This is a genomic window from Aliinostoc maniaoense (assembly GCF_058172895.1).
In genome coordinates, this window is sequence record NZ_CP187952.1 from 4035388 (window position 1) to 4150730 (window position 115343).

100 protein-coding genes (1 of these 100 running past the window's edge) are annotated in these 115343 nt (G+C 41.5%); 61 read left to right on the forward strand and 39 right to left on the reverse strand.

Annotation, left to right across the window (positions count from 1 at the left end; translation table 11 throughout):
- A protein-coding gene (locus tag ACPZ3T_RS17460) for a WcaF family extracellular polysaccharide biosynthesis acetyltransferase (RefSeq protein WP_490270735.1) crosses the window boundary here: on the forward strand, positions 1 to 543 show its 3' portion. It extends 6 nt beyond the left edge of the window; only the last 543 of its 549 coding nucleotides appear in the window; the start codon falls outside the window, past its left edge; its stop codon occupies positions 541 to 543.
- A gap of 737 nt (positions 544 to 1280) precedes the next feature.
- Here the strand turns inward: ACPZ3T_RS17460 and ACPZ3T_RS17465 are convergent.
- Entirely contained in the window at positions 1281 to 2339 is a 1059-nt protein-coding gene (locus tag ACPZ3T_RS17465; protein ID WP_490270736.1) for a helix-turn-helix domain-containing protein, read from the reverse strand.
- A 251-nt stretch (positions 2340 to 2590) separates the two neighbouring features.
- Here ACPZ3T_RS17465 and ACPZ3T_RS17470 point away from each other — a divergent pair, with 251 nt between their 5' ends.
- The gene (locus ACPZ3T_RS17470; protein WP_490270737.1) at positions 2591 to 3709 is read left to right on the forward strand and encodes a mechanosensitive ion channel family protein; all 1119 of its coding nucleotides are present in this window, start codon (positions 2591 to 2593) and stop codon (positions 3707 to 3709) included.
- A gap of 26 nt (positions 3710 to 3735) precedes the next feature.
- Entirely contained in the window at positions 3736 to 4407 is a 672-nt protein-coding gene (locus tag ACPZ3T_RS17475) for an SDR family oxidoreductase (protein ID WP_490270738.1), read from the forward strand.
- A 153-nt stretch (positions 4408 to 4560) separates the two neighbouring features.
- Here ACPZ3T_RS17475 and ppsA read toward each other — a convergent pair whose 3' ends face one another.
- Positions 4561 to 7029 carry a phosphoenolpyruvate synthase gene (gene ppsA, locus ACPZ3T_RS17480; RefSeq protein ID WP_490270739.1) on the reverse strand — a complete coding sequence of 823 codons (2469 nt, stop codon included), beginning with the start codon at positions 7027 to 7029 and terminating at the stop codon, positions 4561 to 4563.
- Positions 7030 to 7355: 326 nt separating this feature from the next.
- On the opposite strand from ppsA, the gene ACPZ3T_RS17485 reads away from it, so the two are divergent.
- Complete coding sequence (locus ACPZ3T_RS17485) at positions 7356 to 7805, forward strand: hypothetical protein (protein ID WP_490270740.1); 450 nt, start codon at positions 7356 to 7358, stop codon at positions 7803 to 7805.
- Here ACPZ3T_RS17485 and ACPZ3T_RS17490 read toward each other — a convergent pair.
- Complete coding sequence (locus tag ACPZ3T_RS17490) at positions 7781 to 9397, reverse strand: mechanosensitive ion channel family protein (protein WP_490270741.1); 1617 nt, start codon at positions 9395 to 9397, stop codon at positions 7781 to 7783. The genes ACPZ3T_RS17485 and ACPZ3T_RS17490 overlap by 25 nt on opposite strands.
- 393 nt (positions 9398 to 9790) lie before the next feature.
- On the opposite strand from ACPZ3T_RS17490, the gene ahcY reads away from it, so the two are divergent.
- From ahcY to glpK, 3 genes are all read left to right on the forward strand, one after another.
- Positions 9791 to 11068, forward strand: a complete 1278-nt coding sequence (gene ahcY, locus ACPZ3T_RS17495; RefSeq protein ID WP_490270742.1) for an adenosylhomocysteinase — start codon at positions 9791 to 9793, stop codon at positions 11066 to 11068.
- 254 nt (positions 11069 to 11322) lie between these two features.
- Positions 11323 to 11922, forward strand: coding sequence for a hypothetical protein (locus ACPZ3T_RS17500; RefSeq protein ID WP_490270743.1), 600 nt, complete (start codon positions 11323 to 11325; stop codon positions 11920 to 11922).
- Between the two features lie 63 nt (positions 11923 to 11985).
- Positions 11986 to 13494 (forward strand): glycerol kinase GlpK, encoded by a 1509-nt coding sequence (glpK, locus tag ACPZ3T_RS17505; RefSeq protein ID WP_490270744.1) that lies wholly within the window; start codon positions 11986 to 11988, stop codon positions 13492 to 13494.
- Between the two features lie 33 nt (positions 13495 to 13527).
- Here glpK and ACPZ3T_RS17510 read toward each other — a convergent pair whose 3' ends face one another.
- From ACPZ3T_RS17510 to ACPZ3T_RS17520, 3 genes are read right to left on the reverse strand one after another with little or no spacing between them, the layout of a single operon-like run.
- Positions 13528 to 13680 (reverse strand): hypothetical protein, encoded by a 153-nt coding sequence (locus tag ACPZ3T_RS17510; RefSeq protein ID WP_490270745.1) that lies wholly within the window; start codon positions 13678 to 13680, stop codon positions 13528 to 13530.
- A 2-nt stretch (positions 13681 to 13682) separates the two neighbouring features.
- Entirely contained in the window at positions 13683 to 14690 is a 1008-nt protein-coding gene (locus tag ACPZ3T_RS17515; protein WP_490270746.1) for a hypothetical protein, read from the reverse strand.
- 11 nt (positions 14691 to 14701) lie between these two features.
- Entirely contained in the window at positions 14702 to 14947 is a 246-nt protein-coding gene (locus ACPZ3T_RS17520; protein ID WP_490270747.1) for a hypothetical protein, read from the reverse strand.
- 805 nt (positions 14948 to 15752) lie between these two features.
- Between ACPZ3T_RS17520 and ACPZ3T_RS17525 the strand changes: the two genes are divergently transcribed.
- A complete protein-coding gene (locus tag ACPZ3T_RS17525; protein WP_490270384.1) occupies positions 15753 to 17174 on the forward strand; it encodes a hypothetical protein in 1422 nt (473 codons plus the stop codon).
- 348 nt (positions 17175 to 17522) lie between these two features.
- Here ACPZ3T_RS17525 and dnaK read toward each other — a convergent pair whose 3' ends face one another.
- The 3 genes from dnaK to ACPZ3T_RS17540 all read right to left on the reverse strand — a co-directional run bounded on the left by dnaK (position 17523) and on the right by ACPZ3T_RS17540 (position 21292).
- On the reverse strand, positions 17523 to 19415 hold the full coding sequence (dnaK, locus tag ACPZ3T_RS17530; protein WP_490270748.1) for a molecular chaperone DnaK: 1893 nt from the start codon (positions 19413 to 19415) through the stop codon (positions 17523 to 17525).
- Between the two features lie 212 nt (positions 19416 to 19627).
- A complete protein-coding gene (locus ACPZ3T_RS17535) occupies positions 19628 to 20095 on the reverse strand; it encodes an Hsp20/alpha crystallin family protein (RefSeq protein WP_490270749.1) in 468 nt (155 codons plus the stop codon).
- 231 nt (positions 20096 to 20326) lie between these two features.
- Positions 20327 to 21292, reverse strand: a complete 966-nt coding sequence (locus ACPZ3T_RS17540; protein WP_490270750.1) for a stage II sporulation protein M — start codon at positions 21290 to 21292, stop codon at positions 20327 to 20329.
- An 81-nt stretch (positions 21293 to 21373) separates the two neighbouring features.
- Here ACPZ3T_RS17540 and ACPZ3T_RS17545 point away from each other — a divergent pair, with 81 nt between their 5' ends.
- Positions 21374 to 22339, forward strand: coding sequence for a DUF975 domain-containing protein (locus ACPZ3T_RS17545; protein WP_490270751.1), 966 nt, complete (start codon positions 21374 to 21376; stop codon positions 22337 to 22339).
- 176 nt (positions 22340 to 22515) lie between these two features.
- Positions 22516 to 23304, forward strand: a complete 789-nt coding sequence (locus tag ACPZ3T_RS17550; RefSeq protein WP_490270752.1) for an RDD family protein — start codon at positions 22516 to 22518, stop codon at positions 23302 to 23304.
- 192 nt (positions 23305 to 23496) lie between these two features.
- Here the strand turns inward: ACPZ3T_RS17550 and ACPZ3T_RS17555 are convergent, their stop codons facing one another.
- Entirely contained in the window at positions 23497 to 24285 is a 789-nt protein-coding gene (locus ACPZ3T_RS17555; protein WP_490270753.1) for a DUF1868 domain-containing protein, read from the reverse strand.
- Positions 24286 to 24391: 106 nt separating this feature from the next.
- Between ACPZ3T_RS17555 and holA the strand changes: the two genes are divergently transcribed.
- Positions 24392 to 25381, forward strand: a complete 990-nt coding sequence (gene holA / locus ACPZ3T_RS17560) for a DNA polymerase III subunit delta (RefSeq protein ID WP_490270754.1) — start codon at positions 24392 to 24394, stop codon at positions 25379 to 25381.
- A gap of 135 nt (positions 25382 to 25516) precedes the next feature.
- Positions 25517 to 25933, forward strand: coding sequence for a DUF4168 domain-containing protein (locus tag ACPZ3T_RS17565; protein ID WP_490270755.1), 417 nt, complete (start codon positions 25517 to 25519; stop codon positions 25931 to 25933).
- A gap of 6 nt (positions 25934 to 25939) precedes the next feature.
- On the opposite strand, the gene ACPZ3T_RS17570 is transcribed toward ACPZ3T_RS17565, so the two are convergent.
- On the reverse strand, positions 25940 to 30127 hold the full coding sequence (locus ACPZ3T_RS17570) for a PAS domain S-box protein (protein ID WP_490270756.1): 4188 nt from the start codon (positions 30125 to 30127) through the stop codon (positions 25940 to 25942).
- Between the two features lie 235 nt (positions 30128 to 30362).
- Positions 30363 to 30659, reverse strand: coding sequence for a hypothetical protein (locus ACPZ3T_RS17575; protein ID WP_490270757.1), 297 nt, complete (start codon positions 30657 to 30659; stop codon positions 30363 to 30365).
- 169 nt (positions 30660 to 30828) lie between these two features.
- Between ACPZ3T_RS17575 and ACPZ3T_RS17580 the strand changes: the two genes are divergently transcribed.
- Positions 30829 to 31659: a squalene/phytoene synthase family protein gene (locus ACPZ3T_RS17580; RefSeq protein ID WP_490270758.1), complete on the forward strand. Its 831-nt coding sequence runs from the start codon at positions 30829 to 30831 to the stop codon at positions 31657 to 31659.
- A gap of 69 nt (positions 31660 to 31728) precedes the next feature.
- Here ACPZ3T_RS17580 and ACPZ3T_RS17585 read toward each other — a convergent pair whose 3' ends face one another.
- From ACPZ3T_RS17585 to ACPZ3T_RS17600, 4 genes are all read right to left on the reverse strand, one after another.
- Complete coding sequence (locus tag ACPZ3T_RS17585; RefSeq protein ID WP_490270759.1) at positions 31729 to 32094, reverse strand: DUF2237 family protein; 366 nt, start codon at positions 32092 to 32094, stop codon at positions 31729 to 31731.
- A 442-nt stretch (positions 32095 to 32536) separates the two neighbouring features.
- A complete protein-coding gene (gene hpnH, locus ACPZ3T_RS17590) occupies positions 32537 to 33553 on the reverse strand; it encodes an adenosyl-hopene transferase HpnH (RefSeq protein ID WP_490270760.1) in 1017 nt (338 codons plus the stop codon).
- 77 nt (positions 33554 to 33630) lie between these two features.
- Positions 33631 to 34614, reverse strand: a complete 984-nt coding sequence (hpnA, locus tag ACPZ3T_RS17595; protein WP_490270761.1) for a hopanoid-associated sugar epimerase — start codon at positions 34612 to 34614, stop codon at positions 33631 to 33633.
- Positions 34614 to 37250 carry an efflux RND transporter permease subunit gene (locus ACPZ3T_RS17600; RefSeq protein ID WP_490277258.1) on the reverse strand — a complete coding sequence of 879 codons (2637 nt, stop codon included), beginning with the start codon at positions 37248 to 37250 and terminating at the stop codon, positions 34614 to 34616. The genes hpnA and ACPZ3T_RS17600 overlap by 1 nt, the downstream gene beginning before the upstream one ends.
- Between ACPZ3T_RS17600 and ACPZ3T_RS17605 the strand changes: the two genes are divergently transcribed.
- From ACPZ3T_RS17605 to ACPZ3T_RS17615, 3 genes are all read left to right on the forward strand, one after another.
- On the forward strand, positions 37174 to 37470 hold the full coding sequence (locus ACPZ3T_RS17605; RefSeq protein WP_490277423.1) for a hypothetical protein: 297 nt from the start codon (positions 37174 to 37176) through the stop codon (positions 37468 to 37470). The genes ACPZ3T_RS17600 and ACPZ3T_RS17605 overlap by 77 nt on opposite strands.
- Positions 37471 to 37475: 5 nt before the next feature.
- A complete protein-coding gene (locus ACPZ3T_RS17610) occupies positions 37476 to 38177 on the forward strand; it encodes a 5'-methylthioadenosine/S-adenosylhomocysteine nucleosidase family protein (RefSeq protein WP_490270762.1) in 702 nt (233 codons plus the stop codon).
- 117 nt (positions 38178 to 38294) lie between these two features.
- Positions 38295 to 39233: a ribonuclease Z gene (locus ACPZ3T_RS17615; protein ID WP_490270763.1), complete on the forward strand. Its 939-nt coding sequence runs from the start codon at positions 38295 to 38297 to the stop codon at positions 39231 to 39233.
- Positions 39234 to 39382: 149 nt separating this feature from the next.
- On the opposite strand, the gene ACPZ3T_RS17620 is transcribed toward ACPZ3T_RS17615, so the two are convergent.
- Both ACPZ3T_RS17620 and dapB read right to left on the reverse strand, forming a co-directional pair.
- Complete coding sequence (locus ACPZ3T_RS17620; protein WP_490270764.1) at positions 39383 to 40075, reverse strand: DUF8619 family protein; 693 nt, start codon at positions 40073 to 40075, stop codon at positions 39383 to 39385.
- Positions 40076 to 40168: 93 nt separating this feature from the next.
- Positions 40169 to 41005 carry a 4-hydroxy-tetrahydrodipicolinate reductase gene (gene dapB, locus ACPZ3T_RS17625; RefSeq protein ID WP_490270765.1) on the reverse strand — a complete coding sequence of 279 codons (837 nt, stop codon included), beginning with the start codon at positions 41003 to 41005 and terminating at the stop codon, positions 40169 to 40171.
- On the opposite strand from dapB, the gene ACPZ3T_RS17630 reads away from it, so the two are divergent.
- Positions 40994 to 41209: a hypothetical protein gene (locus ACPZ3T_RS17630; RefSeq protein WP_490270766.1), complete on the forward strand. Its 216-nt coding sequence runs from the start codon at positions 40994 to 40996 to the stop codon at positions 41207 to 41209. The genes dapB and ACPZ3T_RS17630 overlap by 12 nt on opposite strands.
- 19 nt (positions 41210 to 41228) lie before the next feature.
- Here the strand turns inward: ACPZ3T_RS17630 and ACPZ3T_RS17635 are convergent, their stop codons facing one another.
- A complete protein-coding gene (locus tag ACPZ3T_RS17635; RefSeq protein ID WP_490270767.1) occupies positions 41229 to 41984 on the reverse strand; it encodes an ABC transporter ATP-binding protein in 756 nt (251 codons plus the stop codon).
- Positions 41985 to 42195: 211 nt separating this feature from the next.
- Between ACPZ3T_RS17635 and ACPZ3T_RS17640 the strand changes: the two genes are divergently transcribed.
- Positions 42196 to 43836: an iron uptake porin gene (locus ACPZ3T_RS17640; RefSeq protein WP_490277259.1), complete on the forward strand. Its 1641-nt coding sequence runs from the start codon at positions 42196 to 42198 to the stop codon at positions 43834 to 43836.
- Positions 43837 to 43879: 43 nt separating this feature from the next.
- Positions 43880 to 44137 (forward strand): hypothetical protein, encoded by a 258-nt coding sequence (locus tag ACPZ3T_RS17645; RefSeq protein ID WP_490270768.1) that lies wholly within the window; start codon positions 43880 to 43882, stop codon positions 44135 to 44137.
- 605 nt (positions 44138 to 44742) lie between these two features.
- Here ACPZ3T_RS17645 and ACPZ3T_RS17650 read toward each other — a convergent pair.
- Positions 44743 to 46341 (reverse strand): Hsp70 family protein, encoded by a 1599-nt coding sequence (locus tag ACPZ3T_RS17650; protein ID WP_490270769.1) that lies wholly within the window; start codon positions 46339 to 46341, stop codon positions 44743 to 44745.
- A gap of 57 nt (positions 46342 to 46398) precedes the next feature.
- Positions 46399 to 47346 carry a UV DNA damage repair endonuclease UvsE gene (gene uvsE, locus ACPZ3T_RS17655; RefSeq protein ID WP_490270770.1) on the reverse strand — a complete coding sequence of 316 codons (948 nt, stop codon included), beginning with the start codon at positions 47344 to 47346 and terminating at the stop codon, positions 46399 to 46401.
- Between the two features lie 275 nt (positions 47347 to 47621).
- Here uvsE and ACPZ3T_RS17660 point away from each other — a divergent pair, with 275 nt between their 5' ends.
- The 10 genes from ACPZ3T_RS17660 (at position 47622) to ACPZ3T_RS17705 (ending at position 57198) form a co-directional block, all read left to right on the forward strand.
- On the forward strand, positions 47622 to 47840 hold the full coding sequence (locus tag ACPZ3T_RS17660; RefSeq protein ID WP_490270771.1) for a hypothetical protein: 219 nt from the start codon (positions 47622 to 47624) through the stop codon (positions 47838 to 47840).
- Between the two features lie 157 nt (positions 47841 to 47997).
- On the forward strand, positions 47998 to 49167 hold the full coding sequence (locus ACPZ3T_RS17665; RefSeq protein ID WP_490270772.1) for an NHL repeat-containing protein: 1170 nt from the start codon (positions 47998 to 48000) through the stop codon (positions 49165 to 49167).
- 111 nt (positions 49168 to 49278) lie between these two features.
- Positions 49279 to 51726: a carbamoyltransferase HypF gene (gene hypF, locus ACPZ3T_RS17670; RefSeq protein ID WP_490270773.1), complete on the forward strand. Its 2448-nt coding sequence runs from the start codon at positions 49279 to 49281 to the stop codon at positions 51724 to 51726.
- 93 nt (positions 51727 to 51819) lie between these two features.
- Positions 51820 to 52101 (forward strand): HypC/HybG/HupF family hydrogenase formation chaperone, encoded by a 282-nt coding sequence (locus ACPZ3T_RS17675; protein ID WP_490270774.1) that lies wholly within the window; start codon positions 51820 to 51822, stop codon positions 52099 to 52101.
- Between the two features lie 67 nt (positions 52102 to 52168).
- Positions 52169 to 53302 carry a hydrogenase formation protein HypD gene (gene hypD / locus ACPZ3T_RS17680; RefSeq protein WP_490270775.1) on the forward strand — a complete coding sequence of 378 codons (1134 nt, stop codon included), beginning with the start codon at positions 52169 to 52171 and terminating at the stop codon, positions 53300 to 53302.
- Between the two features lie 54 nt (positions 53303 to 53356).
- Positions 53357 to 53572, forward strand: a complete 216-nt coding sequence (locus ACPZ3T_RS17685; RefSeq protein WP_066380276.1) for a tautomerase family protein — start codon at positions 53357 to 53359, stop codon at positions 53570 to 53572.
- Positions 53573 to 53687: 115 nt separating this feature from the next.
- Entirely contained in the window at positions 53688 to 54791 is a 1104-nt protein-coding gene (gene hypE / locus ACPZ3T_RS17690) for a hydrogenase expression/formation protein HypE (RefSeq protein ID WP_490270776.1), read from the forward strand.
- An 18-nt stretch (positions 54792 to 54809) separates the two neighbouring features.
- Positions 54810 to 55151, forward strand: coding sequence for a hydrogenase maturation nickel metallochaperone HypA (gene hypA / locus ACPZ3T_RS17695; RefSeq protein ID WP_490270777.1), 342 nt, complete (start codon positions 54810 to 54812; stop codon positions 55149 to 55151).
- Positions 55142 to 56011: a hydrogenase nickel incorporation protein HypB gene (gene hypB, locus ACPZ3T_RS17700; protein ID WP_490270778.1), complete on the forward strand. Its 870-nt coding sequence runs from the start codon at positions 55142 to 55144 to the stop codon at positions 56009 to 56011. The genes hypA and hypB overlap by 10 nt, the downstream gene beginning before the upstream one ends.
- Before the next feature lie 473 nt (positions 56012 to 56484).
- Entirely contained in the window at positions 56485 to 57198 is a 714-nt protein-coding gene (locus tag ACPZ3T_RS17705; RefSeq protein WP_490270779.1) for a Coq4 family protein, read from the forward strand.
- 26 nt (positions 57199 to 57224) lie between these two features.
- Here the strand turns inward: ACPZ3T_RS17705 and ACPZ3T_RS17710 are convergent, their stop codons facing one another.
- On the reverse strand, positions 57225 to 57947 hold the full coding sequence (locus ACPZ3T_RS17710; protein ID WP_490270780.1) for a hypothetical protein: 723 nt from the start codon (positions 57945 to 57947) through the stop codon (positions 57225 to 57227).
- Positions 57948 to 58206: 259 nt separating this feature from the next.
- On the opposite strand from ACPZ3T_RS17710, the gene ACPZ3T_RS17715 reads away from it, so the two are divergent.
- Entirely contained in the window at positions 58207 to 59685 is a 1479-nt protein-coding gene (locus tag ACPZ3T_RS17715) for an alpha-amylase (protein WP_490270781.1), read from the forward strand.
- A gap of 141 nt (positions 59686 to 59826) precedes the next feature.
- On the opposite strand, the gene ACPZ3T_RS17720 is transcribed toward ACPZ3T_RS17715, so the two are convergent.
- The 3 genes from ACPZ3T_RS17720 to ACPZ3T_RS17730 form a co-directional block, all read right to left on the reverse strand.
- Positions 59827 to 61209: an AAA-like domain-containing protein gene (locus tag ACPZ3T_RS17720; RefSeq protein ID WP_490270782.1), complete on the reverse strand. Its 1383-nt coding sequence runs from the start codon at positions 61207 to 61209 to the stop codon at positions 59827 to 59829.
- Positions 61210 to 61445: 236 nt separating this feature from the next.
- Positions 61446 to 62195, reverse strand: a complete 750-nt coding sequence (locus tag ACPZ3T_RS17725) for a MinD/ParA family ATP-binding protein (RefSeq protein WP_490270783.1) — start codon at positions 62193 to 62195, stop codon at positions 61446 to 61448.
- 125 nt (positions 62196 to 62320) lie between these two features.
- Positions 62321 to 62533 (reverse strand): hypothetical protein, encoded by a 213-nt coding sequence (locus ACPZ3T_RS17730; RefSeq protein ID WP_490270784.1) that lies wholly within the window; start codon positions 62531 to 62533, stop codon positions 62321 to 62323.
- A gap of 150 nt (positions 62534 to 62683) precedes the next feature.
- Here ACPZ3T_RS17730 and ACPZ3T_RS17735 point away from each other — a divergent pair, with 150 nt between their 5' ends.
- A complete protein-coding gene (locus ACPZ3T_RS17735; protein ID WP_490270785.1) occupies positions 62684 to 62866 on the forward strand; it encodes a hypothetical protein in 183 nt (60 codons plus the stop codon).
- A 183-nt stretch (positions 62867 to 63049) separates the two neighbouring features.
- Here the strand turns inward: ACPZ3T_RS17735 and ACPZ3T_RS17740 are convergent, their stop codons facing one another.
- Positions 63050 to 63946, reverse strand: a complete 897-nt coding sequence (locus tag ACPZ3T_RS17740; protein WP_490270786.1) for a pyridoxamine 5'-phosphate oxidase family protein — start codon at positions 63944 to 63946, stop codon at positions 63050 to 63052.
- Between the two features lie 238 nt (positions 63947 to 64184).
- Between ACPZ3T_RS17740 and ACPZ3T_RS17745 the strand changes: the two genes are divergently transcribed.
- Positions 64185 to 67922 (forward strand): WD40 domain-containing protein, encoded by a 3738-nt coding sequence (locus ACPZ3T_RS17745; protein WP_490270787.1) that lies wholly within the window; start codon positions 64185 to 64187, stop codon positions 67920 to 67922.
- A gap of 279 nt (positions 67923 to 68201) precedes the next feature.
- Here ACPZ3T_RS17745 and ACPZ3T_RS17750 read toward each other — a convergent pair whose 3' ends face one another.
- The gene (locus ACPZ3T_RS17750; protein WP_490270788.1) at positions 68202 to 69323 is read right to left on the reverse strand and encodes a sodium-dependent bicarbonate transport family permease; all 1122 of its coding nucleotides are present in this window, start codon (positions 69321 to 69323) and stop codon (positions 68202 to 68204) included.
- A gap of 614 nt (positions 69324 to 69937) precedes the next feature.
- Entirely contained in the window at positions 69938 to 70183 is a 246-nt protein-coding gene (locus tag ACPZ3T_RS17755; RefSeq protein ID WP_490270789.1) for a hypothetical protein, read from the reverse strand.
- A 539-nt stretch (positions 70184 to 70722) separates the two neighbouring features.
- Here ACPZ3T_RS17755 and ACPZ3T_RS17760 point away from each other — a divergent pair.
- The gene (locus ACPZ3T_RS17760) at positions 70723 to 71040 is read left to right on the forward strand and encodes a P-II family nitrogen regulator (protein ID WP_490270790.1); all 318 of its coding nucleotides are present in this window, start codon (positions 70723 to 70725) and stop codon (positions 71038 to 71040) included.
- A 961-nt stretch (positions 71041 to 72001) separates the two neighbouring features.
- Here ACPZ3T_RS17760 and ACPZ3T_RS17765 read toward each other — a convergent pair.
- Positions 72002 to 72184 (reverse strand): DUF4278 domain-containing protein, encoded by a 183-nt coding sequence (locus ACPZ3T_RS17765; RefSeq protein WP_490270791.1) that lies wholly within the window; start codon positions 72182 to 72184, stop codon positions 72002 to 72004.
- 393 nt (positions 72185 to 72577) lie between these two features.
- Here ACPZ3T_RS17765 and ACPZ3T_RS17770 point away from each other — a divergent pair, with 393 nt between their 5' ends.
- Positions 72578 to 74632, forward strand: coding sequence for a hypothetical protein (locus ACPZ3T_RS17770; RefSeq protein WP_490270792.1), 2055 nt, complete (start codon positions 72578 to 72580; stop codon positions 74630 to 74632).
- Between the two features lie 202 nt (positions 74633 to 74834).
- Here ACPZ3T_RS17770 and ACPZ3T_RS17775 read toward each other — a convergent pair whose 3' ends face one another.
- The 6 genes from ACPZ3T_RS17775 to ACPZ3T_RS17800 all read right to left on the reverse strand — a co-directional run bounded on the left by ACPZ3T_RS17775 (position 74835) and on the right by ACPZ3T_RS17800 (position 81140).
- Positions 74835 to 76532, reverse strand: a complete 1698-nt coding sequence (locus tag ACPZ3T_RS17775) for an alpha/beta hydrolase (RefSeq protein WP_490270793.1) — start codon at positions 76530 to 76532, stop codon at positions 74835 to 74837.
- A 607-nt stretch (positions 76533 to 77139) separates the two neighbouring features.
- Positions 77140 to 78060: a DMT family transporter gene (locus ACPZ3T_RS17780; RefSeq protein WP_490270794.1), complete on the reverse strand. Its 921-nt coding sequence runs from the start codon at positions 78058 to 78060 to the stop codon at positions 77140 to 77142.
- Between the two features lie 202 nt (positions 78061 to 78262).
- Entirely contained in the window at positions 78263 to 79438 is a 1176-nt protein-coding gene (locus ACPZ3T_RS17785; RefSeq protein WP_490270795.1) for a GNAT family N-acetyltransferase, read from the reverse strand.
- 219 nt (positions 79439 to 79657) lie between these two features.
- Positions 79658 to 80290 carry a TetR/AcrR family transcriptional regulator gene (locus ACPZ3T_RS17790; protein ID WP_490270796.1) on the reverse strand — a complete coding sequence of 211 codons (633 nt, stop codon included), beginning with the start codon at positions 80288 to 80290 and terminating at the stop codon, positions 79658 to 79660.
- A 220-nt stretch (positions 80291 to 80510) separates the two neighbouring features.
- On the reverse strand, positions 80511 to 81002 hold the full coding sequence (locus ACPZ3T_RS17795; RefSeq protein WP_490270797.1) for a GNAT family N-acetyltransferase: 492 nt from the start codon (positions 81000 to 81002) through the stop codon (positions 80511 to 80513).
- 15 nt (positions 81003 to 81017) lie between these two features.
- Positions 81018 to 81140 (reverse strand): hypothetical protein, encoded by a 123-nt coding sequence (locus ACPZ3T_RS17800; protein WP_490270798.1) that lies wholly within the window; start codon positions 81138 to 81140, stop codon positions 81018 to 81020.
- 317 nt (positions 81141 to 81457) lie between these two features.
- Between ACPZ3T_RS17800 and urtA the strand changes: the two genes are divergently transcribed.
- The 7 genes from urtA to ACPZ3T_RS17835 all read left to right on the forward strand — a co-directional run bounded on the left by urtA (position 81458) and on the right by ACPZ3T_RS17835 (position 88302).
- Positions 81458 to 82774, forward strand: coding sequence for an urea ABC transporter substrate-binding protein (gene urtA, locus ACPZ3T_RS17805; protein ID WP_490270799.1), 1317 nt, complete (start codon positions 81458 to 81460; stop codon positions 82772 to 82774).
- Positions 82775 to 83033: 259 nt separating this feature from the next.
- A complete protein-coding gene (gene urtB / locus ACPZ3T_RS17810; protein ID WP_490270800.1) occupies positions 83034 to 84194 on the forward strand; it encodes an urea ABC transporter permease subunit UrtB in 1161 nt (386 codons plus the stop codon).
- Between the two features lie 39 nt (positions 84195 to 84233).
- Complete coding sequence (gene urtC / locus ACPZ3T_RS17815) at positions 84234 to 85352, forward strand: urea ABC transporter permease subunit UrtC (protein ID WP_490270801.1); 1119 nt, start codon at positions 84234 to 84236, stop codon at positions 85350 to 85352.
- The gene (gene urtD / locus ACPZ3T_RS17820) at positions 85327 to 86073 is read left to right on the forward strand and encodes an urea ABC transporter ATP-binding protein UrtD (protein WP_490270802.1); all 747 of its coding nucleotides are present in this window, start codon (positions 85327 to 85329) and stop codon (positions 86071 to 86073) included. The genes urtC and urtD overlap by 26 nt, the downstream gene beginning before the upstream one ends.
- Before the next feature lie 69 nt (positions 86074 to 86142).
- Positions 86143 to 86841 carry an urea ABC transporter ATP-binding subunit UrtE gene (urtE, locus tag ACPZ3T_RS17825; RefSeq protein ID WP_490270803.1) on the forward strand — a complete coding sequence of 233 codons (699 nt, stop codon included), beginning with the start codon at positions 86143 to 86145 and terminating at the stop codon, positions 86839 to 86841.
- A gap of 132 nt (positions 86842 to 86973) precedes the next feature.
- Positions 86974 to 87666, forward strand: a complete 693-nt coding sequence (rppA, locus tag ACPZ3T_RS17830) for a two-component system response regulator RppA (protein WP_490270804.1) — start codon at positions 86974 to 86976, stop codon at positions 87664 to 87666.
- 216 nt (positions 87667 to 87882) lie between these two features.
- Positions 87883 to 88302, forward strand: a complete 420-nt coding sequence (locus ACPZ3T_RS17835; RefSeq protein WP_490270805.1) for a fasciclin domain-containing protein — start codon at positions 87883 to 87885, stop codon at positions 88300 to 88302.
- A gap of 67 nt (positions 88303 to 88369) precedes the next feature.
- On the opposite strand, the gene ACPZ3T_RS17840 is transcribed toward ACPZ3T_RS17835, so the two are convergent.
- Positions 88370 to 89827, reverse strand: a complete 1458-nt coding sequence (locus ACPZ3T_RS17840; RefSeq protein ID WP_490270806.1) for a glycoside hydrolase family 13 protein — start codon at positions 89825 to 89827, stop codon at positions 88370 to 88372.
- Positions 89828 to 90072: 245 nt separating this feature from the next.
- On the opposite strand from ACPZ3T_RS17840, the gene ACPZ3T_RS17845 reads away from it, so the two are divergent.
- The 7 genes from ACPZ3T_RS17845 to ACPZ3T_RS17875 all read left to right on the forward strand — a co-directional run bounded on the left by ACPZ3T_RS17845 (position 90073) and on the right by ACPZ3T_RS17875 (position 99578).
- A complete protein-coding gene (locus ACPZ3T_RS17845) occupies positions 90073 to 91800 on the forward strand; it encodes a S8 family serine peptidase (RefSeq protein WP_490270807.1) in 1728 nt (575 codons plus the stop codon).
- A 258-nt stretch (positions 91801 to 92058) separates the two neighbouring features.
- On the forward strand, positions 92059 to 93348 hold the full coding sequence (locus tag ACPZ3T_RS17850; protein WP_490270808.1) for a glucose-1-phosphate adenylyltransferase: 1290 nt from the start codon (positions 92059 to 92061) through the stop codon (positions 93346 to 93348).
- A 63-nt stretch (positions 93349 to 93411) separates the two neighbouring features.
- Positions 93412 to 93972 carry an AAA family ATPase gene (locus tag ACPZ3T_RS17855; RefSeq protein WP_490270809.1) on the forward strand — a complete coding sequence of 187 codons (561 nt, stop codon included), beginning with the start codon at positions 93412 to 93414 and terminating at the stop codon, positions 93970 to 93972.
- Positions 93973 to 94128: 156 nt separating this feature from the next.
- A complete protein-coding gene (locus ACPZ3T_RS17860) occupies positions 94129 to 95283 on the forward strand; it encodes an NAD-dependent epimerase/dehydratase family protein (protein ID WP_490270810.1) in 1155 nt (384 codons plus the stop codon).
- A 109-nt stretch (positions 95284 to 95392) separates the two neighbouring features.
- Positions 95393 to 95569, forward strand: coding sequence for a hypothetical protein (locus ACPZ3T_RS17865; RefSeq protein ID WP_490270811.1), 177 nt, complete (start codon positions 95393 to 95395; stop codon positions 95567 to 95569).
- 6 nt (positions 95570 to 95575) lie between these two features.
- Positions 95576 to 96733, forward strand: coding sequence for a glycosyltransferase family 4 protein (locus tag ACPZ3T_RS17870; RefSeq protein ID WP_490270812.1), 1158 nt, complete (start codon positions 95576 to 95578; stop codon positions 96731 to 96733).
- Positions 96734 to 97001: 268 nt separating this feature from the next.
- Complete coding sequence (locus ACPZ3T_RS17875) at positions 97002 to 99578, forward strand: GAF domain-containing protein (RefSeq protein ID WP_490277260.1); 2577 nt, start codon at positions 97002 to 97004, stop codon at positions 99576 to 99578.
- Positions 99579 to 99693: 115 nt separating this feature from the next.
- On the opposite strand, the gene ACPZ3T_RS17880 is transcribed toward ACPZ3T_RS17875, so the two are convergent.
- On the reverse strand, positions 99694 to 99969 hold the full coding sequence (locus ACPZ3T_RS17880; protein WP_490270813.1) for a DUF7219 family protein: 276 nt from the start codon (positions 99967 to 99969) through the stop codon (positions 99694 to 99696).
- 902 nt (positions 99970 to 100871) lie between these two features.
- On the opposite strand from ACPZ3T_RS17880, the gene purC reads away from it, so the two are divergent.
- From purC to ACPZ3T_RS17925, 9 genes are all read left to right on the forward strand, one after another.
- On the forward strand, positions 100872 to 101609 hold the full coding sequence (gene purC, locus ACPZ3T_RS17885; RefSeq protein WP_490270814.1) for a phosphoribosylaminoimidazolesuccinocarboxamide synthase: 738 nt from the start codon (positions 100872 to 100874) through the stop codon (positions 101607 to 101609).
- 104 nt (positions 101610 to 101713) lie between these two features.
- A complete protein-coding gene (locus tag ACPZ3T_RS17890) occupies positions 101714 to 104134 on the forward strand; it encodes a BamA/TamA family outer membrane protein (RefSeq protein ID WP_490270815.1) in 2421 nt (806 codons plus the stop codon).
- Between the two features lie 212 nt (positions 104135 to 104346).
- Complete coding sequence (gene lpxC / locus ACPZ3T_RS17895) at positions 104347 to 105201, forward strand: UDP-3-O-acyl-N-acetylglucosamine deacetylase (protein ID WP_490270816.1); 855 nt, start codon at positions 104347 to 104349, stop codon at positions 105199 to 105201.
- Between the two features lie 48 nt (positions 105202 to 105249).
- Entirely contained in the window at positions 105250 to 105744 is a 495-nt protein-coding gene (gene fabZ, locus ACPZ3T_RS17900) for a 3-hydroxyacyl-ACP dehydratase FabZ (protein ID WP_490270817.1), read from the forward strand.
- Between the two features lie 237 nt (positions 105745 to 105981).
- Entirely contained in the window at positions 105982 to 106800 is an 819-nt protein-coding gene (gene lpxA, locus ACPZ3T_RS17905) for an acyl-ACP--UDP-N-acetylglucosamine O-acyltransferase (protein ID WP_490270818.1), read from the forward strand.
- A complete protein-coding gene (locus ACPZ3T_RS17910; RefSeq protein WP_490270819.1) occupies positions 106787 to 107005 on the forward strand; it encodes a hypothetical protein in 219 nt (72 codons plus the stop codon). Before lpxA ends, ACPZ3T_RS17910 begins: the two co-directional genes overlap by 14 nt.
- Before the next feature lie 35 nt (positions 107006 to 107040).
- A complete protein-coding gene (gene lpxB / locus ACPZ3T_RS17915) occupies positions 107041 to 108204 on the forward strand; it encodes a lipid-A-disaccharide synthase (protein WP_490270820.1) in 1164 nt (387 codons plus the stop codon).
- 43 nt (positions 108205 to 108247) lie between these two features.
- The gene (locus ACPZ3T_RS17920; RefSeq protein WP_490270821.1) at positions 108248 to 109519 is read left to right on the forward strand and encodes a DNA cytosine methyltransferase; all 1272 of its coding nucleotides are present in this window, start codon (positions 108248 to 108250) and stop codon (positions 109517 to 109519) included.
- A gap of 267 nt (positions 109520 to 109786) precedes the next feature.
- Positions 109787 to 110056: a hypothetical protein gene (locus ACPZ3T_RS17925; RefSeq protein ID WP_490270822.1), complete on the forward strand. Its 270-nt coding sequence runs from the start codon at positions 109787 to 109789 to the stop codon at positions 110054 to 110056.
- Positions 110057 to 110227: 171 nt separating this feature from the next.
- Here the strand turns inward: ACPZ3T_RS17925 and ACPZ3T_RS17930 are convergent, their stop codons facing one another.
- Both ACPZ3T_RS17930 and ACPZ3T_RS17935 read right to left on the reverse strand, forming a co-directional pair.
- Complete coding sequence (locus ACPZ3T_RS17930; RefSeq protein ID WP_490270823.1) at positions 110228 to 110803, reverse strand: DUF924 family protein; 576 nt, start codon at positions 110801 to 110803, stop codon at positions 110228 to 110230.
- A gap of 2 nt (positions 110804 to 110805) precedes the next feature.
- The gene (locus ACPZ3T_RS17935; RefSeq protein WP_490270824.1) at positions 110806 to 111363 is read right to left on the reverse strand and encodes an SRPBCC family protein; all 558 of its coding nucleotides are present in this window, start codon (positions 111361 to 111363) and stop codon (positions 110806 to 110808) included.
- A 368-nt stretch (positions 111364 to 111731) separates the two neighbouring features.
- Between ACPZ3T_RS17935 and ACPZ3T_RS17940 the strand changes: the two genes are divergently transcribed.
- The 4 genes from ACPZ3T_RS17940 to ACPZ3T_RS17955 all read left to right on the forward strand — a co-directional run bounded on the left by ACPZ3T_RS17940 (position 111732) and on the right by ACPZ3T_RS17955 (position 115061).
- A complete protein-coding gene (locus ACPZ3T_RS17940) occupies positions 111732 to 111926 on the forward strand; it encodes a hypothetical protein (RefSeq protein ID WP_490270825.1) in 195 nt (64 codons plus the stop codon).
- Positions 111927 to 112138: 212 nt separating this feature from the next.
- Entirely contained in the window at positions 112139 to 113368 is a 1230-nt protein-coding gene (locus tag ACPZ3T_RS17945; protein ID WP_490270826.1) for a BaiN/RdsA family NAD(P)/FAD-dependent oxidoreductase, read from the forward strand.
- On the forward strand, positions 113323 to 113529 hold the full coding sequence (locus ACPZ3T_RS17950; RefSeq protein WP_490270827.1) for a hypothetical protein: 207 nt from the start codon (positions 113323 to 113325) through the stop codon (positions 113527 to 113529). The genes ACPZ3T_RS17945 and ACPZ3T_RS17950 overlap by 46 nt, the downstream gene beginning before the upstream one ends.
- A 308-nt stretch (positions 113530 to 113837) precedes the next feature.
- The gene (locus ACPZ3T_RS17955; RefSeq protein ID WP_490270828.1) at positions 113838 to 115061 is read left to right on the forward strand and encodes a glycosyltransferase; all 1224 of its coding nucleotides are present in this window, start codon (positions 113838 to 113840) and stop codon (positions 115059 to 115061) included.
- Positions 115062 to 115343: the final 282 nt, after the last annotated feature.

Genomic DNA, 115343 nt, shown 5'->3' on the forward strand with positions numbered 1-115343 from the left:
TTAGATACCTACAGTGTTGGTGACTACAGCCCTGGTGTACCATTTTGGCAACAACTTTCCTGGTATTTTTTCGGATCTCCTCTAGTAGAAAGCCATGTGTTACCTATATCAAGCCTCAAGGTTTTAGTGTTGCGGTGGTTTGGTGCAAGAATTGGCCAGGGTGTGCGAATTAAACCGGGAGTGCGTGTCAAGTTTCCTTGGCGGTTAACTGTAGGTGATTATGTATGGATTGGAGAAGATGCTTGGATAGATAACTTAGCTCATGTCACCATAGAAAGTCATGTTTGTATCTCTCAAGGTGTTTATCTGTGTACAGGCAATCATGATTGGAGTCATCCTCATTTCAAATTGATGATAGCCCCTATCCTGATTCAAGAGAGTAGTTGGATTGCAGCCAAGTCAATCATTGGCCCTGGGGTAACTGTTGGACGTGGAGCTATCTTAGCATTAGGCTCAGTGACTGGCAGATCCTTAGAGCCTATGACAATTTATGTCGGTAATCCAGCCGAATCAATTAAGGAAAGGAAGATTAGACAAGATTAACGTGAGTCTCCAACGGAGGCGCACCTACGGGAAGGGCGAAAGAAACAAGTAAAATCCTCTTTCCTCCTGCCCCCTGCCCCCTGCCTTATTTCTTAGGAGCAGGCGCACTGGCGACACACCACCCGCTATGAATGAAAGAAACACTTTTTTCTTCCCCTATACCCTTATACCCCTACACCCTTACACCCCTGTTTCTTGAAAGTTCGATGACCTCTCCCCAACCCCTCTCTCTTGAAAAGTTCTGATCGGAGGAAACCTCCGCTCAGACTTTTCGCTCCGACGCGGAGAGGGGCTTTAAACTCAACCAAAAATTAAGGTCTTGAAGCCTCTCTCCTTGCAGGGGAGAGGTACTCTACGAGAAGAGCTTCACTCTATGGAGAGGGGTTTTTCTCAACCATCGAACTCACGTTTTTAAGGTCAGTTCGGGTTAAGACAATTTTGTTGCTAGTTATACGAAATCATAGGAGTTTCAGGCAACGATAGAATCATGGTTTGAGCTTATCCCGAACTCAGGTTTTTTAGCCTTGACACGCCACTACCCTATTTTCGCAATGGTCTACGTGCTATGTCTGTTATCCAGTCTGCTTTGTAGCTTCTTTGTCACCCCTTCAGCTAATTAACACCTGCCAACTTCCGCAAGAAGTATTTTGTTTTTTAAATGTAAATATTTATACTCTTGTTTACTGAGATATGATGAAAGTTATTGGAAAGCTACATTTCGTTTACCGCGCCATAGTCTAAGAATTATGCAATGTCCGCAGAGTTTGCAATGGTGACTCACCGAACATTTCCTTGTAATCTCTGGAAAAATGTCCCGCACTCCAAAATCCCCATTGGTGAGCTACCTGCATCACCGTTGTTGTATTGGGATCACTATTTCTTAAAGTGCGACGTACTCCATTAAGCCGTTGAATCTTTAGATAAGCCATTGGACTTAAGCCAAAAATCTCTCGAAAGCCATAAGATAAGGCACTGCTACTAGTTCCTAATTCGTTACATAATTGTTGCAGGGTTAAAGGGCGATCGGGAAAAGATAAAGCAATCTCTTCAGCTTGTTTGATCAGGGAATAACGACGGAAGGTTTTTAATCTGTATGAATTTTTCTGTGTACTTTTTCCCACCGTGTTGATCAGCAATGGCAAAAAATCTTCCATGATCACTGTTCGCATCTGTGGTTGCGTTAATAATGATGGTTGGCTGATAAATATTTGACTGATTGCTTGATAATAAGCTCTTAGAGAGCGCAATGTAGCTTGGTGGAGACGAATCAAATTCTGTTTGAGAAATTTTTGCCCTAAATCGTATCCCATTTGGTTACATAAGGACTGGAAAACTGACAAATTAACACTCGCTATGGCTATGAGACTGTCTTTTGCTGTAACGACATCCGTTTCTCGGACCGGATCGAACCCAAATATATCGCGTTTTTTGATCGGGCAACCATAAGACATGACTTGTGTCTGACCGCTTTGAAGTGCGATCGCAAATACAAGGTCGTCAGAAGCCTTAGGCCCAGTTACTTTCAAGGCTTGATTTTGATTAACGTCGGTAAACTTCAGACCCCTAAAGTCTGCAAAATTAACGCTCCCCCTAAAATTACCTCGGGTTAACTGGTTAGCAGTCACATTCAATGGTTTGATGGCTTCAGCAAAAGCATCAAGATCGTGAAACTGGCGAGTGATGATCACAGGATCGTTATGAGAGCCATACTCTGAAGATGAGGGACATAGATTGAGATTATGGTTGAGCAAAATAAAGTAATCGTTAGATTTAGCGAGTATTAAAGAGAATAACACAACTATACACTTTTTTGTGGTGTTTATTTAAACATATAAAAGTTGGAATTTTAGAATGTTTGTTGGCATCAAATAATCACATAATTGCTGTGTACATATTTTGAACGCTATTATGGCTTTTTGGGGGGAGAAACGGATCAATTTTATCCTGCTCTCGTTTATAACAACCATGTTATGTCCCTATCAAAACTTACCCATTAGCAATAACGAGAATAAAGAATTTCTTGAATATTTCGAGAGTATAAGAAATTATGGAAACACTTTGGACTACTCTGACAAACATTAATGCCTCTGGCTTCCCCATTGGTAAAATTGCAATTGTTGTAATTATTCTAGCGGTGACTCAGTTTTTGAGGGTGTTTTTGACCAAAATTATTCTCAAACGTATTGAACGCTTCACTAGCAAAACTCAAAGTAAATTCGATGATGAGTTAATTGGTATTTTGAAACCCTGCTTAAGCGGTATAATTCTGATTGGTGGATTGTGGCTAAGTAAAGAGATTCTATCAGAAAACTTAGGTGCTAATTTAAGTCAAACACTCGATCAATTTATTAATCTAATTGTTCTTTTAATCATTGCTTATTTTGTTTATCGAGCTTCTTCTATCTTTGGTCAAATCATTGCAGAGATATTGCTCCATACTGATAGTGACCTCGATGAATTATTGAAGCCTTTGATGCCCAAAATTTTCCAAGCAATTGCGATTATTCTCATAACTCTCAAGATAAGCGAGCTATTTTTAGGACAGTCTGCGGCTGCTCTTGTTGGACTATTAGGAGGGGCAGGAATCACATTAGGTTTATTATTCAAAGATATCCTTTATGATTGGTTTTGTACCTTAATTATTTATTCTGACTCGATTTATAAAGAAGGAGATTGGTTGGTCATTTCAGGATTTTCAAACATGGTGCAAGTATTAAATGTTGGTTTTAGAACTACAACCATTCATGATACTGTATGGGGTTCTATTACGAAAATGCCAAATTCAAAAATGATTTCTGGAATCGTTGCCAATTGGTCACAAAATGCCGAAGAAGAAGGAAAATTTGGGATTAATTTGCATCTAAATATTGATGGTATTTCAGCCCAACAAACTCACCGTATTTGTGAGGGAATCGAAAAATTGCCAGCATCTATTGAAGGGTGTTATGAGAAATGTTTAGTCAGGTTTAAAAAAATTGAACAGAATGCTCGTGTTATTGAAATTAGAGCTTATGTCAGTTCTCTTAGTTTTTATTTTGCTGCTGAAAGAAAATTAAACCTAGCCATATTAGAACTTTTAGAAAGAGAGGGAATTGATTCATTGTATATTGAACTAGAAACCGATCCAGAAAGAAACAAAAGAGAGCAAAAAGCAGCGAATAATTAAAAATTTTTCTTTTACTTATAATCAACATGAAAAATCAGACAGTTCTTATTGTTGGCGGAAGTTCAGGAATTGGACTAGCTTTAGCTCAACAAGTTAAACAACAAGGAAGTAATGTGATTATTGCTTCCAAATCTGCTGAAGAACAAGCCCCTGAATTACGAAAAATTAACAAGCTCAAAGAGTGTAAATACTTTTCGTTCGATATCACTAAAGAAAGTGAAATCAAAAAATTATTAGAAAAAGTAGGTTGTATCGATCATATTGCCATAACGGTGAAGTCTCCTTTAATTGTTGCTCCATTCTTAGAGTTAAATACCTCAGATGTCCGTCACGCATTTGAAACCAAGTTTTGGGGTCAATACAATATCGCTAAATTAGCTTATAAACAAATTAATTCGGGGGGGAGTATTGTCTTTTCTTCAGGAAGTTTGGGCATTCGTCCCTATTTTGGTTTTTCTACGCTAAGTATGATTAATGGTGGAGTGGAATCTTTATGTAAAGCTCTTGCCTTAGAAATCGCTCCGATTAGAGTCAATGCTGTTGCTCCAGGGTTTACAACGTTAAAAGAAATGGAAGACAAAATTCCTCTAGGACTAGGAAAATTCTCACAAATAGCAGAAGCCTATTTATTTCTAATGAACAATAGTTATCTAACAGGGACTACCATTCTTAGTGATGGTGGTGCAATGTTAATTTAAAGCTTAAATTCATATTCATAACGCCTTATGACTTTCAAAGCTCCTCCGGGTCTACGTTCCTCAACCCAACTTTAATATATTGAGGGAAGTAGTAGACCCTCCCAAGCCATCATTTTTGAATTTTGAATTTAGAATTGATTTGTCCCCAGTCCCTCACATCTGTTCAACCTTTGCCACCTCTAACATAGTCTTTAACACTGAGTCAGGATTAAGGCTAATAGAATCAATCCCCTGTTCCACTAAAAACTGAGCAAATTCGGGATAATCGCTGGGTGCTTGTCCGCAAATACCGATTTTGCGGTTGTGCTTTTTGGCTGCTTCTATGGCCATTTTGACCATTTGTTTCACAGCCGGGCTGCGTTCGTCAAATAGTCGTGCCACTAAAGCTGAATCTCTATCTAATCCTAGTGTCAATTGAGTTAAATCATTAGAACCAATGGAGAAACCATCAAAGACATCAGCAAACTGTTCCGCCATAATCACATTACTAGGCAACTCACACATGACATAAACTTGTAAGTTGTTCACGCCTTGTTTTAAACCATTTTTCGCCATCTCTGCTAAAACTAGCCGTCCTTCTTCAGGGGTACGACAGAAGGGAATCATCGGGATAACGTTGGTTAAACCCATATCTTCCCGGACTCGCTTAATAGCTTGACACTCTAAAGCAAAACCTTCTTTGTAACCTGGATCATAATATCTGGCCGCACCCCGCCAGCCCAGCATGGGATTTTCTTCTTTCGGTTCAAATTGTCTACCGCCTTCTAAGTTGGCGTACTCGTTAGACTTAAAATCTGACATTCGCACAATTACAGGTTTGGGATAAAAAGCGGCGGCAATTCTACCTATTCCTTGGGCTAATTTATCAACAAAATACTGGGGTTTATGCTCATACATGGCGGTGATGGCAGCAATTTTAGCTTTTGCGTCTGCATCTTCTAATTCGTCATAGTGAATTAACGCCAGAGGATGAATTTGAATTTGGTTGGCAATAATAAACTCAGTTCTAGCTAAACCGACTCCATCATTGGGAATTGCCGATAAACTCAACGCTTCTTGAGGATTACCAACATTCATTAAAATTTGGGTACGGGTGCGAGGTAAGTTTTCTAAAGGTACTTCTTTAACTTCAAAAGGTAATAAACCTGAATATACTTTACCTTCTTCCCCTTCCGCACAAGAAACTGTCACCTCTTGACCGGTGGTTAATACTTGGGTTGCATAACCACAACCAACGATCGCAGGTACACCTAATTCTCGTGCGATAATCGCTGCATGACAAGTACGTCCCCCAGCATTGGTAATAATAGCACTGGCGCGTTTCATAATCGGTTCCCAGTCGGGGTCAGTTCTCTCTGTTACTAAAACATCCCCCGCCTGGAATTGTTCGATTTGTTTGACATCTAAAATTACCCGCACTTTTCCTTGACTAATTGCTTCCCCAATTGCTCTACCTGTAACTAATGGCATGAGCGGCTTTGTAGGAACGCAATTCATCCCGTCTGCACCATTCCCCAATACCAACCGATAACTCCTAAGTACATTACCCCGCTTCTGAGACTGGACAGTTTCGGGACGCGCTTGCACAATAAATAATTGATTTGTCATCCCATCTTTAGCCCATTCAATATCCATCGGCGTATAAATACCGTTGACTTGGGAATAATGGTCTTCAATTAAACAAGCCCAATTTCCTAGTTGTAAAATCTCTTGATCACTCAGGGCAAATTGATTTTTTTCTAAATCAGATACAGTTATATTTTTAGTAGATTGAGAGCCTTTTTCATAGACCATTTTTAATTGTTTACTGCCCAATTTTTTATCGATAATTGGACTAAAACCTGCTTTTAAAGTTGGTTTAAATACATAATATTCATCCGGGTTAACTGTTCCCTGGACAACGTTTTCGCCTAAGCCATAGGCAGCAGTAATTAAAGCCGCATCTTTAAACCCGGTTTCAGTATCAATAGAAAACATCACCCCAGAGGTAGCTAAGTCAGAACGCACCATTTTCTGCACCCCTACAGCCAGGGCGACGCTAAAATGATCAAATCCTTTAGTGTGACGGTAAGAAATAGCACGGTCTGTAAATAGGGAAGCAAAACATTGATGACAAGCTGTTAATACTGCCTCTACACCAACAATATTTAAATAGGTTTCTTGTTGTCCAGCAAAACTTGCATCAGGTAAATCTTCGGCGGTAGCACTAGAGCGAACTGCTACATCTGTGTTGGGATGATAGAGTTCACACAAAGTTGTATAAGCATCAGCGATCGCCTGTTGTAATTCTAAAGGAAATGGCGTGTTCATCAGCAGCGATCGCGCCTGTTTCCCCTTGGCTTGTAAATTTTTCACATTGTCTACATCCAAGTCAGCAAACAGTTCTCGTAACTGTGCTTCCAACCCAGCCGACTGGATAAAATAACGGTAAGCGTAAGCTGTAGTCGCAAATCCTCTAGGGACATTTACGCCTTTGGGTGTCAGTCGTTGAATCATTTCCCCCAAAGAAGCATTCTTCCCACCCACTAAAGCTATATCCGTAATGCCAACTTCATCAAACCAGAGAACAAGTGATTTCTCTTTGGAGAATTGAGCCACAGCGTGATGAGATACTGTAACCATAAATATTACCTCCCAAATTTAAGGGGCTGTGAAGAATCAATTGCTGTGTGGGCAGGGGGCAGGGGGCAGAGAGCAGGGGGCAGGGGGCAGGGAGCAGGGGGGATAAAGAATAAATTGCTTATTTTATTGTCTGTAAGTCTCTAACTCTCTGGTTGATTAGCTGAAATTTGTTTGTCAAATATGTTCTGTAATTTTGGCGGCAGGTGAGTAGACGCGAAAAATCGCGTTTTTATACTAGCTGCTCCCTTAATATTTCCTTTGGGATCACCATAGCAAAAAAAAATCAGTTTTGGTTTTTCTAGGGATTTTATTTATGAAGGGTAGGGGTGTGGGGGTGTAGGGGTGTAGGGGAGGGAAGGGGAGACAAGGGAGACAAGGAGGACAAGGCAGACAAGGGGGCAGGGGAGCAGGGAGCAAGGGAGCAGGGGGAGTGTGGGGGGAAAGGGGAGTGTGGGGAGTGTGGGGAGTGTGGGGAGTGTGGGGAGTGTGGGGAGTGTGGGGAGTGTGGGGAGTGTGGGGAGTGTGGGGAGTGTGGGGAGTGTGGGGGGAAAGGGGAGTGTGGGGAGTGTGGGGAGAACAAGATTTCTTTCCCCATCCTCCCACCCTTCCCCATCCTCTCTTTCTTCTCCACCATCCCACACCTCCCACACCCTGCCCTGACAAGGTTTCAGCTTAACAAGCGTCCTATTCCCCAATGCCCCATGCCCCATGCCCAATTCCCTATGCCCAATTCCCTATGCCCAATTCCCTATCAACCAACTTGCCCATTTTCATGAGAGTTGAGTAATTGGGAGTCATTTACCCAAATGGCTTGTTGTGGTACGGGAATTTGGACTCCGGCTTGATCGAAGGCGATTTTCAGGCGGCGGCGATATTCTCGTGCAACATCCCATTGCTTGAGGGGTTGGGTTTTAATCCATACTCGAATCATTAAACCGCGATCGCCAAAATTATCTATGCCTAATACTTGCGGTGTTTCGATAATTTGACGTTTCCATTGCTGGTCTTGATTCATCTCCAAGGCTACGTTTTTAATTAGCTGAAAGGCTTTCTCAATATCGGTGTTATAGTCTACAGGAATTGTTAAGTCGGCTCTTGACCAACGGCTAGAAAGATTAGCGACAACTTTAATTTCACTATTGGGAATAGTAATTAAGCGTCCTTCAGCATCTCGGAGTTGAGTCATCCGTAGATTCAGATTTTCTACTAAGCCGCCGACATCTCCCACGGCAATTACATCTCCTAGGGCGTATTGGTCTTCGATAATGATTAAAAAGCCGTTAATAGCATCTTTAATCAGGTTTTGGGAAGCTAAAGACACCGCCACACCCACTAAACCCGCACCTGCTAACAAGGGAACAATATCTATCCCAAATAAAATCAGCCCCATCAAGATGCCAACTGCTACCCAAATGATAGTGACAATACTTTTAGTCACCCCAGAAAATGTAGAAACTCGCAGTTGTATACGTTCAGAGGTTTCTGAGTTGAGTAAAGCACCACTACTAATTAATGTAGAAGTGAAACGGTCAATTAAGGCATAACTTAAACGAATAACTACATAAGTTCCCAGTAACACAACACCCAACTTCAGAGGAATTTGAGCGGCGGTGACAATTCCTACTTGTAGGATGCGTGTATAGGGAAATAAACCTAAAATGGTAAAACTGCCACCGCCCCAAATCCCGACTTGAGCGATTTGAAACAGGCGTTTTTTAACTTCTTGCAGATGTTGGTGCTGCTGTTCATTAAGTTGAGTGGTAATATTCTGCGCTTTGCGTGGAGTTTGTAGAGTTGGGCTAGCTCGATGTTTTTGGGAACGTCTCTGCCAAGTATATACCCCCCAACTAGCTACCATGATGGCGAATCCAATACCTACGGCGATTTGACCTTGGTTGATTAAAAATTGGGGTTGGCGTTCTTGTTTAGCCCGTTCTAATCCTGTCTTTAAATCTTCAGCGATTTGATTGGCTAATGTTGAGGGATCTACCTGTTGTAGTCTGGCATCGGCGGTAGTCACGGTCATCAAATATTTACCGTTGACTTCAATGATGGGTAATCCGTTGACGATTCGAGTTGTGACATCAATTTGTTGTGCATCAGACTGGAAGAATTTTTGACTGATGGCAGCTAAATTCTTCTGGATATTCTGAGAACGATCAGAAAAATTACTTCTTGATGCTGCTATCTGGAACAATCGCCGACCATCTAAATATACCCAGTCGGAAACTGTTCTGTTAGTAATATCGTTGCTCGTACTGCTAGCAGCTGGTAGTTGCGGTACAAGAGGAATCTGGGCTGTAGCTTTTGGTACAGATACAACGGCAACAACCATTGAACCTGCGATCGCCAAAAATTTAACGCGCACTCAAACACCTCCTAATGCTGATAAATTCTCTAGATATCCTCTACGATTAAATTCCGTGATTGTACCTATCAAAAGTTGAATTTTTGGTTTTCGTGTAGTTTTATATCATGAATTTGCTTGAGAGTTATTTGTCTAAAGATAGATGACAATTCACTTCATCTAGCGCGAGTGATAACTTAGAGAAATCTTTGTAATACTCTTACCAAAAATAAAGTTAAAAGAAAAAACCCAAAGATGCAATTGACAGGAAGCTTATCAACCGTCAGGCTAGTTCACGGCAGCTTTGACTAGCTGTTTGCTAATTACAGCTAAATTTCTAGAGTCATGGCATACTCTAGAAGAGTGCGTGTAAAATTGCGTAGCTCTTGTTACTTTTTTTGAGGAAACTTTTTAATGACCGCAACATCTCCCCGATTAAAGCACGAGGTTAAAGACCTCGGCCTCGCTCCCTTGGGAAGACAGCGTATTGAATGGGCTGGACGGGAAATGCCAGTTTTACGGCAAATCCGCGATCGCTTTGCCAAAGAAAAACCCTTTGCTGGTTTACGTTTGGTAGCTTGCGCCCACGTTACCACAGAAACTGCTCATTTGGCGATCGCCCTGAAAGCTGGTGGTGCAGACGCGCTGTTAATTGCGAGTAATCCCTTATCAACTCAAGATGACGTAGCAGCTTGCTTAGTCACCGATTACGAAATTCCCGTATTTGCGATTAAAGGCGAAGACGCACAAACCTATGAACGCCACGTCAACATCGCCCTAGATCACCGTCCCAACATTATCATTGATGACGGTAGCGACGTAGTTGCCACCCTCGTTAAAGAACGCCAAAATCAAATTGCTGATTTGATTGGTACTACCGAAGAAACAACCACCGGGATTGTCCGCCTCAAAGCCATGTTTAATGATGGCGTTCTCACTTTCCCCGCAGTCAACGTTAACGACGCTGACACCAAGCATTTCTTTGATAACCGCTACGGTACAGGTCAATCTACCCTAGACGGTATCATCCGCGCTACAAATATCCTTTTAGCTGGTAAAACTGTAGTTGTAGTTGGCTACGGTTGGTGCGGTAAAGGAACAGCACTCCGCGCCCGTGGTTTAGGTGCTAACGTCATCGTCACCGAAATCGACCCCATTAAAGCCATTGAAGCCGTCATGGACGGTTTCCGGGTATTACCAATGGCGGAAGCCGCACCCCAAGGTGATTTGTTCATTACTGTGACTGGTAACAAGCACGTCATTCGCGGTGAACATTTCGACGTGATGAAAGATGGTGCGATCGTTTGTAACTCTGGTCACTTTGATATTGAACTTGACCTGAAATACTTAGCTAGCAAAGCCACCGAAATCAAGCAAGTCCGCCCCTTCACAGAACAATATCAGCTCCCCAGTGGTAAATCAGTAATTGTACTAGGTGAAGGTCGCTTAATTAACCTCGCTGCCGCAGAAGGACATCCTAGCGCAGTTATGGACATGAGTTTTGCGAATCAGGCCTTGGCTTGTGAATACCTAGTCAAGAATCAAGGTAAATTAGCACCTGGCTTACATTCAGTTCCCACGGAAGTAGACCAAGAAATTGCTCGTTTGAAGTTACAAGCTTTAGGTATTTACATTGATAGCTTGACTCCAGAGCAAATTGAGTACATCAATTCTTGGCAGTCTGGAACTTAATCATTAATTATGTTGATCACAGGGTAGTCTGTGCTAGGGGACTAAGCTCCCCTGCCCTATGCCCAAAAAAGGATAGGCCTTCGAGCTTATCCTTTTTTTTGCTCAAGGTGATTAGGGACTTCCAGATCAAAAAATATCCAAGTTGTAGGGTGCGTCAGTGCGATATAACCTAACTATAATCAGATATTCTTCATACTGACGCACCCTACCCAAGCATCAATTTTGGATAATTTATTTTTTGGTGTTCCCTTAGAATGAAAATAAGGGACTTCCAGATCAAATTTTTAGAAACCCGGTTTCTATTGGCATTCCCCAAGATGATTGAATTTTTCCTCCAGGCTTGTTCTCTACCCCTAATTACTGAAGTGAGATTTCAACCAGACTACTTTAGTGAATATCCTCAACAAATTTCCACTAGCAAAGATGGAACTGTCTCCTATAGCCGTCAGCCTGGTTACTACGCCGTACATTACAAACAATCAAGCACTGCTCCATCTACAGCAATTTTAGTATTAAATGAAGGTAAAATTGCCGTTTTTGCGGGTGAACCGAACTTAGAAATGACAGATATTATCAGCCCTGTCTATACACTAGAAGGTGGTTCATTTGCTGTTCCCACAGGCTTAGTATTTATTCGCTTTACCGAAGCCATTAAAGTAGAATCACAGACAGCAGCAATTGATCAAGCAGGTTATGAAGTCGCCCAAACTCTGGTTTATGCTCCTCATGCAGCCTGGTTACGAGCAAAATCAGGTAAAATCAGCGATGCTTTGCAAAGAATTACTCAATTAGAAGCTATACCTGATGTGGAAAACGTTGAACCGCAAATGCTCATGGCAAGGCAACAGCGTTAGTATTAAATTTGAAGAAATTTGATGTAATATCAATTTGTAATTGGTAATACCCCTTATTCAACATTGGGCAGCACAAGATCATCTGGTTATATTTTGGCCTTGGATTTAGGGACGACAGGAAACCGTGCTTTTATTTTTAACGCTGACGGTAAGATTGTCGGACAGGCCTATAAAGAACTCACACAATATTATCCCCAGCCGGGATGGTTAGAACATGACGCTGAAGAAATTTGGCGGGATACTTGCTGGGTAATTAAAACTGCAATTTCTCAATCTCAAATCCCGCCATCAGCAATTGTAGCTATTGGTCTGACTGTACAACGGGAAACTTGCTTACTGTGGGATAAAACTACAGGTAAACCACTACATAAAGCGATTGTTTGGCAAGATCGGCGGACTGCTCCTCTGTGTAATCAATTACAGGAGGAAGGTTACGCTCAGGAAATATACGATCGCACTGGTTTAATCGTTGATGCTTATTTCTCTGCTACTAAAATTAGATGGCTCTTAGATCATCTCACAGACGTTGATTTAAATCATGTCCTGGCAGGTACTATTGATAGTTGGATATTGTGGAATTTGACAGGGGGCAAAGTCCACGCCACCGACCACACCAACGCTAGTCGGACAATGTTAATGAATCTCAAAACCTGTAGTTGGGATCAGAGATTACTAGACATTTTCCAGATTCCGGCGCATATTCTGCCGAAAATTCAACCGAGTTTAGGAGAATTTGGCGTTACTCATCCTGAAATACTAGGTGCAGCTATCCCCATCACTGCTATTTTAGGTGATCAACAAGCAGCTTTATTTGGTCATGGTTGCGATCGCCCCGGTTTGATGAAATGTACTTACGGTACTGGTAGCTTTTTAGTGGCTCATACTGGTAATGATATTGTGCGATCGCCACAGCAATTAATTTCTACAATAGCCTGGACGCAAGCCAATTCAACTGATAATTTCCATGTAGGCTATGCGCTAGAAGGCAGTATGTTTACTAGTGGTGCTTGTATCCAATGGTTACGGGATGGCATCAAGTTAATCACAACTGCGGCCGATACGGAGACAATGGCCGAGCAAGTTGCTGATAACGGCGGAGTCTATTTTGTGCCGGCATTGAGTGGACTAGGTGCGCCCTACTGGGATATGTCCGCCAGGGGAGCATTTTTCGGGATTACTGCTAGTGTCCAACCCCAGCATTTAGTTCGGGCTGTATTGGAAGCGATCGCCTATCAAGTGGTAGAAGTAGTACAAGCCATCAACGCCTCTAGTAGTTCTCCTATGCAGCGTTTAATTGTAGATGGTGGCGCGTGCGAAAATAATTTCCTGATGCAGTTCCAAGCCGATGTATTAGGCATTCCCGTAGAACGGCCTACCATGCGCGATACCACCGTGCAAGGTGCTGCCTTTGCCGCAGGTTTAGCGGTAGGATTTTGGCAGAGTTACACCGCATTAGTCCAGCAGCGAGAAATTGACCGCATATTTGAGCCAAGCCAAGCAAGACATCAAGCGATACTTAACTTTACTCATTGGCAAAAAGCTGTTAAACGCACTTTGGAGTGGGGAGAGTAGGGGCAAATCAATTCAAAATTCAAAATTCAAAATTCAAAATTGAAGAGTTTTACTCCCCCTGCTCCCCTGCTCCCCTGCTCCCCTGCTCCCCTGCTCCCCTGCTCCCCTGCCCTCTGCTACCTTGTCTACCTTGTCTCCCTTGTCTCCTGCCCCCTGCCCCCTGCCCCCTGCCCCCTGCCCCCTCATCCTCATCCCGAACTAGCGGCTAACTCCAAATCTAAGGTATAAAAGCCGACTTTTTTGGGGATTCTATCAAATCTGCCTATGCGATAACCTCGTGATAATTCATTTAATACCTTGCTTTTGACTTCTCTGTGATCATCCGCATCGATGTCTCCATAAAGTCCTGTGATGACTTCTGCCACACTAAAAACTTTCCCTGGGTTGTGTCGAAAGAAAGCAGTCAGCGCATCAATTAAAAATTGACCTTCATAGGGTTTTAACATTGGTACAATTCTAGTCTTCGGTGCTGGTGGAGATGGTTTTTTCCTAGTTCTCCCATTGCGAGAATAGGTATGAGTGCGATTGGAAGTTACTAAACTTAAATCTAAGGTGTAACAACCAGGTTCGTCAGGTATGCCAAACCAAGCTTTTTTTTCTCTCCCTTGGGTGAGGGAAGACTGGACTCTACCTTTAACTACCTTAAATATGTGTGGGTCTAATTCACCATAGAGCGATCGCACAATAAAATCTATATGACAAACTGCGCCCAGATGTTCTTGCAAGAGTTTGGAAATAGCATCCATCCGACTCATAGAGTGATACTCAGGTAGCATGGGAAAGTCAATGCCCTTAATGCTTTCGGCTGTGATCTTAGGTGGAGTCTGTTGGTTATCTGCAACCGTACTCAGAGGTTCTTTGATTTCTAAAGTTTGTGAACTGGGGCTGCCACCTTGGCTAGATTCTACCGATTGAATAGTACTAGGGGAAACCCTATCAGATAGAGATAACAAAGACTCTTTCTGGGATGGGGTAGATGCTTCTTGTCTGGCTTCCAGAGTTGCCACTTGACCATTTGTATCTGTATCCGCAGACCAAGTGGATAACAAAGCTTGTACATGATCAAGTTGGGATTTTGCCTGTGTATACAAAGTTTCGTACTCTTCTACAAGGCGAGCATAATAGTCTCGTAGTTCCAACAATGGAGAAACGAAGTCTTGAGGAGGGGGTTCTAATTGCAATTGATAATTCATCATTTAGTTTTACGTCAACCCAAATCGGTGTCACTTTTATAAGACATTGGCCGAGGTTTAGCTTTTTGAGATGGCTGCTGAGATTTTTTCGGTGGTTGTGGTGGGCGACATCTCTCACAATATAAAGGACGGGGGCCAAAAGTTTCGCGTTTTGTAGCTTCGTTGCATTCTTTACAAACAAAATTAAACACGCGAGTATGAATCAGCCTTTTGTGGGCTTTAACAGTATATTCTCTAACATCAATTAGCTTACTGGTCATAATCAAAAAAGGGGAATTGCAATTCTCTCAATATAGCTATTCAAGCAAACAATCTTAGATCCGTGTGTGTTTAGTTGTCTACTGGATTTCCATCAGCTGGCGTTGGCATAGTAGAAACTAGGAACAATCAATTGCTTGTCTTATTAGCATATATTTCATTATCGACATCTAGGTACTATTTATTTCCATATTTTTGAGGAATTAAACACCAAAAATTTATATATCAGCCAGTTGAAAAATTTCTTTACAAAGATTTATACACAAACAAACTTTAGTGTTTACATTGTACTTTTCTGGATAGACTTTTATGTCCACCGCAGGATGGCATCAAAAATGGCTGACACTCACAACATGATTAACAATTCAAAATTCAAACTACTCTACGAGAAGGCTTGCGCCTACAAAATTAAAGACATTAAAGTGCTGAGTAAAGTATTTCTACTCAGCACCAAACAAACACCATGCTGTTAACAACAGCATGAATCACTCACTATTTAAGTAGCCATCATGAACTCCGTACACCAGAACACATGAAAAAGTCTTTCCCTTACACCCCTATACCCTTACACCCCTACACTAGGCTGTTGACTTTGTCGGTTTTAAGGCAGAATTAGTTCATACAATAATTGTGTCGGAAAAATCCAGCAAAGTCAAAGTCTATGCAAGAGTTTAAAAGCCCAGTGAGTAGATTAGCGAGATTGTTCAAGAAAGGTAGAGAAAACTGGAAAGAGAAGGCGGTCGTAAAACAGAAGCAAATCAGAGCTTTAGAAATAAAAGTGAGAGACTTAACGGATTCGAGAGAGAAGTGGAAAAAGCGTGCGATGGCGGCAGAAGCAAGGTTAAAAAAACTGAAGTTGGAGGAGGAGAGCGAAAAAAAGCAGAAATCGAAAACCAATCAGCCGACATAGAATCGGAGATGGGTGAAACAGACTTAAAGATTAAGGGTCACTATTATGATGTAAAAACAATTCAGCAAGCGATACATTTGTTAATCAACAGTGGGATTAGTTTTAGAGGTGTAGAGAAAGTTTTTGAATTATTTAATGATTGTGAATCACAGGCAACTCCTAGCTTTAGCTGTATTAGAAAATGGTTAGGAAGAATAGCAATATATGAGTTAAAAAGAGAAAAAGAGTATCGCAGGGATTGGATTTACATTGTGGATTTTACTTTAGCATTGGGAAAACATAAAGCTTTAGTTGTGCTAGGGGTGTCACAGGAATACTTATTATCAAATGTAATTGAGGAAAAGAGGGGATTATCACATAAAGACGTAGAAATACTAGCAATAGAAATAATGGAGTCTACCAAAGGAGAAATCATAGAAAAGCAATTAGATAAAATTAGCCAAAGGGTGGGAGTACCAAGACAAATCGTTGCAGATAATAGTAGTGACCTAGCGCGTGGAATCAAGCTATATCAAGAAAATAATCCAGAGGTAATTTATACGCATGATGTGACTCACGCAATGGCATTACTATTAAAATATCAATTAGAATCAGATAAGAGATATCAATCATTTATCCAAAAGTGTAGCATATGTAGGCAGCAATTACAGCAAACAGAATTATCTTTTTTAGCTCCGCCATCACAGCGTTCTCAATGTCGTTATTTTAATATTGAAAGGCTAACTAATTGGGGAATTAAGTTATTAAACTCATCAGTGGAAACTCTAATTAGCCTGATTCCAGATATTGCCCCCACAGTGATTTATCAAAAAGTCAGAGATAAGTTGGGGTGGTTAAATGATTATCAATCAGATTTAATTAAATGGAATCAAATGGTATTGCTAACACGCCGTATCGAAACTGAGCTTAAACAATCAGGAATCAATCATGATTCTCTTGTGCATTTCGCAAATAATCAAGATAATTATGATGATAATTGTCTCCAGAAGCTTCAGCAAGATATTTTGGGTTATCTAGCTGTTCAATGTAACAAAATCAAGCATGAAGGTACTTTTTTGGCTACTTCTGATGTCATTGAATCACTCTTTGGAAAATACAAGCAATTTTCTGCTCGCTGTCCATTTAAAGAAATCAGTCAAATGCTACTAACCATATGTCTATCGACTATGGATTTAACAACTACTGTTGTTAAAAATGCACTTTTAAATATTAGCTTTGCTGATGTTGAAGCATGGTTTCTTCAGGTTTTTGGTCAGTCTTCGCTCTCGAAACGAAAAATATTATTTTCTCCTGATTACGAAGACACAGAAACTGCATGAACTTTTACCCCTAAAAAAAGTACAGAGTCAACAGCCTACCCCTACACCCCTACACTAGGCTGTTGACTTTGTTGAAATTTGGGCGGTTTTTAGTAATTTTGTACGCGATGTTTAATTTGTGCCTCAAAGCCTTCTCAAAACACAGTTTCAGCCATCGTAACTACGCACATTTTTTGCATGGACAAAATCCCAAAAAAGGTACAGAGTCAACAGCCTACCCCTACACCCTTTTTTCAAGTCAGAACGACTTGAAAAAACCAAACTATCTAAAGTAATGTAAAAAAAATGAATTTAGTTCGTAGTAAGGACTTTAGTCCTTACTACAAACCTTTAATTATTGACACCGTTCTACTTACTTTCTACAAAGTCAGCATCAATCACATCTTCCCCGTCGCCTCTTTGTTCACCTGGGGGTGTGCCGTCTGAAGTTGTTCCTGCGGCTTGAGCATAAACAGCACTACCTACTTGCATTAAAGCTTGTTGCAAGTCGTTAGTTAAAGATTTCATGCCTTCAAAATTCTCTTGGTTAATCGCCTCTCGTAAATCATTGATTAACCCTTCTACTCGAATGCGATCGCTAGCATTCACTTTATCACCTAAATCTCGCAGTTGTTTTTCTGCTTGATAAACTAAAGAATCTGCTAAATTCTTGGTGTCTATTTGTTCCCGGCGTTGGTGGTCTTCGGCGGCGTGGGCTTCTGCATCCTTAACCATGCGTTCTACATCGCTTTTATCTAAGGTAGAAGCACCAGTAATCGAAATTGACTGCTGTTTGTTGGTTGCCCGGTCTTTTGCCGTCACTGAAAGAATCCCATTGGCATCAATATCAAAAGTTACCTCAATTTGTGGTACACCTCTAGGTGCTGGAGGAATGCCATCTAAACGGAAGTTACCTAAACTCTTGTTATTTTGAGCTAATTCTCGTTCCCCTTGCAAAACGTGAATTTCTACGTTTGTTTGTCCATCAACAGCAGTAGAAAAGACTTCAGATTTTTTCACTGGGATAGTAGTGTTACGCTCAATAATCTTCGTCATCACACCGCCGAGAGTTTCTACACCCAAGGACAACGGAGTTACATCCAACAACAAGATATCTTTAACTTCACCAGATAGCACACCCGCTTGAATAGCTGCACCAACTGCTACCACTTCATCCGGGTTCACCCCTTGACATGGGTCTTTGCCAGTTATCTGGCGAACTAATGCTTGCACAGCCGGAATGCGAGTCGAACCACCAACTAATACAACTTCATCGAGTTGAGTATGGGAGAGTTTCGCGTCTTGCAAGGCTTGTTGTACCGGTTTGCGGCAACGGTCAAACAAATCTGCACACATCTCCTCAAATCTCGCCCGTGTCAGGGTCATATCTAGATGTTTTGGCCCTGCTTGGGTAGCGGTGATAAAGGGGAGATTGATATTAGTTTGAGTCGCACTAGAAAGTTCAATTTTGGCTTTTTCGGCAGCTTCTGTTAATCTTTGCAGTGCTTGCTTGTCTTTACGTAAGTCTACACCTTCATTAGCCTGAAATTCATGAGCTAGCCAATCGACAATCTTTTTATCAAAGTCGTCACCACCTAAATGGGTATCCCCACTGGTGGATTTTACCTCAAATACACCATCGCCTACTTCTAAGATAGAAACATCAAAAGTTCCACCACCAAGGTCAAATACTAAAATAGTTTCGTTTTGCTTCTTATCTAAACCATAGGCGAGGGCGGCGGCTGTGGGTTCGTTAATGATGCGGAGAACTTCAATACCAGCGATTTTCCCAGCATCTTTAGTAGCTTGGCGTTGGGAGTCGTTGAAGTAAGCGGGAACTGTAATGACAGCTTGGGTAACTTTTTCTCCTAAATATTTGCTAGCGTCGTCTACGAGTTTCCGCAACACTTGGGCAGAAATTTCTTCCGGCGCAAATTGTTTACTAACGGCGGGACAGTCTAATTTCACATTGCCGTTGCTGTCACGCATGACTCGATAAGAAACCTCTGTGGCTTCGTGGGTAACTTCATCAAATTTACGCCCAATGAAGCGTTTGACAGAATAAAAGGTGTTTTCTGGGTTCATTACAGCTTGCCGTCGGGCAATTTGCCCTACCAAACGTTCACCAGTTTTGGTATATGCCACCACAGAGGGAGTTATTCTTTGTCCTTCTGCGTTAGCAATAACGGCTGGTTGTCCCCCTTCCATAACAGCAACACACGAGTTGGTTGTCCCTAAATCAATACCGACTACTTTTGCCATAGGAATTACCTCTTTTTGGGGGTGTGCTGGTCAATTCAAAATTCAAAATATCCTACTAGCGTGTCAAGGCTAAAATAGTGCAATAAATGTAGGTTGGGTTGACGTTAGGAAACCCAACACTTTCAAGATTCTGTTGGGTTTCGTTCCTCAACCCAACCTACGCCTAATCCATCATTTAAGGCTTGCCACGCCACTACTGCTAGTTTTTCACATTAGCCGAGATTAACTTTCACAACTTTTTGTTTTTCGGATTCTGCTTTTGGTAAATTTAAGCGCAGAATGCCATTTTTATATTCAGCTTGAACTTTATCGTTTTGAATTTGACAAGGTAAGGGTATTTCTCTTTGGAATCTGCCGTAGCGAAATTCAGAACGAGTCATACCACCTTCTTCAGTTTTGGTTTCAGATTTGCGTTCACCGCTAATTAAAATTGAGTCGGGTGTAGCTTCTACGTTAATATCTTTGGATTCTAGACCAGGTACTTCTAATTTTAGATGAATGGCATCGTCTGTTTCTTCAAGTTCAGCAGCAGGCATGAATGTAAATCCCGTTCTTTCGCCGCCATCAGTGGGCATTAACCTTTCAAACAGGCGATTCATTTGCCGTTGTAAGGTATCAATTTCACGAAATGGTTCTAGGCGTTCGATATCCCGGAAAGGTTCCCAACGAATAAGAGCCATAATATCACCTCTAAAAATCCACTATTTTGGTTTTAGGAAGCGTAATCTTCAGCTTTATAGTTGAAAGGACAGCAATATATTTTTAGTTGAGTTTTTAGTGTTAAAAAGCTTTGTCTTAAGCTTCCTCAATAACACACTAGATCACTCTTAAATATCTAGAGGTTCGGTTTAATGAACAAGAGCGATCGCAATAACCGTACAGGAAAAATTCAAAACTCAAAATTCATAAATCTAACTATTGGCTGATGTAATTTTGCGGTTGCAATATATGACTAAAATTATAAATAATCCTAACCCAAATAAATATTTGATTGGGTCTGGAATTATAGGGTTAGGTGATATAAACCCTTCAATAATTCCCGCAATGATTAACATTGGTACAATGCCAAATACTAACTGTACTGCTTGACCAGCATAAAATTTTAAGGCATCCCCCCGGCGATATTTACCAGGAAATAAAATGGCTTTTGCTAATAATAAACCAGCCCCACCAGCAAAAAAGATAGCGGGTAACTCTAAAGCACCGTGGGGGAAGACAAAAGCCCAAAAAGGATAAGCTAAATTATTTTGACCCACTAAGGTAGCGATCGCACCAATTAATAACCCATTAAATACCATGATATAAATCGTCAAAGCTCCGGCTGTAATCCCCCCGGCTACGGCAGCAAAGGAAACTTTGATATTGTTAATCATGATGCCGCTAGAGGCTAAAGGCTCAATCCCAACAATTGACCCCATCCACAATTCATGTTTATCCCTAACTTGGGAAATTAAGCTTTCTGGCACAATTAAGGACATAAAAGTCGGATCTTGCCACCCATACCACCACCCCACTAGCAACCCCACAAAAAACAAAGCTGTCGCTGTGAGAGTATAGGGAAATGTTTTTTGGATAATCGCAGGAAATCCCCAAAGATAAAATTGCCATACTGCTTGCCATTCCTGCCGACGAGAACCTTGGTAAATCTGTGTATAGGCGCGGGTTGTTAAGGATTGTAAATTATGGATCAAAATATTGCCCACTTGTTGAGTGCGGGCGCGTGCCAAATCAGCCGCCACGGAACGGTATAAACTTGCTACTTCTCTAATCTCAGACGCTTTCAGGGACTTTAAGCCCTTGCTTTCTAACTGTTTGAGTAAGGTATCTAAACGCTGCCAATTTGATTCTCGCCTAGCAATCCAACGTTGAATATTCATAAATTTTGGGCATATTAGCTTCTAACGTACCTTAATATAGGTTCAAATTCATACCCGTAATTTTCAGGAAGGCTCAACCTTATGGCAGGCAATATTGGTTCTCCTAGTCCTATGCAACCACTGAGTGTGGGTAATGTGGTGAGTGCAGGAATACGACTCTATCGTTCTCATCTCAAGGATTACTTTTTAGTGGCTTTAATCGCTTCTTTATGGTCATTTTTACCATTATTGTTTTTCATCGGTGCTGGTTTAGTAGGTTTTTGGAATGTTCGCTTTAATAATAATGCCCCTGGGATTTGGGTAGTTTTAGTGGTAGTGGGAATAATTGCTTTTTTGTATGGTTTGGGTAAAGCGTTAGTTAACACTTCAATTATTTCTAGGTTAGCATTTGGCGAATTAGTCAATCAACCAGAAACTGTTAGTATAGCTCGCAGTCAAGTTAACCCTAAGTTATGGACATTTGTTTTCAATGCACTGTTATTATTTCTGATTTTCTTAGCTATCTTTGTCATTATTTCTATAGTTGGGGGAATTGTCCTAGCATTAATGCAATTTGGATTGGGAGCAACAGAACCTAATGTAGTTACGATACTGCTAACTATCGTGGTATATTTTGTCATTTTATCTGCTATTGTATGGTTTTCTTCTAGGTTTTTGATTGCTGATGTGTTAATAGGAATAGAAAATAACCTTGATGCAGTTACCACAGTTGGACGCAGTTGGGAATTAACTCAAAATAATGCTTGGCGCATTGTTTTAATATTATTTGTAGGTTTGTTAATTACATTCCCAATCCAATTAGTTTTTCAGCTAATTACCCAAAGCATCACCCAACCTATATTATTACAATCCATCCAAGATGCTATCAGTGGCTCAGTAAATGCTGTTTACTCCATAGCCGCAGTTTATTTAGTCACATTTGTTTTAGCATACTTATTAAATGCAGCCTTTTTACCGTTTTGGCAGTCAATTAAAGCTGTGATTTACTACGACTTGCGGAGTCGCCGGGAAGGGTTAGGGCTAAAATTACGGGAACGGGAATTTTAAGGAAATTCGTAATGGGCTGCGCCCCGCTACGCTAACGTAATTCGTAATTAACGTAATTCGTAATTCGTAATAGACTCCGTTGCGGTTCTCTACAAGACGCTACGCGGAAACAAGCTACGTAATGTGTAATGGGCTAAAGCCTCACTTTTAACCGCCAAATTTGGGTAATTGAGATTATGCACCTGTTTAACCGTGTTAAATACCGCACACCAGAAAGTGTAGAGTTAGAATTTACCCTTGCAGGTATTGGTAATCGAGCTTGGGCGTTGCTGCTTGACTACTTCGTCTTAGCTGCAATTTTGATTACTTTCTTAATTGCTTGGACTATTATTGTCGGTCAATTATCAGATTTTTGGCAACAAATTTTTGGTTCTAAAGTTGATGTGTGGTTATTAGCCATTACATTTATTGTTAGCTTTGTAATTTACGCTGGCTATTTTGTAGTTTTTGAAACTCTATGGCAAGGTCAAACTCCTGGTAAAAAAGCTGCAAAAATTCGTGTAGTTCGTGATAATGGTAGACCCATTGGGATGCAGCAGGCAACCTTACGCGCTCTCCTCAGACCATTTGATGAGTTTCTATTTATAGGAGCTTTATTAATTATGTTTAGTAGTGGGGAAAAGCGTCTTGGGGATTTAGTTGCAGGTACAATTGTCATTCAAGCTGAGACAACAACTACATCAGCAAGTATCTTGATTTCTGAACAAGCTCAATCACTATATCAGGAGTTAATTCAAGTTACTGATTTATCACGATTATTACCTGATGATTTTGCGGTAATTCGGGAATATTTACACAGACGTAGCAGTATGTCAGTCAAGGCAAGAAGTGCATTATCTCTAAAGTTATCTCAACAAATTAAAGAGATTTTGAATATAGATTATTTACCTAACAATATTCACCCAGATATTGTGTTGGAAGCCATTTATTTGGTTTATCAAAATGGGGATTGGGTGAAAGGATAAAATTAATTCGTAATTCGTAATTCGTAATTCGTAATTCGTAATGGGCTGCGCCCCGCTACGCTAACGTAATTCGTAATGGAATCCTATCCGAGACGCTAGCGTCTTGGATAGGAGTACGGTTGTAAAAAGTCACAAGAATTATTATTTCTTGTCTCCCTTGTCTCCCCTGTCTATCAAGTCAAAAGCCCCTAATTAAAACGATAAACTAGGCCAGTCTGATTCTCGATAATAACGGGTCATATCGTCGAATTTTCGCAGTTCGACACGATGAATGGATATTTCTGGTAGGTTAAACATCCATTTTTGATTTAATTGTGTGAGTGCATCGGCGAATTTTACTCTGTCTAAATCTGGTGAAATATCTCCGAAATAACCCAAGGTGACATGGGCGGTAAAATGATAGTGTTGTTCAATTCCCAAGGCGATTAATTTGGGATTTTGGTAAATTGTGCGCCGAAATTTCAGAATTTGTTCGTAGCCACTTTCATCTTTAGGAACTAGGCACACACCTATAGCTCTAGGCATTAAGACTATTCCTAGCACTTGCCACGCGATCGCCTGACTCTTTTGTGTCAAGGATTCTTGATATTGCTGAAATGTTTCTGTAATGCAGGAGTGTAATTGCTCCTCAAATTGGGGATTTTTCTCACAAGCATGACGATAAGCACTATCCCAAATCAAATCTGCTAAGGTTAAGTGGAAACTCTCCGCAGGTAAAGGAACAATCAAATTTTGATTGCTAGCTAATTCTAAAATTTCCTGTTGATAACCTTCTAAAGTAGCGTAAAAAGCCGAATTTTCCGAATCTTCCGCCGCCGGTGGCGTAATTAGGGTATAACCAGGAAAATTAACTGCAACTCTCGCTCCCTCAGATGGCTGAAATTTATAGGATTCCTGAATATTCTGCACCTGAGATTTATAAGCTTCTGGTAGTGTCAGTCTTGCTACCCGATTTAGATAAATTTGGTAGTTGTCGTCCAATCTTCGTTGCCTCGCGCTCTCACTTGATAGATTTTAAGGAAAATTTTCATAATTTAATAGCTAGTTTAAATTAAATAAATGAGGGTTGACCGTTGACAAGTGACTAATGAGTATTTACTTCTACTGGGGTGAGGATGATTTTGCCATAGAAAAGGCAGTGGCAATATTGCGCGATCGCATTCTTGATCCTCTATGGACTAGTTTTAACTATACTGGGTTTCTCCCCGATCAAGCTGATGCCCCTATGGCAGCCTTAAATCAAGTTATGACTCCACCTTTTGGGACTGGGGGGCGTTTGGTATGGCTAATCAATACGACTGTTTGCCAGCAGTGTCCTGAAAATGTCTTAGCAGAACTGACGCGGACTTTACCGGTTATTCCTGACAATTCCTATTTATTACTGACTTCCCGGCAAAAACCAGACGAGCGTCTAAAATCTACGAAATTAATCAAACAATACGCTACTGAGTTCCGTGAGTTTCCCTTAATTCCACCTTGGAAGACAGAATTACTGATACAAGCTGTGAATCAAGCGGCGCAAACCGTGGGCGTAAAACTTACTGCTAAGTCTGCGGAAGTTTTAGCAGAGGCTGTAGGTAATGATACACGACTCCTTTACAATGAAATAGAGAAATTACGTCTTTATGCTGAGGGTAGCCATCAACCTGTAGATGTAGATACTGTGATGCTTTTAGTCAGGAATACTACTCAAAATAGCCTGCAACTAGCCGCAGCAATGAGAACGGGGGACACCGTTAAAGCTTTGACAGTCTTAGGGGATCTCGTTAATGCTGCCGAGCCAGAATTACGGATAATTGCTACCCTTGTCGGTCAATTTCGTACTTGGTTATGGGTGAAGTTGATGCTAGAAAGCGGTGAACGCAATCCCCAAGCGATCGCTAAAGCTGCTGAAGTTGGTAATCCCAAACGGATCTATTTTTTACAGCAAGAGGTGCAATCCCTCTCTTTAAGGCAACTAATTTCCTGCTTACCTCTTCTATTAGAGTTAGAGTTTACTTTTAAAAAAGGCTCTGGAGATGTATCTGTCCTACAAACTAAAGTCATAGAACTATGTCAAGTATGTCGGCGTAATTAATCATAAATATCATGGGAGCGATCAAAGTTCTCTGGAACTTATCACTTCTAAACTAATTCAAAGTCATGTAATACTCCTTGCCGTGGTTCTGTGTCACATCCTATGAAGACTATTAATTTGTTTTTCCAAACGAGTATGCACAAGAGGATAACTCATAGCTTCTTATTTGGACTGATAACTACAACTAGTTTGGTTTTGAGTACATTTAGTGTCAAAGCTCATGCTCAAAATCTTTCTGTTAATCAAAATGAAATTACCAGTTATGCTCAAGCTTTATTAGCAATGGAGCCTGCACGTCAATATGCTTTTGGAGAAATTAAAAAAATAGTCGGGAATGTTCCTACAATAGTTTGTAATGACCCTAGTAGTATGAATAACTTGCCCGATCGAGCTAGAAATCTTGCAGTTAGTTATTGTAAACGTTCTCAACAAATTGTCGAAAATCATGGGTTATCTATTGACAGGTTCAATAGAATCACAATGGAAATTCCCAACAATAATAAATTAAAACAACAAATTTACGAAACTTTAGTCCAATTGCAAAAGAAATAGTGTTTGTTAACGGTTTCTTTTCATGAGGCTAGCGACTACTGTGGCTAACTCAACTGGTTCAATTGGCTTGGGTAAATGTAGCTGATATCCTTCTTGAATGGCGCGGGTGCGATCTTCGGCTCTGGCGTAGGCTGTGAGGGCGGCGGCTGGGGTTTTACCTCCTTTTTCTGGAGGGAGCGATCGCAGTTTGCGGATGAGGGAGTATCCGTCTTCATGGGGCATACCAATGTCACTAATTAAAACATCTGGTTGCCACTGGCTAATCATCTCTAATGCGGCTGCCACAGAATCGACTGCTTGAACTTGGGCTTGACACTGTTGTAATATTGTGGTAGCAAAATCACGAGAATCCGCTTCATCATCTACGACTAGCACCCGTACCCCTAACAGTGAAGGACACATACCCAATGGGGAAGCATTGGAAGCTAATTGGCTGACTGGTTCGATGACACTGGTCTGAGTTGGGGTGATGAGTGGTAGTTTGACGGTAAAGGTTGCTCCTTGTTCTTCTCCGGGACTTTCTACGTGGACTGTACCACCGTGTAATTCTACTAAGTGTCTGACGATCGCTAAACCTAATCCTAATCCACCGTGGGATCTGGTGCTGGAACTGTCGGCTTGACGAAAGCGATCGAATACATAGGGTAAGAAACTAGAACTAATGCCAATGCCTGTATCTATAACTTGAATCTGGGCATAGCTTGTTTTTGTATCTAATTTACCATCCTCAACTTTAGAGAGTTTAATTTCCACTTTGCCATCTGGGGGGGTAAATTTGATGGCATTTGAGAGGAGATTCCAGATAATTTGTTGTAATCGCTCAGAATCACCGGAAATTAGAAATTGGCTAGTTTCTGCTGACTGAGGGAATAAGGAAAATTGCAAGTTAATTGCTTTGGCTTGAGCGGCTATTTTAATATTTTCAATAGCTGATTCGATGATGGAAACAAGATTACAAGTATAAACATTGAGGCGCAACTTACCCCGAATCATCCGTGAGATATCTAGTAAGTCTTCAATTAACTGGGTTTGGGTTCTGGCGTTGCGCTCAATGGTTTCTAAGCCTTTAGCTATTTGAGTTTCATTGAGTTGGCGACTTCGCAGCAATTGTGACCAACCGAGGATAGCATTCAGAGGCGATCGCAATTCATGGGAAAGTATAGCTAAAAACTCATCTTTCATGCGATTAGCGGTTGTTAGCTGTTCAGTTTGCTGCTGTAAAGAACTGATTAATTCCGTGCGTTCCATTGCCACTGCTATTTGATCACAAACTGCTTTCATCATCCCTTTTTGATTTTCACTAAAAGCAGTACGAGAACGGCTACCGAAACCCAGAGTCCCTAAAACTTTCCCCTGTGCTATCAATGGAGAACAATAATAAGCTGTCAGTCCAACGGAGCGCAGTAATTCTGTTTTAGGGTCAGTTGATTGCTGTACATTTTCCACATAAATTGATTGACATTGTTGAGCAACAACACCACAGACGGCTTGTCCTAGAGATAAATACTCAATTTCTTGGGCTAATTCTGCGGCAATTCCTTTATAGGAAGCTAAACGCATTTTCTGACAATTTTCTACTATTAAATAGTTAAAATAAACATCTAATTCTATTTGTTCTGCTAATTTGTTAAAGCAACTCTCAATTAATGCTAATGGTTCTGTGCTAGATAATAATTGACTAGCAGTATTAAATAATAATTGCAGTCTTTTATAACTGAGTGATAGGGCTTTTTCAGCTTGTTTGAGTTTAGTAATATCTTGAAATACTAAAATACAGGTAGCTGGATAGCCGTGCATGGCTGGTAGTGTATCGGCAAATACTAATATAGATAAGATACCCTTGGGGGTGTGCCAGTCTATTTCCTCACCTTCTAAACGTTCTCCACGAGCCACCCGCACCCCTGGCATTTGGTCATTCGGAATGGGATTACCTGCGGCATCGGTAAAGCAATAAGCGGTGTGATAATCTGCGGCTGGTATACCTTTGGGAAATTCACCTCCGGCTAATTCATCAGCCGCACGATTGGCAAATATTACCCTTGCTGTTCCCGGCTCAATAAATAATAATGGCCGGGGCATCAAGTTTAAAACATATTCCAACCATTTTTGTTGATTTCTGACTAATTCTTCAGCTTCCTTGCGTTCTGTAATATTCAAAAACGCGCCGATACATCCTCTGGTGTTACCTTCTTCGTCAAATAGTGGGGCAACATACTCTAATAATTGAGTAACTTTACCATTCTCATGGAGGATATCCACTTCAAAATCTAAAACTTCTACCCCATGCGCCGCCGCATATTGCATAGGCAATTCTGTCGGTAATAGTTCTCTGCCGTCGCGGTAGACTTTAAACTGGGTTGGTTTTTCGTCATTGGGAGCAGTTAAAGAAGCGTTGATATCTGGTGATATTCCTAATTGTTTAGCAAAGGCAGGGTTAACTTTAATCTTGTGACATTGGGGATCTTCTGCTATGCCAATGCCAATAGGAATTACGTCTAGTAATGTTTGTAACTCAGTAACTCGACGTTGTAAATCTTTATTCAGTTGGAGAATTTTTGCTTGTGATTGCTTCTGCTCGGTAATGTTGCGAGTTACGGTAGCTAAGGCAATGGGTTCTCCGGTTTTTTGATCTTTAACGGTAAAAATATGATGGTCAACTGGGATGGGTTGGCCTGTTTGAAAATGTCGAAAATAAAATTCGCCATGCCAATGACCTTGAGTGATTACAGTCGGAATAATCTGTTCTTGAAAGTAGGTTTTGTCTTCAGGCATGAGATAATCTGAGACTAGCTTTTCCCTGACTTCCTCAAGATTTTTCAGTCCTACTAATTGTTGACCGGCATAATTAAGGTAAAATGATTGGCCTTCTAGAGTTGCTAAACCTATAAAATCATTACTGTTTTCGATCAGAGAGACTAATTTTTCTTGTTCAGCTTGTGCTTGTTTACTTTCTCTCAAGTCGAAGATAAAAGCAACTCCTTCTGCTTTATTTTCTCCTATAAGGACGTAACCTATTAATACTGGAATGCGGCTACCATCCTTGTGAATGTATTCTTTTTCGTAGGGTGTACAAGCACCTTTGGGGTTACTTTTAGCTTCGGCAATGCCTTGCTCATCCAAGTGAAGATATTCTGGGGGTGTAATTTCCCGCCAATTTAACCTACCTGTGAGTAATTCTTCTTGGGAAGAACCAATCATTTCTAGAAAGGCGTTGTTAGCTTGTTCGATGCCACCGTAAATATCAGTAAAGATAATGCCGATGATGTTAGCATCTACAAAACTGCGGAGTTTTTCTTCATAAACTCTAGCTGTTTTTTGGGCGCGATCGCGTTGTTGGCTGAGTAATTCAATAATTACCGCACTTTGCCAAATTACAATGGCAAAAATCACAATTAAAATTACGGCAAATACTGACACGGCAAAGGCTGGCCCATATTGTCCGGCTCTTTGTCCTTGGACGATTAACCACCCCAATATTATCGGAAATGCGATCGCACCTACTAATAAGCGTCGTGTAATTGCGCCGCCATAGCTATCGCTAATTACTATTTTCATTAATCCCTGTTCGGCTCGTCCTGATAACATCCCTACACACAGGACTATAAATAATAATGCGGTATAAAATCCCATACATGGGATATTGGGAGTAGGGCTATAGACAAATTTCACTTTGTATACAGAACCTATCACCACCTGTAGAGAAATCACCGCTACCATGAGAGTGAATATTTGAGCATACCAATAGCTGCGTTTATTTCTGGGATTAACTAACAGCTGTAGGGCTAAACTCACTAGGATGAAATTTAGGGACGTATTCCACCCCATACCTGTGTGAAACTGTGTTATCGGGGCTGAGAGAGAATCTATGCCCAAATTCCAGCCGAATAAATATTTACTCAAAGCCACGGATGCCAACACACCCACAGCTATGCCACAGACTCTAGATAAGTAAGTTAATTTCTGTCCCCTTGTCCCTACTAACAACCACAAGGAAATACCGGAGAGGAGAAAACATACTGCTGTATTTACTTTGGTTGTAACTTCAATACCTAATAAATTACCCTGAACAAATTGCAGTTTTAACCCCCAGGCAACCAGAATTAAACTGCCGAATAGAATAGCGATCGCACTGGCAATTTTGGCAACTAGATAATTATATGTATCTTGTAGTCGCAAGCGGTTCACTCCTATCATTAAGATTTATATAACCGCATCTAGCTTATGAGGGATGTTTTTATTTTCCCTATATTTTGACATCCTTATACATCTTACTTTCACCGATTCAGTCCACATCTATCTATATACAGATTTTTCACAACAACAATGTACACAGCAGCAGGTTTATTCCGTCTCACCCAGGGTAGGCTCAGGCTAGGCTGTTGACTTTGATCAGATTTACCCATTTTTATTTATACGGTTTTGGTGTCATCTAAATAAGTAATAAGTAATTAGTAATGAGTAATGAGTTTGAGGTTATTAGTAATAAGTAATGAGTAATGAGTAATGAGTAATGAGTAATGAGTAATGAGTAATGAGTAATGAGTAATAAGTAATGTCTAGGGGAAGTAAATTTTCCCCTCCCTACCTTGTCTCCCTTGTCTCCCTTGTCTCCCCTGCCCCCTGCCCCCTGCTCCCTGCCCCCTACTCCCTGCCCCCTACTCCCTGCCCCCTGCTCCCTGCCCCCTGCTCCCTGCCCCCTGCCCCCTACTCCCTGCCCCCTACCCACGCTCTGATTATTAATGAAAATTTTGTCAATTTTGATACCAAAAAATATTACTATCTAAAAACATCATTATTACATCTCTATTTTTTTAGGTTTACGTAAAACAATATCCAGTATCATCAAAAGAACTGCCAATTGCGTGTGGTGTAAAAATCAACAGGGGAGTGACAACATGGATTTACGTAGTGATGCTTTGCAAATCCTCAAAGAAACTAGTCGAACGTTTTATATTCCGATTAGTATTTTACCGTCAGGGTTGCAGGAGGCAGTAGCATCAGCGTACCTGTGTATGCGTGCTATAGATGAAATTGAGGATCATTCCGATTTAGATAATGCTGCTAAGGCAAAACTTTTACAAAGTATTAGTCTGACTCTACAAAGTGGAGTTGACGGTTTCCCAGCCGATGCTTTTACTGCCGGGTTTAGCGGTTACGAGGATATTTTAGCAGAAGTCACAATCAGAATTAGAGAATGGTCGCTACTTGCACCAGAAACCATTGCACCGCGAATTTGGGATGCGACGGCGGCAATGTCAGATAGGATGGCTTATTGGGCAGCAATGAACTGGAAAGTTCATACAGAAGCTGATTTAGATCGTTATACATTTGGGGTAGCGGGTGCAGTAGGTTTGTTGCTTTCAGATTTGTGGAGTTGGTACGATGGCACACAAACTAACCGGACTCAAGCTATTGGTTTTGGTAGAGGCTTACAAGCAGTTAATATTCTTCGCAACCATATGGAAGATTTAGGACGTGGGGTGAATTTCTTACCTGATGGTTGGAATTTAGCCCATATGCAAGAATATGCCCTGCGGAATTTAACTTTAGCAGATGCTTATACTGCTAGTTTGCCAGATGGCCCAGCTTTGGCCTTTTGCCAAATCCCCTTAGCTTTAGCACATGGAACGATTGAAGCTTTAGCCAACGGCAAAGAAAAACTCAGTCGTAGTGATGTGATGGCATTACTAGAGCAATTAAACAGTGTGAATTTGAAAGCTGGCTAGAAGTTGATCTGAAATTGTAGATACAGCGATCGCCCTAGGGTAAAATTTGAGGTGCGATCGCTTTTGTGATCATTGGAGAGCGTACTTTTGTAAATCTGCCAGATCGCACACTTCCAAAGCTCTAGCATGGGTAGCAGTCAGCACCACAGGGGGAGCAACACCTGCTGCTAAGGCTTCTTGCCAACGAGATGCACATAAACACCAGCGATCGCCAGGTTTTAATCCGGGAAAATTATACTCAGGAAAAGGTGTGCTGAGGTCATTACCCTGTGATTTGGTAAACTCTAAAAATTCAGCAGTCACTTGAGCGCAAACAACGTGCATTCCCAGATCATACGCCCCTGTAGAACAAAACCCATCACGATAAAATCCCGTCATCGGAGAAGTACAGCAAACCTCTAAATCTGTGCCGAGTACATTTTTAGCTTCTGCCATCTGTCATTACCTATTTTTTCTGCCCTGAAATACTTATACCGTTTCTTGATAAAGATGCACTTTATTCTGTACTAGACTTCTTGCATAAATACTTTGGTGTTGCTAACAAGATTGTTTAAAAGCTCACGCATTCGCCCTTGGCGTTCCCGCAGGGTAGGCGCAAAGACGCAAAGAAGAACGCAGGAAAATAACTCTTGAAGTTATGTATTAGGATTGTTCAATTATTCGTGCAAGAGGTCTACTGTAGAGACGTTGCATGCAACGTCTCTACATCATTGATTTGATGCAACTTCATAGAGAATTGGTATTACCTAAACTTAGTAGGGTGTGTTAGGCGCAAGCCGTAACGCACCGCAAGCTTTAGGAGATAGGGCAGGTGTGGAGTGTAGACTGAATAGACAGCCCCAACAACCATAGGGTTACAAGCTCCATCTTTTTCAAACTATTTACCAAACACAGTTCCCAGAGAACGGGCAATATTTTGGGGTTGCATAGCATCCATTGCGGCTGTTGGCTCATAACCGCAGTGAACCATACAATCAGCACACTTGGGATTACCACTAGCACGACCGTATTGACTCCAATCAGTAGTTTCTAGTAATTCCTTAAAGGTAGTGTAATAGCCTTCATTTAAGAGATAACATGGTTTTTGCCAACCCAAAACACTATAGCTAGGACTACCCCAAGGTGTACATTCATAGTCTTTTTCACCAATGAGAAAGTCCAAAAATAAGGGGTTATGGTTGAAATTCCAATTTTTGCGCCCAGATTTGTAGGGGGCAAGAATTTCTCTAAATAAGGCGCGGGTTTGCTCCCGTTTAAGAAAATTATCTTGATCTGGGGCCCATTCGTAGCTATAACCAGGGGAAATCATCATCCCATCTATATTTAGGTTGTCTAAGAAATCAAAAAACTCCTGCATTTCTTGAGGATTGCAACCTTCAAAAATGGTGGTGTTAGTGGTGACACGAAACCCTCTGGCTTTAGCGGCTTTGATGGCTTTGACGGCAATATCAAATACGCCTTTACGGTCTACACATTGATCATGCCATTCTCGCATTCCATCTAAATGGACGCTGAAAGTTAAATATTGAGAAGGCTGAAACTTATCGAGGCTTTTTTCTAATAACAAGCCGTTGGTACATAAATAAACATATTTTTTACGTTCTACTAATCCCTTGACAATTTCATCAATTTGTGGGTGTAGTAGAGGTTCGCCCCCAGGAATTGAGACGACGGGTGCGCCGCATTCTTCCACAGCAGCAAAGCACTGTTCGGGAGTTAAGTTTTGCTTGAGTATTTCTGTAGGATGTTGAATTTTACCGCAACCAGAACACGCCAAATTACAGCGAAATAGTGGTTCTAACATCAATACTAAAGGAAACTTTTTACGTCCTAAAAAACGTTGAGTTACTAGATACTTACCAATGTCTATAGCTTGTTGTAGATTAATCGCCATTTTTGTTATTCACTCCTCTCTATCTAGATCAAAGCATCTTTTTGTTCGTAGTTAGGACTTTAGTCCTGAATCAGAACTTAATTGACATAACCATTGGCTACAAACCAATCTACAGCGTCTTTAAGGGCGAGATTCACAGGAGATTGGGGTAAACCTAATTGTTGGACAGCTTTTGAGGCATCGTAATACATAGATTGTTGTGCCATCCGCACACCATCCAGGGGAACTGAGGGATTTTTACCTAAAGGTGCAAGCATCTTTTCGTCAATCCAGGCGACACCTAGAGGTAGCCAGTTAGGAACAGTGCGTTGGGGTGCGGGTATTCCTGTGATCTGTGCGAGTTGCTCTAGCAATTGTTTGAGAGTAAGATTTTGATGGCCTAAAATATAGCGATCGCCTGTTTTGCCTTTTTGCAATGCTAGTAAGTGTCCCCAGGCCACATCTCGCACATCAATAAAGTTAAGTCCGGTGTTGACGTAGGCGGGCATTTGTCGCCGCAAAAATCGCAAGATAATCTCCCCTGTAGGTGTGGGTTTAATATCTAATGCCCCTATAGGACTGCTGGGATTGACAATTACGATATCTTGGCCATTAGCTACAGCTTGCATGGCTACTTGTTCGGCGAGGAACTTCGATTTTTTGTAATCCCCAACGAGCTTTTCTACAGGGCTTTGGTGAGTTTCATCGACGACTTGACCCGATGCACCCACCCCAATAGCTGCCACGGAACTAGTATATACAGTGCGCTCAATGCCAGCTTTTTGGGCGGCACTCAAGACATTAGCTGTCCCCTCAACGTTGTGACGGTAAAGTAAATATCGGTCTTTTTGCCAGAGGGAATAATGGGCGGCAACATGAAATAGATACTTGCAACCAAGCATCTGCTCCCACAACTCTGGATAATTGAGATTCCCCTTGACAATTTCTACATTTAACCCTCGGAGGTTGCCCAAGTTGCTGTGAGGGCGTACCAGTGCTTTGACTGAGTATCCCTGTTGCAGCAACAAGCGCACCACATGAGAGCCGATAAAACCAGTCCCCCCTGTGACAAAGACTTGCATTAGTTTTTCACCTTTTTAAACCTGGGAAACCAATCGTCTAAGATGGCGTAGACTACGGGGATCACAATCAAGCTGAGGATAGTAGAAGTCACTAAACCACCAGCAATAGCTACAGCCATAGGCGATCGCAATTCTGAACCTGCACCAAAACCTAACGCAATAGGTAACATCCCTAAAATGGTGGAAACGGTAGTCATCATAATTGGCCTAAGTCTGACTGGCCCCGCTTTGAGTATGGCTTCAGTTCGCTCTAGTCCGGTTTGGCGTAGTTGATTAATGTAATCTACCAAGACAATGGCGTTTTTGTTTGCCAGTCCCAGCAAGAAGACAAAGCCAATCAGGGAAATCATGCCAAAGTCACTCTTGGTAAACAGTAGTGCTAGCATTGCTCCCACAACTGCTAAGGGTAGGGAAACACCAATCACTACCGGATCTACCCAACTTCTAAACAATAAAATCAACACGCCGACGATACATAGTGCAGATAAGACCAAAGTAGAAGCAAAACTGCCAAACACTTCATTTTGACGGGCAGAATCTCCCCCTAAATCTAAAGTGATATCAGCAGGTAAAACTCCTTGTGCTTCTGCCACAATTTTGTCTGTAGCATCACCCAAAGTTAAATCCTTACCCAAGTTGGCACTAATATAGGCTACCCGTTGACTGTTGAGCCGTTCAATCTGCAAAATTTGCCCTGTATTTTTGGTATCTCCTGTAACTGTGACATCCGCAAATCCTGGGATTTTGGTAATCCGGTCTTTAATGGTGTTAGCAGCTTGGCTCAAGGCTTTGAGGTCATTACCGCGTAGTGATATCTGTAAAGGCTTTTGTCCGCCAGTATCGACAAATTGAATATCTTCGACGCTGGTAGTAACACCGGGAAGTTTCGGCAAGGTTTGGCGTAATTGGTCTTGTAATTCTGCGGTTTTTATACTGCGGTTTTCCTTGAGTTTGACATAAAGTGTCCCTTTATTCGGTTCACCCTCACGAGAACCAACAGTAGTAAATACTGTTTCCACATCTGGAGACTTCCTCACCACCGCTTCTAATTTTTTTGCCACCTCTAGGGAGTCATTCAGGGGATTGGGGATGGGGATTGGGGACTGGGAAGATAAAGAAAAACTACTACCTTGTCTACCTTGTCTACCTTGCTCCCCTAGTCTCTGCAAGGCTGCTAAATCAGGAACTTGAGGCAGAGGCGCGGTGTAGGTAATATTAAATTCGCCTCTATCTAATTTGGGGATAAATCCTTTGGGAATCAAGGGAATGAGAGCAATTCCAGCCACAAAACTGAGTACAGCTAAGGCAATTACTATTGTGCGGTGGTTTAAAGACCAAGCGAGTAAGTTACGATAAGCGTTGGTGAAATAGATCCCAATGTTGTTTACTCCCCTACGCCGAGAAGTTGTAGCAGATGGTTTTGGTTTGAGCCAGTAGATAGATAATACTGGTGATAAAGTCCGCGCCACTAATGTAGAAGCTATATAGGCGGCGGAAACTGTAATCCCAAATGGTTTGAAAAACTGTCCCACTACTCCACCCATCAACCCAATAGGTAAGAACACTGCTACTGATGTAGCAGTTGTAGCGACTACTGTTAAGCCGATTTCATCGGTAGCTGAGTATGCAGCTTGCTTGGGACTTTGACCTTCTTCGATGTGCCGCGTGATATTTTCGACATCAATGATGGCATCATCAATCACACTACCAATAACTAAAGCTAACGCTAATAGCGTAATTGTTTCCAGGTTAAAGCCAAAAATCGCCATGACAATAAATGTCGCCAACAAAGATGTTGGAATGGCTAAGGCAGAAATGAGAGTGGCGCGCCAATTCCATAAAAATGGGAAAATTACCACAATCGCCAAGACTATAGCTTCTATCAAGGCATCTATAGTTGACTGGGTGGCATTGTGAATATATTCTGCTTGGGTAGCGGCTAGGGTGAGTTGAATATCTGAGAAGTTAGTGCGGAGTGTTTGCACTTCCTTTTCCACTCGACTGACTACTTCCAAGGTGTTAGCATCACCACGCTTGATGACTTGAAATGCCAGGGCGTTTTCACCATTAAATCTGACTAAATTGCCTCCTCCTTGAGCTAAAGCCGCCGTTGGAGTATTGGCATTAATTGGAGGGGTTGGGCTAGAAGCACCTAATAGTGAGACTTTTAGCACTCCTGGTAATTTAGCGATCGCAGGTATAATCTGATCATTTGCCAGCTTGGTCAAATCATTGAGACTCTGTGTAGAACTCTCAATGGCATAACTCACGGCTGCTGATTCATTTAAGTTCAAGGGAATAATTTGATAATTTGCTCCCTGGGGTAAAGTCAGCTGTTTGAGTGCTGTTTCGACGCTGCGAGTCGATGTTTCTAGATTTGTACCAACAGTAAAAGACAAGCTAACAGCAGCTTGTCCAGGATAACTAGATGAGCGAATATCCTCCAGTCTTTCTAGAGAACGTAGGCGTTCCTCTATGGGTTTGGTAAGTTGGGCTTCTGTGTCTAAAGCATTTACCAACCCAGGCGCAGTAGCATTCACCACGACTACCGGAAAGGTAATGTCTGGAAACAGAGCATACTTGAGGGAACTGAAAGCTAGAATCCCAGCCACAGCCACCGCTATCCAAAAACTCACCGTCAGCCATGAAAATTCAATAGCTAATCGGGAAATATTAAAACGCTCTCGTGCAGATTTTGCGCTACTTAGCTTTGCCATCTTGGAAAATCATCACGCGGAAGAGATAATTATTTGTCATGCTACATTAATCATTGTCATGTTTGCGAGTTATGTTTTGGGGGGCAGGGGCAGGAGCAGGGGGCAGGGGGCAGGGAGACAAGGGAGACAAGGAAGATAAATCAATTGGTAATTTCAACAATTTTAGTGCCGCAAGGTGCAGAGTATGGGGCGGTGTGTCGTGGTTTAAATCAATTGAGTGGTAAAAGGCCTGATGTTGTAGCCATACCAATAGGTGTTAAAGCTGTCAATACATATTTAGAAACATGGTCAAAAAGTCAAGACTTTGGCACTAAAATCACAGCAGAAGTCTTAGTGATGGGTTTATGCGGTAGCTTGAAGCAACAGTACAAAGTTGGGGATATTGTGCTGTATGAAAATTGTGTTTATCACCAAAAACGCCAAGAATGCAGTCATCAACTTAATACACATATTCACTCAACAGTCAACAGTCAAGCCTCAACAGTTAATATAATTAAATCATTAACAAGCGATCGCATAATTTGTTCCGCCGCCGACAAACTTGACCTTGGTGAAACAATGAATGTTGATGTTGTTGATATGGAAGGTTTTGCTGTCCTTGACTTCTTCCATCAAATGGGGGTAGAAGTAGCAATGTTAAGGGTAGTTAGTGATGATTGTCACCATGATATCCCTGACTTAACGGCAGCCATCAACCCGAATGGTTCTCTTAAACCTCTATCTTTAGCAAAAATATTTATCCAACAACCAATTGCAGCCACTCGCCTCATTCGAGGTTCTTTACAAGCATTAAAAGTCTTAGAACAAGTCACAAAATCGCTGTTCTCTAACCCTAATTTTCACTGAAAATCAATACAAAACTTGTAGATACGGCGATTTATCGCTTCTGTGCGATCGCACTATTGTAAATTGACTAACCATGCCACTATATAAAACAGAGCAAGAAAAAGGCTAGAAAACGCTGTGCAGATCACATTTTTGGGAACGAGTTCCGGTGTACCTACAAGATCACGTAATGTTTCTAGTGTTGCCCTCAGATTACCGCAAAGGGCAGAACTCTGGTTATTTGACTGTGGCGAAGGTACTCAACACCAACTATTACGGAGTGAACTAAAAAGCAGCCAGCTATCCCGAATATTTATTACTCATATGCACGGCGACCATATTTTTGGGTTGATGGGGCTGCTGGCTAGTTGTGGTTTAGCTGGTAATGTACAAAGAGTGGATATTTATGGGCCACCTGGATTAAATGACTATATCCAAGCTGCTTCACGCTACTCCCATACACATTTTTCTTACCCTATTAAAGTTCATGCTGTTCGTCCGGGTGTCATCTATGAAGATGAAGAATTTACGGTAAGTTGCGGTATTTTGCATCACCGCATTACAGCTTTTGGCTATCGCGTAGCCGAAAAAGACCGCACCGGACGCTTTGATGTGGAAAAAGCTAAAGCCTTACAAATTCCGCCTGGTAAGATTTATGGTCAACTCAAACGCGGTGAAACCGTGACTCTAGAGGATGGCCGAGTTATTCATGGTACAGAATTATGTGGCCCTACAGAATTAGGGCGTAAGTTTGCCTATTGTACAGACACAATTTATTGTGATGGTGCTGTCGAATTAGCTCAAGATGCTGATGTGTTAATTCATGAAGCTACCTTTGCTCATCAAGATGCAGAAATGGCTTTTCAAAGGTTGCACTCGACAACTACAATGGCAGCACAAACAGCTTTAGCGTCGGGAACACATAAACTGATTATGACTCATTTTAGCCCCCGGTACGCTCCTGGGAATGTTTTAGATTTAAGAGATTTACTCAAAGAAGCCCGCGCTATTTTTCCAAATACAGATATGGCTCATGATTTCATGATTTATGATATTCCCCGCCGACGAGAACTTTAACAGTTATCAGTTATCAGTTATCAGTTATCAGTCAAGAGTGATGTGTTTATCGTTGGTGAAACACCACACCAATTGGTGGAGTGCGTTGGTGTGCTGTAAAACCGCACCATACGCCGATGATTTCTGTTCACCCAACACCCAGCACTGATTTAATCTTGTCTGCGACGAGGACGGCGGGAGTTTTGTTTTCTTGATTGTCGGTTTTCCCGTAGACGACTGCTAACTTCATCAAAGAAATCTCTGCGAATGTAAGGATAATCACTTACCCAAATATTCCGACTGGGAATATAAACATCAGTAAAATCTTCAATTTCGCTCAAATCTGGGCGATTTGACATGAGAATCATTTCTGCTATCTGTCCACGAGTAATTTCTTTATGAAAAGGACGCAATGGGGCTTGTAATTCAACACTAAAGCCTGTATCGTCACCAACTTCAATATTAATCCGCTTTTCCCGGTTTTCGACAATCACCAGTTCGCCTTTACTGTTGACGGTTTCTTGTTTGCCAATTAACTTGTCTGTAATCCACCAATCAAGAATCCTACCCCGGAAAAAGCCACTATATTTGTAACGGCGGCATTGGACATTCCGTAGACTGGCTTGAAATATGGGATACCACATCCAAAACAGTGCGGCGACGATTCCTACAAAAAATAATATGGGGCTAGTTACCAACCGAAACAGCACCTTTACCAGCAGAATCGCAGCCACAACTACTACGGAAATCAACAGACGTTGCAAAAAATTGGCAAACTTCCCCCAATAATACTTGTACTGTGGGCCAGTCGCAATCAGGGGAATGAGTTGTTCAAATTTCTGGCGAGTCAGTGGGACAAGCATAATAAATAGGGATAAGAGGCAGGGGGCAGGGGGCAGGGGGCAGGGGGCAGGGGGCAGGGGGCAGGGGTAGAAACTCTAGACTAAAGTGGGTGGCTAGAGGATTTTTTCTAAGCCATATACTAATGACTTTAACTGTAAAACTTTGCGAATTGCTAGTAATACTCCTGGCATATAGCAAGCGCGATCGCTGGTATCATGGCGTAATGTATAAATTTGTCCTGGTGCGCCAAAAATTACTTCTTGATGGGCTATCAGTCCAGGCAACCTTACACTATGTATTCTAATCCCTTCCCCAGCTAAACTACCTCTAGCCCCTGGGATTTTCTCCGTTTCTTCTACAATTGCTGGGTTAAAAGTTTTACCCATCTCAGTTAGTAATTGAGCCGTTTGAATGGCTGTCCCACTAGGCGCGTCTGCTTTTTGGTTGTGATGCAGTTCAATAATTTCTACGTGATCAAAATATTGTGAAGCGGTGACGGCGGCTTGTTGTAGTAGTACCATGCCAATGGAGAAGTTGGGAATAACTAAACAACCTGTACTAGCTTTTTCGGCAAAGTCCGCTAAATCTTGCAGTTGTTCTGGACTTAACCCCGTAGTCCCTACCACAGGACGAATCCCGTAGGCGATCGCACTCCGCACGTTATCGTAAACTGAATCAGGATGGGTAAAGTCTACTATCACCCCAGGAGGCCCTTGCCTTTCCCCAGCTACATAGCCCAACATCGGCTCTAGTTGGTTAGTAATGGGTATTTCCAACGGTTCTGCTAAACCTGCTAGTTCCCCAGCATCTTTACCTTGATGTTCTGCACTGTGGTCAATTGCGCCCATCAGGTTTAAATCTGGTGCTTGTGCTACCGCCTTCACCACCTCACGACCCATTTTTCCAGCCGCACCATTCACAATTACCGGGATAGGAGCTTGATTCGTCATAATTACAACTATAGTTTTTTCAATCAACCAGGGATTTATTGTAGAGAGTTTAGTGCGCCACTGGCTAGTTCTTTATTCAGAAAGGTAGGGGGCAGGGGAGCAGGGGGGCAGGGGGCAGGGGGAGACAAGGGAGACAAGGGGGACAAGGGAGACAAGGGGGACAAGGGAGCAGAGGTAGAAAAACTCTTGAATTTTGAATTTTGAATTTTGAATTGATACACCCCTACACCCTATTCAAATCTTCAGGAGTTAAGTCAGAATGTACAACTTGACCATCCCGAAACCAGACAATACGCCGGGTTTGACGGGCAACTTCTGGTTCATGTGTCACCATAACTACTGTAATCCCACTGGTATTGAGTTCAGTAAAAATATCTAATACTTCTTGCGTTGTGTGTGAATCGAGTGCGCCGGTAGGTTCATCGGCGAGGAGAACAACGGGACGGTTGACAATAGCACGGGCGATCGCTACCCTTTGCTGTTGTCCCCCTGATAGTTGAGTGGGTTTATTATTCATCCGATTGGCTAAACCGACTTTGGTGAGTGCTTCCGCAGCGCGATCGCGTCTTTCGCTAGGATTAATACCAGCATAGATCATCGGCAGCATCACGTTTTCTAATGCGCTGAGTTGGGGTAATAAGTGGAATTGTTGGAAAACAAACCCCAGTTTTTTGTTACGAATATGTGCTAAGTCTGCGTCGTTCATTTGCGCCACATCGACATTATCTAAATAGTAATGTCCTGTGGTGGGGCGATCTAGACAGCCGATAATATTCATAGCCGTGGATTTACCAGAACCGGAAGGCCCCATAATGGAACAGTATTCACCTTCATAGATCACCAAATTTACATCATTGAGGGCTTTAACTTCGGTTTCCCCACTGCCGTAGATTTTAAAGATGTTTTCTAACCGAATGATTGTTGATTGTGGTACAGGATTAGGAACTAATGAATCACTGATAGAAATAGTTTTTGCCATAAGAATTTAAGTTATTACTCATTACTATTTCTATCCTACACCCTCAAACTTTATACCCCTGCCCCCTGCTCCCTGCCCTCTACCCCTTCACAGTAATTATACCGTGGTTTCTGTAGTCTTTGCCCAATATACTCTATGCGTAATAATATGCAAGTGAGTAGGTAAAACATTGAACAATCATCTAATTCCCAGGCATCAACATCAACTTTGGATGATTCTATGTTTACTAATTGTAGAAGCAACGGGAATCAACCAAAAAGCGATCGCTCAAGAAAACCCTTTACCAGAAACACAAGAAACCATAGATTTAAACTCTCACTCTAGTGTCTTCCTTCCTGTAGAACAGCTAGAAGGGATGGCACAAGTGACATCAGTTTCCCAATTAGAGGATGTACAATCTACAGACTGGGCATTTCAGGCATTACAGTCTTTAGTAGAACGCTACGGTTGTATAGCCGGTTATCCCAATGCCACATATCAAGGTAATAGAAGTATCAGCAGGTATGAATTTGCCGCAGGTATCAATGCTTGCTTAAGTCGCATTAATGAGCTAATTGCTACAGCTAGCAATGATCTGGTCAAGAAAGGAGATTTAGGGAAACTGCAAAAATTAGAGGAAGAATTTGCGGCTGAATTAGCAACTTTGCGGGGTCGAGTTGATAGTTTAGAAGCGCGTACTAGTCAAATCGCCGCTCAACAATTTTCTTCCACAACTAAACTTAGTGGTTTATTAATTACTGGGGTGCAAGGGCGGAGTCATAATCGTGGTGATGTTAACCCTAGAGACGGCAACAAAGATACGGATGATGCTGGTACAAATATTAACATGATTTCTCTGGCACAGCTATCTTTAAAAAGCCAACTCACTCCCCGTAGTTATCTAGTAACAAGTTTTTTGTACGGTATTGGTAGCACATCACCTAGATTTACAAATAGCGTTTCTCGTCATGATGTATTACTCAGCTACGAATATCCTACAGATAACAAATTGATTATTAATAACCTGCGTTATCATTGGTTGCTCACAGACAATTTAGCAGTGATGTTCGGTACAAAAGGGGTCAGTATGGTATCTGCTTTCCGAGGCCCTAATCGGGTAGAAAGTGCTGCTACTGGTGCGTTATCTCTGTTTGCCCAAAGAAACCCTATTTTAAATATAGGATTTGGTGATGCTGGTGTAGCTATCGACTGGCAACTGGCTAAACGCATCAGTTTACAAGGGGTTTATTCTAGTTATCAGACTAATGCAGCTAAACCCGGATTTATTGATGGCAATACTACTACTGGTGTGCAGCTATTACTAACACCTAGTGATAACTTAGATTTGAGTTTGTATTACGTTAACAACTACTCTCCTAATGGTTGTTTGTTAAGTTTTGTAGGTGATGAATGTTTAACGGTCAATTCCCAGCCTTTACAAACTAATGCCGTTGGTACGACGGTGACTTGGCAAATCTCGCCTCGTGTGACTTTAGGTGCATGGGGTGGTTACACAAATTCTCACATTCCAGGGAGTTCGGGTCATGTAGAGACTACCAATTATATGGTATTTATGAATTTTCCCGATTTATTTGCTGAAGGTAATTTGGGTGGCATTTATGTTGGCCAGCCTCCTAAAATTATTAGCAGTAACTTAGCTAATGGTAATAATGTCCCTGATGCGATTAGTTCTGGTAGAGGACTGGCAGGAGGACAACCAGGAACTACCACCCAAATTGAAGCGTTTTATCGTTTCCAGGTAAATGATAATATCAGCATTACCCCTGGGATAATTCACATTTTAGAACCCGGTCATACCCCAGACAATGATCCTGTGACTATTGGTATAGTCAGGACTAGTTTCATTTTTTAAACCGCAGTTATTTGCTTATTAATTAGGGTGCAACTACTGTTTCATGGCGGGATGGTCGAAAATTTTACTAGATATGGGAATCCTAGGGTTAGGTTTATTCTCTACTGATGACACATTATTATTAGAATTGGCAGTAATAATTTCTTTACTCTCGCTAGAACTATCAGAGCTACTTGCTTTAGGGTTTGAAAGTGTATTTGGCGTAGGAATTACTTCTGAAGAGATAGATACAGAATTAATAGATTTATTATCTGATTCACTAACAATATTAGCTTGGCATGGTAATAAAATCAAAGTTTGACTAACTACTAAAATTGCTCCTAACAGATGACGCGTTGAATAATTCATGTTGATGTTCTAGTTAGATACATCAATAGGTTAGAGTTTGCATACCTTGAAAGCAAAGGTAAATTTTACGGAAATATTTGGATGAATTTTCCAGAAAGTTGTGGCTATTTAATAGTAGATTTATTTAAATAAATGTAGGTTTTTTATATATTTGAGGTGGGTTATTTAAAATTTGTGTAAAGCCTAACACCATAAAATATGATGATAATTTTATATCTATTGCCATATCTTCACGCTTTAGATTTTTACCTCAAGATTGATGCAATTGAGAATGGCGATCGCTGATATAGCAATTCCCAGTTAAGTGAGGTACAGATAATATTTTGAAACGCAGCGAAAAGTTCTGGAGGAGGGTTTCCCTCCGTAGGAAACTTTTCAAGACAGAGGAGCGCAGAGTAAAGCGCATACCGCCAAGGGCGGAACCCGAAGGGTAGGTACGCAGAGATTCATACCTCAGCAGACTAGGAAACGCTATGAGTAGAGCTTGCTGAAAAAGTCTTCCAGTAGAGCATGAGAACGGGTTTGAGGGAACAGTTTTCCTCTTGCCCCCTAAATGATTTAACTCAACTGGGCGACGAGTTGATTTTCTAATAAGGTTTCACTGGTTAACAAATCCTCAACGGTGATTCTTAAAAACCTTTGCTGATCAACTTGAAATAAAATTTTAATGCGATCGCTCCCCGGAAAACCAGGCGGTGTGAGTTGAGCTATAGTTCTTGCACCTGCTTGCTCATTCAAGGGTTTGACGCTGATGACACCACTATCTAAACGGCGGGTAATTAAGCGATCGCCATCAAAATATACTTCAGTTCCCCCTGTTTCCGCACCCAGTTCACCAATAATTAACTCAATACTAGGCTGATTCTCCAAGGAAGCACCCAAGTATAATTCTACTGGCTGAGTCATGGGGTAGGCTTGCCCGGCTTTAATGATCGGATGCCAATTATGGCGTTGATTACGGCGATCCCAATACCTTACACCATAGCTATGATAGAGAAAATCTTTGATTTCTACGCCTTGGGATAGTTGCAATGCACCTTGGGCGATCGCTTCAAAGGGACGTTCACAACGAATCTTTTCTGGTGTAAAATATTGCCTTACCCATGTCTGCACTGCTGGTAATTGTACTGTCCCACCCACCAACAACACTGCGTTAATATCTGCTAATTCAATTCCTTGGCGGCGCGCTTGCTGCAATAGATTCGTCATCGACTCATCTAATTGTTCAAAAAAGGCGTGTTCTTTGAGGATATTTTCTAGGGTGTCGCGGTTTAATTCTAGTTCGTAAGTTTCAAAGGTTTCATCATTAAAATAAACTTCGCTGGCTTGGGGTTGGCTAGATAGTTGAATCTTGACTTTCTCAGCCAGTCGCATTGTTAAGGGACTAACCGCTAAACCTTGAGTTTTGGAGAAATAATCTACTAACCAATGATCAATATCTGTACCGCCTAAATTCTGCCCGGCTTTGGCTAATACACGGGCAGTTTTGACTTTTTGTTTGGAGTCTTCTGCTAGGGATTTATTACCCCATTTGAGTAGAAAGCCTACGGGTTTGGTATTGGCTTGGTTGCTTTTATTTAACTGCACCAGGGATAAATCTAAAGTCCCACCACCGAAATCAATCACTAAGAGATTTTCTGCATCGGCTAAACCATAGCCTAAAGCGGCGGCTGTGGGTTCGTCTAGCATCCGCACTTGTTCGACGGGTAAGGCAAGGCATACTTTACCTAGCCAATAGCGGTAGGCCTCAAAGCTATCTACGGGGACGGTTAAGACTAGGGAATCTAAGCCGCCTTCTTGGGGTGCGAGTTGTTGAATGACTTGGGTGAGAAACCATTGTCCCACCTGTTCAAAGGTGACGGTTTGTCCGTCTAGTTCTGGGAGGAAACCTTGAATATCTGAGCCGATGCCGCGTTTGAAGCTGCGGAAAAATCTCGTGTCGGTTTTAAGGTCAAGACCGCGATCGCGTACTTGTTGCCCTACTATCACTTTACCTTGGTTGGCATCTTCTATGTAAACTAAGCTGGGAATTAATGGGGGGTTGAGGCTTTGTTGTATGGATAAGCCTGATAGGGTAAGGGTTTCGGGCTGTTGGGTGACTGGATTCCAACGAGCAATGACTGTGTTGCTTGTACCAAAATCGATTGCGATCGCCATAGTCTAAGTTTGTTTCGCGCAAAGGCGCAAAGACGCAAAGGGTGTTTGAGGTTGAAACTATTGTGCCATAAGCCACCATGAGCGCAGATGTGAAATTGCAACTTCTTTTTGTTTGGCTTCGATTTCTATCCAGGGGGCTTGATGGTATATGTTGGGCATGGCGGTGATTAAATCGCTGTGTTTTCTGTCGTTGAATGTTTGTTCGCCGTTGGAAATGTGGACTAATTGCCAGTCTGGATTTGTCCAGGTTGCTCTGGCGGCGTAAAACATGGTTTCGACGCTGGGATGATTGTAACTGTCTAGTTTTTCATGGCAAATATGATGATGGGCATCAAATACCATCGGGATTTGGGCTTGTTGGCAGACTGCTGCAATTTCTTCGGCACTGTAGGCGTATTCGTCGTTTTCTAGTGTTAAACGGTTTTTGATGTTGGCTGGTAATTCGCAGATGACTTTGATTAGTTGTTGGCTACGTTGGGATTTACCGCCATGAATATTCATTAATGACCAGGGTGAACGAGGTAAGCCGAGTAAATCAAGGGTGCGGGCGTGTCTGGCTAAGATTTTGATGCTGGTTTCTACGATTTTGGGGTCATCAGAACTCAGGACTACATATTGATCTGGGTGCAGTACCATTCTGATGTTCAATAATTGGGCTTTTTCACCGATTTTCCCTAGTTCAGCACTCATTTGTTCTAAGATATTCGCGCCAATTTCGTCTTCCATGTCACTGAGGGGAAACAATGCTGAAGACATTCGATAGAGGCGCATCTCGTTGTCTGCACAGAAAGATAAGGCATCGTGCAAACGCTGTAGGTTATGTTGATACAGTTCCTTTAATGCCATTTCACGCTGATGCAAGTCAAGTTTGAGATAGCGTGTGCGTGTCATTGTCCGAAACCGGACTTTTTTGTCAACAGTAATGCAAACCAGTCCTAATTCTGGTGTAACGGTGTTATTTAACTTTGCTGTCTCAGGTAAATTATTTAACTGGGTTGCAGTCATTGATTTATCTATATTTTGTGTACCACTTCATTTAACTGAATTTATCTGGTGGGTGTGGAGTATCTCAAGCCGGATTTTGTAGGGATTTCGACACTTTAGCCGTAAACAGAACCAAAGGCAGAAAGTCAAAATTTAGATATGTACCTTTTGGCAGTGCTGTCAAGATTATGAAATATTTATTAATATAAGTATAAGCCTAGGGTTAGGAGTGCAAAGAGTTCAAAATAAACATTTTTCCCAAATCAGTCAATTCTCTTACAAAGGAGCAAAGGAGTATGAAAGACCAGCCACAGTCAGACTCTAAGGAGTTCTTAGGTAATCTCAAGAATGGTATTTGGCTGTTCGGCCTTTCTTCTTGGGTATTCGGGATAACTGACCGCAGTATTGCATCTTTTGCTGATGGCTATTTATCTGCATTGGATTTGACACAACTATTTACAGCCGCTACTTTCTTTGTCGCATGGTTATTTTTGAAGCCAGCATCTAGGGTTTAGGAACTTCCATCGCTCTATATCTAGAACAGGACTGACGCACCCTACAAGAGATAAAAAACTGCGATCGCGGATACATTGTGTAAGTCCCTTATCCTCTTAAATAAGAATTAGCATCTATTCGCGCCTGATTTATCTCCCCATTACTTCTAGACTAACTTTGCAACAAAAAGTAACAACAATTCCCCCACCTCTACCCTTATCACCCCAAGGTGCAGAGGTGATTTTAGGTGACATTCCCAACCCAGAATTATTAGCGATTCCTTTAGCACCAACGCCTACCACAATGTTTGGCCCCCGTGGTGCTTGTTTAGTATCTGAAAACGGCTCATTATGGGTATCAGACACCGGACATCATCGTTTATTAGGATGGCGTAATTTACCTACAAAAGATAGTCAACCGGCTGACTGGGTAATTGGACAGCCAGACTTTTATCATGAAGGACAAAATGCGAAAGGTACGCCAGGAAGAAATACTTTCAGTGTCCCGACGGGGATTTGTGTATGTGGTGAAGGTTTAGCAGTTGCAGATGCTTGGAATCATCGGGTTTTAATTTGGCATAAATTACCAGAAGATAGCAATGTTCCCGCCGATTTAGTATTAGGACAAGCTAACTTTACTGATAATCAACCTAACAGGGGAAGTCATCAGCCTGCGGCTTATACTATGCACTGGCCTTATGGTATTTTTTATCATCAAGGTAAGTTATTTGTAGCAGATACAGGTAATAGAAGATTATTAATTTGGCAGCAGTTACCAACAGAAAATGGTCAACCGGCTGATATAGTTCTAGGACAGCCAGATATGACATCTCGGAATGAGAATGGCGGCGGTTCTCCCACTGCGGCGAGTATGCGTTGGTGTCATGATATTGCAATGTGGAATGATAATTTAGTTGTCACCGATGCGGGTAATAATCGGGTGATGATTTGGCAAGGGATACCAACAGAAAATAATGCCCCTTGTGCGGTGGTTTTAGGACAGAAAAGTTTTGATGTTGTAGAGATGAACCAGGGAGTTTATTTTCCTAGTGCGAGTAGTTTGAGTATGCCTTATGGTGTAGCTGTGGCTGGGGAATGGTTATTAGTTGCGGATACTGCTAATTCTCGATTGCTAGGATGGAAGCAGCCAAAGTCAATATTATCATTGCAGGGTGCTGTAGCAGATGGAATTGTGGGACAAGACAACTTTCACAGTAAAAGCGAAAATCGCAACTTTGGAATACCCACGCGCCACAGCTTAAATTGGTGTTACGGAATAAAAGTTTGTGGTAAAACGGCGGTAATCTCGGATTCTGGCAATAACCGAATCTTGCTATGGCGGACTTAAATCAGTTAACAGTTAACAGTTATCAGTTATCAGTCTTACTATATGCTGTCGGGACTATTCAAAATTCAAAATTAAGCTACCCAGGTATGTCTATTCAGTTCACATTACTTTATGAAGTTTGAAGAAATCAGAGTTCGCGGTACTGTACAGGGGGTAGGATTTCGCCCTACAGTTTACCGTCTGGCTAAAGCCTGCGGTTTGCGGGGAGATGTTTGTAATGATGGGGAAGGTGTGTTAATTCGGGTAGTTGGAGATGAAACCGAATTAACCCAATTCGTTACTAGATTACAGTCGGAATGTCCTCCACTGGCAAAAATCACGGAACTTGTCAGAACTCCCTATGCTGGAGAGTTGCAGCTTGATGATTTTGTCATTTCAGGGAGTGTTAGCGGTGTTTCTAAAACTCAAATCTCCCCTGATGCGGCGACTTGTCCCCAGTGTCAGCAAGAAATTTTTGACCCCTTTAGCCGCTTTTATCGCTATCCTTTTACCAACTGTACCCACTGCGGCCCCCGTTTAAGTATTATTCGCGCCATCCCTTACGACAGATGCAACACTAGTATGTCTGCGTTTGTCATGTGTCCCCACTGCGAGGACGAATATCACGATGTCGAAAATCGCCGCTTTCACGCCCAACCTGTAGCTTGTCATGTATGTGGCCCTCAAGCTTGGTTAGAACGGGCTGATGGTAAACCTGTGACGGCTTCTATGTTCTCGATGTTAGATGATGTGGATGCTGTTTGTACATTGCTGCAAAAAGGTGAAATTGTCGCTATTAAGGGTATAGGCGGTATTCATCTGGCTTGCGATGCGACACAAGAGGCGGCTGTACAGAAATTACGTCAACGTAAGCAGCGTTATGATAAACCCTTCGCCTTGATGGCGCGGGATATTGCAATTATTGAACAATACTGTTTTGTTAACGATAAGGAACGCGAGTTATTAACAAGCCCAGCCGCACCTATTGTATTGTTACAAAAAAAGAGACTAGGGACTAGGAAAGCAAATGAAAAAAAATCCCATGCCCAATGCCCAATGACGGCAGTTGCTACAACGGAGGAAACCTCCGCAACGCACTGCCTCCCCAATGCCCCATGCCCAATAGCCCCTTCAGTAGCACCAGGACAAAATACTCTTGGTTTCATGCTACCTTATACGCCTTTACATCATTTAATTCTGCGGCGGATGAATCGCCCGATTGTGTTAACTAGTGGTAATCTTTCCGATGAACCCCAATGTATAGATAATGATGAAGCTAGAGAAAAATTAAGTCACATTGCTGATTATTTTCTCTTACATAATCGAGAGATTGTGAATAGAGTAGATGATTCTGTGGTGCGAGTTGTTGATAATAAATTACAAACAATTCGCCGGGCTAGAGGTTATGCGCCAGCACCAATAAAATTACCACCAGGATTTGATAATGTCCCGCCGATTTTAGCAATGGGGAGTGAATTAAAAAATACCTTTTGCTTATTACGAGAAGGGGAAGCTATTCTCTCACAACATTTAGGAGATTTAGAGAATGCTGCGGCATTGAATGCTTATCAAGATACGCTCAGTTTATATTTAAACTTATTTGAACATCAACCACAAGCGATCGCAGTTGATTTACACCCCGAATATCTCTCTACAAAACTCGGTAAAGAACTCGCCACAGCAAACAATCTCCCCCTTTATCTCATCCAACATCATCACGCCCATATCGCCGCTTGCATGGCAGAAAATGGTATTCCCCTAGACACAACCCCAGTTTTAGGTATTGCTTGCGATGGTTTAGGCTATGGTGGAGATGGTAAACTATGGGGAGGAGAATTTCTACTAGCTGATTATCGCCAATTTAAACGCCTAGCTACATTTAAACCAGTAGCAATGATTGGTGGCGAACAAGCAATTTATCAACCTTGGCGAAACACCTACGCCCATTTACTAGCTGCCAATCTTTGGGATGATTGCCAACAACAATACACTGATTTAGAAATATTACAAATTTTAAATCAAAAGCCCATAAAACTGCTGAATCAGCTTATTGAAAAAGGTATTAACGCTCCCTTAGCCTCCTCAGTCGGCAGACTATTTGACGCTGTAGCGGCGGCTATAGGCATTTGTCCAGAAGAATGTAGCTATGAAGGACAAGCTGCGATCGCACTTGAAGCCATAGCCGATATTAACACATTAAATAATCCTAAAGAAATAGCACCCTACCCTTTTCACCTGAGCTTTTCAGATAGTATTTATTGTATAGAGTCTCGCCCCATGTGGCAATGCTTGCTTAATGACCTCAAGCAAGGCGTTCCTCAGTCAGTCATAGCTGCTAAATTTCATCAAAGTTTAGCTAATGTCATTGTAGAAATGGTTAACCGCCTAAGTCAAGAAAACATAATTAATCAAGTTGTCTTAACAGGAGGAGTATTTCAAAACACCATTTTATTAAACCTATTAAAAACCCAATTAAAAAACCTACAAATTAACGTCCTAACCCACAGCCTAATTCCCACAAATGACGGTGGTTTATCACTAGGACAAGCCCTAATCACAGCCTCCCTCAAAAATTCCTGAATACCCACCCAAAAACCTTCTCTTATACCTTTGCGTCTTTGCGCCTTTGCGCGAACAAAAATATATTATTCCACCCCACCAAGGAACATACAAATGTGTTTAGGAATCCCCGGACAAATAGTAGAAATCACCGACACTAACCAAAAACTAGCCATAGTAAACATTGGTGGAGTAAAACGCCAAGTAAACATCGCCTGCATAGTTGACGAACAACATCCCCCCGAATCATGTTTAGGAGATTGGGTATTAGTTCACGTTGGTTTCGCCATGAATAGAATCAACGAACAAGAAGCAGCCGAGACACTTAAATTATTAGAAGAAATCGCGTTAGTGACAGTAGGAAGGGGGGCAGGGGGCAGGGAGCAGGGGGAGTAAGAAAAAGAAAGCCCTACCCATTCCCTATTCCCTATTCCCCATTCCCTATTCCCCATTCCCCAAAATCATGAAATACGTAGACGAATTTAGAGAACCAGAAAAAGCCGCAGCCTTACGCCGAGAAATAGAAAAACTCAGCTATCAATTAGATAAACACATTAAAATTATGGAAGTATGCGGCGGGCATACCCATTCTATTTTTAAATACGGTATTGAAGCAATCTTACCAGCAAATATTGAACTAATTCATGGGCCTGGTTGTCCAGTGTGCGTCATGCCCAAGGGTAGATTAGATGATGCGATCGCAATTTCCCAAAACCCCAACGTCATTTTAACAACCTTTGGCGACACCATGCGCGTCCCTGGCTCGAAATATAGCCTCCTACAAGCAAAGGCACAAGGCGCAGATATTCGCATGGTTTACTCGCCTTTAGATAGCCTGCAAATCGCTAAAAATAACCCCGATAAAGAAGTAGTATTTTTTGGTATCGGCTTTGAAACCACCGCACCCAGCACCGCTTTTACCATCCTCCAAGCTGCTGAAGAAAACATTCAAAACTTTAGTATGTTTACTAATCACGTCCTCGTGATTCCCGCTTTAGAAGCCTTACTAGATAACCCCGATTTACAACTAGATGGATTTGTCGGGCCTGGTCATGTCAGTATGGTAATTGGCACTGCACCATATGAATTTATTTCCCAAAAATATCACAAACCAATAGTTGTTTCCGGTTTTGAACCTTTAGATATTCTCCAATCAATTTGGATGCTGTTACAGCAACTAGTAGAAAATCGGTGTGAAGTCGAAAATCAATACAACAGATTAGTCCAAAAAGAGGGAAATCAAGTAGCACTAAAAGCCATGAATCAAGTATTTGCAGTCCGCGAAACTTTTGAATGGCGGGGCTTAAATGAAATTCCCAACTCCGGCTTAAAAATTCGCCCAGAATATGCCCAATTTGATGCTGAATTAAAATTTACCATTCCTAACCAAAAAGTAGCCGATCATAAAGCCTGTCAATGCGGCGAAATTCTTAAAGGAGTGCTGAAACCTTGGCAATGTAAAGTATTTGGGACAGCTTGTACACCCGAAACCCCAATTGGGACTTGTATGGTTTCATCTGAAGGGGCTTGTGCAGCATACTATAAATATGGCAGATTTTCGACTGCAATGCCACAAACAGCAGTTGTCTCTCCATAACCTCCAAAAAAGCAGCGATACACTCCACACAACAACACTGCGAGGAACATTTGTATGCCATTTGTCACCGTCAAAATTGCCAGAGGACACTCCATCGAGAAAAAAAGACACTTAGTAGAAGCCATTACTAATGCGATGGTTGCAGCATTAGATACTAAGCCCGAATGGATTACAATTCACATCGATGAATTTGAGCGAGAAAACTGGGCTGTTAATGGTATTTTACACTGCGATCGCCATCGTGGTAGACACGACGAAACAGGTAGATAAAACTGACAAGTAAATAGTAAGGTGTGTTACCACTCATCGTTAACACACCTTACATAAAAATACATAAACAACTCTGAATTACGAATTACGAATTACGAATTACGAATTATAAAAAATGGATTTATCAAAAACCAACTCAATTCCTCATCCTCTCTTACAAAAAATCACTCAAGTTCGCCGTCGCCATAATAAAGTTAAAGATACCCATATTACCCTCGCACATGGTAGTGGTGGTAAAGCCATGCGCGATTTAATTGATGATATTTTTGTCAGTAGTTTTGATAATCCCATTCTCTCCCAATTAGAAGACCAAGCCAGCTTTAATTTATCCCAACTTTTACCACAAGGAGATAGACTCGCTTTCACCACCGATTCCTATGTTGTAGATCCCCTATTTTTCCCCGGTAGCGACATCGGAGAATTAGCCATTAACGGTACAATTAATGATTTAGCAGTCAGTGGTGCTAAACCTTTATACTTAACTTGTAGCGTCATTTTAGAAGAAGGATTACCCACAGAAACCCTGCGGCGTGTTGCTAGTAGTATGAAAACATCTGCCCAAAAAGCAGGCGTGCAAATTGTCACCGGAGATACTAAAGTAGTTCACCGTGGCGCGGCTGATAAACTATTTATTAACACGGCTGGTATTGGCATTATCCCCACAGGCGTTAACATTTCCTCCCATAATATTCAACCCGGCGATGCCATCATTATTAATGGTGAATTAGGCAATCATGGCACAGCAATTTTAATTGCCCGTGGTGAATTAGCATTAGATACTAACATTGAAAGTGATTGTCAGCCATTACATGAATTAGTTGCTACTATCCTCAATGTTTGTCCTGAAGTTCACGCCATGCGGGACGCAACTAGAGGAGGATTAGCGACAGTTTTAAATGAATTTGCCTTAACTTCTAATGTCGGTATCCGCATTCATGAAGCCTCGATTCCTGTGCGGGAAGAAGTTAAAGGAATGTGTGAGATTTTAGGGTTAGACCCCTTATATTTAGCCAATGAAGGTAAATTAGTAGTAGTAGTCAAAGGTGAACAAGCCGAAACCGTTTTAGCCGCTATGCAATCTCATCCATCTGGAAAAAATGCGTGTATTATTGGTGAGGTTGTTGATTCACCTAACGGTGTAGTTTTATTAAAAACTGCCTTCGGTACAGAACGAATTATTGATATGTTAGTTGGTGATCAATTACCCAGAATTTGTTAGTCAAGAGTAGATATTTTCATGCACGAACTAGGAATTACTCAAAATATTGTTGCCATTGTCAGTGAATATGCTCAAGGCGCGAAAGTCAGCAGAGTTACAGTAGAAATTGGCAAGCTATCGGCAATTATGCCAGAGGCGATTAACTTTTGTTTTGATATTTGCACCCAAAGCACACTTCTAGAAGGTGCAACATTAGAAATTATTGAAATTCCTGGTTTAGCTAAATGTCGGCAATGTGGCCAAGAATTTGCCATCGACAAACCATTTGGTATATGTCAATGTGGTAGCGTTCACTTAGATATTCTGACTGGTGAAGAACTCAAAATTAAAGAGATAGAGGTTGAGGAAGTATGTGTGTAACTTGCGGTTGTTCTGATGATGCTGAGGGCAAAATTACTAACTTAGAAACTGGTGAAATGGAACACAATCACCATCATCATACCCACACTTTACCTGATGGTACAGTGATTACCCATGCCCATGATCACGAACATCATCATCACCATCACCACGACCATGAAGCCCCCCATATTCATGCTAAAATTCATGGCACAACCATATCTTTAGAACAAGAAATTTTAGGTAAAAATAATCTTATAGCTGCCCAAAATCGCGGATGGTTTAAAGGTCGTAATATTCTCGCATTAAATTTAATGAGTTCTCCCGGTGCGGGGAAGACAACGCTGTTAACTCGCACAATTAATGATTTAAAAAATCAACTACCGATAAATGTCATTGAAGGCGACCAAGAAACAATTAATGATGCACAAAAAATTAAAGAAACAGGCTGTAAAGTTATACAAATTAACACTGGTACAGGCTGTCATTTAGACGCATCAATGATTGAAAGAGGGTTAGAACAACTTAACCCGCCATTAAACTCAGTTTTGATGATTGAAAATGTGGGTAATTTAGTTTGTCCAGCTTTATTTGACTTAGGAGAACAGGCGAAAGTTGTAATTCTTTCAGTGACAGAGGGAGAAGATAAACCAATTAAATACCCGCATATGTTCCGCGCTAGTGAGATTATGATTCTCACCAAAATTGACTTATTACCCTATGTTAACTTTGACGTGCAGCGTTGTATAGAATACGCCCAACAAGTTAATCCCAATATCCAAATTTTTCAAGTTTCTGCAACTACAGGTGCAGGCTTAGACAGTTGGTATAAATGGCTAACAGAAAAAGTTTTGAACTATTCAAATTTGGTCAACGCTTAAGCAATGTAATAATCTAGTTCGTAGTAAGGACTTTAGTCCTAAAAACCTCGGTTTCTTTAGGAAATTGGGGTTTTATGTTTTTATTTATCTAAACTGTCAGTTGAAAATCAAATTCAAGATTGCCATAATACCAATTTTCCCAAATTAATCAACAGATGCAAACCTTGAAACCCAGATTTTATCTGATTTTCTTAATGGGGAATTACGATAAATACCTCTAGGGATTCATGAAAATTTTGATTATCTTGCCAAAACTGGAGGTAAATATAGGACTCATATTTGATTTTTGAACAAATACATAAATACGTAGGGTGTGTTACGGCTTACGCATAAAACAACGGCAATATTGCAGGAGGAAAATCCACACTGCAATTTGCCTCCCCTACATATATTTAGATTTTTTCTTCAAATCAAACCGGATTTCTATATTTCCTTGGAAATTGTTGCGTAAATCTTCAACTGGCAAAATCACCATGAATAATGTAATTAATTACAACAACGATAAAGGACTCCTCGCCTACATCGAATTTTTAGCTGCTAGCAGTCTCAAATCCAGAAATGGTAATACTGACCCAGTATTCGATTTTGAGGATGCACTTGACCAAACAGAAATGGCACAGTTAGCAGTTGATGAATTAAAGAAAATTCCAGAAGTCAACGCCTTATTTCAAGAACGCTGGCTACCTGCACCTTTAGATTTGGATGAATTAGCTAAACTTCCAGAGGGAACTTTAGGTCATATCTACGCCAGAGAGATGAAAGCTAGAGGTTTTGATCCTTATTTTTACAAAAAAGTCCCTGTAGTTGATGATATTTCCTATCTCAAAATGTTATGGCGTTCTACCCATGATATTTATCATGTGGTTGCGGGATTTGATACTGATGGAGTTGGAGAAATTGGACTCCAAGCATTTGTTTTAGCTCAAACTCCAATTCCTATCAGTGTGATGTTAGTCAGTTTTGGTATGGTAATGATCAGTCTTTATCAACCGACAAAGTTTAATGATTTAATGACAGAAATAGCTCGTGGCTATAGACTAGGTTCTCAAACTTCTGGTAAATTAATAGCCCAAAAATGGGATCAGTTGTGGGGTGTGCAGGTGAGTGAAATTCGGGCGCGTTTGGGGATGACAATCATAGAACATAAGTTAGCCACAATAGACTCCGTGCTTAAGGAAGGAGTCTAATTGTAAATTTTACTGTCTCACAACATCTATCTATCGTAGTAAACTCTAGCGTTGCCGAATCCGCGATCGCGGATAAAATTATTCCATTGTTCAGCTTCAGCACGTTGAGCAAAAGGGCCTACTGCTATATGTGGGCCTATGGGTTGTTTTTTTTCTACGACAAAACCGTCTAATCCCGTAATCTGTCTGACTTGATTAGCAACTGTAGATGAATTTTGCGATTTCACAGGAATGGATACATAATACCGAGATTTAGTGCTGACGTTATTGTTATTACTAGAGTTTCTATTACCAGTATCAAATGGTACTTCTTGGACGTTATTAAAACCTGCAATACTTGCACCATAAATACCAACTGCATTTAATTCACTAACTCGCTGTTGGGCATTAGTTAGGCGATTGAATACCCCAGACTGAATCACTGAACGGCCATTGTACTGGCGAATGTATGCAGTAGGTTCAACACGACGTACTTGTTGCAAAGTCCAATTGCTAGTATTCTCAACGTAAACTGAGTAACGTTGAAAACTTTGGCTGTAGGTAGACTGTACTGGTTGATATTGATTAAATTCTATGGGCTGTTGTGTATAGTTTGGTGGTGGTGGGAGAGTTTCAAATACTGTTTGAGCTAGTAGTATTCCATCAATATGACTCATTTGTGCCTGTACGGGGATGCTGTTGGTGGTCAATGCCACAAAGCAAGACATGATAGATAATGCAATATACTTGGTTTTTATTTGAATAGACATAGTAGAAGCAAAATTGATAACCCTAATTTTTAGCTTAATTTGTCCAGGTCTAGGTGGCAATGAATACTGCTTCGATAATATAGGGAATGAGAGAAAATGTTAACTAATGCTAGGATTTGAGATTAAGTTATCAGCTATTTCCCATTTTCTTAAGTATTTCTTCCGATTTTTCGGCTGAAAATGGCTGCAAAAATTCCGAATTACTACCAATCTGGACTGTATCTCTCGTCAAAGGTGATATTTACAGGCAGAACGAGATATGGCACAGATTAATGGCACAATGATGCAATATTTCCACTGGTACACCCCTAATGATGGGAACTTGTGGAGTAAGGTTGAGGCTTCCGCACCAGAATTAGCAGATGCTGGTTTTACAGCCATGTGGTTGCCACCAGCCTATAAAGGATTTGCCGGTGCGTATGATGTGGGATATGGTGTTTACGACTTATTTGATTTAGGCGAGTTTGATCAAAAAGGCTCTGTTCGGACTAAGTATGGTACACGTCAGCAATATCTTGATGCAGTTAAATCTCTGCAAGCTCATGGTATGCAAGTTTATGCTGATGCGGTACTCAATCATAAGATGGGTGGTGATGCAGTAGAAACACCAAAAGCGACTCCTTTTCCTCAAAACGATCGCCTTAATCCCAAAGGTGGGTTACAAGATATTAAAACATACTCTCACTTTTATTTCCCTGGCAGGCAAAGCAAATACTCTAACTTTGAATGGCATTGGTGGCATTTTGATGCTGTTGATTATAACGAATATAACAGTGGCGATCGCAGCACAGTCTATTTATTAGAAGGTAAAACATTTGACGATTATGTAGCCTTAGAAAATGGCAACTTTGCCTATTTAATGGGTTGCGATCTTGATTTTCAACATGAGTGGGTGCGGGGCGAAATAACCCACTGGGGTAAGTGGTATCTTGACAACACAAAAGTAGATGGTTTTCGCTTGGATGCCATCAAACACATTTCCACTTGGTTCTTTCCCGAATGGATAGATGAACTAGAACGCCATGTTGGTAAAGATTTATTTATGGTAGGAGAGTATTGGTATAACGATATTAATACTCTGCTTTGGTATGTTGATGCTGTGCGTGGCAAGATGTCAGTTTTTGACGTACCACTACATTACAACTTCCATCAAGCCAGCAAATCTGGAGGTAATTATGATATGCGCCGGATTTTGGATGGCACAATGATGCAAAAACGTCCTACCCATGCTGTAACATTTGTTGAGAATCATGACTCTCAGCCTTTGCAAGCATTAGAATCTGTCGTTGAACCTTGGTTTAAACCCTTAGCTTATGCTTTGATATTGTTACGACAAGAAGGTTATCCTTGTGTTTTTCATGCTGACTACTACGGTGCAGAGTATGAAGACTGGGGAAAAGATGGGAATCGCTATCAGATTTTTATGCCCTCCCATCGTTGGATACTTGATAAATTGCTTTATGCACGTAAACATTATGCTTACGGGCCACAATACGACTATTTTGACCATTGGAATACTATTGGTTGGACACGCTTAGGTGACGCAGAACATCCCCAAGGTATGGCTGTGATGATGAGTGATGGCGCAGAAGGTTCTAAATGGATGGAAGTTGGTAAACCCAATACTAAATTCATTGACTTAACTGAACATATCAAAGAACCTGTATATACCAATGAATGGGGTTGGGGTGAATTTCGTTGCCTAGGCGGTTCAGTATCAGTTTGGGTGCAAGCATGAATTATATATTTCTAGCTTGGTAAGGCTTACACCGTTCGGCTAATCCTCACGGCAAAGCCTTACGAACTGTGATTAATAGGGTGGGTTAACAAACATGATTAAAGATCAACTCTTGATGTTAGTGAACCCACCCCTACAAATTCAGGTAGCGTTTGTGCGTAAAGCTTCTTGAAAATACTGGCGATAGAGTTCACAACTGGATATTACCTGATTGCCTTGCAGCTTGACTAACCCCATGCTGTGTAACTTAAATGCTACATTCTGTTCTAACTCTACAGGAATTGAGGAGGCGATCGCTAATTCATACGCTGCTGCTAATTGCGGATGTTCTTGCAGACTGCGTAAATGGCGATGTAAGTGATTGCTATAAATTCCAGCATCTGTAACTGCGGTTGCAATTAACTGTTTCATAGTCAAATCTTTTTGGGCTAAATGATACAAAGCTTGCTGAACTAAATATGGATGTCCATCCACAAGCTGCATCAATTCTGATAATTCACCTTCAGATAAATTCATGTCATAACGTTGGGCTAAATTGCATACTTGCACAGGTGTAAATGTTTGCAATTCAATTGCTAAACCTACATTAAAAGGTGATTTATTAATATCAAGGGGAATATACACTTCTGTAGAATGAACAATTACTAAGCGCAGATTTTGCCATAGAGGATTACCACTATCGCCATAGGCTGCTTCTTCATACCAAGAACGCAGTAATGTAAAGAAATCGTCCGCAATTTCTGGATGTAAAAATACCTCATCAACTTGATCTAATGCTAATACAAAAATACCATTAATTTCTGGTAATATACAATCTTCAAAATAAGCAGTACAGTTACTTTTACTCCCAAAAGTTTCGCTCCAATAATCCTCGACTCGATGGGGTAACTGAAGTTTACGAGTAATAGAAGCACAAAACCAACGCAAGAATTTATCTAAGTTATGAAAAATAGAGCTTTCAGCACGCTGTAAACTCAAAGCTACAGTACGTACTGAAGAATTTTGTTGTTGAGCATGAGCTAAAATTCTCACCATTAAAGAAGTCTTGCCCATTTGACTAGGTGCTTTAATGCGAATCAATGCCCCATTTCTAGTAATTTCTTCATAACAGCGAGACTCTACCGGAGAGCGTTCCATATATAAAGTAGAGTTCAATGGAATAACTCCCACTGGTGATTCTAATTCTGAGGGATGAGGATGAGGAATTGGGAAAGAGTTTTGAATTGGCAAATCTTCAGAGGCTTTTTGTGCTAAGACAGCCATTAAATTAGTTTTACTAACTTTTTCTCCTAGACTAGCTGATAGTATCTGCCATAATTTTGGCCCTACATCATGCTTGATGTATTCTGGTGCATAGTCACATTCTGCGGCAATTTGGTCATATTTTTTACCCAATAAAGCCCCGCGCAGTACAGCTACTTCAATATTTTTGAGATGTCTTTGATTCTTAGCAAAAACTGCTTTATCTGCAACTTTTAAAGCTGTCTCAAATGTTATTGCTTGTTCTTGAATACTGTCAGTCACGTCGCTTCGCTCCAAATTCAAAATTCAAAATACCCTTACGGGAAGGCTTGCGCCTACAAAATTCAAAATTCAAATTCCCATAAATAAATTTAGCGCGAAGTCAGAGTAGAGAAAATCTCCGCTCTGAACTTCGTAAGAGAGGGGCTTTTACTATCAAGGAATCATTGGTCATTATCTGAAATTTTATTAATAAACTGTCTCAATATTTTGATTAAATTGGTTTTAAAATAGAAATGCTAACTGGTTTTTTCTGCCACTTGTTGCAGCATTTGAGTCAAGGTATGGTTAGGGTATTGTAAACAAAATATACCACTACTGCCAAGTTGTGCCATTTCTTCTGAAAGAGGAAATATCCCGGCGACTGGGACGTTATAAGTTCTCTCTACTTTTTGTTGCAGAGATATCAAGTTTATCCGGCTTGGTGTTTTATTAATCAGCATCATCATTTGACTAACTTGCAGTTGACGAGCAATATTAACTGTTACCGCAGTACCTTGAAAATCTTGGCGATCTGGCCGGATAATTACAATTAATAAGTCAGAAATAGCTATAGATAGTAAAGTTTCTCGGCTCAGTCCTGGGTGAGTATCAATGAATAAGTAATCTAAATCTAGTTCTTTAATTAATCTTTGAAATCCGCTATTAAGTAAACTAACGTTATATCCTTCGCTGAGAATCTTGGCGATTTCATCACCATTAATACTAGAAGGTATGAGAAAAACTTTTCCTGGATAAATTGCTAGATGAGCAGTCACATCATAGGCAGTCTCAGCAATACAACTACGATGCCATAAATAATCATTCAAGGTATTAGCTGTAATTGTCTCATCAATACCAAATAGAGCATGAATACCAGGAGATTGCAAATCAGTATCAACAATTGCTACTCGCTTTCCTTGGAGTGCCATTGTTACTGCTAAGTTTGCTGTTAAATTAGATTTACCTGTTCCGCCTCGGAATGAGTGAATGGCAATAATTTTAGACATAGAGTGATAATTCGTAATACCCTGCGGGAAGCAAGCTACGTAATACTCGCAAAGCGAGAAGCAAGCTACGTAATTCGTAATTCCGCTACGCGGAAGCAAGCTACGTAATTCGTAATAGTCTGCTCCTATATGTTTGAATTGCGAAGGGTTGCAACTTCTGTTTGCAATTTTTTAAAATAATCAGTTTGAGTAATTTCTGCTACCTGCTGTGCGAGTTTGTTTAAATCAATATCAATTTGTATTTCTTGGAGTTGCAGTTTTGCATTCTTGAAGGCAGTGAAGTTAACAATATTGCTGGGCGGTGCTGTGATACCGATGTTAAGGGGATGTTGGGGCATGATTTACTCCATGTGATTAAGGACTGTGTTTGGAGTATGAGGTCTTTATCTTTCTAGAATGACGCGATCGCACAACACAATAAAAGATCAGTTTTCTAGCGAAGCAGTTCTTGTTAAACTGGTCTTGACAATTTGTTAGTTTTGTGAAATATGCTAGAGCGTGTAGAGGAAGAACTGCGTCGGTTGAAGTTAGAAACATTAAAGCGAGATATTGCGATCGCAGCCGAACAGCTGAAGAATGGAGACTACACTGAATATGATGATGAGTCTCTACCCAATTTGCTGGCAGATATCAAGGCACGAGGACAGCGCAAGCTCAAGCAAGATAGTTAATAATACGTGAGTTTGACGGTTGAGAAAAACCCCTCTCCAAAGACGCGGAGCGGCTTATCGCTAGAGTTCAAGACCTTATTTTTGGTTGAGTTTAAAGCCCCTTTCCGCGTCGGAGAGGGGTTGGGGAGAGGTCATCGAACTGAGGTTAATAATGAATCCGTATAGACTTTCCCAGTCAACAGCTTATCTAGGATTTACAGGCGAATATTCCTCAAATCGCCAACGCAAAGGGGTAGCATTTCTAATTTCCAAAACCTGCTCAATATCAAACTCTACTAAACGTTGCGCCCCTGCAAATTCAGCTAATCTTTCTACATCCCAAATTACCTGCGCCTTACCAGTTAATTGCAAAGTATGCCCTTGTTCAAAGTTGATAAATAATAAACCTGCATTGGGGTTAATATTTAAGTTGCCGAAGGTCTGAAACATATTATTACCAGAATAATCAGGAAACACTAACTGATTACTATTCACAACTTTCACAAACCCTGGTAAGCCGCCTCTGTGGGACGCATCAGCACCACTTTCTGCATGATAACTAGCGATGAAAAAAGTGTCTGTTTGGGTAATCCAAAGTTGATTTATCTCACTTAAAGTATCTCTTGTAAAAATTTCAGGTTGTTCGAGTGAATCAGTTACAGCTTTTTCTATATGACGTATCTGAATATATTTAGGACAGTTAAAAAATACCTGCTGAATTTGTAGTTTTATATGCTCTTGATTAATTTCTGCTTTGCCATTTAAACGTAACCGCCTACGATTTCCTAAGTCAATTACCAATAAACCAATATCATGATTATTTTTGAGATGTTTTTGTAAGATGCTTGTATCTGTTGGAGTGACATTAATCTGTAAATTATTTTCGTCTAACACCTCTAGAAAACCGGGTTTTCCTGTTAATAAAGATGCCCAAACTCTACCGTTTATATCCACTGTACTAGCAACTGCTAATTGTTGTGTGTGCAATAACTCTTCAGCAGATGCTTTGATGCTGCTATTAATGAAGTGACATAGACGTTGCGCCTCTTGTGTCACTCCTGCTTGCGTTTGGACTGCAATTTCTCCAGAATGGAAAGACATTTTAGTAATTCGTAATTCGTAATTCGTAATTCGTAATTAAGAAATCAAATTGTATAGTAAATACACATTTATTTAATATTCGTGATATTATAGGGAATTTCAAGATCAGTTTTGAATTGATTTAAGCAGAGAGAGTTGATCTTGGCGATCGCAAAACTTTATGCTATTGCAATCAACATTGCAATTCTGCAAATATATCTGTAAGTGATTTAGGTATAGCAGAAAGCACTTAAACATTGTGGCTACTCTCAAAGCTTCTCAATCAGGACTCGCCAAAATTAAACAAGCCAGAATTGAAAAGGGTTGGTCTGTTGATGATTTTCGATGGCTAGAATTAGCCAGTGAAGTTTTAGGTGTCTCGTGGCAAGAAAGTGGTGTTCTCGCTGTTGGGATATCAGAAGGAACTTGGAAACGGTTCTTAGCAGGAAAACAGGCGATTAATTCTGAGGCGTTTAAGGCTTACTGTCAAGTGCTGGGGTTGAATTGGGAAGAATTGCGGGAGGCAGGGGGCAGGGGGCAGGGGGCAGGGAGCAAGAGCGAACAAAAAGAATTTTCGTTGTCTATTCATCCTGATATTGATTGGGGAGAAGCACCGGATGTATCAATTTTTTATGGTCGTTGTGCAGAATTAGATACTGTGAAGCAATGGGTAACAACAGAAAATTGCCGCTTAATAACGTTGTTAGGAATGGGTGGAATTGGGAAAACAACACTTTCTGTAAAGCTAGCACAGGAAATTATTAACCAGTACCCAATCCCCAATTCCCAATCCCCTCAATACATCATTTGGCGTAGTCTCCGCAACGCGCCACAGGTAGAAGATATATTAGCTGAGTTAATTCAATTCTTATCTGCCCAGCAGGAAACAAATTTACCAACTCATGTGCAGGGTAGGATTTCACTGCTACTCAAATATTTACGTGGTTCACGCTGTCTAATTATTTTAGATAATGCTGAGTCAATTTTACTCTCAGGCGATCGCAATGGTCGTTATCGTCCTGGATGTGAAGGTTACAGTCAACTTCTGCAATGTGTAGCCGAAACTGCTCACCAAAGTTGTGTAATTCTCACCTCACGGGAAAAACCCCAAGGACTCGCCAGATATGAAGGAGATTGTTTACCTGTGCGTTCTCTGCAATTAACAGGTTTACAAGAACCAGAAGGGCGGGAATTATTCAACGTCAAAGGTCAATTTACTGCTTCTCATGATGAATGGCAACTTTTAATTTCACGCTATGGCGGTAATCCTCTGGCTCTCAAAATTGTAGCGTCTTCCATCCGCGACTTTTTTGATGGTAATGTTTCCCAATTTCTGGAAATTTCCCAGCAAGGTACATTCATTTTTGATGATATTCGTGATTTACTAGACCAACAGTTCCAGCGTCTCACCACCTTGGAACGAGAAATTATGTACTGGCTAGCCATCAACCGCGAACCTATTACTTTACCGGAATTACAAGCGGATTTTGTCGCTCATATCCCACCCCGTGAATTGCTAGAGTCCCTAAGTTCTTTGCAAAGACGTTCTTTCATTGAAAAAAGTGCGAATAAGTTCACTCAACAACCTGTAGTGATGGAGTATGTCAGCAATCAGTTAATTGAGCAAGTTTGTGAGGAAATTAGGGAATGGGGCATGGGGAATGGGGCATGGGGAATAGAACAGCCAATTTCGTCCCCCACTCCCTTATTTACCAGCCATGCGCTAATTAAGGCGCAAGCTAAAGATTATGTGCGGGAAACTCAGATTAGTTTGATTCTTCAGCCGATTATCGATAAACTAATTACAGAAGTTGGCAGTCTGGAAAATATCGCTGATTGTCTGACTCACATCTTGGCAAATCTGCGTGGTAAATCTCCCCAAGTCACAGGCTATGCTGCGGGGAATTTTTTAAATTTGCTGCATCACGCAGACATTGATCTCAATGGCTTTGATTTTTCAGGTTTAACTCTTTGGCAAGCTTATCTACAAGGTGTCAACTTGCACGATGTGAATTTTGCCGAATCAGATTTATCTCACTGTGTGTTTACGGAAACTTTGGGTAATATTTTATCTGCTGCCTTTAGTCCTGATGGTGAGCCAGTTGCGGTGGACGCGTTCTCCGGCATAAGCAAACTGGCAAAACCAAAGGGTCAACTTTTAGCCACCTGCGACACCGATTGTCATGTCCGTATATGGGAAGTAAAAACAGGTAAATTATTACTGATTTGTCAAGGACACACTAACTGGGTGCGCTCGGTGGTGTTTAGTCCAGATGGGGAGATTTTAGCTAGTGGTGGTGCAGACCACACAATTAAACTATGGAATGTCGGAGATGGAGTTTGTATAAAAACATTGACGGGGCATGAACATGAGATATTTTCTCTAGCATTTCATCCCGACGGTGAGATTTTAGCCAGTGCAAGCGGCGACAAGACAATCAAACTTTGGGATATCCGCGAAGGTAAATGCAAACAAACCCTGACAGGACATACAGATTGGGTACGTTGTGTGGCTTTTAGTGCAGATGGTCAGACTTTAGCAAGTAGTGGTGCTGACCACACCATTAAACTATGGGATGTATATCAAGGTCAATGTGGGAGAACTTTAACAGCACATACGGGATGGGTGCGTTCGGTGGCGTTTAGCGCAGATGGACAAACCTTAGCTAGTGCTAGTGGCGATCGCACTATTAAAATCTGGAATTATCATACTGGTGAATGTCTGCAAACTTACACCGGACACACTAACAGCGTCTATTCTATTGCTTTTAGCCCTGATAGTAAAATTTTAGTCAGTGGCAGTGGCGATCGCACCGTCAAAATCTGGGATTGCCAAACCCATACCTGCATCAAAACTCTACACGGACACACTAATGAAGTTTGTTCCGTCGCCTTTAGTCCCGATGGTCATACACTAGTATGTGTTAGTTTAGACCAAAGCGTGAAACTTTGGGATGCTCTGACTGGTCACTGTTTAAAGGCTTGGTACGGAAATACAGATTGGGCTTTACCTGTAGCTTTTAGTCCGATACCCCCACTTAATAAGGGAAGCGAAGGGGGAATCTTAGCCAGTGGTAGTAACGACAAGACAATTAAACTCTGGGACTGGCAAACAGGCAATTGCATCAACAGTTTACAAGGACATACAGACTTTATTTATGGCATTGCCTTGAGTCCAGACGGTGAAATTTTGGCAAGTGCAAGTACAGATTCCTCAGTCAGATTATGGAAAATTAATACAGGTAAATGTCTACAAATTTTACTCGGACATACAGATTGGCTATATGCTGTTGCTTTTCATCCCCAAGGTCAAATCCTGGCCAGTGGTAGCGCAGATTGCACAGTCAAGCTATGGGATATTACTACAGGTCAATGTCTCAAAACTTTAAATGAACACAGCGATAAAATCCTGGGAATTGCATGGAGTCCAGACGGGAAAATTTTAGCTAGTGCCAGTGCTGACCAATCTGTGAAACTATGGGATAGTTGTACAGGTAATTGCATCAACACCTTAAAAGCACACAATAATCGCATTTACTCAGCTATTTTTAGTCCCAACGGCGAAATCATTGCTACTTGCAGCACTGACCAAACAGTGAAATTATGGGACTGGCAACAGGGTAAATGTCTTAAAACCTTGACTGGACATACTAATTGGGTATTCGCCATTGCTTTTAGCCATGATGGTACAACCCTTGCAAGTGCATCCCATGACCAAACTGTGAGAATTTGGGATGTAGATACAGGTGAATGTCGTCATATCTGCGTTGGGCATACCCATTTAGTATCTTCCGTGGCTTTTAGTCCAGATGGGGAATTTCTTGCTAGTGGTTCTCAAGACCAAACCGTGAGGATTTGGGATGTAAATACAGGCAAGTGTTGGAAGATTTTCCAGGCAAAAAGATTGTATGAGGCGATGAATATTACTGGTGTCAAAGGGTTAACGGAAGCAACAATGTTCACATTACAAGCTCTTGGTGCTTTCAGAAGGGTGTAGGGGGTAGGGTGTAGGGTGTAGTAACCCAGGTTTAAAAGCGTTAGCCCATCTGAAAAAATGTAAAAATGTAATATATGTAGAAATTATAGTGTATTTAGAATGTTTTAGGCGTAAGCCGTAACGCACTAAAGGCTTTGGGGAATTTGCCAACAGTATCTGTATGTCGGCTCAACCCCAACTTAGTAGCCATTGCCCAAATTGGTGTGATATTCAGTTTGGTGACTGGAGCCGCTATTACGTGTAAAGCATTAATAGCGGTTTGCCGCCACCAGTCTGAGATTAGCTGCCCATCATTGCCTGGGCGAGTCCGATGAAAAGCGGTATTCCCAAGGCGATCGCAACAGGCGTGCCGATGGCTGTGGACGCACCTATGTAGGCAGATGGATTGGCTGACGGGATACCAGCTCGTAAAGTGGGAGGCCCTGAAATGTCTGAACTGGAGGCGGCAATGATGGCTAGGAGCGCGACACCCCCAGGGCTGAAACCCGTGGCGTAGTGGGCAATCATGCCAAGACCGAAGGCAATAAACCCATGCAGTAGAGGTGCTATCAGGGCATATACTGCGTACCACTGGGCTACCTTGCGTAGCTCACCAATCCTTGACCAAGCTTCCATACCCATTACCAACATTAGTATTGAAAGCAGTCCCCGGAATAGAGGCTCGTAGAAGCTTTCAAATACACTTTCCGGCCGGGTTATTATGCCTAAAGCGAGGCCGAGCAGCAGTGCAGATAGGGCAGAACCCTGGAGACTTTCCTTCACGATAGGCCATATCTCGACCCGATTCCCTGCGCTACCGCGCTGCTGGCTGAGATACTCCTGTCTGGTGGTGGGATACTCCTGCTCGCTGGGATACTCCCCTGCGGCGACTGCCTGTTTGCTGAGATACTCGTCCTTGCTGAGATACTTGTCGCGCTTCTTGTTGGTATAAATGCTGGCCACAACGATCGCAGTCACGAGTGCTGGGATGTCCATGAAGGGATAGAGTGCGCCAGCCCAGGGTTCGTATGTCATCTTTTGCGCTTCCATGACCGTTATCCCGGCGGCGAGGGTAGAGCCACTCACAGCACCGAACAAGCCCGCAGTCGCAACGGCATCCACGGTTCTGATGCCCGGCAGCTTGGCCAAGGTGTAGCGTCCGATGAACACGATGAGGATACCCATCACCACGGCGAACAGCGCAGGCAACAGCATCTCCGTCAGATTGGAATTGCGGATCGCAATACCGCCGCTCAGTCCGACTTTGATGAGCAACATGAAGACGATGAACTTATAGATCGCATCTGGAATTTGTAGTTGGCTACCGAGGGACGCAATGACTATACCACCAAGCAGAAAGCCGAGTGTCGGGGACTGCAATTGCGCCCCGAATTTCGTCAAGAAATCGGACAAAAAATCCACGTTGTAACTCCTCCTTGATTCAGGTTATTAGGGGTCAAAACAACTGAAAATTATCAATTCAAAATTGCAACCATTAGCGGCTTGAACCCACTACTGATTGAAGACAAATTCAAAATTCAAAATTATCAATTCAAAATTGCAATCATTAGGAGTTTGAACCTACTACTGATTGAAGACCACTGAAGTTTATTCAGTGGGGGCTTGCACCCAGAATTAATTAATTCAAAATAAATCTTCTTCTTAATTTTGCATTTTGCATTTTGAATCCAAAAAAGTTCAGAATGGCAGACATAAGCTTAAGTTTATCTTAAAATTTGCACAAATTTGCGATCGCTGTACATGAATCTGCTAACTAATTTCAAATTCAAATCATAAGTTTTACTTGTATTTTCAAAAAACCTCTATATCCCTGGTCAATGTGAATTGCGATCATAGATTTTTATCTATACATTGTTGCTATTAAACTTCAGTTATCAGGTGTATCGACGTAGGTTTAGACCCGCTACTAACGCCTTCCACCAATTAGTGTGGTGTTTCCTCCAAGATTTAACTGAGAACTTTTTACTGTTTACTGTTTAAGAAGTGCAGTCATAGAAAGCACTTCTTTGTCAAAGCTAATCAATCTGCATTTCGGAGGGAGTTGTTGACGGCACAGAAGTTGTGGACGGACTGTGACTGGCGAGGTTAAACCATCCCACCGCCAGTATGAGACCAAACCCACAGCCCAACAAAAAAGTCCAGGCGTGAGACGAATCAAGTACGCACAGCAGGCGGCGATCGCTACTATATACCTGCACTAGCCAACCTTCACTGGTGTTGTCAAATCTGGTTCGCATTTTAGTTGAGTCAAACTTGTTCATCTATGCTTTTGCCTTGAACGATATTCTTACGTTTATATTTAGAAGCGCATCAAGAAATTGGAGAAGAAATCCAGCTTGTAATTCTTCCTTGATTTCAGATATTAGATGTCAGAACGGCAGATATGTGCTTCACTTTATCTTAAAAGCCGTACAAATTTGCGATCGCTCTACATTGATCTGCTAACTAATTTCAAATTCAAATCATAAGTTTTCCTTTTATTCTCAGAAAACCCATATATTCTCTGATCAATGTAAATTGCAATCATAGACCTTTATCTATACGTTGTTCCTATTAAGAAGGGCTTTCTATAACTGCACTTGCCAAATTGCGTTAGATAGTGCTGCCAATCGCAGTTGGCTATATCGTCAAAAAGATAAGTGTTTGTTATCAAATACTTCCGCTAATCTGAGTCAATTTTTCTCAACTGAGGTGAGTAGATTTGCCCATCTTTAGCATAAACTTAAATATATAGTTCAAAGCAAGACTCTGTGGTTTTGCCTTGAAGTGTCGTAATAGAAAGTATCAGGAGGTAAACCACATGACCCAGAAAGCCAGCAAGCTCGTCATCGTTACAGAAAAGGTGCTGCTGAAAAAGGTCGCCAAGATCATCGACGAAGCCGGTGCTACCGGTTATACGGTGGTGGCGGCTGGAGGTAAAGGCAGTCGTGGCGTGCGCTCGTCGGGACAACCCAACGTTGGCGACATCTACACCAATGTAAAGTTTGAGGTACTCACCCCGAATCGAGATATGGCCGTGAAGATTTCAGATGAGGTCGCAGCGCAGTTTTTCACAGATTATTCGGGCATCACCTATATCTGCGACGTGATGGAGGTACTGTACGCGCACCAGTTCTGAGTCAAAACCCCAGCAATTCTCCTTTTGGCAAGAAGTTGTTCAAGCAGTGGGAATCTCGGTTTGGTATTGTAATGACATCTGAGAAATCCAAGAGAGCTAGAGCGGTTGCAAAAACGGGATTTGTTCAACACCATCTTCGGTTCATTTCGGCAGCGTTTGTCGTCGCTACCGGACAAACGCGCGGACAAAAACACTCGCTACGGGATGGAAAATGCTGCTTTGAGCGCGTTTAGCGTGTTGCTCACCCAAAGCGGAGAGCGATTTTTTTCGGCAGGTGAGAATGGTAATGTGGTGAGATGACCCAATAAACTGCGTACACCAGAACACATGAAAAAGTCTTTCCCTTATACCCCTATACCCTTACACCCCTATACCCCTTTTCCAAGTCAGAACGAGTTGAAGAAAACGAACTATGTTAAGTAATGTAAAAAGACTAAGATTGAGTTCGTAGTAAGGACTTTAGTCCTGATTTGAGAACTAAACTTCTCTCTAGAAACCTTTAATTATTTACCCTGTTCTACTTAGCTGAACTAATTTGGTTATATTGCAACTGCAATAACTATGTCGATGTAGAAAAATTATGTAGTTAGTAAGCTAAAAACCCTGGCTTTTAATGCTTCTAGCTATTTAAATTTGTTTTCACTATAAAAGTAGCCGAAAAACCGAAATTTACTTATTACTTATTACTCACTACTTGTTACTTATTACTTATTACTTAGAGATGATTTATAAAGTAAAGCTTAAATTGTAGGGTGCGTTATAGCAACGCGTAACGCACCATAATCACACGGTGCGTTACGGCAATTTATACTTTCGCTCATACTCAAATGCTCACACTGCCGTAACACAACGGCAATAAAGCGAGAACTCAGAGCGGCGGCTTCCGCCGTAGACGCTTTAGCGGATTGCCGCAGGCATCTGAACTTTGGTGGGGAGGAAAATCCACACCCTACGCCCTACACTAAACCCTACTCATATAGGTAACACCTCGATATTTCAGTTGCAATTGAGGTTGAGATGCAACTGTTGTAGGTTTGGCAATTTGGTAACTAACTCCACGATACTTGGCTGTGTTCAAATCTTGCTGTTGTGCTATTTTTGTGGAGCTAAATTCATAATAAGAACCGCGATAAGACAGTAACATAAGTTAATTCCTGTGTTGAAATAGCGTTTACTTTTATCACCATAGATTCAATGTTTTATCAAGTCGATACATAAAAGTTATGCAGTTTTTACCAGAGAACAAAGATTAATTTGACCACTGACAGACTTAACTCACATCACCAAGTCCTTAACTTTTCTGTATCGACACAACCAGGAATTTTCTAGGATACTCCAGCTATACAACAGTTCTAAAAATCATGACGGTAATAAATGGGTAGACATCGTAGCCAACGTTTTGGTTAACGACTTCCCGATAACAATATCTCAAATGTAGGGTGCGTCAGTGTGAAAACACCTAACTATACCGAGAAATTATTGCTACTGACGCACCCTACTAAATAAATCAATCATTTACTCATCAAAGGATACTCACATGGCAACTTTTACAGTCACTACACTCAATGATGTTGTTGATGCCACAGACGGGCTATTAAGTTTACGAGAAGCGGTAACAGCCGCAGAAGCCCTACCTGGAACTGATACGATCGCCATTAATAGCATTGCTCTACTAAATAGCCCAATTGTCATCAGACCAGGCAATAACATTAACTTCCAGGGGAATGGCACTAGCTCTAGTGGCTTCAATGGACAGGGGCGCACTTCTATATTTCTCATCAATAACAGCACTGTTACATTTAATGATCTGCACATTAACAGGGGTCTTGCTCAAGGAGGAAATGGCAGTCGAGGCGGTGGTGGCGGTTTAGGGGCTGGAGGCGGCCTGTTTCTGAATCCAGGTGCTAATGTCACCGCAGATAATGTGGTGTTTTTTGATAACCGCGCAGTCGGAGGTAATAGTTTTGCTGGTCGTGGTGACGGTGGGCGGGGTGGAAATGATTCCTCGGCTGGAAGCAATGGCTTTCCGGGTGGTAGTGGTGGCTTACCAAGTTTCTTCGCTATTGGAGGGATAGTCCCAACGAGCGGCGGTAGTGGTGGTGTGGGCGGACGAATAGTCGGAAGTACAGGTTTGGGAGCTGGTGGCGGTTTCGGTGGTCGCTCAGGAGGCTTTGGGGTCGCTGGTGGTAGTGGCGGCGGTGGTGGTGGCGGTACGGGCGGTGCTGGTGCTTTCCGAGATGCGACTGGTGGCGGTGGTGGCGGCCGTGGTGGTTTTGGTGGCTATGGTGCTGGCGGTGGCGGTGGCGGCGGCGGCGGCGGCGGCGGTGCTAACGTGTTGGGAGGACAAGCTCGCCCCGGTGGTGCTGGCGGTTCTGGGGGCTTAGGTGGCGCATTTGCTGGGGATGGACGCGCTGGAGCTAATGGGACTAATGGTCGCTCAACGTTTACTGGTAACAGTCCAGGTAACGGTGGTGTGGGAGGACAAGGCGGCGGTGGTGCAGGTTTAGGCGGTGCAGTCTTTGTCTCTAACAGCGCAACCTTTAGCGTCAGCAACAGTACATTTCTGTTCAATTCTGCCGTTGGTGGTAGTGGCTTTGAGAATGGTCAAGGACGTGGCGGCGCAATCTTTGTGCAATTCGATGGTAGATTGCGGGATCTAGGTGGGGTGCGTTTCATTCAAAACTCTGCATCAACGGCAAATGCTGATAGCAATATCTATCCAGTCAAAGTCAACCGAGGTGATGGCACGATTGAGGTAGAAGATTTTACAGGTGTAGGTCGGGGCAGTAATCCCTCAGTGGAAGTCAAGGAAACTTTTGACGAACTCATATTTACAGGAGAGGGTTTAGTTGCCAAAAACTTGCTCCTTACCCAAACTGGTGATGATTTAGTTGTCAGTTTTGAAGGGGTTGATGATACCCAAGTGATTCTCAAGGACTTTGCTCTCGAAAACCTGGATAACTTGGCAATTCCTGGTGGTCAACACGGTCAGATTGGTAATATTGTGTTTGATGGTGATGAAACCCTGCAAGATAGTTTTGATGTCTTCAATGGCGACTCTACCCAAAATACAATTTGGAATCGTAACACTGTTACCTTTCTGAATGATTTAGATAATTATGTGCGTGGTTTTGACAACTCCGATGATGTGATTAATGCCCAAGGTGGTGATGACAAGATTTGGGGTTTGAGTGGCGATGATATTTTGCGCGGTGGTGAAGGTAACGACATCCTTCATGGTGGTACTGGTGCAGATATTCTGATTGGTGGTTGGGGAAATGATACTCTGTATTTAGGAAGCGATCGCCATATTGATACGGTCATATATCGCCAGGGTGATGGTAGTGATATTATCCATCAGTTCCAGCGTGGTGCAGGTGGTGACTTATTACAATTTGAAAATGTTGATGCGATCGATGTGGTGGTAAATGGTAGTAATACTTACTTCCATTTAGGTGACGGTATAAATGGTAATGCTGAATTTGGTGCAGGTGAATTATTAGCTGAGTTAAAAGGTGTAACTGGTTTTACTGCCGATAATCTCAATTTGAATCTGGCATCTGGCAATACTGCCCAGTTCTCGTTTGCATAGAAGACAACCTTTTTCTTCCCCTAAACCTCTACACCCTATTTTTAACACCTGCGTCAGTTTTAATTAAGTAAGTCGGCGAGAAAAAAACAAACTACATTAAGTAATGTAAAATTTAATTGAATTGGCTTGTAGTAAGGGCTTTAGCCCTTAAGAGAGGACTAAAGTCCCTACTACAAACCTTGAATTATTCACGCCGTTCTACTTAATATTGTGGGTTAATGGTATTAGCTTCAGCACTTAACCCCTGTGCTAATTCTGTGGTGGTGAGAGATTGAACAATTTTCAAAGCCAGAGAATTAGTAGAAATATTTTTGGCATAAGCTGCACTTAAATAGGGTGCATATTGTCCATTTTTAGCTACATAGGTTTGGAAGAAAGGTAAACTTAAAACATTCATGTAGCGATGTGCTTGCACTGCATCCCCTACTAAATCTTGAGATAAAGCTACTTGCTGGCTACTCGGGTGACTATTGCCAATGGTGGTGAAATGAGTTCCACCCACAAGCATGGCGAGATATTTGGGGGAATTAGCTAGCCAGGAAAAGGGTAAGATTTGCTCATACAAAGCTGGTGCAACTGTATCTTCACTACTACCAATGAGCATCACAGGGATTTTAATCTGATTCATCCCAGCTTTGCCAAAAATAGAACTTGTGATGGGGTTAACTGCGATCGCAGCTTTGACTCGTTGATCTTGTAAGTTATTTAATGGGTAATTATCTTTCAATGCCAAGGCACGACACTGAAATAATAAAGACATATTCCAGGTTTTGTTGAGTTTCTCTGGTTTGCAGTCTTGTTGCAATTGCTCAAAGTTAATTTTACCCCCAGCTAACGCTAAAGCTGTGTAGCCTCCTAAAGATTGCCCAAACACACCCACTTGTTGCAGATTTAATTTACCCTTAAACTCACCATGAGACTGATTACTGATTTCCAATTGATCTAAAATATACTTGACATCTAATGGTCTGTGTTGAAATTCCTCTACTGATATGACATCATTTCCTTGTTGATGCACACGTCGCGCTTGCCCTGCATCACTACCGGGATGATTAGGAACAACTACGGCAAACCCATAAGATGCTAAGTGGCTAGCTAAATACTCAAAGTTACTGCTGTCTGAACCCAAGCCATGAGAAATCACAATTACAGGCGCAGTTTGTTGTATACGTGGAAGATAAATATCAGTTACCAATAACCGATGCCGTGTAGAATCAAACAACCTCAAAGTCTGTTTTTGCGCCGGGATGTTTCCCTGATTGCTTAAATCTGGTAATTGAGATAAACCTTTGGTAGTTTGTATATTAGCAGCTTCTAAATTCGATTTATTCGTAACAACTGCGATCGCCTGATGAGTTTGATGAACAATTTTCTGTAATTCCCTAGCGATCGTGAAACTTTGGGCTAAATTAATATAGATGCCGTCAGCCGGATATTTGCGTAATAAATTTAATAAAGTTAACCCTTCTGGTTCATTAGCTGCTAACACTAACGCGGAACGTAAAGCATTTAATTGTGGTTGTGTTTGTATACTCTTACTTTGAATTACTTCCGCCAACCGCCGCAGTAAAAATTCACCTTGGGGAGTTTGCAGAAATTGCGACAACACTACAGAACTCACTTTTACCGGGGTAGATAAAATTTGCCGCAATTCTTGAAACTGTTTACCAGATAAATATTGCTGAGAAATTGCTAATTCTTCATTGAATACACCTGTTTTGGCGTATGCTTCTAAACTAGCAACAGAAATAGATAACTCTAATCCTGAATAAGAAGTATAGACTCGTTCTGCTGCTATAACTTGATGATGAACTCCCAATGTTGGTAGTAGTGTTGAGAGAACTAACAACAGTGAATGTTTACTAACTTTGTTAGTCCACTTCTTCAATAAACTATTCATTGCTCAACTGTTTTAGTGGTGTAATGCTGATTGTTGGTAGGAATGCTGACACCCAGTTGGATTAATTCGTAATTCGTAATTCGTAATGGGCTGCGCCCCGCTACGCTAACGTAATTCGTAATTAATTATATGTAGTGGACTGAATACGTATTTGTGAGAAAATCAAATATGAGTCATATATTATGCTCAGATTTTGATCATTGTGTTACCTACTGTTAGCTACTATCACAGTCAACAGGATGATTGCTGTGTAATTTAAATGTGTAATAGCGTTACAGATCCAGCAATTTGGCGTAAAAATTCCGCTCTTTACTAGATATACAGGTACAAAAAGATTCACCCTTGCAGAGATGTAAATTGATGCCTGACACTAACGCTAATAATTATAGCAAATGTTAAAAGTCACTGCCTCAGTAGTTTTGATGTAGCTTTAAACGTTAAGTTTTTTTGAGCTTCTTTTTCTCGTATAAATTTAAAATCTTACACCTATAAGTTGCATGATTTGATTTGTCTAAAAAAGCTGTAAACCTTTGCTCCCCTGCCCCCTGCCTCCTGCTCCTTGTCCTCCTGCAATGTGAATATGCAAATTAAATGTCCAACAGCTTACCTATCTCCTATTTTCCTTGAGTGCGATCGCTATTGAACCACCTACTACTAACAATGCACCTAATATACCTAAAATTGTCAGTCTTTCTGGAGGAATTAAACTAGGTGCAATTAGCGATGTTAACTCTACTGCTATTAAGGTGACAATTGGTGCTAATGCTAACACAGCACTGACTCTTGAGGCTTCCCAATGTTCTAAAGATTCGGCAAAAGCACCATAGGCAATGAGTGTATTAAAACCACAGAAAACCAAAGTTATTAAATGAAAATTACTCAGGGTAATAATTGTTTCTATCTTCGCTAAGGGAGTAAATAATACAGCACATCCGCCGTAAATCATCAACATAATATGGGCAGAAGATAGAGACTGTAATAATTGCTTTTGAGCTAAAGCATAGATTGCCCAAACTACTGCCCCTAATACTACCAAAGCACTGCCGAAAACATAGGTATTAGTAGAACTAATTAGATTAGTCATTTGGGCGCGAAAAAATAACACATAACCTAAAGTTAATACACCCACACCTAACCATTGTTGCAAATTGTATCTTTCTTGAAAGATGACTAAACCACCAAAACCTAATAGTAGGGGAGCTAATTGAATAATCACTTCCGCGTTAGCAGGGGAAGTTAACGCTAAACCCTTCATAAACAATAAGTAATTAGCGGCTAACATAAAAGTAGCGATCGCTAATAATTTCCAACTATTAGGACTCAATTGTCTTAAGGGTGGCAATTTACCACGCATCCCCAGATATATAGCTAATAAAATAAACGACACCAAAAAGCGAAACCAAATCACGGTGTACACATCCAAGGTTTGCAGTACCACCTTCAGGGCAATTGGTAGTACACCCCATAAAAAAACAGTTAATAAAGATAACGCCAGCCCGAAACGCCAGCGTCCAGAACTATGGTGCATAATAATAATTCGTAATTCGTAATTTGTAATTCGTAATTTGTAGTTTGTAAGTAGAACGGTGTAAATAATTAAAGGTTTGTAGTAAGGACTTTAGTCCTTAAGAGAGGACTAAAGTCCTTACTACGAACTAAATTCATTTTTTTTACATTACTTTACATAGTTTGGTTTTTTCAAGTCGTTCTACTTAGTTCACCTAGCACTGTTAAAAGAAATCCATCATCCAAGGGGAGGCACTGGCAAATATTTGGGTGGCGGTGGTGAGTGCTGTGGCTGTTGTATTTAGTTTTCCGGCTAGTTGTAGTTGATGGGGAGTAAATAGGCTGGAATATAAGGGTGCTAATGCTTGAATGTCTAGCTTGAAGTCTCCTTTACCTCCTTTGATGACTTCACCCCGGCCGTTGGCAACAGATAAAATAAATTTACCTTGGTTGTGGCTTAATAAGTTATCTTGGATTTCTAAATGTAATTCTGCTGCTAGTTCTGGGGGATAACCACGGCTAGCTAAGGCTTTGCATACATCAACTATTCTTAACATCCAGCGATCGCTCTGGTAAATTTTAGCAGTTTGTTCCGGTAAAACTAATGTTAGAGCATCAGTAATTGAACTTTTCCAGCGTATTTTGTCAATTTGGGAACGATGCTTGGCTAAAAATGACCAAAAGGTAATTACAGCTTCATGGGAAAGCAACACCCAATCTCGCACACCTAATATTGAGCCGTCTTTGGTGCGTTCTTGAATAAAGATGATATAACCTTGGGGTTGGTTTTTTTCACCAATTAAATAACAGTAGACAGTATCCGATGGTTCTGTGTGTAGCAATAATTGCCAGATTCCAGGATGTCTGTCTAAATAACCGTGGGTGAGTTTTGCCTGTTGCTGATGTAGGCTGTGAAATAGCTCGTAATTTTTAGAGTCTACAGCTTGCACAGGTAAACAATTTTCTGTTATCTGAATACTTTGTGTAGGAACTTCCCAAATACAGTAAGTACCCGCTTGTTCGTATCCAGCTTTGCGGTATAGGCGTTGGGTAGCTGGATATAGAACCGAAATCGGGATTTGTTGGGAGTGGATTTCTTGGAGTGCGTTTTGCATAAGTGCGATCGCAGCACCATCTCCACGATATTCTGGAGCAATACCCACAGCCGCAATTCCCGCCATCGGTACACACTCACCACCCCACCACTGAGCCATCGAGTAAATCACCAAGCCACCAGCAACTTGTTGATCTCGATAAATCACACGACAATTATCTAAACCCACAAAATTGGCATAATTTGCACTATCACCAGCCGACATCATAAAACACTGTTCGAGGATATGTCCTAACTGCCCAATATCCTCTGGCTGGGCTTTGGTGTATTGAAATTGAGGTTTCATCGGGTGACTGTTGACTGTTGACTAGTAATACCCATTATTGTTGAAAATCCAATGTATTGGATTCATGTAGTTTCTTATAGGGTGTGTGACGCTGCGAAATTATTTCAACGGAGTCAAGTCGCTTCGCTCCAATTCAAAATTCAAAATTCAAAATTCAAAATTAAATACCTCTCTCCATAATTTTCTTCTTTTTCCCCCTGCCCCCTGCCCCCTGCCTCCTCAACCCTCAGTCTCTATTCCCCTGACAAAAATATCTACACAGCTGGCAATGTATTCCTGACTGCTATAGCTGTGGTTTGGGGATTTGACATCATTACACAACATTCCAGTTAGTAACATTCCCCGAAAGATGTCAACCGCTATTTGTGCATTTATCTCTGCTCTGACACTTCCACGTTTTTGGCAAGATTCCAGGTAAGCTATGAGTTTTTCTCCCAAAGGCCTAGCGGCTTCTTCTATAACTTGCTTGGCGGCTTCTGGATGACGCTTGGCTTCACCGATAAAAGTACGAATTAAGTCTTCTTGTGCCATCAACATGGCATTATACATCTGGGCATAGTTATTGAGATCAGTTCTTAAATCCTGTGTCCATGCTTCCGGGTGAGCGAGGGCTTCAGTTTGCAGTGCGATCGCATTTTCAATCACAGCTTTTAACAGTTGCTCTTTACTAGTAAAATGTCGAAATAACGTTACTTCATTTACACCAGCCACACGAGCTATTTCACGGGTAGTTGCCCCTTGAACACCCAAGCTAGCGAATACTTGTGAGGCAGCCTCTATTAAACGTATACGGGTGAGCGCAGAAGAACGGACAGTTTTAACTATTCTTTGATTTTTAGTAGTTGCTTGCATTATTCAAATTTCATTCAAAAACAGCTTGTCATTAAAACAAATTAGCTCAGGTATGATAAATTAAGGTTTGAAAAAAGTTAAATCAGAATTTTAATACAAAATTTTAATATATTAAAAAAAGTTACTTCAATTGTAATTTGAAATCCCCAGCAATCATACATTTGATAATTTTAATTAATTTTTAATAAATCACCCCTTTACAGCTAACACCATTCAATACTCAACTACTATCTAACTCCTTAGTCATCTCAGTCACAGGCACTACTAAGCCACGCCCTAAATGATGAGGTACTCTTTGAATAGGAATAAATCCCAAACGCAAATAAAAACCTTCAGCATAGAGGCTAGCGGTAGTGACGACACTATCAAAACCTTGACCTAATGCGCTCGTACAAAAATCCTCTACTAAAGTCCGGCCAATTCCTCTTCCTTGATAGCGAGGATGGACATATAAACTAATGAGTTCATTCAAGGTAAAACTGGCAAATCCTGCAATTATCTCATCCTCAATTGCCACCCTGATAGTCTCTAATTGCAGATACTTTAAGATATTAGAGCCATCCGGCTTATCCAAGTGATTACGCCACGCCAAAAGTTCTTGACGAGTATAAAACGTTGTCGGCAGAGCTTTAATTGCAGCAATGTGTATTGCACTCAGTATCCATGTGTCCGCTTCCTGTGCAGGGCGCAGGGATATTTCCTTAGAACTCATTTTTCTCGGATAGCTTTAATACTGTCCCCCTTGTCTCCCTTGTCTCCCTTGTCCTCCTTGTCTCCCTTGTCCTCCTTGTCTCCCTTGTCTCCCTTGTCTCCCTTGTCCTCCTTGTCTCCCTTGTAACACTTGCTTCATCAGAACAAACCTATTCCACAGAGATTTTAATTGCGATCGCTACTCCTCAACAACTTCACTTTGTCAAATTATTACTATACTTACAACATTTATTACATTAAATTTTATTAAATTTATTCTAAAAAACTGAATTTACTGTTGTACCAAATAGGATTTTTGTATACTGTATAACATTTCACAAGTTAAAAATCGCACTAATATCACAGTTTAAAAGTTAATCTTGTGAGATTGGCTGCCATCACTATTCCTTATTCCACAGGTCAAGCTTCTTGCTGTCCTGCACTAGCCAATTCATTGACAGGAAAATTAATCAACAGATGAGTAGACAATTTAAGCGACGCAAGTTTTTAATTTACAGTTCTGCAACTATTGCTAGCAGCATTTTGTTGAAGGCTTGCGCCAACAATACACCAAGCGGTACAAATACACCAACGACCTCTGATAATACTTCACCAGTAGCTGCGGCTAGTGGAGATACCATCAAAGTTGGGATTCTACATTCCCTCAGTGGCACAATGTCCATTAGTGAAAAAAGTGTTGTGGATGCTGAGAAACTAGCAATCAAGGAAATTAATGCAGGTGGTGGGGTCTTAGGTAAACAAATTGAAGCAGTAGTGGAAGATGGTGCTTCTAACTGGGATACTTTTAGAGAAAAAGCCACTAAACTAATTGATCAAGATAAAGTAGCTGTAGTCTTTGGCTGTTGGACTTCCGCTAGTCGTAAGAACGTCAAGCCAGTTTTTGAAAGCAAAGACCATATGCTGTGGTATCCCGTACAGTATGAAGGTCAAGAATGTTCTAAAAACATTTTTTACACAGGTGCAGCACCAAATCAACAAATCGAACCTTCTGTTGATTGGTTGTTAAAAAATAAAGGCAAAGAGTTCTTTTTAGTAGGTTCAGATTACGTTTTTCCTCGGACTGCTAACACTATTATTAAAGCTCAATTGGAAGCTTTAGGAGGCAAAACAGTTGGAGAAGATTACTTACCATTAGGCAATACTGAAGTTACACCAATTATCAGCAAAATTAAGCAAGCTTTACCCAATGGTGGGGTAATTTACAACACTTTAAATGGGGATAGTAATGTCGCTTTCTTTAAACAATTAAAAGGAGCAGGCTTAACACCAGATAAATATCCTTCTATGTCTGTCAGTATTGCCGAAGAAGAAGTGAAAGCCATCGGTGTTGAATATCTTAAAGGACACTATGCTGCTTGGAATTATTTCCAAACAGTAGATACTCCTGCTAATAAGAAATTTGTCGAAGCTTTTAAAAAAGAATATGGTGCAGATCGGGTGACAAATGACCCAATGGAAGCTGCATATATTGCCGTTTATTTGTGGAAACAAGCAGTAGAAAAAGCAGGTACTACAGACTTAGCAAAAGTCCGTGCTGCGGCCTATGGTCAAACCATAGATGCACCTGAAGGTAAAGTAACAGTCAATGCCAATCATCACATCTCTAAAACTGTGCGAATTGGTGAAGTTAGAGATGATGGTTTGTTTGAGATTGTTTACGCAACACCTGCACCAGTTGAGCCAGTTCCTTGGAATCAATTTGTCAAAGAAACCAACGGATATGCTTGTGATTGGTCAGATCCAGCAAAAGGTGGTAAATACAAGAAAGCGTGATTAGTCAATAGTCAATAGTCAATAGTTATTAATGCAAAACCTAACCCCCTAACCCCCTTCCCTAGTAGGGAAGGGGGAATATGTAGAGACGTTTCATAAAACGTCTCTACATTGGTAGGGGAGAGGTACTCTACGAGAAGAGCTTCACTCTATGGAGAGGGGTTTTCCAGATCCTGTGAAAAGTCGGATTGCGAATTAGTTTAATATTCGGGCTGTGGACTATTGACTTATTACTGATAATTATTGAGGAAAAAATTAAGTGTTAATAGGTTTTTTAGATGCTGTATTTAATGGCATTAGCATCGGTTCAGTGTTATTAATTGCTGCCTTGGGATTAGCCATTATCTTTGGCTTGATGGGCGTAATTAATATGGCGCATGGCGAATTGATGATGTTTGGTGCTTATACAACATTTGTTGTGCAGAATGTTTGTAAGCAATTGGGCGGTTTTTGGTTTGAAACTTATATATTTTTGGCGTTAATTATCGCTTTCATTTTCACCGCATTTATTGGATTAATTTTGGAGAGAGGCGTAATTCGTTACCTTTATGGTAGACCCCTAGAAACTTTGTTGGCAACTTGGGGAGTCAGTTTAATTTTTCAGCAGTTTGTTCGGAGTGTAAACTGGGTATTATTTATTGGCTTAGTGTTATTTTCTCTGTTGTTTTTTGGGGGTTTATGGTTTTTAAATTCCCGCACGAATTTAGAGAAAGTTCGTAACTGGGTAGTGGCAGTAATTTTCTTACTATCTTTGGGTATCAGCATCACTACGGGTAATTTATTAAGTCAAAGTTATAAATTAGCGGTTACTCAACCTTGGTTTGGGGCGCAAAATGTGGATGTAACTGCTCCTAGTTGGTTACGAACTGGTGTATCTTTAGCTGGTGTGCAATTGCCATTTGCTCGGTTATTTATTATTGCTTTGACAATAATTTGTGTAGCAGGAATTTATCTATTTTTACAACGTTCTAGCTGGGGTTTAAGAATTAGGTCTGTCACACAAAACCGCAGTATGAGTGCTTGTTTGGGTATCCCCACTCAAAAAGTTGATGCCATTACTTTTGCTTTGGGTTCTGGTTTAGCTGGGGTGGCTGGTTGTGCAATTAGTTTACTCGGTTCGGTAGGGCCAAATACTGGGCAAAATTACATCATTGATACGTTTATGGTGGTGGTTGTCGGTGGTGTGGGTAATTTAGCGGGTACTATTGTCGCTGCTTTGGCTATTGGTACAGCTAACTTTTTAATTGGTTCTGGGACTTTGGCTTTGTTGTTGTCTCCGGTGAAGCCTTTAGCTGATTTCTTGACGTTTTTTGCAACTACAAGTATGGCTAAGGTGATGGTATTTGCGTTGATTATTGTATTTTTACAGTGGAAGCCGGCGGGGATGTTTCCGCAGAAAGGCCGGACTGTTGATGTTTAATGATTTTAATTTCACGCAGAGGCGCAGAGGACGCAGAGGATGAAGAAGGGAGAACGGTTAATATTAATTGAGGTTGGGGTGGTGGTAGCGATCGCACTTATCCTAATTTTGATTATGCCATTGGTGTTGTCGGATTTTCGCTTGAATTTGTTGGGGCGATTTTTGTCTTTGGCAATTGTGGCTTTAGGGATTGATTTGATTTGGGGTTACACTGGTTTACTGAGTTTAGGACATGGTATATTCTTTGGTCTGGGTGGATATGCGATCGCAATGTATCTGAAACTGCAAATCCCAGAGGGTGAATTACCTGATTTTATGGGATTGTATGGTGTGACTGAACTTCCCTGGTTTTGGAAACCTTTTTATTCTTTCCCCATAGCAGTAGCGGCTGTAGTCATTATCCCTGGTTTACTTGCAGGATTATTGGGATATTTAGTCTTTCGCAATCGTATCAAAGGCGTTTATTTTTCAATTTTGACTCAAGCTGCAATTATTGTATTTTTTAACTTTTTTAATGGTCAACAACAATTTTTTAACGGCACAAATGGACTGATAGACTTTAAAACTCTGTTTGGTGCAAATGTCAATACTCCGCAAACAAAATTTGTTTTCTATATCCTAACAGTCTTGTTTCTTGCCATTACCTACGGGGTTTGTCGTTGGTTGACAAGTGGACGCTTTGGCAGATTATTAATAGCTATTCGAGACGATGAAAGTCGGGTGAGATTTTCCGGCTATGATCCTACAGATTTTAAAACCTTAGTCTTTGCAGTTTCGGGTGCGATCGCAGGCATAGCAGGAGCATTTTACACCCTGCAAAGTGGTTCTGTCTCACCTAGAGCAATGGATATTGCTTTTTCTATTGAAATGGTGATTTGGGTAGCCGTCGGGGGACGTGCTACATTAATCGGGGCATTTGTTGGCACATTATTAGTTAATTATGCCCGTGCTTTTTTAAGTGAACAATTTGCTGAAATCTGGCTATTTTTCCAAGGCGCACTATTTTTAATAGTTGTGACAGTTCTTCCTGACGGTGTAGTCGGTTGGTTGCGTCATCAAAATATTGCTCTTTTCAAACGTCCTCAAAAAATTTCTACATATCCCAGCTTAGAAACAGACCCAGAAGTACAAAATGAACGCCAAAATCTTGGAAACTGAAAACGTCACTGTCAGTTTTGACGGGTTTAAAGCCCTCAACCAACTAAATTTTAGTATGGATGTGGGTGAATTACGAGTAGTGATTGGCCCTAATGGTGCAGGTAAAACCACATTTTTAGATGTAATTACAGGTAAAGTACAACCAACAATAGGGCGAGTTTTATTTAAAGGTAAAAACTTACGCTCTATACCAGAACATCAAATTGCCCGGCGAGGAATTGGGCGTAAATTTCAGACACCTAGAGTTTATCTCAACTTAACACCGAGGGAAAATTTAGAAATTACTAGTAACCGTAATAAAAATGTGTTCTCAACATTATTTAGTCGTTCTCAAACCACAGAAAAAAATAGGATTAAAGGACTATTAGAAACCATTGGCTTAACTTCTAAAGCAGACATTCCAGCCGCCTTGTTATCCCACGGCGAAAAACAACGTTTAGAAATTGGAATGTTAGTAGGGCAATCCCCCGATTTACTACTTGTAGATGAACCAGTGGCAGGTTTAACTGATGAAGAAACTTATAATATTGGTGAATTACTGTTAACCTTAGCGCAGAGTCATTCAATTTTAGTAATTGAACATGACATGGAATTTGTCCGACAAATCGCCAAAAAAGTTACAGTTTTACATGAAGGTTCGGTACTTTGTGAAGGTAATTTTGAAGAAGTCCAAAATGACCCCCGTGTGATTGAAGTTTATTTGGGACAACAGCAGGAATAAATTAAGGCAGGGGGCAGGGGGCAGGGAGCAGGGGGAGATAAATAATGACTATTGACTGACTATTAACCAATGCTAAATATATCTAACCTTAACGTTTACTACGGTGAAAGCCATATCCTTCGCAACGTTGATTTGAATGTACCATCAGGGCAAATGGTATGCTTAATTGGACGTAATGGTGTCGGTAAAACAACTCTACTTAAAACAATTATGGGGTTACTAAAACCGCGCACTGGCACTATTAATTTACAAGGGAATTTAATTAACTCAAAATCACCAGACCAAAGGGCAAAAATGGGGATTGGCTATGTTCCCCAAGGACGAGAAATTATTCCTCGTTTGACAGTTAAAGAAAATCTCTTATTGGGATTAGAAGCTAGACAAAAACAAGTAAAAAAAGCCGAAATTCCTGAAGAAATTTTTAGTTTATTTCCTGTGTTAAAAACCATGTTGTCGCGGATGGGTGGTGATTTAAGTGGTGGACAGCAGCAACAATTAGCGATCGCTCGTGCTTTAATGGGACAACCCCAATTACTCGTCTTAGATGAACCCACCGAAGGTATTCAACCTTCCATCATCCTAGAAATAGAAGCCGCAGTCCGCCGCATCATTGAAACCACAGGCATTTCTGTTTTACTAGTAGAACAACACCTACACTTCGTCCGCCAAGCCGATTATTACTACGCCATGCAAAAAGGTGCAATTGTCGCCTCCGGTTCAACCGACGAACTCAGTCAAGACGTAATTCAAAAGTTTTTAGCTGTTTAGGGGTGTAGGGGAGATTGACACTCTCCCTTCGGCTCTAAGGCACTGACGCACCCTACAGTATAAGATTGAGAATACGCTCTCACCCATCTAAATTACACATTTTTTGCTGTTGGCTGTTGCTGACCAAGCACCATGAGAATTTTATTAGTTGATGATGAAGTAGAACTCACTGATCCTTTAAGTCGCGTGTTGACTCGTGAGGGGTACACTGTGGATGCTGCTTATAATGGCACAATTGGCAGGCAAATGGCACAATCAGGCAGTTATGACTTACTAATTTTAGATTGGATGCTACCTGGAAAAACAGGCTTAGACATTTGCGAAGAATTACGTCAGCAAGGTAAGATTACCCCTGTATTATTTCTTACTGCCAAGGATACTCTAGATGACAGAGTAGCAGGCTTAGATGCTGGTGCAGATGACTATTTAGTCAAGCCATTTGAACTGCGGGAGTTGTTGGCTAGAGTGCGTGCTTTATTGCGTCGTTCTACTGCACAGAGTTATGAAACTACCACAGGAAGATTAACTGTAGCTGATTTAGAACTCGATTGTGAAAATCAACTTGCCTATCGTCAAGGAAGGGTAATTGAATTATCCCAGAAGGAAAGCCAGCTATTGCAATACTTTATGGAACATACGGGACAGTTACTCACTCATGCTCAGATTATGGAATCTCTCTGGCAAGGTGAAGAACAGCCGAGCAGTAATGTCATAGCTGCATTAATTCGTCTACTGCGGCGCAAGATTGAAGTAGGTAAGGAAACACCTTTGATTCATACAGTTTATGGTAAGGGCTATCGCTTTGGGACTTCAGGAATGGAATGAAATGAGGTACAGCAACTGATTGAAAAAAGTCATGAGTAATGAGTAAAAAATTTACTTATTACTTATTACTTATTACTCATAGTGTACCTAACTTACTTCCAAAGTGCTGTGTATAATTTATAACTCTTGATTAACCTTTCTATTGATAGAGGTCAATTAGTTTTGTCTGTCTATATGTTGGTGATAACAGTGAAGTTAATTTATTAACAAAATATCATGGCTGACGTTGTGGAAACTGCTGTCAAAGCTGGTAATTTCAAAAAGTTGTTGCAGGTGGCTGAAGCTGTAAAAATCATAGATACTCTCAAAAGTCCTGGTTCTTTTACTCTCTTTGCACCTACTGATGAGGCTTTTGCAAAGCTACCAGAAGGGAGTTTAGACTCATTACAGCAAAACATCCCTAAGTTGAAGAAAATTGTCACCTATCATGTAGCCTTTGGTGATGTCCGCTCTGATGATTTACTGCAAATCGAAGAAGCAGAAACTATTGAAGGATCTGTTCTAGCCATTCAATGTAATAATGGTGTGATTACGGTGAATGATGCCACAGTACTACAAACAGATATCGTTGCTGATAATGGTGTAATTCATGTTATTGATGGAGTTTTAATGCCGGCAATGGTTGCCGGGCGATAGGAAACAGGGGACAGGGGATAGAGAAAGTCTCCACTAATTCAGTTCTTTCCCCTCAACCCTACTACTATCAACCGAGAATGCAACCACTACGTGAGGGAATATTTAAGGAAAGCTGTTTTGTCTCTCCTGCACTATGCCAGTTGAATTGTGCTTTACCGTATAACAGTTTGTTGGGTTGAGTCTGCAAATTCGTAATATCTATATCGGCTTGTGCTGATGCTGTACCAACGTTGACGGCAATAATTAATTCCTCTGTCCCGAAAGTGCGGGCAAAAATGTATAATGCTCCCTGGGCGGAAATAACTTTATACTCACCTATGCGTAAGGCTGGGTAGGTATGACGCAAAGCAATTAATTGGTAGTGAGTCTGGTAAATTTCCTTGTCCCAATTGGCTTCTAAGGGAAAACCTCGACGACAGTCGGGATCTAGTTTCCCTGGTAAACCGACTTCATCACCATAATAAATACTGGGCGCACCAGGAAAGGTGAGTAATAGCAGGGTGGCTAGTTCTACACTGGCTTTATCCTCACCAGCGATGGTAATTAATCTGGCTGTGTCGTGACTGGCGAGTAAATTAAGTTGAGTAAGTTGAATTTCCCAGGGGTAAAGTTGCAGTAGTTCTTCAATTTTGGCGGCGTACTCTGCGGCAAATAAGGGGGGAGATGGTTGATAGTCGCGGCCTTGCACTTCCTCTAAGACTACGCGATCGCCTGCTGTAAAGGCAATGGTCGGCCCGGCAAATAAATAGTTCATCACACCGTCAAATTGCTTACCATCTAACCATTCACGGGAATCTCCCCACACTTCCCCGACAATATAAGCATCAGGGTTAATGGCTTTGACTCGTTCTCGAAATTCTTGCCAAAAACCAGGGGTTTTAATTTCAAAAGGTACATCTAACCGCCAACCGTCAATGCCAAATTTAATCCAGTATTCGGCGATTTCCATGATATATTCCCGCACTTCTGGGTTATCGTGGTTAAATACAGGCAAGGCGCGGTTATTTGCCCAACCCACGTAATTAGCAGGTAATTCACCAGTGTATGGTGCAAGCGGCCAATCCTCAATTCTGAACCAATTCAGCCACGGTGAATAAGAGCCATTTTCTAAAATGTCATGAAAAAAGAAAAATCCGCGACTAGCGTGATTAAATACTCCATCTAGAACAACTTTAATATTTCTTTGATGGGCTGCATCTAGTAATTCTTGGAAAGCAGAATTACCCCCTAACAAGGGGTCTACTTGATAATAATCATGGGTGTGATAACGGTGATTACTAGCAGATTGAAATATGGGTGTGAAATAAATGGCGTTAATGCCTAAGTCTTGGATGTAGTCTAATTGTTCCATAATGCCCCATAAATCACCACCTTTGTATCCTTGCAGTGTGGGCATGGCTTCCCAGTCTTCCCAGGTGGCGTTACCTAATAGGCGTTTGCGGGGTTGTTTACTTCTGGCAAATCTGTCGGGGAAAATTTGGTAGAAAACTGCGTGTTTGACCCAATCTGGTGTTTGAATTTGCATGAGTGAATTTTGAATGGTTTCGTAGTCATTTTGACTTTAAAGTGAATATTTGCGGTTCTTGCTTATGGTAGAAAAATTTTAATATTTGTTTTTTTCACGCAGAGGCGCAGAGGCGCAGAGAGGAGGAGGTGGAGAGGGGAGGGGGAGTTATTGGGATTGATTAAGTTTAGGTTGTGTTTTTGGGGTTGGTGATGAGATTGATGTTATTTGTGAAGGTAAGACTTTAGGCTCAAAGTTGAAATAACATGAGATATGAAAAGCTTTCTCCTGGACTTTTGTTGGCTTGGGATGATTTTCAACGGGAGGGGGAGTTGGCGTTAATTACACATAGGCGATCGCTTGGTATTATTGCTCCTAAAAGTGTGATTAAACCTACTAAAAGTATGGTTTTTATTTATTGTGATGCTGATGCAGATTTGAGTTATCTTGCTCAATATGATATTGAAATAAATCAAAATTTTGGTGCTGTTAGGACGGCTTTTTTACCTCTAGATAATTTAACAGTTTTATCAGAAGTACCTGCAATTACTCGCATTAAACCATCCCGTAAACTGCAACTGCGGATGGATGTTGCACCCGCAGTTATTAAACTGTCAAGTTTTGTCAATAGAACTAAACTTACTGGTCAAGGGGTAATTATTGGCATTATTGATACGGGTATTGATGCCAAACACCCTGCTTTTGCTGGACGGATTTTGCGAATTTGGGATCAAACTCTCCCCGGTCTAGGGGTGAATGAGGGTGGTTACGGTGCAGAACTGACAGGAGAACAGCTTTATATCTCCCAAGATACGGAAGGTCACGGTACTCATGTTGCAGGTATTGCGGCTGGTACTGATGCTGTCTATGGTGGTGTCGCACCCCACGCGGAATTAGTGGTGATTAAGTCTGATTTACAGGATGCTCACATTGCTGATGGGATTCGCTACATTTTCCGCGTGGCGGGTGAGTTGGGACGACCTGCTGTCATTAATCTTAGCGTCGGTGGACACGCTGATGCTCATGATGGCAGTGATTCTCTCTCCCAAATTATCAATGCTGAGTCTGGCATGGGTAGAATTGTCTGCTGTGCGGCTGGTAATGAAGGAAATGATAATATTCACGGTCAAACTCATATTCCCAGTGGACGCAGCCGGGGTATGCGTTTTCATGTGCCTTTAAATCAAATCGGTATGGTTTGGTTAAATGGTTGGTATGTCAGTAGCGGTGCATTAGAAGTCTCAGTACGCAGTCCTAACGGTTTTGTTACGCCTTATCAAAAAATTATTACTACTGGTAATCCTTCCCAAAGCCATGATTTACCGGATTCTTTGGTAGAAATTGTCACCCCAGACCGTGACCCGATTAATGGTGATTATCATTTCTTTGTGCAGATTCGTGGTAGGGGTAGATCCCTTGTGCAAGGTGGTATCTGGCAATTAAGAGTTCGCAATCACTCAGCATCAGATACTATAGTTGATGTCTGGACATTAGATGATACACTATCAGTATTTTTTACAGGTAAAAGTGTCAAGGATGCAGTAAAAATTGGTTCTCCTGGTTGTGCTAGTAGTGCGGTGACAGTGGCAGCCTACACTACTAAAGTTAAATATGAAGATATCGATCGCCACACCCGCGAAATGGGTTTAGAATTAAATACCATTGCCGAATTTAGTAGTGAAGGCCCTTTAAGAAATCATGCCCCTAAGCCAGATATAGCCGCACCAGGTGCAATGATTGTCTCTGCACTTTCTAGTCATTTTAATGGCGATCGCTCCATGATCATTAATTCCCAATTTATCGCCATGTCCGGTACTAGTATGGCTGCACCATTTGTCACTGGTTTAATTGCATTACTCTTACAGCGCAACCCCAAGTTAACCCCAACTGCCATTAAAGACTTACTTTGCCAAAACAGTTCCATCCCCGGCAAATCTCCCGGTACGTTTGATCATAAATGGGGGTTTGGTTTGATTAATACTGAAAAACTTTAACACGGTTGGGAGTTGGGCAAACAGCACTTTTACCCCCACACCCCCCACACTCCCCACACTCCCCACACTTCCCACACTCCCCCCACTCCCCACACCCCCCACACTCCCCACACCCCCCACACTCCCCACACTCCCCACACCGCTACACCCCTGTGTTTCAGAAAATTCATTAGCCATAATCTTTGATCCCCCCTTACCAGTTGCTACATACAGTCCTAAACTGTAGGTGGGAATCAAAAGGCAGTCGGGAGACATCTTGTGAAAAAAGTATTAGCAATTATCCTTGGAGGTGGTGCGGGTACTCGCCTGTACCCTCTCACCAAACTACGTGCTAAACCGGCAGTACCAGTAGCAGGGAAATACCGCCTAATAGATATCCCTGTTAGTAACTGCATTAATTCAGAAATTTTTAAAATCTACGTTCTGACACAATTTAACTCGGCTTCTCTGAACCGTCACATTGCCCGCACCTATAACTTTAGCGGCTTTAGCGAAGGCTTTGTGGAAGTGCTTGCTGCCCAGCAAACACCAGAAAACCCAAACTGGTTTCAAGGAACTGCTGATGCTGTCCGTCAGTACATATGGCTGTTAGAAGAATGGGATGTGGATGAGTACCTGATCCTATCAGGGGATCATCTCTACCGTATGGACTATCGCCAATTTGTACAACGCCATCGGGACACAAACGCGGATATTACTCTCTCGGTAATTCCCATCGACGATCGCCGCGCCTCAGATTTTGGTTTAATGAAAATTGATCAGTCTGGGCGGGTAATCGACTTTAGCGAAAAACCCAAAGGTGAAGCCTTAACCCAAATGCAGGTAGATACCACCATTTTGGGATTGAGTCCAGAACAAGCCGCTTTACAGCCATACATCGCCTCGATGGGCATTTACGTCTTTAAGAGAGATGTTTTAATAAAACTTTTGAAAGAAGCTTTAGAACGCACCGATTTTGGCAAAGAAATTATTCCTGATGCCGCCAAAGACTATAATGTCCAAGCATATTTGTTTGACGACTACTGGGAAGACATTGGAACGATAGAAGCCTTTTATAATGCCAATTTAGCCCTGACACAGCAGCCATTACCACCGTTTAGTTTCTACGATGAAGAAGCCCCAATTTACACCCGTCCGCGTTACTTACCACCAACTAAACTCTTAGACTGCCATGTGACAGAATCAATCATTGGTGAAGGCTGTATTTTGAAAAACTGCCGCATTCAACATTCAGTTTTAGGAGTGCGATCGCGGATTGAGTCAGGTTGTGTCATCGAAGAATCTTTACTCATGGGTGCTGACTTTTACCAGCCTTATGTAGAACGTCAGTGCAGTATAGAGAAAGGAGAGATCCCGGTAGGTATTGGCCCAGATACCATTATCCGCCGCGCCATCATCGATAAAAACGCCCGTATCGGTCACGATGTCAAAATTATCAATAAAGACAACGTGCAGGAAGCAAACCGCGAAACTCAAGGCTTTTACATCCGTAGTGGCATTGTAGTTGTCTTGAAAAATGCTGTCATTCCCGATGGAACAATTATCTAAAATAGTGCTGGGTAATGAGTAATGAGTAATGAGTAATGAGTAATGAGTTTGAGGTTATTAGTAATGAATACAATTTCTAATTACTTTCAAGCCCTGACTCCTGAATTATTACTCACAACTTACAACTCACAACTCACAACTCAGCACCGACTAAACGCCGAGCTACCCCTAACAGTACTCATATTACTAATTGGTCTTCCTGGTAGCGGTAAGTCAACTTTAGCAAAACAATTAATGGCACAATGCCCCCAGATGCAACTGATTTCTACAGATGCCATCAGGGGGCAATTATTTGGTTCAGAGGCAATTCAAGGGTCTTGGCTGCTGATTTGGCGGGAAATAGAACGACAATTGCAAGAGGCTATATCTACCCAGAAAACAGTAATTTTTGATGCTACCAACGCCCAACGCCGCCATCGTCGGGAAGTGATTACTCTAGCCCGTGAGTTAGGCTTTACTCACATTACAGGAGTGTGGGTACAAACCCCAGTTTGGTTGTGTTTAGCCAGAAATCAAAAACGCGATCGCATTGTTCCAGAAGAAATTATCCTCAGAATGCACCGCCAACTCCGTGATGCACCCCCCAGCCTCGAAGAAGGACTAGATGAAATACTGCCACTGTAACCCTTTGGGGCAATTCAAAATTCAAAATTACGCCTAATGTGAATTAGGAAAACAGGCGGGAAAGTCATCGTAGATATCCCACATCTTCCAGAATGATGAGTGAGAGGGTACCCAAACCTGATAGATTAAGCTATCAGCGAGTAAAAACTGGTGAAAATGAAAGTCCTAGTTATTGGTGGCGATGGGTATTGCGGTTGGGCAACCGCACTTTATCTTTCCAATCGCGGTTATGAAGTTGGAATATTAGATAGTTTGGTGAGACGGCATTGGGATAACGAACTAGGTTTGGACACCCTCACGCCGATCGCACCGATTCAGCAACGCCTCCAACGCTGGCAAGATTTAACAGGTAAATCCATTGACTTGTTCGTTGGTGACATTACTAACTACCAATTCCTTCAGAAAACGTTGCACAAATTTGAACCAAATGCGATCGTGCATTTTGGTGAACAGCGTTCCGCACCGTTTTCGATGATTGACAGAGAACACGCAGTTCTTACTCAAGTCAATAATGTCGTTGGTACGTTAAACCTACTCTATGCTATGAAAGAAGATTTCCCAGACTGTCACTTAGTGAAGTTGGGAACAATGGGTGAATATGGTACACCCAACATTGACATTGAAGAAGGTTATATCACTATTGAACATAACGGGCGCAAGGATACCCTACCTTATCCTAAACAGCCTGGGTCAATGTATCACCTGAGCAAAGTGCATGATAGCCACAACATACATTTTGCTTGCCGGATTTGGGGTTTACGCGCCACAGACTTAAATCAAGGTGTGGTGTATGGTGTCCTGACTGAAGAAACAGGGATGGACGAACTATTAATTAACCGTCTTGATTACGATGGTGTGTTTGGTACAGCGTTGAACCGATTCTGTATTCAAGCGGCGATTGGTCATCCTCTGACGGTTTATGGTAAAGGTGGACAAACTCGTGGTTTCTTGGATATTCGGGATACGGTGCGATGTATGGAAATTGCGATCGCTAACCCCGCCGAACCAGGTGAGTTCCGCGTCTTTAACCAATTTACTGAACTATTCAGCGTCGGTGATTTGGCGTTAATGGTGAAGAACGCCGGGAATGCTTTGGGACTGAATGTCGAAATCAGCAACCTAGACAATCCCAGAGTTGAGAAAGAAGAACACTATTTCAATGCTAAAAACACTAAATTACTCGATTTAGGTTTGCAGCCTCACTATCTCTCTGATTCTCTGCTCGATTCTCTGCTGAACTTTGCCATCAAATATCAAAAACGCGTGGATCACAAGCAAATTTTACCCAAGGTTTCTTGGCATAGAAAATAGACATAAACCTTTGTGCGGCTAATTACACAACCCTATTTCACTCAACTCAGTAAGTGGCCGAAAACTGGTCGTCATATTATTAGCGCAATATGACGACCAGACAATTGTTGTGTATTCAGCTTATCGTCAAGCTGATGCCATCGAAGATATTTCCGAATTTGTCCGACAACAGCGACAAAAGATTAATTCTGACTGTAGAGAATTGATTACGCCACAAGAATCGGTTTACTCTGTTCTAGATACCAAAAATCCACAAAAGCTAGAATTATCTGCCTGGACTGAATAATTTCCTATGAGAATTGCCTTATTCACCGAAACCTTTCTACCCAAGGTTGACGGCATTGTAACACGCCTCCGTCATACCGTTGATCACCTACAACGCCAAGGAAATCAAGTTTTAGTAGTTGCCCCAGAAGGCGGAATTACGGAACATAAAGGAGCGAAAGTTTACGGTGTAAGTGGCTTTCCTTTGCCTTTGTATCCAGAGTTGAAAATGGCTTTACCTCGTCCAGCCATTGGTTACACTCTAGAACAGTTCCAGCCAGATATCATTCATGTTGTCAATCCGGCAGTTTTGGGGCTATCGGGGATTTTCTACAGTAAAGTCATGAAAATTCCCTTAATCGCTTCTTATCATACTCATCTTCCCCAATATCTGCAACATTACGGCTTGGGGATGTTAGAGGGGTTACTGTGGGAACTATTAAAAGCCGGGCATAATCAAGCAGCTTTAAACCTATGTACTTCTACGGCAATGGTAGAAGAACTTTCAGGACATGGCATTGAAAGAGTAGATTTATGGCAACGGGGAGTAGATACGGAATTATTTCACCCCGACTTAGCCAGTTTAGAAATGCGCGATCGCTTAACCCAAAATCACCCTGAAAGCCCCTTATTATTGTACGTAGGTCGTCTTTCGGCTGAGAAAGAAATTGAGCGCATTAAACCCATCTTAGAAGCCATTCCCCAAGCGCGATTAGCACTAGTCGGAGATGGCCCCCATCGCCAAGCCCTAGAAAAACATTTTGCTGGCACAAATACTAACTTTGTCGGCTATCTCATGGGGCGGGAGTTAGGTTCAGCCTTTGCCAGTGCTGATGCTTTCATCTTCCCTTCCCGCACAGAAACACTCGGTTTAGTGTTACTAGAAGCAATGGCGGCTGGTTGTCCAGTCGTAGCGGCGCGTTCTGGCGGTATTCCCGACATTGTTACAGATGGTGTCAATGGGTATCTTTTTGACCCCAAAGCTGATATTCAAGATGCTATTGACGCTACTATTAAGCTGTTAGAAAACAAACAACAACGGGAAATCATCCGGCAAAATGCCCGACGTGAGGCAGAAAAGTGGGGCTGGGCAGCTGCTACCCATCAATTACACGATTATTATCAAAAAATCGTCTATGGCAAAGTGACAGGGAATAGGTTACAGGTGACTGGTACTAGGGAATAGGGCATGGGGCATGGGGCATGGGGCATGGGGCATGGGAAATTTAATTTTGAATTTTGAATTAATTAATAACCAAAGAAAATAAGGATACAAGCCCCTCTCTTACGAAGTTCAGTTCGGAGGAAACCTCCGCTCTGACTTCGCGCTAAATTTATTTATGGAGAAGAAAAAAGTGAAACAGCATTAATTCAAGCCGCAGGTTTTATCCGTGGGGTATTTAATTTTGAATTTTGAATTTTGAATTTTGAATTTTGAATTGGAGCGTAGCGACTTGACTCTTCCTAATCCTGGTAGCGTCTTAGCTACATTAACAGAATTGACTCAAGTTAATCGTACTCACGCTTTATTGCGGCGAGTCAAAGACCTTTCTGTTAATGAATTTGTTTGCTTATTAGACTTTATTACCGCCGAATTTCAACAATTTCTTAGAGCTATTGAATTGATCAATAATGAAGCTCTAGAAAATATGTTGGAGAAAGTTTTAGAAGCAATCACACTCAAAATTGGTCAAATTCTCCAAGCCGAACATACGGCTATTTTTTTAGTTGACTATGATAAAAGCCAACTGTGGTCAAAAGTTCCCCAAGATAATGGGCAGAAATTTTTAGAAATTCGGACTCCAATTACTTTTGGTATTCCTGGTCATGTTGCTAGTACAGGACAATATTTAAATATTGGTGAAACTGCTACTCATCCTCTATTTAGTCCAGACTTAGAAAAACAAATGGGCTATGCAATTCACAATATTTTATGTATGCCTGTGGTGAGTAGTAAAAACCAAGTGGTTGCTGTGGTACAACTAGCAAATAAAACTGGAGATACGCCATTTAATCATGAAGATGAAGGACGTTTTCGTGATTTTGCAGCTTCAATAGGCATTATTTTAGAAACTTGTCAATCTTTTTATGTAGCGGCTCGCAACCAACGGGGAGCAACAGCACTTTTACGGGCGACTCAAACATTGGGGCAAAGTTTAGAGTTAGAAGCAACTTTGCAAATAGTGATGGAGCAAGCCAGAATTTTAATGCAAGCTGACCGCAGTACCTTATTTTTATACCGCAAAGAAATGGCGGAACTCTGGACAAAGGTAGCAGCCGCCGCAGACACGACAAATTACATAGAAATTCGCATTCCTGCTAATCGTGGGATTGCTGGTTATGTAGCATCAACAGGAGAAGCACTGAATATTCCTGATGCTTATAAAGACCCTCGGTTTGACCCTTCAACTGATAAAAAAACTGGTTACATAACGCGGAATATTTTGTGTTTACCAGTGTTTAATTCAGCCAATGAATTAATTGGAGTTACCCAATTAATTAATAAACAACAAGGTAGTTTTACCGCTTCTGATGAAGAGTTTATGCGGGCTTTTAATATTCAGGCAGGAATTGCTTTAGAAAATGCTCGCTTATTTGAAAATGTTCTGCTGGAAAAGCAGTATCAAAAAGATATTCTCCAAAGTTTATCAGATGCTGTGATTTCTACAGATATGGCTGGTCGGATAGTGACTATTAATGATGCAGCTTTAACATTATTAGGTTGTCCTTTGGGCGACCTTAACCATAAAAGTAATAAACTGCTGTGGGAACATAATTTAATTGGTCGCTGTGTTTGGGAAATTGTCCCAGTGGAAAATTTACAAATGCGGTTGGAAGATAGTTTAAAAACTGGTGCGAAACATTATGTACCAGAACAAAACTTGACAGTAGGCATTTATCAATTACAAAGTGCTGAGGGAATACTGACAGGTGAAACACAGTATTCTATATTGACAATACGCGATCGCACTAACCCAAATATTTTTCTGACCTGGAATTTACCCCTTACCCCCCAATCAAAGTTTTTAACGGCTGAACAAGTAACCATTCTTGAGCGCAGTATTAATCTCACAGTCAACCCTCTGACTAACCCAGAAGGGGGAGTTAGAGGCGGGTTGGTAGTGCTGGAAGATATCAGCAGCGAAAAACGCTTGAAAAATACCATGTACCGCTATCTGACACCCCACGTAGCAGAGCAAGTCTTAGCTGTGGGCGAAGATGCTTTAATGGTGGGTGAACGTAAGGAAGTAACAATCTTATTTTCCGACATCCGAGGTTACACCACACTCACAGAAAATCTGGGTGCGGCGGAGGTGGTATCACTCCTAAATCAGTATTTTGAAACAATGGTAGAGGCGGTTTTTAACTACGAAGGCACTCTCGATAAATTTATTGGTGATGCGTTAATGGCTGTATTTGGCGCACCTTTACCACTCACAGAAAACCATGCTTGGCGGGCAGTACAATCAGCTTTAGATATGCGTCGGCGACTGGCAGAATTTAATCAACGCCGCATTATCCAAGCCCAACCACAAATTAATATTGGCATCGGTATTAGTTCTGGGGAAGTAGTTTCAGGAAATATCGGTTCTCAAAAACGCATGGACTATACAGTCATTGGGGATGGTGTCAATTTAAGTTCCCGCTTGGAAACAGTCACTAAAGAATATGGTTGTGATATTGTTTTGAGCGAGTTTACTTACCAGTTATGTAGCGATCGCATTTGGGTACGCCAATTAGATAAAATCCGAGTTAAAGGTAAACACCAAGCTGTGAATATCTACGAGTTAATTAGCGATCGCACCACTCCTTTAGATGCTATCACCGAGGAGTTTTTGTTTCACTACCATACTGGCCGTACAGCCTACTTATCTCGTAATTTTACCGCAGCGATCGCCTCTTTCACATCAGCCAAAAATATTCGACCCACAGACCAAGGGGTGAATCTTCACCTAGAACGCGCCTACAATTACCAACAAACACCACCTCCACAAGACTGGGATGGAGTCTGGACAATGACACTCAAGTAGTCATGGGGCATGGGGCAGAAAAATTCAAAATTCAAAATTCAAAATTCAAAATTAAAGAATTTTGGGCATGGGGCATTGGTGTAGTTGTTTCTTTTCCCTAGCCATCAGCTATCAGTTAGCCTTCTCCCTCCTCACTTTCATTTTGAAAGGGATTTTCACCAATTTGTAGTTGTTTTTTTGTCCGCTTTAATTTTTTCCACAATGCTTTAATCTGTTCGTATGCTTCCTCTGGTTGCAATTTTCCTGCCGTTTCTAAGTTACAGATATAACTTACCCTTTGAGCAAATTCTTGGAGATTGGCATTGAAAACTAAGTTTTCGGGTTTTACTTGACCATAATAACGACCACGAGGATAGAGAAAATTTTCTTTAGTCACTATTTTTTGCTCCATTTATTCAACTCCCTGTTTTTGTGATTTTTTAAAGCGGAATTGCTAGCGGGCTGTGTACTCTTGCAAAAAGCCCTAAAAAACCGGGTTTCTGAACGAAAAATTAAGGTTTTAAGCTGAGGAATTTGCAAGAAACCCAGTTTTTAACCGAGGTGCAAGACGTGAGTTAACTGTTAACAATTGACAGTTTAGAGTTTACAGCAATAGAAAAAGATGTATGAGTTGAGATGTGAGCCAGCCTACTTATGTATTGATATATTTTTCTTTTAATGAAAAATATTGCACTGATTTTAAAATGTTTTTTGGGGTGTTGAGATATGAACACCAATCTTACCTACAATTATGCACACCAGACTGATTTGCTTGAGAAAACTTGTTCCAGACAAGTTAATTAATGCACTTGTTGCTGAATTGATGGGTTTGGGTGATAGACTCTCCTGATCGATTAGAGATTTGCTTGATCTTATTTCATCATTTATAAAAATGTTATGTTATGCTGCTTTTTTGATACAAAAGTATAAGTATTAATCTATACTCACATTTTTGATGATGAAAATATTTTCGCTAGGGTTGTTAAAAAAGTAACTTACAGCCACAAAATATCATAGATAACCAGCAATCAACTTCTGTGTTTGGTTAGATATTCATTCCTAGATACTCCAAACTGATGAGAAAGATCGAGATTACCGAGTAATATCGTGTTCGGTTAAAGACTTATAATTAAGACTGCAAGGGGGCAGGGGGCAGGGGGCAGGGGAAGAAAGAGTTTTTTGTTTCTGCATAGGTCACAGAATTATAACTAATTATCCGAACTTGATATAATAGCGAATCTGGAATAACTAAAGATAAAATGGGTAAGCCCGAAAGGACAAAAATTGTCTCTCGCCAAAAACCTTACCTCTACCATGTCTGTTTATTCCAAGCTATACGAAGGCAAAGCAAAAATTCTCTATACAACTGATGATCCCGAAGTCTTACTCGCTGACTTTAAGGATGATGCTACAGCATTTAATGCCCAAAAGCGAGGTAATATCCTGGGCAAAGGGAAGATCAACTGTAGTATTTCTAGTCAGCTATTTCAACAGTTGGAAGCATCGGGTATTAAAACACACTTTATTGATAGTCCTGCTCCTCATCAAATGCGGGTGAAGGCAGTGAAAATCATACCTTTAGAAGTAGTTATCCGTAATATTGCGGCTGGGAGCTTGTGTCAACAGACAGGCTTAGAACTGGGTACATTATTAAAACAACCCCTAGTAGAGTTTTACTATAAAAATGATCAATTGGGAGATCCGTTATTAACACGCGATCGCCTATTGCTCCTAGAACTAGCGACACCGGAACAAGTCGATGCAATTACTCATCTAGCATTGCAAATTAATCAGTTTCTCCAGGAATTTTGGTTACGGTGCGGTATTACCCTAGTTGACTTCAAACTAGAATTTGGTGTTGACTCACAAGGAAATCTACTTTTAGCAGATGAAATTAGTCCCGACACCTGCCGACTGTGGAACACCACAGAAGCCGATCCTAATCGCCGGGTAATGGACAAAGACCGTTTCCGCAAAGACTTAGGGAATGTAGAAGATGCTTATCAGGAGGTTTTACAACGAGTATTACAAGTAGTTGAAACTCAGAATTAATCCAGAATATTAACTGTTAACTGTTGACTGTTGACTGTTATTAGCAGTCAGCACTAAAAATTGCTTTGTGATGGTGTGTGGATGTGAAGAGGAATCTAAATAAAATGCGTTTATCTCCAGTATTGATGGCAGCTGTAGCAATTACAGCACCCTTGAGTAGCTCTTTGAGTGCAAATGCACAAACTCCTAACAGTTTAGAGCAGACAGCAGAAGTTTTACCCCCTGGGACTAATCAGCAGCCAGAACAGTCCGACTTTACTGAAGTAAAAACACTGGCAGAAATTCCCGCCCCAGAAATTTCTGCCTCTGCTGCTTTATCATCTGAGAATCAACCCACAAAATCCGCCACAACCGCAACAAAAGAGGTCATTGTCCCTACTGTCGCAGTAGCACCAGTATCTACAAACCCTACTCCTGAAAAAGCTAATTCATTTGCCAATATTCAGTCTGCATCGGTTGCTGTTGTTCCCCTAAATTCCCAGACAGAGAAATCAGCCCAAAAATCCCCCGTGGTGATTTCATCTCCCTCAACAGCACTCAACCAGAGAGGAACTGCCAAACAGCTGGTACAAGCACCAGAAACTACTACGCCTCCTCCTACCCCCAGCACCGAGCCAGTAACACCAGCACCAGACACTAATAATACTCCCAGCAACACCCCAGAAACTACTGAACCCCGTGTATTGGTGTCCGAAGTCCTAGTCAAAGCACAAACCGGGCAACTCACCCCAGAATTAGAAGCCCAAGTTTATAACGTTATTCGTACCCAACCAGGACGAACCACAACCCGCGCTCAACTGCAAGAAGACATTAACGCCATCTTCGCTACTGGCTTCTTCTCCAACGTCCAAGCTGCACCAGAAGATACACCTCTAGGGGTAAGGGTTAACTTTATTGTCCAACCCAACCCTGTCTTAACCAAAGTAGAAATCCAAGCTAATCCCGGTACTGAAGTTCCCTCCGTTCTTCCCCCCAATACTGCTGACGAAATCTTCCGTGACCAGTATGGCAAAATCCTCAACTTACGGGACTTACAAGAAGGTATCAAGCAACTAACCAAGCAATATCAAGACCGAGGTTACGTCCTAGCTAATGTCATTGGTGCGCCACAAGTCTCAGAAAGTGGTGTTGTCACCCTGCAAGTAGCAGAAGGGGTAGTAGAAAATATTAAAGTCCGCTTCCGTAACAAAGAAGGTCAAGATGTTAATGAGAAAGGAGAACCAATTAAAGGCCGCACAAGAGAATATGTAATTAAGCGAGAATTGGAGTTAAAACCGGGACAAGTATTTAACCGCAACACTGTGCAGAAAGACCTGCAACGGGTATTTGGTACAGGACTATTTGAAGATGTCAATGTCTCCCTTGACCCTGGTACAGACCCCAGCAAAGTGGATGTAGTCGTGAATGTAGTTGAACGCAGTAGTGGTTCAATTGCGGCTGGGGCTGGGATTAGTTCTGCGAGTGGACTATTTGGGACAGTCAGCTATCAACAGCAAAACCTAGGTGGTAGAAATCAGAAACTAGGGGCAGAAGTTCAAGTAGGTGAAAGGGAGTTGTTGTTTGACCTCCGCTTTACAGATCCTTGGATTGCTGGTGATCCTTACCGGACTTCCTACACAGCCAATATTTTCCGTCGCCGTTCCATTTCGTTGATTTTCGATGGCGCAGACAACGATATCAGAACATTTAACCCTAATAATATTACTGATACAGACGAGCAAGACCGCCCCCGTGTTACCCGTTTAGGTGGTGGTATTACCTTCACTCGTCCCTTATCTGGTAATCCTTACGAGAGGTCAGAATGGACGGCTTCAGCCGGGTTACAGTATCAAAGAGTTAGTACCCGTGATGCTGACGGTAACTTAAGAAAAGAGGGGGGAGTATTTGATGATGCTGGCAACCTCGTGCCTGGCACAACCGTACCTTTGAGCTTTTCTGGTACAGGTGAAGATGATTTATTGTTAGTGCAGTTAGGAGCGCAACGCGATCGCCGTAACAATGCTTTACAACCTACCAGTGGTTCTTTCCTGCGTTTCGGTGTAGACCAATCAGTACCCGTCGGTTCTGGTAGCATTTTCCTCACCAGACTCCGGGGTAGCTACAGCCAATATTTACCAGTCAAATTTACTGGCTTTACAAAAGGGCAAGAAACCCTAGCCTTTAACATCCAAGGCGGTACAGTCCTCGGTGATTTACCCCCCTATGAAGCCTTTACCCTAGGGGGTAGTAACTCCGTCCGGGGTTATGAAGAAGGGACATTAAGCAGTGGACGCAGCTACGTACAAGCCTCAGTAGAATATCGCTTCCCTGTATTTTCAGTAGTTAGTGGAGCGTTATTCTTTGATGTAGGCAGTGACTTAGGTACTACCACCAGAACAGCCGAAGTACTGAATAAAAACGGTACTGGCTACGGCTATGGTTTGGGTGTGCGCGTACAATCACCCCTAGGGCCAATTCGCATTGACTACGGTATCAACGATGACGGTGATAGCCGAATTAACTTTGGTATTGGCGAAAGATTTTAACGCTGACAGTTAACAGTTAACTGGTAACTGTTAACTGTTAACATCCTAAAATTACGAATTACGTAGCTTACTTCCGCGTAGCGGTATTACGAATTACGAATTACGAATTACGAATTACGAATTACGAATTACGAATTACGAATTACGAATTACCAATCAGGGGTTTTTACCAACATGGATAATAACAACCAAAATACTAAGAGTTTGTGCCTATGCTAGAACACACTCTAGCTGCGGCAATTACTCAAACTGGCATAGGACTACATAGCGGTATCAGTACCAAGGTGCGGATACTACCGGCACAGGTGGGTAGTGGACGCTATTTTGTGCGTGTAGATTTGCCAGATTTACCAATTATCCCAGCCCAAATAGCAGCCGTTAATCAAACTGTCCTCTCCACTCAGTTGGGTAAAGATGAAGCATCGGTTCGTACAGTAGAACATTTATTAGCAGCTTTGGCGGCGATGGGTGTAGATAACGCCCGTATTGAAATTGATGGCTCAGAAGTGCCGCTTTTGGATGGTTCAGCTAGAATTTGGGCAAATAGTATTGCTGAAGTGGGTTTGAGATCACAACCAACTTCTGTGACTGAGGAAAAACAGCCTTTGATAATTCCTGAGCCTATCTGGATTTATCAAGATGATGCTTTTGTGGCTGCTATCCCAGGATCAGAAACCCGCTTTAGTTACGGTATTGATTTTGACTTACCAGCAATTGGTAATCAATGGCATAGTTGGTCTATTGCTACCGATAGAGAAACAGCCTCAGTTAGCTTTAGTGAAGAAATTGCCCCAGCACGGACATTTGGGTTGCTGCATCAAATCGAACATTTGCAGAAATCTGGGTTAATTAAAGGTGGTAGCTTAGATAATGCCCTCGTTTGTGGGGCTGATGGCTGGGTAAATCCACCATTACGATTTGCAAATGAGCCAGTACGTCATAAAATTTTGGATTTAGTAGGGGATTTGAGTTTATTGGGATATTTTCCCCGCGCTCACTTTTTAGCGTACAAAGCCAGTCATAATTTACATATTCAGCTGGCGCAAAGAATTTTAGCTCTCATCTAAAATTCTCCATCCTACTCACTAAATACCCAGATTAAAATTCAACTGCTAATGTCAATTCTGTCTGAAGTGAATAGTCCTGCATCTCTTGATGAGACTGCACCTGAGATTAAAACAACTCTCACCTCTGAAGAAATTCAGAACCTGCTACCCCACCGCTACCCATTTTTACTTGTAGATAGAATCATCGATTACGTACCAGGTAAACGAGCCGTAGGTATTAAAAACGTTACTATCAATGAGCCACACTTTCAAGGACACTTCCCAGGTAGACCACTGATGCCAGGTGTGCTAATTGTAGAAGCAATGGCTCAAGTTGGTGGTATTGTTTTAACACAATTACCAGAGGTAGAAGGAGGACTGTTTGTTTTTGCTGGTATCGATAAAGTCCGCTTCCGCCGCCAAGTAGTACCAGGAGATCAACTACTGATGACGGTGGAACTGTTATGGATTAAACAACGTCGTTTCGGGAAAATGCAGGCAAAGGCAGAGGTTGACGGTCAACTTGCTGCTGAAGGGGAATTAATGTTCTCTCTAGTTAGCTAAAATCTAACTTCCGTGGTAGTAGTGTAGCCGTGAATTATCCTGAAACACCAAAGCAGGATACCAATTTCCCAAAATCACTACAAGAGCCTCTTATTAATTCTTGACTTTCGCTACCCTCACACATAAATTGCCCGACAACTTTTTTAGTGATACTCACACACTCAGTCACGCCAGTCGTCTGAATTTGTCCATCAAAGCAAGGCACTGGCTTTTCAAGATAGTTCTGGAGATTTACCCTTGAAAACGCTTATTCATCCAACTGCTGTAATTCATCCAAACTCGGAACTACACCCAACGGTGCAAGTCGGTGCTTATGCTGTGATTGGAGCAAATGTCAAAGTAGGTGCTGACACTATTATTGGCGCACACGCAGTCCTAGAAGGGCCTTGTGAAATTGGGGTAGGAAATCAAATTTTCCCCGGTGCTGCTATCGGCATGGAACCCCAAGATTTAAAATTTGTAGGTGAACCCACTTGGGTAAGAATTGGCGATCGCAATTTGATTCGTGAGTATGTCACCATTAACCGCGCCACTGGTGCAGGGGAAGCCACGGTAATTGGCAATAATAACCTACTCATGGCTTATGTCCATGTAGCTCATAATTGTATTATTGAGGACTCAGTAGTAATTGCCAACTCCGTAGCCTTAGCTGGTCACGTCCATATAGAATCCCGCGCCAGACTCAGTGGTGTTTTAGGTGTGCATCAATTCGTACACATTGGCAGACACGCGATGGTCGGCGGCATGGCACGTATTGACCGCGATGTGCCACCTTATATGCTAGTTGAAGGCAATCCCGCCAAAATCAGAACCCTCAACTTAGTAGGGTTGAAACGTTCTGGATTTGAGAGTAACGAGTTACAACTGCTCAAAAAAGCCTTCCGCATTCTTTACCGTTCTCAGTTGAGCTTTAAAGAAGCCCTAGAACAACTAGAATCTCTAGGAGATACGGAAACCCTCCAAAATTTACGCCGTTTCCTCTTACTATCCCAAATGCCAGGCAGACGGGGCTTGACTCCCGGTAGGAGTAAGATAGGCGGGAGTGATGAGAGTTAAGGGAGTAGGGGGCAGGGGGCAGGGAGCAGGGAGCAGGGGAGCAGAGGGGCAGGGGAGCAGAGGGGCAGGGGAGCAGGGGGCAGGGAGCAGGGGAGCAGGGAGACAAGGGAGACAAGGGAGACAAGGGAGACAAGGGAGACAAGGAAGTACAGGAGATTTTACCCCAATGCCCAATGCCCAATGCCCAATGCCCCAAAATTCCTGAATTTTGAATTTTGAATTTTGAATTTTGAATTTTAAATGCGGATATTTATCAGCACTGGTGAAGTGTCTGGCGATTTGCAAGGATCGCTATTGATTGCGGCGATGAAGCGTCAAGCTGTGGCGGCTGGGTTGGAATTAGAGATTGTTGCCTTGGGTGGTGACAAGATGGCTGAGGCTGGGGCGAAGATTTTGGGGAATACCAGTGGTATTGGTTCAATGGGTATTCTGGAATCTTTGCCTTATGTGTTGCCAACTCTGATGGTACAACGCAGGGCGATCGCCTATTTAAAACAACATCCCCCAGATTTGGTAGTGCTAATTGACTACATGGGGCCAAATCTTGGCATCGGTACTTATATGCAAAAGCATTTACCAGATGTGCCGGTGGTGTATTACATTGCGCCCCAAGAGTGGGTATGGTCGATGAGTTTACAGAATACTACCCGAATTGTGGGCTTTACAGATAAGTTACTGGCTATCTTCCCAGAAGAAGCCCGTTATTTTAGCCGCAATGGGGCTAATGTCACCTGGGTAGGTCATCCCCTCATTGACCGGATGCAAAACGCTCCTAGCCGTCACGCAGCCCGTGCTAAATTGGGGATTGATTCGGAGCAGATAGCGATCGCACTTTTGCCAGCTTCCCGCAAACAAGAATTAAAATATCTCCTACCAGTGATTTTTGCGGCTGCCCAAACTATCCAAGCAAAATTACCAGCCGTACATTTTTGGATTCCCTTATCTTTGGAAGTGTATAGACAGCCCATAGAGGAGGCAGTCAAGCGTTATGGGTTGCGGGCTACAGTTATATCAGGTCAACAAAAAGAAGTATTTGCGGCGGCTGATTGCGCCATTACTAAATCTGGCACAGTTAACTTAGAACTAGCTTTATTAAACGTGCCGCAGGTGGTAGTTTATCGTTTACATCCCCTCACAGCCTGGATTGCTAGAAAAATCCTCAGAGGTTCTATTCCCTTTGCTTCGCCACCTAATTTAGTGGTAATGAAACCAATAGTGCCGGAGTTATTGCAAGAACAAGCAACCCCAGAAAATATTATCCAAGCCGCAATGGAATTGTTGCTTAATTTTGAACGCCGACAGCAAACCTTGGCAGATTATCAACAAATGCGCCAGTATTTGGGAGAATTGGGAGTATGCGATCGCGCGGCTCAAGAAATTTTGCAAATGCTAACAGACTCCTGAATCAATTCAAAATACCCTAGGGGATCTTGCTAAAAAATTCAAAATGAAGAGTAAGCGGAAAAGACCAATAGCAATAGATTTATTTGCTGGTGCGGGAGGGCTAAGTTTAGGATTTGAGCAAGCTGGGTTTGATGTAAAAGCTGCCGTTGAAATCGATCCGGTTCATGCTGCTGTTCATAAGTTTAATTTTCCCTATTCCGTTGTATTACCTTGTTCAATTACTGAGTTATCAGGGAAAGATATTCGAGAAAAAACTGGAATTGGCAACCAAAATATAGAAATTATTATCTCTGGTTCTCCCTGCCAAGGTTACTCCTATATGGGTCGTCGAATATTAGAAGACCCAAGAAATTTTTTAGTAAAAGATTTTATAAGATTAGTTTTAGAGCTAAAGCCTTCTTATTTTGTTTTTGAAAACGTCAAAGGTTTTACAGTTAGTAAATATCAATCATTTTTAGACGAATTAATCGAAACTTTCACCAATAATAATTATCAAATCTGTTTACCCTGGAAAGTCCTTAATGCTGCTTATTATGGAGTACCACAAAAGAGAGAAAGACTATTTCTAATTGGCGCAAAGAAAAGTTTTGTCTTGCCTGAATATCCTGCTCCCTGTAGTCAACCACTTTCTGAGAAGTTAGCTAATCGTATTTTACCTCTTACTCCATCTTGTTGGGATGCCCTCAAAGATTTACCAGAAGCAGAAGAATTTGAGGAATTGCTATATAGTGATTGCGTGGAAACGGAAAAATGGAGCAATCCCAGCAACTATGGGCGAGAAATGAGATGTTTAGATGATCGAAGCTGGCATTTTGGCTATAGGAGAAATTGGAATCCTTTGCTTTTGACTTCTAGTATAAGAACTAATCATTCATCAATCTCACGAGCTAGATTTCATGCCACAGAACAGGGAAAGAAAGAACCTGTTTCTCATTTCTTCAAATTGTCCCAAAATGGCATAGCTAATACCTTAAGGGCAGGAACTGATGCTGCTCATGGCTCACACACATCACCAAGACCTATTCATTATAGTAGTCCTCGCTGTATTACTGTACGAGAAATGGCACGATTACATGGGTTTCCTGATTGGTTTCGTTTTCACATTACAAAATGGCACGGTGCGAGACAGGTAGGAAATTCAGTTCCGCCACCATTGGCGAGAGCAATAGGTGCAGAAATTATGAAATGTTTGGGAATCAATCCCACTACTCCTGAAGATGTTTTAGATTTGGGAGATCCCAAACTTTTATCAATGACTGCCAAACAAGCTGCAAATTATTGGCAGGTTACTATATCAAGCAACTACCCACACTGACCATTATGTCAGGAAATGTAGAAGCAGAAGCAGCCATACTGAGGGGCATCCTAGTAAATTTTAAAACATTTTTAGAAGATGGGAAATAATAATACTAAAACTTGCTCAAAATTATAACTATAGCTAGATGAATATTTATCTCTAGAATTTTATTTTCTCAAATAAATAAAGACTCGTTAATTCTGGGACATCAAACCCGGAATATTTGAGTAACTAAATGTAGGTGTTATTAAATACAAAAATAAAAATTTCTGGGGATAAAATTTTATGTCTTTACAACAGGTGAATGATTTTTATGAAGTTTTGATGTTGGATTCCTCTATTTATGAAGCATACTTTAATAAGTGTTGTAGCAGAGGTTTGTTGGGCAGTTGGCATTGGAACACAACTACAATAGTCAATTTTGCAGCAAGTCTTGGTTATCAATTTACTGAACATGAATTAACTTATGTATGGTTTGAAAGTGAGCCTATCTCTATTCATGATTCAGTGAGTGAATCCAAACAAAGTAAGTTACTGGAATTAGCTACAGTTTAGGATTAAGTAAATAAACCAATACGGTTCAGTTAACAAAATGTAGGGGTTTAAGTAGAATAACTTGAAAAAACCAAACCATGTAAAGTAATGTAGAAAAAAGAAAAAATTGCATTTAGTTCGTAGTAAGGACTTTAGTCCTCTCATAAGGACTAAAGTCCTTACTACAAACCTTTAAAACCTACTTCCTGGTTGTTGAAGAAATTTATGTTCCTCTGGAGTTGAAACGCGTCCCAAAATACTATTGCGATGGGGAAATCGCCCAAAACGCTCAATTACTTCTAAATGTCGCCAGGCGTATTCAATAGGTGAAGCACTATCGGGATCATGACTCAATTGCTGAAACAACTTCACAGATTCCTGCTGATCAGTTAGGTTTTCGCTGTGTTCAAAGGGTAGATAGATAAACCAGCATTGTGTAGGCAAAAATTCATGATCGTAGCTTTGAGCAACCGCGTGTTTAGCGGCTGAAAGTGCTTGTGCGTCAGTTGCAAATGCTTGTGGTGTACCCCGAAACATATTTCGGGGAAACTGATCTAGGAGCAAAATCAAGGCTAGACAGGTTTTTGGCAAATTTAGCCAGTCGTCTAGATATCCGGTTGCAGCTTGTTGGTAATCTTTGAGAAATCGATGTTTTAACTCTTGATAAAACTCTGCTTGCGGATTAAACCAAAAGCTTTTGGGTTTACCGTAATCTGGTTGATGAGGATGACCAAACCAAAAGTCTAAAATTACCTGTGCCTGAGACATGATTATCTATTTTGACACATCACTTGTCTCATATTACGCATATTTGCGGGCAATTCCAAGTTCATGGCTTGTTGAATAAAAATTGCTGGGATGGGAATTTTGGGGGTAGCTTGAACAGTATAAGCGAGTAAAGTTCCCTTGCCACAGTCTTTTAATTCAACATTGGCTGCAAAATCGGAAAAACTGCCTTTCTCCATGTGAAACTGCACTTGATGTCCGATTACTTCGACAACGCTGAGGTAAATTTCTACTTGTGCGGTTAAAAATAAAAAGGCTTTTTGCGCTGTTTGATAGAGGCGTTTTACTTCACCTCGTTGTAGAACTTCGCTTTTTGTAATGTCAGGAAAGTATAATACCCAACGGGGATAGTCAGTAATTTTCTGCCATACCTGCGATCGCACCATTGGTAAGTACATACAAGCACTGACTGCACCACCCCAAACAGTATGGGATTTTGTCTGTACTAAAATTTCACCTTGCATCATCAAGCGTTGCTGTTCTTGATTCCAAGTCATACCCGAACCTGTGAGCAATTGTTCTGAGATATGGATTACAGACATAAATTTGTTTCCGTTACTCCTCAAGTTCACCATCTGCGTAGGTTGTGAATTACAACCTCATTAATATTTAATTCCAGTTTTTAGACCAGTTTTTCGGAATTAATTATGTCTGGTAATTATTCTGAAATTATGCCGGAAATTCCGTGTTTTCAATTACAAATATCATTGATACTTCAGCAGTAGAAAAAATTAGACTACTACTTCATCAAAAATTTAAGTTAGACAGACTTGAAGGGTGAAAAAATTTATCTCTATAAAATATTGTATGCAATTCCATAAACCCAGAACCTTAAGAATATCCCCAAATATATGAAAATAATTGTTAGTCTGTCAATGTATATGAAATGCTCAATTGAGAGGAAAATAGAATGAGTCAATCTTTCCTAAACCGTCTACTAACTCAGGCTTTTGGTGTGTTTCTGGGCATGGGGATAGCTGTGTGGTTACTCAGGGGCTTTGGTTTAATCACCTTTATTCCTGGAGGAGTAATTTTACTGCTGCTGCTGGGGGCGATCGCCATAGGTTTAATTTCCTATGCCCAAAGAACCTGGTGGCGGTTTTAAATATATATTCGAGATGAATCAATTCACAACATCAGCTTAAATCAGTTATCAACGGTAGGACTTAGGCAAGTGTCACAATTGATAGTTGGTGCGTGACGCTGTAAGTCTTATAACTACGTTCAAATACTTTCGTAGCGTCACACACCCTACGTGAATAGGAATTAATTCTGTACTAGCCTAGAGAGTAGATATTTATTTGAGATGCTTGAGAATTGCTAGGTTTAAAAATTGTAGTTATTGGGGGTGGGGCAGCAGGATTTTTTGGAGCGATCGCTTGTGCAGAATCCAATCCTGAAGCCCAAGTTACTTTACTCGAAGCCAGTCGTGAACTGTTGGCTAAAGTCCGTATTTCTGGGGGGGGACGCTGTAATGTTACCCATGCTTGCTTTGAACCACAAGCACTAGTCCAAAATTATCCTAGGGGCGGTAAAGCTTTGCGTGGTGCGTTTAGTCGTTTTCAAGCCCAAGATACTGTAGCTTGGTTTAGTGATCACGGAGTTAAACTGAAAACTGAAGCTGATGGTAGGATATTTCCCATCAGTGATAGTTCAGAAACGATTGTTAACTGTCTGATGAATACCGCCGCCGCCGAGGGGGTAGAAATTTGGACTGGTGCAGCTGTGGTTGGTGTTAAACGAGTCAGTCATGAATTTGAGGTGAGTTTAAAATCCGGGGAGATCATTAAATGCGATCGCCTACTATTAGCAACCGGTAGTAGTCACATCGGTTATAAAATCGCTAAAGAATTGGGACACCACATCGAACCACCAGTCCCGTCATTATTTACATTCAATATTTCTGAAGCAAAACTTCAGGCGTTGGCGGGGATTAGTGTGAACCCTGTACGGTTGCGGTTATCTGTAGAAAATCAGCCAATCTTAGAACAAACAGGATCATTACTCATCACCCACTGGGGTTTAAGTGGCCCGGCTGTACTAAAACTTTCGGCTTGGGGTGCGAGATTGCTACATGAAAACCATTACCAAGCGACTTTGGTAGTGAATTGGTTGCCTGAACTCACACAAGAACAAGTCCGGCAAAAAATCTTAACAGTCAAGAATGAATGGGGAAAAAAAGCGATCGCCTTACATCGGGGAGTAGATTTACCTCATCGTCTCTGGCAATACATGATTAACCGTGTAGGTATTACCACAGATGACCGTTGGGCAGAATTACCTAATAAAACTTTAAATTTATTAGTGCAAGAATTAACTCAGGGGAAATACTTAATCGATGGTAAAGGAGTCTTTAAAGAAGAATTTGTCACCTGTGGCGGTGTAAATCTACAAGAAGTCAACTTTAAAACGATGGAAAGTAAACTAGTGCCTGGGCTTTACTTAGCCGGAGAGATTCTTGATATTGATGGCGTAACAGGTGGATTTAACTTTCAAAGTGCTTGGACGACGGCTTATTTGGCGGGGAATGCTATGAGTGGGAATTAGGAAGGGGAGCAGGGAGCAGGGGAGCAGGGAGCAGGGGGCAGGGAGACAAGGTAGACAAGGGAGACAAGGGAGACAAGGTAGAAATATTTACCCCAATGCCCAATGCCCAATGCCCAATGCCCCATGCCCCATGCCCAATTCCCAATTCCCATTTTTTATAAAGTTATTGTGAAGCTACTTTAAAGTCCCTTCACAATAATTACTGATATCTTCATGGATTGATCTAGTAAAGGGTTCGTAGATAGTTGTTATAAAATTCTGAAGCTTTTTATCAAAGATTTTTTTGTCCCGAATGTAAAAGTTTAGTAAAGACTTTGATCATAAAGTGACTTTTCAACATAGAGATACTACGATAAGTCTGTGTATGTTTCAGTACAGTTGTTGCATAAATTACGGCTAAGTTTCAGTATTTTTTCTAATTGATAAGTTTTGACTTTGTATGCAACAAAGTTCCCTTATGGTGTGAGTAATGCGTAAACCAATTCTAACTATTTTTTACCAGTTCAATCCCTGGTACAGTTCGATAGGAGGCATTCAGACATTAATCAATACCTTTATCAAGTATGCTCCTACGGATTTTGAAGTGCGGCTTGTGGGGACAACAAGCGATCGCTCTCAGCCTATGGGTAAGTGGCAACAAAAAGAATTTGCAGGCAGAGAAATTAGTTTTTTACCTCTATTTTTCATAGAAAACGATGATTTTAGAGGTTTGATACCTACCACGATTAAGTATGCAGCCGCTTTGGTTGGGCGTAATTACGCTTCAGATTTTATGCACTTTTACAGAATCGAACCAACCATAGTCACCCGTCACTGGCAAGGACAAAAGACTCTGTTTATTCAAAATGATATTCAAGCACAGATTGCAGCCAAGGACGATAAAAACGCAATTCTGTGGAGAAAGTTTCCCGCCGCTTATTTCGCTTTAGAAAAGATGTTGGTAGATCAATTCGATCAAATTTACTCTTGTAACACAGACTCAATGAAACTTTATCAACAGCGATATCCTAGCTTGCGAGAGCGGGTAACTTTTCTCAAGAATACCTTTGATGAAGAAATTTTTTATCCCTTACCCTCCGACAAACGAGAACAGGGAAGACGGGAATTAGCTATGCAGTTGGGATTAGCTGAAAACACCCGCTTTATTATGTTTGCAGGCCGTTTACATCCCCAAAAAGATCCCATCCTCCTCATTCGTTCCCTAGCGGCTTTAGGGGACTCCAACATTCATTTATTAATGGCTGGTAATGGTGAGTTAGCCGAGCCAGTTCGTAATGAGATTACCCGACTAGGATTAGCAGCACGAGTCACAATGCTAGGAGCAGTTCCACAAAAGCAACTAGCTGATTTACATCGTGTGTGTCATGCTTTAGTGCTGAGTAGTGCCTTTGAGGGGTTGCCTTTTGTAGTGCTTGAGGCTTTGGCTTGCGGTGTACCCATAGTAACTACTCAAGCTGGTGAAACACCAAAGTTACTATCCTCTGATAGCGGTATTGTTTGCGAAGAACGTACCCCAGAGTGTATTGCCAATGGTTTACGCGAGGTAGTAATGAATCCAGAACGTTATCCAACCTCTGCCTGTGTAAGAACTGCCCAACCTTATGCTGCTAGCACTGTCATCAACGAAGTGTATAAAAAAATGTGGCAAAGTTGGGAAACAAAATTAGGCAACAAAGTATTGAGTTACACCTAGTTGACTTCTAAGTAATTCAAAAAATCTTTTATTCCTATGTAGGCAGGGGGCAGGGGGTAGAGGGCAGGGGGCAGGGGGTAGGGGGCAGGGGAGACAAGGTAGACAAGGTAGACAAGGTAGATAACGGGATGTGCAACTTATTATTAAAACCCCTCTCCATAGAGCGAAGCTCTTCTCGTAGAGTACCTCCGAACAGCAACTGTAGAGACGTTGCATGCAACGTCTCTACTTTGATTCTTGCTCCCCTTCCCACTCCTTCGGAGAAGCAAGCTATGTAGGGAA

What these genes read in the sequence shown, in the direction of transcription:
- ACPZ3T_RS17550 (WP_490270752.1), top strand. Translation starts at nt 22,516, where the DNA reads ATGCACCTGTTTAACCGTGTTAAATACCGCACACCAGAAAGTGTAGAG.
- ACPZ3T_RS17605 (WP_490277423.1), top strand. Translation starts at nt 37,174, where the DNA reads ATGTCTGGAAACAGAGCATACTTGAGGGAACTGAAAGCTAGAATCCCA.
- ACPZ3T_RS17870 (WP_490270812.1), top strand. Translation starts at nt 95,576, where the DNA reads ATGAGAATTGCCTTATTCACCGAAACCTTTCTACCCAAGGTTGACGGC.
- ACPZ3T_RS17520 (WP_490270747.1), bottom strand. Translation starts at nt 14,947, where the DNA reads ATGACCAGTAAGCTAATTGATGTTAGAGAATATACTGTTAAAGCCCAC.
- ppsA (WP_490270739.1), bottom strand. Translation starts at nt 7,029, where the DNA reads ATGGTTACAGTATCTCATCACGCTGTGGCTCAATTCTCCAAAGAGAAA.
- ACPZ3T_RS17755 (WP_490270789.1), bottom strand. Translation starts at nt 70,183, where the DNA reads ATGAACAAGTTTGACTCAACTAAAATGCGAACCAGATTTGACAACACC.
- purC (WP_490270814.1), top strand. Translation starts at nt 100,872, where the DNA reads ATGTCTGTTTATTCCAAGCTATACGAAGGCAAAGCAAAAATTCTCTAT.
- ACPZ3T_RS17660 (WP_490270771.1), top strand. Translation starts at nt 47,622, where the DNA reads ATGAAAGACCAGCCACAGTCAGACTCTAAGGAGTTCTTAGGTAATCTC.
- dnaK (WP_490270748.1), bottom strand. Translation starts at nt 19,415, where the DNA reads ATGGCAAAAGTAGTCGGTATTGATTTAGGGACAACCAACTCGTGTGTT.
- ACPZ3T_RS17890 (WP_490270815.1), top strand. Translation starts at nt 101,714, where the DNA reads ATGCGTTTATCTCCAGTATTGATGGCAGCTGTAGCAATTACAGCACCC.
- ACPZ3T_RS17835 (WP_490270805.1), top strand. Translation starts at nt 87,883, where the DNA reads ATGGCTGACGTTGTGGAAACTGCTGTCAAAGCTGGTAATTTCAAAAAG.
- ACPZ3T_RS17730 (WP_490270784.1), bottom strand. Translation starts at nt 62,533, where the DNA reads ATGCCCCAACATCCCCTTAACATCGGTATCACAGCACCGCCCAGCAAT.
- ACPZ3T_RS17765 (WP_490270791.1), bottom strand. Translation starts at nt 72,184, where the DNA reads ATGTTACTGTCTTATCGCGGTTCTTATTATGAATTTAGCTCCACAAAA.
- hypD (WP_490270775.1), top strand. Translation starts at nt 52,169, where the DNA reads ATGAAATACGTAGACGAATTTAGAGAACCAGAAAAAGCCGCAGCCTTA.
- ACPZ3T_RS17620 (WP_490270764.1), bottom strand. Translation starts at nt 40,075, where the DNA reads ATGCTTGTCCCACTGACTCGCCAGAAATTTGAACAACTCATTCCCCTG.
- ACPZ3T_RS17770 (WP_490270792.1), top strand. Translation starts at nt 72,578, where the DNA reads ATGGCAACTTTTACAGTCACTACACTCAATGATGTTGTTGATGCCACA.
- ACPZ3T_RS17510 (WP_490270745.1), bottom strand. Translation starts at nt 13,680, where the DNA reads ATGAGGGGGCAGGGGGCAGGGGGCAGGGGGCAGGGGGCAGGAGACAAG.
- hypA (WP_490270777.1), top strand. Translation starts at nt 54,810, where the DNA reads ATGCACGAACTAGGAATTACTCAAAATATTGTTGCCATTGTCAGTGAA.
- dapB (WP_490270765.1), bottom strand. Translation starts at nt 41,005, where the DNA reads ATGACGAATCAAGCTCCTATCCCGGTAATTGTGAATGGTGCGGCTGGA.
- urtD (WP_490270802.1), top strand. Translation starts at nt 85,327, where the DNA reads ATGAACGCCAAAATCTTGGAAACTGAAAACGTCACTGTCAGTTTTGAC.
- hypE (WP_490270776.1), top strand. Translation starts at nt 53,688, where the DNA reads ATGGATTTATCAAAAACCAACTCAATTCCTCATCCTCTCTTACAAAAA.
- ahcY (WP_490270742.1), top strand. Translation starts at nt 9,791, where the DNA reads ATGACCGCAACATCTCCCCGATTAAAGCACGAGGTTAAAGACCTCGGC.
- ACPZ3T_RS17785 (WP_490270795.1), bottom strand. Translation starts at nt 79,438, where the DNA reads ATGAAACCTCAATTTCAATACACCAAAGCCCAGCCAGAGGATATTGGG.
- lpxC (WP_490270816.1), top strand. Translation starts at nt 104,347, where the DNA reads ATGCTAGAACACACTCTAGCTGCGGCAATTACTCAAACTGGCATAGGA.
- ACPZ3T_RS17920 (WP_490270821.1), top strand. Translation starts at nt 108,248, where the DNA reads ATGAAGAGTAAGCGGAAAAGACCAATAGCAATAGATTTATTTGCTGGT.
- ACPZ3T_RS17685 (WP_066380276.1), top strand. Translation starts at nt 53,357, where the DNA reads ATGCCATTTGTCACCGTCAAAATTGCCAGAGGACACTCCATCGAGAAA.
- ACPZ3T_RS17565 (WP_490270755.1), top strand. Translation starts at nt 25,517, where the DNA reads ATGCACAAGAGGATAACTCATAGCTTCTTATTTGGACTGATAACTACA.
- hpnA (WP_490270761.1), bottom strand. Translation starts at nt 34,614, where the DNA reads ATGCAAGTCTTTGTCACAGGGGGGACTGGTTTTATCGGCTCTCATGTG.
- ACPZ3T_RS17715 (WP_490270781.1), top strand. Translation starts at nt 58,207, where the DNA reads ATGGCACAGATTAATGGCACAATGATGCAATATTTCCACTGGTACACC.
- ACPZ3T_RS17725 (WP_490270783.1), bottom strand. Translation starts at nt 62,195, where the DNA reads ATGTCTAAAATTATTGCCATTCACTCATTCCGAGGCGGAACAGGTAAA.
- ACPZ3T_RS17640 (WP_490277259.1), top strand. Translation starts at nt 42,196, where the DNA reads ATGATTCTATGTTTACTAATTGTAGAAGCAACGGGAATCAACCAAAAA.
- ACPZ3T_RS17470 (WP_490270737.1), top strand. Translation starts at nt 2,591, where the DNA reads ATGGAAACACTTTGGACTACTCTGACAAACATTAATGCCTCTGGCTTC.
- ACPZ3T_RS17955 (WP_490270828.1), top strand. Translation starts at nt 113,838, where the DNA reads ATGCGTAAACCAATTCTAACTATTTTTTACCAGTTCAATCCCTGGTAC.
- ACPZ3T_RS17500 (WP_490270743.1), top strand. Translation starts at nt 11,323, where the DNA reads ATGAAAATAAGGGACTTCCAGATCAAATTTTTAGAAACCCGGTTTCTA.
- ACPZ3T_RS17940 (WP_490270825.1), top strand. Translation starts at nt 111,732, where the DNA reads ATGAGTCAATCTTTCCTAAACCGTCTACTAACTCAGGCTTTTGGTGTG.
- ACPZ3T_RS17925 (WP_490270822.1), top strand. Translation starts at nt 109,787, where the DNA reads ATGTCTTTACAACAGGTGAATGATTTTTATGAAGTTTTGATGTTGGAT.
- lpxB (WP_490270820.1), top strand. Translation starts at nt 107,041, where the DNA reads ATGCGGATATTTATCAGCACTGGTGAAGTGTCTGGCGATTTGCAAGGA.
- ACPZ3T_RS17710 (WP_490270780.1), bottom strand. Translation starts at nt 57,947, where the DNA reads ATGTCTATTCAAATAAAAACCAAGTATATTGCATTATCTATCATGTCT.
- ACPZ3T_RS17650 (WP_490270769.1), bottom strand. Translation starts at nt 46,341, where the DNA reads ATGGCGATCGCAATCGATTTTGGTACAAGCAACACAGTCATTGCTCGT.
- hypB (WP_490270778.1), top strand. Translation starts at nt 55,142, where the DNA reads ATGTGTGTAACTTGCGGTTGTTCTGATGATGCTGAGGGCAAAATTACT.
- urtA (WP_490270799.1), top strand. Translation starts at nt 81,458, where the DNA reads ATGAGTAGACAATTTAAGCGACGCAAGTTTTTAATTTACAGTTCTGCA.
- hpnH (WP_490270760.1), bottom strand. Translation starts at nt 33,553, where the DNA reads ATGGCGATTAATCTACAACAAGCTATAGACATTGGTAAGTATCTAGTA.
- hypF (WP_490270773.1), top strand. Translation starts at nt 49,279, where the DNA reads ATGAAGTTTGAAGAAATCAGAGTTCGCGGTACTGTACAGGGGGTAGGA.
- ACPZ3T_RS17840 (WP_490270806.1), bottom strand. Translation starts at nt 89,827, where the DNA reads ATGCAAATTCAAACACCAGATTGGGTCAAACACGCAGTTTTCTACCAA.
- holA (WP_490270754.1), top strand. Translation starts at nt 24,392, where the DNA reads ATGAGTATTTACTTCTACTGGGGTGAGGATGATTTTGCCATAGAAAAG.
- ACPZ3T_RS17545 (WP_490270751.1), top strand. Translation starts at nt 21,374, where the DNA reads ATGGCAGGCAATATTGGTTCTCCTAGTCCTATGCAACCACTGAGTGTG.
- ACPZ3T_RS17535 (WP_490270749.1), bottom strand. Translation starts at nt 20,095, where the DNA reads ATGGCTCTTATTCGTTGGGAACCTTTCCGGGATATCGAACGCCTAGAA.
- ACPZ3T_RS17845 (WP_490270807.1), top strand. Translation starts at nt 90,073, where the DNA reads ATGAGATATGAAAAGCTTTCTCCTGGACTTTTGTTGGCTTGGGATGAT.
- ACPZ3T_RS17860 (WP_490270810.1), top strand. Translation starts at nt 94,129, where the DNA reads ATGAAAGTCCTAGTTATTGGTGGCGATGGGTATTGCGGTTGGGCAACC.
- fabZ (WP_490270817.1), top strand. Translation starts at nt 105,250, where the DNA reads ATGTCAATTCTGTCTGAAGTGAATAGTCCTGCATCTCTTGATGAGACT.
- ACPZ3T_RS17570 (WP_490270756.1), bottom strand. Translation starts at nt 30,127, where the DNA reads ATGATAGGAGTGAACCGCTTGCGACTACAAGATACATATAATTATCTA.
- ACPZ3T_RS17740 (WP_490270786.1), bottom strand. Translation starts at nt 63,946, where the DNA reads ATGTCTTTCCATTCTGGAGAAATTGCAGTCCAAACGCAAGCAGGAGTG.
- ACPZ3T_RS17540 (WP_490270750.1), bottom strand. Translation starts at nt 21,292, where the DNA reads ATGAATATTCAACGTTGGATTGCTAGGCGAGAATCAAATTGGCAGCGT.
- ACPZ3T_RS17780 (WP_490270794.1), bottom strand. Translation starts at nt 78,060, where the DNA reads ATGCACCATAGTTCTGGACGCTGGCGTTTCGGGCTGGCGTTATCTTTA.
- ACPZ3T_RS17675 (WP_490270774.1), top strand. Translation starts at nt 51,820, where the DNA reads ATGTGTTTAGGAATCCCCGGACAAATAGTAGAAATCACCGACACTAAC.
- ACPZ3T_RS17800 (WP_490270798.1), bottom strand. Translation starts at nt 81,140, where the DNA reads ATGAAGCAAGTGTTACAAGGGAGACAAGGAGGACAAGGGAGACAAGGG.
- ACPZ3T_RS17775 (WP_490270793.1), bottom strand. Translation starts at nt 76,532, where the DNA reads ATGAATAGTTTATTGAAGAAGTGGACTAACAAAGTTAGTAAACATTCA.
- ACPZ3T_RS17855 (WP_490270809.1), top strand. Translation starts at nt 93,412, where the DNA reads ATGAATACAATTTCTAATTACTTTCAAGCCCTGACTCCTGAATTATTA.
- ACPZ3T_RS17935 (WP_490270824.1), bottom strand. Translation starts at nt 111,363, where the DNA reads ATGTCTGTAATCCATATCTCAGAACAATTGCTCACAGGTTCGGGTATG.
- rppA (WP_490270804.1), top strand. Translation starts at nt 86,974, where the DNA reads ATGAGAATTTTATTAGTTGATGATGAAGTAGAACTCACTGATCCTTTA.
- ACPZ3T_RS17790 (WP_490270796.1), bottom strand. Translation starts at nt 80,290, where the DNA reads ATGCAAGCAACTACTAAAAATCAAAGAATAGTTAAAACTGTCCGTTCT.
- urtE (WP_490270803.1), top strand. Translation starts at nt 86,143, where the DNA reads ATGCTAAATATATCTAACCTTAACGTTTACTACGGTGAAAGCCATATC.
- ACPZ3T_RS17705 (WP_490270779.1), top strand. Translation starts at nt 56,485, where the DNA reads ATGAATAATGTAATTAATTACAACAACGATAAAGGACTCCTCGCCTAC.
- ACPZ3T_RS17475 (WP_490270738.1), top strand. Translation starts at nt 3,736, where the DNA reads ATGAAAAATCAGACAGTTCTTATTGTTGGCGGAAGTTCAGGAATTGGA.
- ACPZ3T_RS17580 (WP_490270758.1), top strand. Translation starts at nt 30,829, where the DNA reads ATGGATTTACGTAGTGATGCTTTGCAAATCCTCAAAGAAACTAGTCGA.
- ACPZ3T_RS17635 (WP_490270767.1), bottom strand. Translation starts at nt 41,984, where the DNA reads ATGGCAAAAACTATTTCTATCAGTGATTCATTAGTTCCTAATCCTGTA.
- ACPZ3T_RS17645 (WP_490270768.1), top strand. Translation starts at nt 43,880, where the DNA reads ATGGCGGGATGGTCGAAAATTTTACTAGATATGGGAATCCTAGGGTTA.
- ACPZ3T_RS17735 (WP_490270785.1), top strand. Translation starts at nt 62,684, where the DNA reads ATGCTAGAGCGTGTAGAGGAAGAACTGCGTCGGTTGAAGTTAGAAACA.
- uvsE (WP_490270770.1), bottom strand. Translation starts at nt 47,346, where the DNA reads ATGACTGCAACCCAGTTAAATAATTTACCTGAGACAGCAAAGTTAAAT.
- ACPZ3T_RS17585 (WP_490270759.1), bottom strand. Translation starts at nt 32,094, where the DNA reads ATGGCAGAAGCTAAAAATGTACTCGGCACAGATTTAGAGGTTTGCTGT.
- ACPZ3T_RS17760 (WP_490270790.1), top strand. Translation starts at nt 70,723, where the DNA reads ATGACCCAGAAAGCCAGCAAGCTCGTCATCGTTACAGAAAAGGTGCTG.
- urtC (WP_490270801.1), top strand. Translation starts at nt 84,234, where the DNA reads ATGAAGAAGGGAGAACGGTTAATATTAATTGAGGTTGGGGTGGTGGTA.
- ACPZ3T_RS17930 (WP_490270823.1), bottom strand. Translation starts at nt 110,803, where the DNA reads ATGTCTCAGGCACAGGTAATTTTAGACTTTTGGTTTGGTCATCCTCAT.
- ACPZ3T_RS17515 (WP_490270746.1), bottom strand. Translation starts at nt 14,690, where the DNA reads ATGATGAATTATCAATTGCAATTAGAACCCCCTCCTCAAGACTTCGTT.
- ACPZ3T_RS17880 (WP_490270813.1), bottom strand. Translation starts at nt 99,969, where the DNA reads ATGGAGCAAAAAATAGTGACTAAAGAAAATTTTCTCTATCCTCGTGGT.
- ACPZ3T_RS17795 (WP_490270797.1), bottom strand. Translation starts at nt 81,002, where the DNA reads ATGAGTTCTAAGGAAATATCCCTGCGCCCTGCACAGGAAGCGGACACA.